The organism is Streptomyces tauricus (genome assembly GCF_014650955.1).
Classification (GTDB): domain Bacteria; phylum Actinomycetota; class Actinomycetes; order Streptomycetales; family Streptomycetaceae; genus Streptomyces; species Streptomyces tauricus.
Genome location: NZ_BMVY01000005.1, coordinates 114,633 through 226,772 on the forward strand (window position 1 = coordinate 114,633; position 112,140 = coordinate 226,772).

110 protein-coding genes, 2 tRNA genes and 2 pseudogenes (2 of these 114 running past the window's edge) are annotated in these 112,140 nt (G+C 70.0%); 51 read left to right on the forward strand and 63 right to left on the reverse strand.

From position 1 onward, the window contains the following. Positions 1–1,119, forward strand: the 3' portion of a protein-coding gene (locus IE278_RS10960; RefSeq protein WP_189771195.1) for a VWA domain-containing protein. It extends 558 nt beyond the left edge of the window; only the last 1,119 of its 1,677 coding nucleotides appear in the window; the start codon falls outside the window, past its left edge; it ends in the stop codon at positions 1,117–1,119. Between the two features lie 193 nt (positions 1,120–1,312). After that, positions 1,313–3,037: a methionine--tRNA ligase gene (metG, locus tag IE278_RS10965; protein WP_189771197.1), complete on the forward strand. Its 1,725-nt coding sequence runs from the start codon at positions 1,313–1,315 to the stop codon at positions 3,035–3,037. A 65-nt stretch (positions 3,038–3,102) separates the two neighbouring features. On the opposite strand, the gene IE278_RS10970 is transcribed toward metG, so the two are convergent. Continuing rightward, positions 3,103–3,252 (reverse strand): hypothetical protein, encoded by a 150-nt coding sequence (locus IE278_RS10970; protein WP_189771199.1) that lies wholly within the window; start codon positions 3,250–3,252, stop codon positions 3,103–3,105. 29 nt (positions 3,253–3,281) lie between these two features. Further along, positions 3,282–3,710 carry an ATP-binding protein gene (locus tag IE278_RS10975; RefSeq protein WP_189771201.1) on the reverse strand — a complete coding sequence of 143 codons (429 nt, stop codon included), beginning with the start codon at positions 3,708–3,710 and terminating at the stop codon, positions 3,282–3,284. A 223-nt stretch (positions 3,711–3,933) separates the two neighbouring features. Here IE278_RS10975 and IE278_RS10980 point away from each other — a divergent pair, with 223 nt between their 5' ends. From IE278_RS10980 to IE278_RS10990, 3 genes are all read left to right on the forward strand, one after another. Beyond that, positions 3,934–4,785 carry a helix-turn-helix domain-containing protein gene (locus tag IE278_RS10980; protein WP_189771527.1) on the forward strand — a complete coding sequence of 284 codons (852 nt, stop codon included), beginning with the start codon at positions 3,934–3,936 and terminating at the stop codon, positions 4,783–4,785. 8 nt (positions 4,786–4,793) lie between these two features. After that, positions 4,794–4,991: a DUF397 domain-containing protein gene (locus tag IE278_RS10985; RefSeq protein WP_189771203.1), complete on the forward strand. Its 198-nt coding sequence runs from the start codon at positions 4,794–4,796 to the stop codon at positions 4,989–4,991. Positions 4,992–5,175: 184 nt separating this feature from the next. Then, positions 5,176–6,108, forward strand: coding sequence for a hypothetical protein (locus tag IE278_RS10990; RefSeq protein WP_189771205.1), 933 nt, complete (start codon positions 5,176–5,178; stop codon positions 6,106–6,108). A gap of 111 nt (positions 6,109–6,219) precedes the next feature. Here the strand turns inward: IE278_RS10990 and IE278_RS10995 are convergent, their stop codons facing one another. Further along, on the reverse strand, positions 6,220–7,167 hold the full coding sequence (locus IE278_RS10995) for a DUF3152 domain-containing protein (RefSeq protein WP_189771529.1): 948 nt from the start codon (positions 7,165–7,167) through the stop codon (positions 6,220–6,222). Positions 7,168–7,307: 140 nt separating this feature from the next. Here IE278_RS10995 and IE278_RS11000 point away from each other — a divergent pair, with 140 nt between their 5' ends. Next, positions 7,308–7,784 carry a hypothetical protein gene (locus IE278_RS11000; protein ID WP_189771207.1) on the forward strand — a complete coding sequence of 159 codons (477 nt, stop codon included), beginning with the start codon at positions 7,308–7,310 and terminating at the stop codon, positions 7,782–7,784. Between the two features lie 52 nt (positions 7,785–7,836). Here the strand turns inward: IE278_RS11000 and IE278_RS11005 are convergent, their stop codons facing one another. From IE278_RS11005 to IE278_RS11055, 11 genes are all read right to left on the reverse strand, one after another. Continuing rightward, entirely contained in the window at positions 7,837–8,250 is a 414-nt protein-coding gene (locus IE278_RS11005) for a hypothetical protein (RefSeq protein WP_189771209.1), read from the reverse strand. Positions 8,251–8,490: 240 nt separating this feature from the next. After that, a complete protein-coding gene (locus tag IE278_RS11010) occupies positions 8,491–9,519 on the reverse strand; it encodes an intradiol ring-cleavage dioxygenase (RefSeq protein WP_189771212.1) in 1,029 nt (342 codons plus the stop codon). 198 nt (positions 9,520–9,717) lie between these two features. Beyond that, positions 9,718–10,695 (reverse strand): JmjC domain-containing protein, encoded by a 978-nt coding sequence (locus IE278_RS11015; RefSeq protein ID WP_189771213.1) that lies wholly within the window; start codon positions 10,693–10,695, stop codon positions 9,718–9,720. Further along, positions 10,692–12,116, reverse strand: coding sequence for a hypothetical protein (locus IE278_RS11020; RefSeq protein ID WP_189771215.1), 1,425 nt, complete (start codon positions 12,114–12,116; stop codon positions 10,692–10,694). Before IE278_RS11020 ends, IE278_RS11015 begins: the two co-directional genes overlap by 4 nt. Then, positions 12,113–13,726 carry an MFS transporter gene (locus IE278_RS11025; protein ID WP_189771217.1) on the reverse strand — a complete coding sequence of 538 codons (1,614 nt, stop codon included), beginning with the start codon at positions 13,724–13,726 and terminating at the stop codon, positions 12,113–12,115. The genes IE278_RS11020 and IE278_RS11025 overlap by 4 nt, the downstream gene beginning before the upstream one ends. After that, positions 13,723–14,028 (reverse strand): hypothetical protein, encoded by a 306-nt coding sequence (locus tag IE278_RS11030; protein WP_189771219.1) that lies wholly within the window; start codon positions 14,026–14,028, stop codon positions 13,723–13,725. Before IE278_RS11030 ends, IE278_RS11025 begins: the two co-directional genes overlap by 4 nt. An 82-nt stretch (positions 14,029–14,110) precedes the next feature. After that, the gene (locus tag IE278_RS11035) at positions 14,111–14,572 is read right to left on the reverse strand and encodes a hypothetical protein (protein ID WP_189771221.1); all 462 of its coding nucleotides are present in this window, start codon (positions 14,570–14,572) and stop codon (positions 14,111–14,113) included. Continuing rightward, positions 14,569–15,576: a multinuclear nonheme iron-dependent oxidase gene (locus IE278_RS11040; protein ID WP_189771223.1), complete on the reverse strand. Its 1,008-nt coding sequence runs from the start codon at positions 15,574–15,576 to the stop codon at positions 14,569–14,571. Before IE278_RS11040 ends, IE278_RS11035 begins: the two co-directional genes overlap by 4 nt. 3 nt (positions 15,577–15,579) lie before the next feature. After that, the gene (locus IE278_RS11045; RefSeq protein ID WP_189771225.1) at positions 15,580–17,283 is read right to left on the reverse strand and encodes a B12-binding domain-containing radical SAM protein; all 1,704 of its coding nucleotides are present in this window, start codon (positions 17,281–17,283) and stop codon (positions 15,580–15,582) included. A gap of 1 nt (position 17,284) precedes the next feature. Continuing rightward, positions 17,285–17,521, reverse strand: a complete 237-nt coding sequence (locus IE278_RS11050) for a hypothetical protein (RefSeq protein WP_189771227.1) — start codon at positions 17,519–17,521, stop codon at positions 17,285–17,287. Positions 17,522–17,639: 118 nt separating this feature from the next. Next, on the reverse strand, positions 17,640–17,810 hold the full coding sequence (locus IE278_RS11055; protein ID WP_189771229.1) for a hypothetical protein: 171 nt from the start codon (positions 17,808–17,810) through the stop codon (positions 17,640–17,642). A 369-nt stretch (positions 17,811–18,179) separates the two neighbouring features. On the opposite strand from IE278_RS11055, the gene IE278_RS11060 reads away from it, so the two are divergent. Further along, a complete protein-coding gene (locus IE278_RS11060) occupies positions 18,180–18,482 on the forward strand; it encodes a hypothetical protein (protein WP_189771231.1) in 303 nt (100 codons plus the stop codon). A gap of 75 nt (positions 18,483–18,557) precedes the next feature. On the opposite strand, the gene aspS is transcribed toward IE278_RS11060, so the two are convergent. Then, positions 18,558–20,327 (reverse strand): aspartate--tRNA ligase, encoded by a 1,770-nt coding sequence (gene aspS, locus IE278_RS11065; protein ID WP_189771234.1) that lies wholly within the window; start codon positions 20,325–20,327, stop codon positions 18,558–18,560. A 142-nt stretch (positions 20,328–20,469) separates the two neighbouring features. Between aspS and IE278_RS11070 the strand changes: the two genes are divergently transcribed. Next, positions 20,470–22,605, forward strand: coding sequence for a SpoIIE family protein phosphatase (locus tag IE278_RS11070; protein WP_189771236.1), 2,136 nt, complete (start codon positions 20,470–20,472; stop codon positions 22,603–22,605). A gap of 276 nt (positions 22,606–22,881) precedes the next feature. On the opposite strand, the gene IE278_RS11075 is transcribed toward IE278_RS11070, so the two are convergent. Both IE278_RS11075 and IE278_RS11080 read right to left on the reverse strand, forming a co-directional pair. Further along, the gene (locus tag IE278_RS11075; protein WP_189771238.1) at positions 22,882–23,853 is read right to left on the reverse strand and encodes a pirin family protein; all 972 of its coding nucleotides are present in this window, start codon (positions 23,851–23,853) and stop codon (positions 22,882–22,884) included. Between the two features lie 443 nt (positions 23,854–24,296). Then, positions 24,297–24,794 carry an SseB family protein gene (locus IE278_RS11080; protein WP_055517152.1) on the reverse strand — a complete coding sequence of 166 codons (498 nt, stop codon included), beginning with the start codon at positions 24,792–24,794 and terminating at the stop codon, positions 24,297–24,299. 263 nt (positions 24,795–25,057) lie between these two features. On the opposite strand from IE278_RS11080, the gene IE278_RS11085 reads away from it, so the two are divergent. The 3 genes from IE278_RS11085 to IE278_RS11095 all read left to right on the forward strand — a co-directional run bounded on the left by IE278_RS11085 (position 25,058) and on the right by IE278_RS11095 (position 28,863). Beyond that, positions 25,058–26,884 (forward strand): acyl-CoA dehydrogenase, encoded by a 1,827-nt coding sequence (locus IE278_RS11085; RefSeq protein ID WP_189771240.1) that lies wholly within the window; start codon positions 25,058–25,060, stop codon positions 26,882–26,884. Between the two features lie 263 nt (positions 26,885–27,147). Continuing rightward, positions 27,148–28,446 carry a M18 family aminopeptidase gene (locus IE278_RS11090; protein WP_189771242.1) on the forward strand — a complete coding sequence of 433 codons (1,299 nt, stop codon included), beginning with the start codon at positions 27,148–27,150 and terminating at the stop codon, positions 28,444–28,446. A gap of 168 nt (positions 28,447–28,614) precedes the next feature. Continuing rightward, positions 28,615–28,863 carry a DUF6458 family protein gene (locus IE278_RS11095; RefSeq protein ID WP_189771244.1) on the forward strand — a complete coding sequence of 83 codons (249 nt, stop codon included), beginning with the start codon at positions 28,615–28,617 and terminating at the stop codon, positions 28,861–28,863. A 174-nt stretch (positions 28,864–29,037) separates the two neighbouring features. Here IE278_RS11095 and IE278_RS11100 read toward each other — a convergent pair whose 3' ends face one another. Continuing rightward, positions 29,038–29,466 carry an ATP-binding protein gene (locus IE278_RS11100; protein ID WP_189771246.1) on the reverse strand — a complete coding sequence of 143 codons (429 nt, stop codon included), beginning with the start codon at positions 29,464–29,466 and terminating at the stop codon, positions 29,038–29,040. A gap of 237 nt (positions 29,467–29,703) precedes the next feature. Between IE278_RS11100 and IE278_RS11105 the strand changes: the two genes are divergently transcribed. After that, positions 29,704–30,549, forward strand: a complete 846-nt coding sequence (locus IE278_RS11105) for a helix-turn-helix domain-containing protein (protein WP_189771248.1) — start codon at positions 29,704–29,706, stop codon at positions 30,547–30,549. A 10-nt stretch (positions 30,550–30,559) separates the two neighbouring features. Continuing rightward, on the forward strand, positions 30,560–30,742 hold the full coding sequence (locus IE278_RS11110; protein ID WP_189771250.1) for a DUF397 domain-containing protein: 183 nt from the start codon (positions 30,560–30,562) through the stop codon (positions 30,740–30,742). Between the two features lie 4 nt (positions 30,743–30,746). Here the strand turns inward: IE278_RS11110 and IE278_RS11115 are convergent, their stop codons facing one another. Beyond that, entirely contained in the window at positions 30,747–31,145 is a 399-nt protein-coding gene (locus IE278_RS11115; RefSeq protein ID WP_189771252.1) for a cupin domain-containing protein, read from the reverse strand. Positions 31,146–31,197: 52 nt separating this feature from the next. On the opposite strand from IE278_RS11115, the gene IE278_RS11120 reads away from it, so the two are divergent. Both IE278_RS11120 and IE278_RS11125 read left to right on the forward strand, forming a co-directional pair. Then, positions 31,198–32,223 carry a GlxA family transcriptional regulator gene (locus IE278_RS11120; protein WP_189771254.1) on the forward strand — a complete coding sequence of 342 codons (1,026 nt, stop codon included), beginning with the start codon at positions 31,198–31,200 and terminating at the stop codon, positions 32,221–32,223. Beyond that, positions 32,220–32,714 (forward strand): LURP-one-related/scramblase family protein, encoded by a 495-nt coding sequence (locus IE278_RS11125; protein ID WP_189771256.1) that lies wholly within the window; start codon positions 32,220–32,222, stop codon positions 32,712–32,714. Before IE278_RS11120 ends, IE278_RS11125 begins: the two co-directional genes overlap by 4 nt. Before the next feature lie 234 nt (positions 32,715–32,948). Here the strand turns inward: IE278_RS11125 and IE278_RS11130 are convergent, their stop codons facing one another. Further along, on the reverse strand, positions 32,949–33,743 hold the full coding sequence (locus IE278_RS11130) for a carbon-nitrogen family hydrolase (protein ID WP_189771258.1): 795 nt from the start codon (positions 33,741–33,743) through the stop codon (positions 32,949–32,951). Positions 33,744–33,897: 154 nt separating this feature from the next. Here IE278_RS11130 and IE278_RS11135 point away from each other — a divergent pair, with 154 nt between their 5' ends. After that, a complete protein-coding gene (locus tag IE278_RS11135) occupies positions 33,898–34,722 on the forward strand; it encodes a maleylpyruvate isomerase family mycothiol-dependent enzyme (RefSeq protein WP_189771260.1) in 825 nt (274 codons plus the stop codon). A 122-nt stretch (positions 34,723–34,844) separates the two neighbouring features. Here IE278_RS11135 and IE278_RS11140 read toward each other — a convergent pair whose 3' ends face one another. After that, positions 34,845–36,167, reverse strand: a complete 1,323-nt coding sequence (locus IE278_RS11140; RefSeq protein ID WP_189771262.1) for an MFS transporter — start codon at positions 36,165–36,167, stop codon at positions 34,845–34,847. Beyond that, positions 36,164–36,826, reverse strand: coding sequence for a GntR family transcriptional regulator (locus tag IE278_RS11145; RefSeq protein WP_189771264.1), 663 nt, complete (start codon positions 36,824–36,826; stop codon positions 36,164–36,166). Before IE278_RS11145 ends, IE278_RS11140 begins: the two co-directional genes overlap by 4 nt. A 224-nt stretch (positions 36,827–37,050) precedes the next feature. Here IE278_RS11145 and IE278_RS11150 point away from each other — a divergent pair, with 224 nt between their 5' ends. Next, positions 37,051–37,926, forward strand: coding sequence for a D-alanyl-D-alanine carboxypeptidase family protein (locus IE278_RS11150; protein WP_373311969.1), 876 nt, complete (start codon positions 37,051–37,053; stop codon positions 37,924–37,926). A 160-nt stretch (positions 37,927–38,086) separates the two neighbouring features. Here the strand turns inward: IE278_RS11150 and IE278_RS11155 are convergent, their stop codons facing one another. The 3 genes from IE278_RS11155 to pdhA (IE278_RS11165) are packed head-to-tail and all read right to left on the reverse strand — an operon-like array spanning position 38,087 to position 41,773. Continuing rightward, positions 38,087–39,613: a dihydrolipoamide acetyltransferase family protein gene (locus IE278_RS11155; protein ID WP_189771268.1), complete on the reverse strand. Its 1,527-nt coding sequence runs from the start codon at positions 39,611–39,613 to the stop codon at positions 38,087–38,089. A gap of 10 nt (positions 39,614–39,623) precedes the next feature. Continuing rightward, positions 39,624–40,604: an alpha-ketoacid dehydrogenase subunit beta gene (locus tag IE278_RS11160; RefSeq protein ID WP_189771270.1), complete on the reverse strand. Its 981-nt coding sequence runs from the start codon at positions 40,602–40,604 to the stop codon at positions 39,624–39,626. A gap of 2 nt (positions 40,605–40,606) precedes the next feature. Next, on the reverse strand, positions 40,607–41,773 hold the full coding sequence (pdhA, locus tag IE278_RS11165) for a pyruvate dehydrogenase (acetyl-transferring) E1 component subunit alpha (RefSeq protein ID WP_189771272.1): 1,167 nt from the start codon (positions 41,771–41,773) through the stop codon (positions 40,607–40,609). A gap of 408 nt (positions 41,774–42,181) precedes the next feature. Here pdhA (IE278_RS11165) and IE278_RS11170 point away from each other — a divergent pair, with 408 nt between their 5' ends. The 3 genes from IE278_RS11170 (at position 42,182) to IE278_RS11180 (ending at position 44,443) form a co-directional block, all read left to right on the forward strand. Next, entirely contained in the window at positions 42,182–42,844 is a 663-nt protein-coding gene (locus IE278_RS11170) for a response regulator (RefSeq protein ID WP_189771274.1), read from the forward strand. Between the two features lie 99 nt (positions 42,845–42,943). Further along, on the forward strand, positions 42,944–43,372 hold the full coding sequence (locus IE278_RS11175) for a pyridoxamine 5'-phosphate oxidase family protein (protein ID WP_189771276.1): 429 nt from the start codon (positions 42,944–42,946) through the stop codon (positions 43,370–43,372). A 45-nt stretch (positions 43,373–43,417) separates the two neighbouring features. Continuing rightward, a complete protein-coding gene (locus IE278_RS11180; protein ID WP_189771277.1) occupies positions 43,418–44,443 on the forward strand; it encodes a phosphotransferase in 1,026 nt (341 codons plus the stop codon). A 121-nt stretch (positions 44,444–44,564) separates the two neighbouring features. Here IE278_RS11180 and IE278_RS11185 read toward each other — a convergent pair whose 3' ends face one another. Next, positions 44,565–46,121, reverse strand: coding sequence for a protein kinase domain-containing protein (locus tag IE278_RS11185; protein ID WP_189771278.1), 1,557 nt, complete (start codon positions 46,119–46,121; stop codon positions 44,565–44,567). Positions 46,122–46,474: 353 nt separating this feature from the next. Between IE278_RS11185 and IE278_RS11190 the strand changes: the two genes are divergently transcribed. Next, positions 46,475–48,145: a protein kinase domain-containing protein gene (locus tag IE278_RS11190; RefSeq protein ID WP_189771279.1), complete on the forward strand. Its 1,671-nt coding sequence runs from the start codon at positions 46,475–46,477 to the stop codon at positions 48,143–48,145. A 137-nt stretch (positions 48,146–48,282) separates the two neighbouring features. On the opposite strand, the gene IE278_RS11195 is transcribed toward IE278_RS11190, so the two are convergent. Then, the gene (locus IE278_RS11195) at positions 48,283–48,825 is read right to left on the reverse strand and encodes a bacterial proteasome activator family protein (protein WP_189771280.1); all 543 of its coding nucleotides are present in this window, start codon (positions 48,823–48,825) and stop codon (positions 48,283–48,285) included. Positions 48,826–48,911: 86 nt separating this feature from the next. Beyond that, a complete protein-coding gene (locus tag IE278_RS11200) occupies positions 48,912–49,487 on the reverse strand; it encodes a PadR family transcriptional regulator (RefSeq protein ID WP_189771281.1) in 576 nt (191 codons plus the stop codon). A 159-nt stretch (positions 49,488–49,646) separates the two neighbouring features. Here IE278_RS11200 and IE278_RS11205 point away from each other — a divergent pair, with 159 nt between their 5' ends. Beyond that, on the forward strand, positions 49,647–50,045 hold the full coding sequence (locus tag IE278_RS11205; protein ID WP_189771282.1) for a hypothetical protein: 399 nt from the start codon (positions 49,647–49,649) through the stop codon (positions 50,043–50,045). Between the two features lie 313 nt (positions 50,046–50,358). Here the strand turns inward: IE278_RS11205 and IE278_RS11210 are convergent, their stop codons facing one another. From IE278_RS11210 to pdhA (IE278_RS11240), 7 genes are all read right to left on the reverse strand, one after another. Then, complete coding sequence (locus tag IE278_RS11210) at positions 50,359–51,339, reverse strand: NAD(P)H-quinone oxidoreductase (RefSeq protein ID WP_189771283.1); 981 nt, start codon at positions 51,337–51,339, stop codon at positions 50,359–50,361. Between the two features lie 58 nt (positions 51,340–51,397). Then, positions 51,398–52,504, reverse strand: a complete 1,107-nt coding sequence (locus tag IE278_RS11215) for a potassium channel family protein (RefSeq protein WP_189771284.1) — start codon at positions 52,502–52,504, stop codon at positions 51,398–51,400. Next, on the reverse strand, positions 52,492–53,859 hold the full coding sequence (locus IE278_RS11220) for a molybdopterin molybdotransferase MoeA (protein WP_189771286.1): 1,368 nt from the start codon (positions 53,857–53,859) through the stop codon (positions 52,492–52,494). The genes IE278_RS11215 and IE278_RS11220 overlap by 13 nt, the downstream gene beginning before the upstream one ends. Beyond that, entirely contained in the window at positions 53,856–54,923 is a 1,068-nt protein-coding gene (locus tag IE278_RS11225) for an NTP transferase domain-containing protein (protein WP_189771289.1), read from the reverse strand. The genes IE278_RS11220 and IE278_RS11225 overlap by 4 nt, the downstream gene beginning before the upstream one ends. A gap of 100 nt (positions 54,924–55,023) precedes the next feature. Further along, positions 55,024–56,634, reverse strand: coding sequence for a dihydrolipoamide acetyltransferase family protein (locus IE278_RS11230; RefSeq protein ID WP_189771291.1), 1,611 nt, complete (start codon positions 56,632–56,634; stop codon positions 55,024–55,026). Continuing rightward, entirely contained in the window at positions 56,634–57,638 is a 1,005-nt protein-coding gene (locus IE278_RS11235; protein ID WP_189771293.1) for an alpha-ketoacid dehydrogenase subunit beta, read from the reverse strand. The genes IE278_RS11230 and IE278_RS11235 overlap by 1 nt, the downstream gene beginning before the upstream one ends. Further along, positions 57,635–58,804, reverse strand: a complete 1,170-nt coding sequence (gene pdhA / locus IE278_RS11240; protein ID WP_189771294.1) for a pyruvate dehydrogenase (acetyl-transferring) E1 component subunit alpha — start codon at positions 58,802–58,804, stop codon at positions 57,635–57,637. Before pdhA (IE278_RS11240) ends, IE278_RS11235 begins: the two co-directional genes overlap by 4 nt. A gap of 174 nt (positions 58,805–58,978) precedes the next feature. Between pdhA (IE278_RS11240) and IE278_RS11245 the strand changes: the two genes are divergently transcribed. Continuing rightward, the gene (locus IE278_RS11245) at positions 58,979–59,479 is read left to right on the forward strand and encodes an Lrp/AsnC family transcriptional regulator (protein WP_373311971.1); all 501 of its coding nucleotides are present in this window, start codon (positions 58,979–58,981) and stop codon (positions 59,477–59,479) included. Between the two features lie 33 nt (positions 59,480–59,512). Here IE278_RS11245 and IE278_RS11250 read toward each other — a convergent pair whose 3' ends face one another. Together IE278_RS11250 and IE278_RS11255 are read right to left on the reverse strand one after the other, a co-directional pair. Then, positions 59,513–60,103: a TetR/AcrR family transcriptional regulator gene (locus tag IE278_RS11250; protein WP_189771296.1), complete on the reverse strand. Its 591-nt coding sequence runs from the start codon at positions 60,101–60,103 to the stop codon at positions 59,513–59,515. Then, positions 60,100–61,614, reverse strand: a complete 1,515-nt coding sequence (locus IE278_RS11255; RefSeq protein WP_189771298.1) for a 3-hydroxyacyl-CoA dehydrogenase — start codon at positions 61,612–61,614, stop codon at positions 60,100–60,102. Before IE278_RS11255 ends, IE278_RS11250 begins: the two co-directional genes overlap by 4 nt. Before the next feature lie 168 nt (positions 61,615–61,782). Here IE278_RS11255 and paaN point away from each other — a divergent pair, with 168 nt between their 5' ends. Continuing rightward, positions 61,783–63,477 carry a phenylacetic acid degradation protein PaaN gene (paaN, locus tag IE278_RS11260; protein WP_189771300.1) on the forward strand — a complete coding sequence of 565 codons (1,695 nt, stop codon included), beginning with the start codon at positions 61,783–61,785 and terminating at the stop codon, positions 63,475–63,477. A gap of 79 nt (positions 63,478–63,556) precedes the next feature. Here paaN and IE278_RS11265 read toward each other — a convergent pair whose 3' ends face one another. From IE278_RS11265 to IE278_RS11275, 3 genes are read right to left on the reverse strand one after another with little or no spacing between them, the layout of a single operon-like run. Beyond that, positions 63,557–64,324, reverse strand: a complete 768-nt coding sequence (locus IE278_RS11265; protein WP_189771302.1) for a TrmH family RNA methyltransferase — start codon at positions 64,322–64,324, stop codon at positions 63,557–63,559. Further along, on the reverse strand, positions 64,321–65,826 hold the full coding sequence (locus IE278_RS11270) for an HTTM domain-containing protein (RefSeq protein WP_246570251.1): 1,506 nt from the start codon (positions 65,824–65,826) through the stop codon (positions 64,321–64,323). The genes IE278_RS11265 and IE278_RS11270 overlap by 4 nt, the downstream gene beginning before the upstream one ends. Beyond that, positions 65,823–66,710, reverse strand: a complete 888-nt coding sequence (locus IE278_RS11275; RefSeq protein ID WP_189771304.1) for a DUF5819 family protein — start codon at positions 66,708–66,710, stop codon at positions 65,823–65,825. Before IE278_RS11275 ends, IE278_RS11270 begins: the two co-directional genes overlap by 4 nt. 355 nt (positions 66,711–67,065) lie before the next feature. Between IE278_RS11275 and IE278_RS11280 the strand changes: the two genes are divergently transcribed. After that, positions 67,066–68,202 carry an acyl-CoA dehydrogenase family protein gene (locus IE278_RS11280; protein WP_189771306.1) on the forward strand — a complete coding sequence of 379 codons (1,137 nt, stop codon included), beginning with the start codon at positions 67,066–67,068 and terminating at the stop codon, positions 68,200–68,202. Between the two features lie 184 nt (positions 68,203–68,386). Here the strand turns inward: IE278_RS11280 and IE278_RS11285 are convergent, their stop codons facing one another. From IE278_RS11285 to IE278_RS11300, 4 genes are all read right to left on the reverse strand, one after another. Continuing rightward, the gene (locus tag IE278_RS11285) at positions 68,387–68,716 is read right to left on the reverse strand and encodes a rhodanese-like domain-containing protein (RefSeq protein WP_189771533.1); all 330 of its coding nucleotides are present in this window, start codon (positions 68,714–68,716) and stop codon (positions 68,387–68,389) included. A 144-nt stretch (positions 68,717–68,860) separates the two neighbouring features. Beyond that, positions 68,861–69,973: a J domain-containing protein gene (locus IE278_RS11290; protein ID WP_373311972.1), complete on the reverse strand. Its 1,113-nt coding sequence runs from the start codon at positions 69,971–69,973 to the stop codon at positions 68,861–68,863. Positions 69,974–70,125: 152 nt separating this feature from the next. Next, a complete protein-coding gene (locus IE278_RS11295; protein WP_246570263.1) occupies positions 70,126–71,553 on the reverse strand; it encodes a DUF2252 domain-containing protein in 1,428 nt (475 codons plus the stop codon). Positions 71,554–71,740: 187 nt separating this feature from the next. Continuing rightward, positions 71,741–72,112, reverse strand: coding sequence for a winged helix-turn-helix transcriptional regulator (locus tag IE278_RS11300; protein ID WP_189771308.1), 372 nt, complete (start codon positions 72,110–72,112; stop codon positions 71,741–71,743). A gap of 191 nt (positions 72,113–72,303) precedes the next feature. Between IE278_RS11300 and IE278_RS11305 the strand changes: the two genes are divergently transcribed. After that, the gene (locus IE278_RS11305; protein ID WP_189771309.1) at positions 72,304–72,963 is read left to right on the forward strand and encodes an FMN-dependent NADH-azoreductase; all 660 of its coding nucleotides are present in this window, start codon (positions 72,304–72,306) and stop codon (positions 72,961–72,963) included. Between the two features lie 93 nt (positions 72,964–73,056). Here IE278_RS11305 and IE278_RS11310 read toward each other — a convergent pair whose 3' ends face one another. Together IE278_RS11310 and IE278_RS11315 are read right to left on the reverse strand one after the other, a co-directional pair. Then, positions 73,057–73,734, reverse strand: coding sequence for an NAD-dependent epimerase/dehydratase family protein (locus IE278_RS11310; protein ID WP_189771310.1), 678 nt, complete (start codon positions 73,732–73,734; stop codon positions 73,057–73,059). Between the two features lie 574 nt (positions 73,735–74,308). Further along, positions 74,309–74,395 (reverse strand) — tRNA-Leu (locus IE278_RS11315). A 512-nt stretch (positions 74,396–74,907) separates the two neighbouring features. Between IE278_RS11315 and IE278_RS11320 the strand changes: the two genes are divergently transcribed. The 6 genes from IE278_RS11320 (at position 74,908) to pknB (ending at position 83,088) form a co-directional block, all read left to right on the forward strand. Then, on the forward strand, positions 74,908–75,765 hold the full coding sequence (locus IE278_RS11320) for an FHA domain-containing protein (RefSeq protein ID WP_189771311.1): 858 nt from the start codon (positions 74,908–74,910) through the stop codon (positions 75,763–75,765). Between the two features lie 10 nt (positions 75,766–75,775). Beyond that, the gene (locus IE278_RS11325) at positions 75,776–76,303 is read left to right on the forward strand and encodes an FHA domain-containing protein FhaB/FipA (protein ID WP_189771312.1); all 528 of its coding nucleotides are present in this window, start codon (positions 75,776–75,778) and stop codon (positions 76,301–76,303) included. A gap of 90 nt (positions 76,304–76,393) precedes the next feature. Beyond that, the gene (locus IE278_RS11330) at positions 76,394–77,971 is read left to right on the forward strand and encodes a Stp1/IreP family PP2C-type Ser/Thr phosphatase (RefSeq protein ID WP_189771539.1); all 1,578 of its coding nucleotides are present in this window, start codon (positions 76,394–76,396) and stop codon (positions 77,969–77,971) included. Between the two features lie 26 nt (positions 77,972–77,997). Further along, a complete protein-coding gene (locus IE278_RS11335) occupies positions 77,998–79,434 on the forward strand; it encodes an FtsW/RodA/SpoVE family cell cycle protein (RefSeq protein ID WP_189771313.1) in 1,437 nt (478 codons plus the stop codon). Next, the gene (locus IE278_RS11340; RefSeq protein ID WP_189771314.1) at positions 79,431–80,921 is read left to right on the forward strand and encodes a peptidoglycan D,D-transpeptidase FtsI family protein; all 1,491 of its coding nucleotides are present in this window, start codon (positions 79,431–79,433) and stop codon (positions 80,919–80,921) included. The genes IE278_RS11335 and IE278_RS11340 overlap by 4 nt, the downstream gene beginning before the upstream one ends. A gap of 169 nt (positions 80,922–81,090) precedes the next feature. Further along, positions 81,091–83,088, forward strand: a complete 1,998-nt coding sequence (gene pknB, locus IE278_RS11345) for a Stk1 family PASTA domain-containing Ser/Thr kinase (protein WP_189771316.1) — start codon at positions 81,091–81,093, stop codon at positions 83,086–83,088. A 162-nt stretch (positions 83,089–83,250) separates the two neighbouring features. Here the strand turns inward: pknB and IE278_RS11350 are convergent, their stop codons facing one another. From IE278_RS11350 to IE278_RS11375, 6 genes are all read right to left on the reverse strand, one after another. After that, the gene (locus IE278_RS11350) at positions 83,251–83,991 is read right to left on the reverse strand and encodes a class E sortase (protein WP_189771318.1); all 741 of its coding nucleotides are present in this window, start codon (positions 83,989–83,991) and stop codon (positions 83,251–83,253) included. A gap of 90 nt (positions 83,992–84,081) precedes the next feature. Next, a complete protein-coding gene (locus tag IE278_RS11355) occupies positions 84,082–85,566 on the reverse strand; it encodes a class E sortase (protein ID WP_246570252.1) in 1,485 nt (494 codons plus the stop codon). Further along, positions 85,563–86,201, reverse strand: a complete 639-nt coding sequence (locus IE278_RS11360; protein WP_189771320.1) for an aminodeoxychorismate/anthranilate synthase component II — start codon at positions 86,199–86,201, stop codon at positions 85,563–85,565. Before IE278_RS11360 ends, IE278_RS11355 begins: the two co-directional genes overlap by 4 nt. Next, positions 86,198–86,359, reverse strand: a complete 162-nt coding sequence (locus tag IE278_RS11365) for a hypothetical protein (protein WP_189771322.1) — start codon at positions 86,357–86,359, stop codon at positions 86,198–86,200. The genes IE278_RS11360 and IE278_RS11365 overlap by 4 nt, the downstream gene beginning before the upstream one ends. A gap of 52 nt (positions 86,360–86,411) precedes the next feature. Beyond that, positions 86,412–87,113: a class E sortase gene (locus IE278_RS11370; protein WP_189771324.1), complete on the reverse strand. Its 702-nt coding sequence runs from the start codon at positions 87,111–87,113 to the stop codon at positions 86,412–86,414. Between the two features lie 114 nt (positions 87,114–87,227). Continuing rightward, positions 87,228–88,007, reverse strand: a complete 780-nt coding sequence (locus IE278_RS11375) for a DUF881 domain-containing protein (protein ID WP_189771326.1) — start codon at positions 88,005–88,007, stop codon at positions 87,228–87,230. 151 nt (positions 88,008–88,158) lie between these two features. On the opposite strand from IE278_RS11375, the gene crgA reads away from it, so the two are divergent. After that, positions 88,159–88,413 (forward strand): cell division protein CrgA, encoded by a 255-nt coding sequence (gene crgA, locus IE278_RS11380; protein ID WP_055517312.1) that lies wholly within the window; start codon positions 88,159–88,161, stop codon positions 88,411–88,413. Between the two features lie 302 nt (positions 88,414–88,715). Here the strand turns inward: crgA and IE278_RS11385 are convergent, their stop codons facing one another. Together IE278_RS11385 and IE278_RS11390 are read right to left on the reverse strand one after the other, a co-directional pair. After that, positions 88,716–89,612 carry a rhomboid family intramembrane serine protease gene (locus IE278_RS11385; RefSeq protein ID WP_189771328.1) on the reverse strand — a complete coding sequence of 299 codons (897 nt, stop codon included), beginning with the start codon at positions 89,610–89,612 and terminating at the stop codon, positions 88,716–88,718. Positions 89,613–89,764: 152 nt separating this feature from the next. Beyond that, positions 89,765–90,292: a peptidylprolyl isomerase gene (locus tag IE278_RS11390; protein ID WP_189771330.1), complete on the reverse strand. Its 528-nt coding sequence runs from the start codon at positions 90,290–90,292 to the stop codon at positions 89,765–89,767. Between the two features lie 339 nt (positions 90,293–90,631). On the opposite strand from IE278_RS11390, the gene IE278_RS11395 reads away from it, so the two are divergent. Beyond that, positions 90,632–91,348: a DUF5324 family protein gene (locus tag IE278_RS11395; protein ID WP_189771332.1), complete on the forward strand. Its 717-nt coding sequence runs from the start codon at positions 90,632–90,634 to the stop codon at positions 91,346–91,348. A 776-nt stretch (positions 91,349–92,124) separates the two neighbouring features. Here the strand turns inward: IE278_RS11395 and IE278_RS11400 are convergent. After that, positions 92,125–92,197, reverse strand: a tRNA-Ala gene (locus IE278_RS11400). 183 nt (positions 92,198–92,380) lie between these two features. On the opposite strand from IE278_RS11400, the gene IE278_RS11405 reads away from it, so the two are divergent. After that, positions 92,381–92,932, forward strand: coding sequence for a helix-turn-helix domain-containing protein (locus IE278_RS11405; RefSeq protein ID WP_107017870.1), 552 nt, complete (start codon positions 92,381–92,383; stop codon positions 92,930–92,932). Between the two features lie 134 nt (positions 92,933–93,066). After that, the gene (locus tag IE278_RS11410) at positions 93,067–94,755 is read left to right on the forward strand and encodes a serine/threonine-protein kinase (RefSeq protein WP_189771334.1); all 1,689 of its coding nucleotides are present in this window, start codon (positions 93,067–93,069) and stop codon (positions 94,753–94,755) included. 9 nt (positions 94,756–94,764) lie between these two features. Here IE278_RS11410 and IE278_RS11415 read toward each other — a convergent pair whose 3' ends face one another. Beyond that, positions 94,765–96,204, reverse strand: coding sequence for a hypothetical protein (locus IE278_RS11415; RefSeq protein ID WP_189771336.1), 1,440 nt, complete (start codon positions 96,202–96,204; stop codon positions 94,765–94,767). Between the two features lie 245 nt (positions 96,205–96,449). Next, the gene (locus IE278_RS11420) at positions 96,450–96,578 is read right to left on the reverse strand and encodes a DLW-39 family protein (protein WP_003999697.1); all 129 of its coding nucleotides are present in this window, start codon (positions 96,576–96,578) and stop codon (positions 96,450–96,452) included. Between the two features lie 338 nt (positions 96,579–96,916). Between IE278_RS11420 and IE278_RS41950 the strand changes: the two are divergent. Continuing rightward, positions 96,917–97,192 (forward strand): annotated as a pseudogene (locus tag IE278_RS41950) (DUF6344 domain-containing protein); the annotation flags it as partial. Between the two features lie 607 nt (positions 97,193–97,799). Here IE278_RS41950 and IE278_RS11430 read toward each other — a convergent pair. Both IE278_RS11430 and IE278_RS11435 read right to left on the reverse strand, forming a co-directional pair. Then, positions 97,800–98,039, reverse strand: coding sequence for a hypothetical protein (locus IE278_RS11430; protein ID WP_246570253.1), 240 nt, complete (start codon positions 98,037–98,039; stop codon positions 97,800–97,802). Positions 98,040–98,258: 219 nt separating this feature from the next. Beyond that, entirely contained in the window at positions 98,259–98,660 is a 402-nt protein-coding gene (locus tag IE278_RS11435) for a helix-turn-helix domain-containing protein (protein ID WP_246570254.1), read from the reverse strand. Positions 98,661–99,268: 608 nt separating this feature from the next. On the opposite strand from IE278_RS11435, the gene IE278_RS11440 reads away from it, so the two are divergent. The 3 genes and pseudogenes from IE278_RS11440 to IE278_RS42195 all read left to right on the forward strand — a co-directional run. After that, entirely contained in the window at positions 99,269–99,907 is a 639-nt protein-coding gene (locus tag IE278_RS11440) for an RNA polymerase sigma factor (protein ID WP_246570255.1), read from the forward strand. Then, a complete protein-coding gene (locus tag IE278_RS11445) occupies positions 99,904–101,052 on the forward strand; it encodes a BN159_2729 family protein (protein ID WP_189771340.1) in 1,149 nt (382 codons plus the stop codon). Before IE278_RS11440 ends, IE278_RS11445 begins: the two co-directional genes overlap by 4 nt. Before the next feature lie 4 nt (positions 101,053–101,056). After that, a pseudogene (locus IE278_RS42195) lies at positions 101,057–101,248 on the forward strand (WhiB family transcriptional regulator); the annotation flags it as partial. 44 nt (positions 101,249–101,292) lie between these two features. On the opposite strand, the gene IE278_RS42200 reads toward IE278_RS42195, so the two are convergent. After that, on the reverse strand, positions 101,293–101,565 hold the full coding sequence (locus IE278_RS42200; RefSeq protein ID WP_246570270.1) for a hypothetical protein: 273 nt from the start codon (positions 101,563–101,565) through the stop codon (positions 101,293–101,295). A gap of 377 nt (positions 101,566–101,942) precedes the next feature. Here IE278_RS42200 and IE278_RS11455 point away from each other — a divergent pair, with 377 nt between their 5' ends. Then, entirely contained in the window at positions 101,943–102,320 is a 378-nt protein-coding gene (locus IE278_RS11455) for a hypothetical protein (protein ID WP_189771343.1), read from the forward strand. 213 nt (positions 102,321–102,533) lie between these two features. Here IE278_RS11455 and IE278_RS11460 read toward each other — a convergent pair whose 3' ends face one another. The 3 genes from IE278_RS11460 to IE278_RS11470 all read right to left on the reverse strand — a co-directional run bounded on the left by IE278_RS11460 (position 102,534) and on the right by IE278_RS11470 (position 106,435). Beyond that, a complete protein-coding gene (locus tag IE278_RS11460; protein ID WP_189771345.1) occupies positions 102,534–102,887 on the reverse strand; it encodes a VOC family protein in 354 nt (117 codons plus the stop codon). A 2,091-nt stretch (positions 102,888–104,978) separates the two neighbouring features. After that, positions 104,979–105,644, reverse strand: a complete 666-nt coding sequence (locus IE278_RS11465) for a YdcF family protein (protein ID WP_189771347.1) — start codon at positions 105,642–105,644, stop codon at positions 104,979–104,981. Beyond that, entirely contained in the window at positions 105,644–106,435 is a 792-nt protein-coding gene (locus IE278_RS11470; protein ID WP_189771349.1) for a GntR family transcriptional regulator, read from the reverse strand. The genes IE278_RS11465 and IE278_RS11470 overlap by 1 nt, the downstream gene beginning before the upstream one ends. 161 nt (positions 106,436–106,596) lie before the next feature. Between IE278_RS11470 and IE278_RS11475 the strand changes: the two genes are divergently transcribed. The 10 genes from IE278_RS11475 to IE278_RS11520 form a co-directional block, all read left to right on the forward strand. Continuing rightward, positions 106,597–106,926, forward strand: a complete 330-nt coding sequence (locus IE278_RS11475) for an SCO3933 family regulatory protein (RefSeq protein ID WP_189771351.1) — start codon at positions 106,597–106,599, stop codon at positions 106,924–106,926. A gap of 2 nt (positions 106,927–106,928) precedes the next feature. After that, positions 106,929–108,269, forward strand: coding sequence for an FtsK/SpoIIIE domain-containing protein (locus tag IE278_RS11480; protein ID WP_189771353.1), 1,341 nt, complete (start codon positions 106,929–106,931; stop codon positions 108,267–108,269). Positions 108,270–108,342: 73 nt separating this feature from the next. Continuing rightward, positions 108,343–108,522 carry a hypothetical protein gene (locus IE278_RS11485; RefSeq protein ID WP_189771355.1) on the forward strand — a complete coding sequence of 60 codons (180 nt, stop codon included), beginning with the start codon at positions 108,343–108,345 and terminating at the stop codon, positions 108,520–108,522. 74 nt (positions 108,523–108,596) lie between these two features. Next, positions 108,597–109,241 (forward strand): DUF2637 domain-containing protein, encoded by a 645-nt coding sequence (locus tag IE278_RS11490; protein ID WP_189771356.1) that lies wholly within the window; start codon positions 108,597–108,599, stop codon positions 109,239–109,241. Between the two features lie 20 nt (positions 109,242–109,261). Further along, a complete protein-coding gene (locus tag IE278_RS11495) occupies positions 109,262–109,447 on the forward strand; it encodes a mobile element transfer protein (RefSeq protein ID WP_189771357.1) in 186 nt (61 codons plus the stop codon). Positions 109,448–109,460: 13 nt separating this feature from the next. After that, positions 109,461–109,841 (forward strand): hypothetical protein, encoded by a 381-nt coding sequence (locus IE278_RS11500; RefSeq protein ID WP_246570256.1) that lies wholly within the window; start codon positions 109,461–109,463, stop codon positions 109,839–109,841. Positions 109,842–109,932: 91 nt separating this feature from the next. After that, the gene (locus IE278_RS11505) at positions 109,933–110,112 is read left to right on the forward strand and encodes a hypothetical protein (RefSeq protein WP_189771358.1); all 180 of its coding nucleotides are present in this window, start codon (positions 109,933–109,935) and stop codon (positions 110,110–110,112) included. A gap of 5 nt (positions 110,113–110,117) precedes the next feature. After that, positions 110,118–110,363, forward strand: coding sequence for a hypothetical protein (locus IE278_RS11510; protein ID WP_189771359.1), 246 nt, complete (start codon positions 110,118–110,120; stop codon positions 110,361–110,363). Next, entirely contained in the window at positions 110,360–111,463 is a 1,104-nt protein-coding gene (locus IE278_RS11515; protein ID WP_189771360.1) for a DNA cytosine methyltransferase, read from the forward strand. The genes IE278_RS11510 and IE278_RS11515 overlap by 4 nt, the downstream gene beginning before the upstream one ends. After that, positions 111,460–112,140: the beginning of a replication initiator gene (locus IE278_RS11520; protein WP_281403147.1), read on the forward strand. 804 nt of this gene lie beyond the right edge of the window; 681 of the gene's 1,485 nt are visible here — the first part of the coding sequence; it begins with the start codon at positions 111,460–111,462; its stop codon lies off the right edge, out of view. Before IE278_RS11515 ends, IE278_RS11520 begins: the two co-directional genes overlap by 4 nt.

The window sequence follows — 112,140 nt, forward strand, 5'->3', positions numbered from 1 at the left end:
AAGGCCTCCGAGGTGGAGGTCGCTCCGGCGGCCGAGCCGGTGGTGGCGGCCGACCCCGAGCCGGAGCCCGTCGCCGAGACGGCACCGGAGCCGGAGCCCGTAGCGACGGAGGCCGAGCCCGTGATCGCCGCGGCCGAGGCCGAGCCCGAGCTCGTCATCCAGCTCGTTCCGGAGCCCGAGGCCGAACCGGTCATCGAGCCGATCGTCGACGCGGAGCCCGAGACCGAGGCCGTCGCCGCCGAGAAGGCCTCCGAGGCGGAGGCCGACATCGAGGCGGCCGTCGCCGAGGTGACCCCGGAGTCGAAGCCGGAGCCGGAGCCGGAGTCGAAGCCGGAACCGAAGCCCGTAGCGACGGAGACCGAGAAGCCGTCGGCGACCGAGGCCACAGCTGAGACCGCGACCGAGGCGAAGGCCGAGACCGCGACCGAAGCCGCGACCGAGGCGGCACCGGAATCCCCCGCCGGGGGCGAGGACGCCGTCGCGTCCCAGGCCCCCGCCCTCCTCAGCGCCTACAAGGCCGCCGCCACCGCCCTGGCGAACCAGGGCCTCGCCGACGCCCGCGCCAAGGTCTACCTGGTCCTGGACCGCTCCGCGTCGATGCGCCCGTACTACAAGGACGGCAGCGCGCAGGCCCTCGGCGAGCAGACCCTCGCCCTCGCGGCCCACCTCGCGCCGGAGGCGAACGTCCAGGTCGTCTTCTTCTCCACCGAGCTGGACGGCACCGGCGAACTCACCCTCGCCGAGCACGACAACAAGATCGACGAACTCCACGCCGGCCTCGGCCGTATGGGCCGTACGAGCTATCACGCGGCCGTGGAGGAAGTGATCGCCCTGCACGAGAAGTCGGGCACTCCCGCGGAGCCCGGCCTGGTCGTCTTCCAGACGGACGGCGCCCCGGACGCCAAGACGCCGGCCACCCAGGCCCTGACGGCGGCGGCGAAGAGCCACCCCGGTCTCTTCTTCTCCTTCGTCGCGTTCGGCGAGCAGGACAACAAGGCCTTCGACTACCTCCGCAAGCTGAAGTCGGACAACACCGCGTTCTTCCACGCGGGCCCGACGCCCCGCGAGCTCACGGACGCGGAGGTCTACGAGGGCGTACTGGCGAACTGGCGCCCGTAACCCGCACCGCGAAAACCCCACACCGCAACCCCACCCCGCAGCACCACCCCGGCCGCCCCCTTCTCGTCCCATAAAACGAGGAGCGGGCGGCCCACCCATGTCGGCTACGATTTCAAGGTTCGTAAGACGGCCGAAAGTCGAAGCAGTACTCGACCGGACGTCACCCCACGTAGCGACTCGGGAGCAGCCCGCAATGGCTCGACACCTCATCACCAGCGCCCTTCCGTACATCAACGGGATCAAGCACCTGGGCAACATGGTGGGGTCCATGCTCCCGGCGGACGTCTACGCCAGGTACCTCCGCCAGCGCGGCCACGATGTCCTCTACATCTGCGCGACGGACGAGCACGGCACCCCGGCCGAACTGGCGGCCAAGGAGCAGGGGCTCCCGGTCGCCGAATTCTGCGCCGGAGCGCACGACGCGCAGAAGGCGATCTACGACGGTTTCGCGCTGGCCTTCGACCACTTCGGCCGCAGTTCCAGCCCGCAGAACGCCGAACTGACACAGCACTTCGCCCGCAGGCTGAACGAGAACGGCTTCATCGAGGAGCGCGCGATCCGGCAGGTGTACTCGCCGGCCGACGGCCGCTTCCTCCCCGACCGTTACGTCGAGGGCACGTGCCCGCACTGCGGTTACGACAAGGCGCGCGGCGACCAGTGCGAGAACTGCACGCGCGTCCTGGACCCCACCGACCTGATCAACCCGCGCTCGGCGATCTCGGGTTCGACGGAACTCGAGGTACGTGAGACGACGCACCTCTTCCTCCTCCAGTCGAAGCTGCAGGGCGAGGTGGAGGCGTGGATCGACGAGGTCTCCGACGAGTGGCCGCAGCTCGCGTCCTCCATCGCCCGCAAGTGGCTGACCGAGGGCCTGCACGACCGCGCGATCACGCGTGACCTGGACTGGGGCGTACCGGTACCGGCCGACACGTGGCCGACGCTGGCCGCCGAGGGCAAGGTCTTCTACGTCTGGTTCGACGCGCCGATCGAGTACATCGGGTCGACGAAGGAGTGGGCGGACGCGGCCCCGGAGGAGAACCGGGACTGGAAGTCGTGGTGGTACGAGCCGGCGGGCGCCTCCGACGTGCGGTACACGGAGTTCATGGCGAAGGACAACGTCCCCTTCCACAGCGTGATGTTCCCCGCGACGGAGATGGGCGTACGGGAGCCGTGGAAGAAGGTCGACCAGCTGAAGGCGTTCAACTGGCTGACGTACTACGGAGGAAAGTTCTCCACCTCCCAGAAGAGGGGCGTCTTCACCGACCAGGCCCTGGACATCCTCCCCGCGGACTACTGGCGCTACTTCCTCATCGCGAACGCCCCCGAGTCGGACGACTCGTCGTTCACGTGGGAGCACTTCACGGCGACGGTGAACAAGGACCTGGCGGACACGCTCGGCAACTTCGTCAACCGTGTGCTGTCCTTCTCGAAGAAGCGCTTCGGCGAGGAGGTCCCGGCGGGCGCGGAGGCGAGCGCGCCGGAGGCGAAGCTCGGCGAGGAGATCGCGTCGCTGCTCTCCGACTACGAGACCCAGATGGAGGCGCTCCAGTTCCGCAAGGCGGCGGCCGCGCTGCGCGCCCTGTGGTCGGCGGGCAACTCCTACCTGGAGGAGAAGGCCCCCTGGCTGGAGATCAAGACGAACCCCGAGGGCGCGGCGCTCACCCTCCGCACGGCGATGAACCTGATCCACCTGTACGCGGTGGTCTCGGAGCCGTTCATCCCGTCCTCGTCGGCGGCGATGCGGGCGGCTTTCACGTTGCCGACCGACACGGCGACATGGGTGACACAGGATGAGGCGAAGTCCCTGAACTCCCTCCCCGCGGGCACCCCCTTCACGGTCCCCCCGGTCCTCTTCGCCAAGATCACGGACGAGGACCTGGAAACGTACAAGGAGCGCTTCGGCGGAGCGCCGGAGTAACAACTCGGCTCCCCTCCCGACGCAGGGGTGGCCGGACACGACACGGCCGTCCGCCACCCCGCCCGCTACTCCACGGCCTCTCGTTCGCCCATGATCAGCGGCACGTTCTCCGGGCCGAGGACCAGCGGTCTCACGGTGGGCGAGTTCCAAACGGGCAGACCCATCCGGATGGGCTGTGCCGCCCAGCGGGCCGTCGAACTGCTCTGGGTCAGCACGATCAGATCCGTCCGAGGTGATCAACGAATTACGCGGCGCCCAGGTCACACCAGACGTACTTGCCTCCGCTGCCGTTCCTCGGCAGCGGGTACCAGCCCCAGACGTCCGCGCAGGCCTGGACGAGGGTGAGGCCTCGGCCCGATTCCGACTCCGCCATGTCCGCTGCGTTCGCGAAAGCCGCCGTCGGCTGCGGCGGGTCGGGGTCCCCGTCCCACGCGCCGATCCGCAGAACTCCGTCCCGCCAGCGCAGACGTAGAGCGGCGGGACCCTTCGCGTGGCACACCGCGTTGGAGATCAGCTCCGTCGCCAGAAGTTCGGCGGTGTCAGTGAGGCGGATCAAGCCGTGAATCGTGAGGATGAGGCGGAGGGTGCGGCGGCAGACCGTCACCGCGCGGGGGTCGTTGGGGATGCTGAGCGTGTACTCCCAGGGTTCGGGTTCGTTGACGATTTGCGGCATGCGGGAACTCCGTTCCATAAAGGGGAAGGTGAGGGTGGGGAGTAGTGGCATGCCGCAACCGTCATGGCAGGACGGAGTGGTGCGCTTGCGGAGTCCCCGAATTCGCAGCGTGCGCGTCGCATCACTGACGGTATGGGTAAAATTTGGTACCGCGCAAGCCGCCACCACTATCTGCCCCTCGAACGAGTCAGTGCCTCAGGACAGTTGGGACGAGGAGGACGTCATGCCGCGTAGACGGCAGCCCACCGCACGCCAGGAACGTCTGGGGGGCGAGCTACGTAAGCTGCGCGAAGCCGCAGGCCTCAAAGCGCGCGAAGCCGCCGCACTGGTCGGATGCGACTCCGCACAGATGAGCCAGATGGAGTCCGGGATCGGGGGTGTGAGCGAGGAGCGCCTCCGCAGACTCGCCGCTCACTACTCCTGCGCGGACCCGGACTTGATCGAGTCCCTGGTGACAATGGCGAACGATCGAACACATGGCTGGTGGGAGGAGTACCGAAGCCTGCTGCCTACGTCATTCATGGACCTGTCCGAGCTGGAGCACCACGCCACCTTCCGGTGGGATGTGGACTGCCTTTATGTACCCGGGCTTCTCCAGACAGAGGAGTACGCCCGACGCGTCTTCTCGCACAGAGTGCCCGAACTCCCGCGCGGTGAACTCGACTTGCGCGTTGCGCACCGGATGGCGCGGCGAACCATCATCGACGGTGACCGACCCATCCCCTACAAAGCGGTGGTGCACGAGGCGGCACTGCGTATCAAGGTCGGCAACCGAGCGGTCGCACAGGCCCAACTCGACCGCATCCAAGAACTCTCGGAAGCCGATCACGTGACCGTGCGGGTCATCCCGTTCGCTCTCGACGATTTCATCGACGCCGGAAGCGCGATGGTCTTCGCGGGAGGCCCAGTCCCCAAGCTGGACACGGTCGTGCGGGATGCACCTCACGGCTCGGCATTCGTCGACTCCGAAGCCCAACTCAACAGCTTTCGAACGCTTTTCCGTAGGGTGGAAGCATCGTCACTCGAACCTGAGCGGTCGCGTGACTTCATCCACAGGCTGGCCAAGGAGTTGTGAGGCGCACCATGACGACCCCCGACAGCTGGCAGAAGTCATCCTTCTCCGGCGGCGGCGACGGAAACGCCTGCGTCGAACTCGCCACTGAGGCTCACACCATCCGCCTCCGCGAGAGCGACACCCCCTCCATAGAACTCACCACCTCCCCCACCCCCCTCGCCCACCTCCTCCACGGCATACGTTCCGGCGCCCTCGGCAGCGCATGACGGCGGATTGAGTCGGGCCGCTCTCCTCACCAAGCCCCACCCCTCCCGCCCAACGGCGGACGGTCACTCGGGCGGGTGAATATTCCCAACTGTGCACTTATCAGGTCGCTTTGGGGCCTTACGCTCCACCTGCTACCTGCCTACTGCATGTGCTGTTGGCATATCTCACCCCTCAGGAACCCTCATGGTCAGTGCGCCGCACGAGGCGATGCACCGCATCTTTCAGGATCACCCGGATCTCTTCTCCGGGGTGTCAAAGGTGCTGGGCGTCGACTTCGCCCCGCCCACCTCGGTCACTCTCATGCCGACCGACCTCACCGAGGCCAGCCCACTCGAACGCCGCGTCGACACGTTGCTGCGGCTGGACACGGAGGACGACGAACCGCTCCTGCTCGCCGTCGAGGCACAGGGGAAGAAGGACCCGGACAAGCCGGCGAGCTGGGCGTACTACGCCTCGTACCTGCTCACGAAGTATCGGCTGCAGCCGATACTGCTGGTCGTCTGCCAGGACCACGCGACGGCCAAGTGGGCGGAGGAGCCGGTCACGTTCGGCCCTCCCCAGTGGCCCCTGCTCACCCTGCGCCCGCTGGTCGCGGGCCCGCACAACATGCCGCTGATCACTGATTCGGCCGAGGTCCGCAAGGACCTCGCGCTCGCGACACTGGCCGCGATCACGCACGCCAAGAACCCGGAGATCGGTCCCATACTCAAAGCAGTGACGACCGTGCTGCGGGACGAACCGGACGCCGTCAAAAACCCCGTCATCGAATTCATCTCACGCGGCCTGGGCAAGCTACCCGCCGCGGCACTTTGGAGGACACTCGTGGCCGTGGACCTTTCTTTCTACAAGTCACCCCTCTTCGAAGAAGTCCGAGAGGAGGCCCGGGCGGAGGGCCAGGCAGAAGGCCGGGCGGAAGGACAGGCGGAGGGCCGGGCGGAGGGCCGGGCGGAAGGCCGGGCCGAGGCCATCCTGGATGTCTTCGCGGCACGCGGCATCGACGTCCCCGAGCCAGTCCGGGAACGCGTCATCAACTGCGTTGACCCCGAGAGCCTGCGCCATTGGCTGCGACGCGCCGCCGTAGCGCTCTCCGCCGACGCGATCTTCGCCGATGACTAGCCCCGGCACAACAGAGCACGGCCCGGACGAATAGCCGCGAGCCCTGACAGAGACCCCGACCGGCCCTCAAGCCCACGGCCGGGCGGGGTCAGTTCGAACCGAAGGCCTTGCTCACGGCACCCTCGGCCCCGTGACCAACCGCCCCTTCGTGTCGTAAGGCCACACGTTCGGCTTGCAGCCCCGCATGCCCTTGATCTGCTGCATCATCGCCGGGGCCGGTTTGCCCGGGCCGGGGCACGTCACGTGGTCGTGGCCGAGGAAGTGGCCCACCTCGTGGTTGATGATGAGGGCGCGGTACGCGTCCACGTCGTCGGCGTAGACCGGGGTCGCCAGCAGCCAGCGCTTGAGGTTGACCACCACGTCCTTGCCCACGCTGCAGTTGACCTCGCCGCGTGTCCTCAGGCCGTAGCGGCCGCAGATCTCGTCCACCGTTCCCGGTGTCGCCAGCCGTACGACGAAGTCGGCCGAACCCGTCGAGACCCGTTTGAAGCCCGACCTGCCGTCGGCCGTCCAGCCTCGTCGGTCCGCCAGTACGTCCTCCACCTGGTCGGCCACGTCCCCCGCCGACTGCGCGAGGCCGTTCTCGACCACGACCTTGTAGCGCAGCGTTCGGGTGCCCTTCCCGACGGTTCCGCTTCCGCCACCCGCCGTGGTGAACGTCCCAGGTCCCGAGGAAGGGATGGAGGGCGAGGCGGATGAGGCGGCTGAGGGGGACGTCGCCGAATCCGGTGACTCCTCGTTTCCCCGCCGCGCATCGGACTCGCCCTCCATCCCTTCCTCGGCCGATTTCGAGGGGGAGGGGGAAGGGGAGGGCTCGGACTGGTCCGGCCTGTCGTCTGCCGCCTCCGGTGACTTGTCGGAGCCCGCGGAGCTGTTCGCGCTGGACGCCGCCGGCGTCCCTCCGCTCACCGCCAGCGCCGCCGCCGATAACACCGCCAGGGCCGCCACGCCCCACAACAGTGGCCCCTTTCCCCCGCCCCCGCCTCCACCCCCGGAGCCTCTGCGACGGCGGCGAGACCTCGCGGTCGGAGACGGCTTGGTCGCACGGCGGTTGATCATGGTCATGAGCATCAAGAGTGAATACGCGAGGTGTTGGGTTCTGGCTCAGCGCATAACGAAGCCATAACGCCCAGTTGGGCGAGCCCCCGTTACGGGACCCCGCTCCTGGCATGTGCACGATTCATCCGTATGGTTTCGTCATGGCAGTCCCCCAGGTCATCCCGATCGCGTACGAGCCGCGCCACCGCACCGATGCCATCGGTCACTACGCGGAGGGGCAATTCCTGGGGTCGGTCACCTACGCCTTCCCCGAGGACTACCGCCCCGACGACGGCTGGGAAGAGCACAAAAGACTCTTCACCGTGCTCCACACCTTCGATACTGCCGGTCGTCACCGCGACTCGGAGATCTGGTGCGCCGGTAGCTGGGCCCAGCAGCAGCGCAACCCGCAGGGGCCCGACTCCGTCCTCGCCCAGGCACAGGCCCATCTCGCGAAACTGCTCCGGAGCCTCCCGCGGCGCCGTTACACGGACATCGCGGTCCAGCCCTTCCGGCTCACCCGCGACGGCGTGCTGTTCGGCCTGCTGACCGGCGAGGACGACGGCGAACCCTGGGCCGAGCTGTATCCGGACCGCCTCGGCTTCGGCCCGCCCTGGGACGGCACGTACGACACCTGAGCGCACGTACGACACCGGAGCCCACGTACGACACCCGAGCCGCACCCCCGCGCTAGCCGATCCGCATCAGGCCGTCGGCCTCCGCCTGGTCTAGGCCGAGCGAGGTGCGGGCCGTTCGGACATGGGCGAGGCCCTCGACTGCCGTACGCGTGACCAGGGCGTACTGGGCCGCCGTGCGGGCGGTGGCCAGTTCGTCCCGGGCGGTGCGCAGGCGTTCGGCGGCGGCCGTGAGTGCCTGCGCCGCGATCACGTCGGCCCCCGCACTCGTACTCGTCTCCGCCCGGATCCGTACGTCGAGAGCGGACAGGCTGCCGCCGAGCCGCACCACCCACCGATTGGCGTCGGCCTCCGCATCCAGGTCGGACAGCTCGGACACGTCGGACAGGTCGCGCGCCCGGCCCCAGCGGCGCCTCGCCACCACCGCTCCGACGATCAGCAACAGTGCGAGCAGCACGGCGAATCCCATGTTCTCCTCCGGTGATCTCGTCCGGCGCCGCCGGTGTCCCGCGGGGCGTTCTCACCTCGCACCTGCCATCAGACGCCCCGCTGCTGTGCCCGCACGACGAACACCCTGTGGGTCAGCTGATCACCCCGACCGCCCTGATCACCCTGATCACCCGCATGGGCCCGGGACTTCCTTCGTCCCGTCCCGGGCCCATACGCCGTACGCGTTCTGCGCGGCCGGTTCAGCCCGCGCTCACCCCGCTCAACTCTCCGAAGCCGAAGCCGTCTCCGATGCCGACGCCGTCTCCGACGCGCCCGGCTGCACCGCGTCGTCCGTGCCCTCGTGGGTCGCGTCCGGGTCGACGCCCATCGTGATGGTGCCGAGGACACCCTTCGCGATGGCGTTCTTCTTGTACTTGAGCTTGAGGAGACCGCCGGCCGTACCGGACTGGTCGTAGATCGTGTCCTCGGTGAGCGTCGTGCGCTCGGTCGTCGACGTGGAGTACGGCTCGACCTCCGCCGACGCGAGCACCGACTCCTCGTCGAAGAAGAACTGGCCGGTGTGGCAGGTGTTCCCGCCCTCGTAACCGGCGTCCGTCCAGGTACCGCCGACATGCACCTTGGTGTGGATGTGGACGCAACGCCCCTGGTACCAGCCGGGGAAGACCGTCTTGAACGTGACGAAGCCCTGCTTGTCCGTCTTCCACGTGCCCCGCAGGTAGCGCTTGTCGTCGGTGGGCTCCTGGTGGCCGCCACCGCCACCACCGGGCGGGGGACCGGTCGGGGAGCCGGTCGGAGTGCCGGAGGGCACGTCGGTGGGCGTGCCGCTGGGCGGTGTGCCGCCACCGCCGCCACCGCTGGAGAGGTCCTCGTAACCGGAGTAGAGACCCAGCGCGTCGCAGTGCCAGATGTCGACGGCGGCGTTCTTGATGGGCTTGCAGGTCTCGTTGTCGATCACCTTGAGACGGAGGGTCATGGGGATGCCCTCCCTGTCCTCGGTGATGTCCTGCCGGAGCTTGTCGGCATCGATGTAGTACGGCCCCTCGGTGGTCTCCGAGGTGAGCTTGTAGCAGCCCTCGTCGGCGGTCGAGGTGGCGGTCGGGGTGGCGCTCGCCGACGCGCCCTTCGCGCTCGCGGCCGTCTGGCCGGCGTTCGCGGTCGCAGCGATCGTGCCGCCCACGCCCACCGCGGCGACCGCCGCGCCACCCGCCACGACGACCTTGCGGCGCGTCACGTTCCGCTTGTGTTTCGGCCCGTGGGCCGACTGACCTTCTGTCATGCTTCCCGTCATGAGCGAGGAAGGTAGGTAAGAAGGCTGTCAACAGCGTGGGCGCGGACTGTGGATTACCGTTCGCACGCGAAACGTGGCGCGAATCGATCGGCCGCGACCGACTCTCCCCGCCCCCGACTTCCGGGCTCCCCCGACTCCCCACCACCCGGCCACGGTTCAGCGGCCACGGTTCAGCGGCCACGGTTCACCGGCTACGGCTCACCGGCTGCCGCGCGTCTCGGCCGCCCGGCGGGACGCGTCACGGACCAGGGCGGCCCGGTCCACCCGTCCGAGCGCGTCGGCGAGCCGCCTGAGCAGGTCGTCGGCGGCTTCCTCGCGCTCCGCGGTGGTCCCGGAGAGGGCGGCGTGGTCCGGGATGCGCGCGAGACAGGCGCGTACGGCCAGTTCGACCGTGTCCCGCAGCCCGGGTTCCCGGACGGCGACGGTGACGTGCACGGACTCCGTGTCGAGGGTGCGGGTGTGGTGGGCGATGCCCTCCGGCAGGTACAGCACCTGGCCGACCCGCAGATCCACGGTCTCGGCGCCCGCTAGGTCCTCGTCCCGGACGTAACCGGGGCGCCAGTCGGCCGCCTCGCGCGGAGTGTCGTACAGGTACCAGCGTTTGGTCCCGGCGATCTGGACGACGAAGAGATGGCCGTCGTCCCGGTGGACGCGCATGCCGTCCTCCCCCGCCCGCGTCCAGAACGCCACGGCCCCGGCTTTGGCCGAGAACAGTCGGGCCAGGCGTCCGCACAGTCGCTGTGCGGGGCGGTGCCACTCGTGCAGGTTCTGTACGACCACGGTCGCGCCGGCCGCCAGTTGGGCACGCACCTTCGCGCCGTCCACGTAACCGCCCCGGGGGTCACCGGAGACGTGCATGACCCGGGTCAGCTCCTCGGGCGGCACCGGGGTGCCGCCGCGCATCGCGTTCAGCACCGGGTAGTGGAGCAGGCCGCAGTCCAGCCAGTCCTCCAGGTCCTGCCGGGAGACGACATCGGCGACGTCCGGCGAGGCGTCGAAGACGGCGTGGGCCCTGCCCCACGGGAGGCCGTCCGCGGTACGGGCGTCCCGGCAGAGCACCCGCAACGCCTCCCGCGGCCCGGCCGCCACCTCGTTCTCCGCCGCCACGTCGTTCTGCGCCGCCACCTCGTTTCCCGCCTCCGCAGGGTCGAGCGTCCCGGTCCCGGTCGTCGTCATCGTGATCGTGTCTCCTCGTGCTCGTGCGATCGGGACGCGTACGGCTCCCGCGGCTCCCGCGGCTCCCGCGGCTCGGGCAGGTCCAGCCCAGCCAGCGCGGCCAGGAACCCGGCTGCCGACCCCGCCACCGGCCCGGTACGGGCCAGCGCGTCCCGCAACAGCGCCCAGGCCTCCGCCCGTTCCGCCCAGTCGACGCCGAAGCGCGCGACGAGTTCGGTGCGGACCGTGTCACGCCAGGCGTAACCCGCGAGGTAGGAGCGCCAGTGCAGGACGCGGGTCTGCCGCAGCAGGAGCAGTTCCGGAGCCCACCGCAGTCCCGTGCGGGAGGCCACCGCCGACGCGGCCTCCAAGGCCTCGGCCGACGTCCGGCAGCCCGCGAGGTCCGTGTCGACGGCCAGGTCCGCCGCCATCAGCCCGCGGCTGAAGCGCTCCTCCTCGGCGAAGAAGCGGGCGAGGGCCGCGGCGGCCTCCGCGTCGATCCCCAACCGGGCCAGGAACGCGGTCGACCCTGCCAACTGCTCCAGCAGCAGCGCCCAGCCCTCCGACCGCAGCGGGTCGAACGCCCACCGTTCCGCGAGCGGGGCCCCCGCCGGGCGCAGCGCGTGCTCGGCGAGATGGGCCAGTTCGTGCTGCAGGTACTGGACCGTCACCGGAGTGACCGCGGTCGGCAGGGAGAGCAGCGAGGAACCGGGCAGCCGTACGGGCATGACCATGGACGGGGTGTTCGGGCGCCGCAACACCCGCACCCGGTGGCCGGGTGGCAGCAGCCCGTGCCGCCGCGCCTCCCCGACGAGCCGGGTGATCAGCTCGTTCAGCGGGGGCAGCGTCCCGCCGGGTCGCCCGTACAGGCCCTTGCCGAGCAGCAGCCAGCGCCAGTTGTACTCGGCGGTGGCCCGGCCGCGCAGTCCGGTCGGGCGGGCCCAGGCCTCGGCGGTCTCCGACAGATCCGGCACCGGGGCCGTCACCCCGGCGAGCCGCCGTACGGAGTCGGTGGGCAGCGGGAACGCCGACTCGCCGCACCACCAAGGGAGTTCGTCGCCGTCGTGGGAGGCGCCGGCGGCGCGGCGGCGCTCGGACAGCCACCGCCAGACCTCGCCGGTCAGCTCACGCGCCTCGGCGCACCAGGTCTCGTACGAGATCCGCCGGCCGTCCTCATCGGCCTCCAGGTCGAGTACGGCCCCGGGGGCGGGGGCGGGCACGGATGCCGGCTCCCCCAGAAGCTCGGCGACGAACCGGGAAAGGCCCAGCCCGGCCAGTTCGCCGGCGACCTGTCGGGCCCGCCGGGCCGCCGGAACCGGGCCCCGACCGGGCAGCCCGGCACGCTCCAACTGGAGATCGGCGAGCAGATCCTCGATGGGGTCGGGGGCGGGGTCGGGGTCAGGGGCGAGGGAGGGGACAGAGGGAGGGTGGACGGCGGTCATGGCGCGGACACCTCCTGAGATCCCGTGGTCGGCCCGGCCGTGCTCGGCCCGGCTGTCCCCGGCCCGGCCGCCCTTGACCCAGTTGTCGTCGACCCGGCCGTTGTCGGCTCGGTTGTCGTCGGTCCAGCCGTCGCTGGGCCGACTGTCCCCGACCCGACCGCTGTCGATCCGGCCGCCTTTGACCCGGCTGCCGTCGACCCGGCTGGCGGCGACCCGGCCGCCGTCGGCCCGGCCGTCGCTGGCCCGGCCGTCGCTGGCCCAGCCGCCGTCACCCCGACCGCCGCCGGCCCGGCCTTCGTCGGCGTCGGCGACCGTGGCGGCCCCGCCGCCGGCCCCGCCCCCTCCCGTACCGCCAACGAGCCCACCCACAGCCCCGCCACCCCGAACCCCGCCGCGGCGAGCGGCCAGGCCACGGCCGTGCTGCCGAGTTCGCCGACGGCCAGGCCGGTCAGGATCAGGCCGCCGCCGGTGAACAGACTGTTGAACAGCGAGGCGACGGACAGCACGGTGGCGCGGTGTCCGCTGTCGATCCGTTCGTTCATGGCCGCCCGGACGCCCGGCATGCACAGGCCGAACGCCGTGGAGAAGCAGACGTAACAGACGATCGAGACGGCCGGTTCCCGCACGGTGGCGGCGCAGACGAGGGCGAACGCGCCGACCGTGGACGCGGTGACGATGACGCTCCGGCGCGCCGCGGCCCGGCGTCGCTGCAGGCTCATGGTCCAGCCGAGCAACGGGATCTCCAGCAGCGACCCGACGCTGCGCATCGCGCCGAGCACCAGCAGGTCGCCGCCGACGAGTCCCTCGTACACGACCGTCCACTGGACGCCGGGGATGCCCCGGAACAGCCACAGCAACGCGGTGGCGACGATCAGGGCGATCAGTACCTTGTCGCCCCGCAGGGTGAGCCGCGTCCCGGTCATGACCTCGCCGAACGACTCCCGCAGCCGTGGGGCGAAGCCGTCTCGGGGGCCGGGACGCTCCGGACCCGGTCGGCCGGTCATCAGCCGCAGGGACAGTACGGCCGCCAGCGCGCAGGAGACGCCCGCGACGATCTGGGGCAGTGCCAGGTCCAGCGTGCCCAGGGCGGCGCCGGTCAGCGTGCCCAGGACGAGGCCCGCGTTCTCGGCGATCTTGCCCTGGGCGAAGAGGCGGTCCAGGCCGCGCGCGCCCTCGGCCCCGGCCCCCGCCCCCACCCCCGCTCCCGTCTCCGTCTCCGGCCTGGTCTCGTCCACGGCCCAGGCCTCCAGGGCGCCGGACGCGAAGGTGCCGCCCAGCGCGGCGAGGAGGACTCCCGCGGCGGCCACGTACACGCTGCCGCTGAAGAACAGGGCGCTGTAGCCGACCGCCCGCAGTACGAAGCTGATCGCGACCGAGACACGGCGGCCGAGCAGGTCGGCGAGGACGCCCGTCGGGATCTCGGAGACCCCTTCGACGATCCACACCGCGGCGATCAGGGCGAACACCGCGCCCGACCCCATGCCCAGCGACTGCAGGAGCAGGACCGACGTCACGGTGAGGAGCATGTCGGCGAAGTAGTCGAGACCGGACACCAGCAGATAGCCGCGCCGGACCCGGCGGACGTGATCCTGGGAGGACCGGGAGATCACTGTGCGGACCCCTCCACCAGTCCGGCGCTGACCGCCCTGGCATAGGCGGGTGTCCCGGCGGCGCCCCCTGGCATCGGCGTCCCGGTGTCCCACAGCCAGCGCAGTGCGGCGACCGTGGTGCCCGTGAGGCGTACCCGGCGGACGCGTTCGCCGGCCGGGACCGAGATGACGGCGAGCGGCGCCGGACGGCGTTTGACCAGCAGCAGGGCCTCGGTCCATGGATCGACGGCGGCCCGCTCACGCAGCATCCCGCCGTACGCGGGCACGTCGAACGTGGCCTCCGCGATCCACGCGCCCGCCACGAGACGGGGACGGCGGGCGGAGTACGGGCGCGGGTCGGCCGTGGCGCCGCCGAAGAGGTGGGCGTCCTCGAAGGCGAAGGCCTCACCGACCCAGTCCTCCTGCCGGGCGATCCAGTCGGACGCGCGCAGGAACCCGGCGAAGGCGGCCGACGCGGTGGCCGCGGGCGGGAAGACGGACCCGGGCTGGGCCGGGCCGCCGCTGCCAGAACTCGCTGTCCAGGAAGGCGTGCAGGCCTTCCGCGCCGGTACGGCCGTAGTACGCGAAGAAGGTGACCGGGAAGCTGACGTTCAGCACGTCGGCGACGGTCTTGCGACGCCGGGCCTGCTCCATGTCGAAGCCCGGCCCGCTGGTGCCCTTGGCGACGACCGTGCGCTCGGCCGGGGGCAGCGCGGCGAGCAGTTCGGCGCGCCGGCCGGGGGTCGCGTTGAGGATGCGCCAGGTCGTGTCGGTCAGCCGCGCGTAGTCCAGCGGAGTGTGGGCCGGCGGAGTGTGGGCCGGCGGGATGTAGTCCGGCGGGGTGTCGAACTCGGTCTCGCGGCTCATGAGGCACCCCACCAGTGGTCGGCCCGGCGGGCGAAGCGCCGTACGCTCTCGGTCAGTTCGTCGGCGTTCATGCCCTCCGCCTCGGCCATCACCGACCGCAGCTGGGGAGCGCGGGGGAGCAGCTGATCCGCGAGGTCCCACACCTCGTCGCCGACCGGCCAGTCGTGCTTGTCGTCGACCAGGCGCACCCCGCCCTCGAAGCGCCGGACGAACGTGCCGCTCATGTGCGCCTCGACGACCCGGTCCCAGGCGATGTCGTCGTCGCTGGGCAGCACCGGCGGCAGCCCCCGCTGCACCCGCAGCCCGTAGAGGTGTCCGACGTCGATGGTCATCAGGCAGTCGGCGCGTTCCGCGATGCGCGTCATCAGGGTGAGGATGTCCTGGTCGCCGACCACGAGGGGGTAGGGCGCGTTCTCGATGGTCAGCGGGCGGCCGATGACGTCCTGGGCGTGCTTGACGCGGTCCACCGCCCAATCGACGGCCTCGTCGACGAGGGGCATGGGCACCAGGGACTCCAGCAGGGTCTCGCCCTCGCGGACCCACATCGCCAGGTCGATGTTGAGCCAGGGCGAGTCCAGTTCGTCGGCGCGCCGCCCGAGCAGGCGCAGCAGCCGGTCGTCGAGCGGGTCGGTGCCGCACACGTCCAGGTCCAGCGGGTGGAACAGCGCGTGCAGCCCGTGCCGGCGGCAGAACTCGGCGCAGCGCAGCGCGAGTTCCTGATCCGTGGCGAGGATGCCGACGCTGTACCAGGTGGCGGCGGCGGTGGTCGTGGCCGGTGCCGTAGCCGTGGACGTGGCCGTGGCTGTTGCCTCAACCGTCGCCGGGGCCGTCGCTGGGGCTGGGGCTGGGGCTGGGGCGGCGAGCCTGGTGGCCACCTCCTCCGCGATGTCCATGTCCTTGATCGAGTCGCAGCTGAAGCAGATCCCATGGACCCCGGGCGGACCCAGGCCGGGGATCGGGGAACTCGTGCCGATCGCTGTGGGCATGTGGTCGGTGCCTCCCATGCGCTAGTCCCTCCCGTGCGGGCCGACGGCGCCCGGGGCCCGCGCGAAGCCCGCCTCGCGCGCCACGGCCCCGGTGCGTTCGATCAGGTCGTGCAGCGGGACGCGGTCGTGTCCCAGGCGGGGCAGCAGCGCTTCCAGGCCGCCCGCGTCCAGCAGCGGGAAACCGGCTTCGGCGTCCGCCAGCAGGCGTTCCGTGAGGAGGTTGGGCGCGTGGCGCAGTGACACGACGTCGAGCTGCAGCCGGGCGTGCGTCGCCCTGCCAGGACTCAGGCCGTCGTCCCCGATCGAGGCGAGCGCGAGTTCCCCCTGCGCCAGCGCCCCGTCGATCCGGTCCTGCCACTGCTTGCGGAAGGCCCTGAGCGTGTCGCTGAACCGCTGTACCTCGGGCCGTTCGAAGAGCGTGAAGGGGCTGGGCAGTTCGTCCGGGTCGAAGACGACACCGAACCGCCGGGCGTAGAAGTCGCGGATCGGCGTGCCCTCGTAGAGCACGAGCGCGCTGTAGAGGTGGTCGTGCGGTACGTAGTCGTAGAAGCCGGTCTCCCGCAGGAACTCCATGTTGGCTCGGATGTCGGCCAGGGTGGTGGCCGGGTCGAGCATGATGAAGTCGAGGGAGATCTCGATGCCGAGCCGCTTCAACAGGCGTACTGCCGCCACGTTGACCTCGGGTTTCACATGTTTGGCGAGCCGTTCGAGGACCGGTTCCGAGGCGGACTCGATGCCCAGCTCGATGAACCGCAGACCGCGTTCCTTGAGCCGGGGCAGGACGTCGGCGGCCTTGAGGATCTGGTTGACCCGGGTGCCGAAACTGAAGGTGACCTGCGGATCGGCCTCGTACAGCGCCTCGGCGACCTCCATGGCACGGGTCGGCGAGACGAAGAAGTTGGCGTCGCTGAAGTACACGTGCTCGTAGTCGACGCCGTGCCGCTCCCGGAAGTGCAGCAGCTCGGCGACGACCCGTTCCGCCTCGCGCGAGCGGTACTTGCGGCCGATGGTGAGTACCCCGCAGAACGAGCAGTCGTACGGGCAGCTGCGGCTGCTGCAGATCGTCAGCGCAGCCTTCAGCCGGCCCTGCACCTCGTCGTAGTACGTGAGGTCGGGGTACCCGGAGTGCGAGACGAACTCGGCGTCGGGGAACGGGATCTGGTCGAGGTCGGGTACGAAGTCCCGGTCCTCGTTGACCAGGAGACCCCCGCCGCCGTCACTGCCACTGCCACTGCCACTGCCACTGCCACTGCCACTGCTGGGAGCACGCCAGGTGGTGCCCCTGATCGCGGTCAGCTTGGCGCGGTCGTGGAGGCAGCTGACGAGTTCGAGCATCGCCTCCTCGCCCTCGCGCCGCACCACGACGTCGACACAGGGGTGGCGGCGCAGGATGTGCTCGTGCACGGCGGTGGCGTGCGGGCCGCCGAGCACGATCAGGCACCGCGGGCGACGGCTCCTGATCCACTCGGCCATGGCGACCGCCGCGCGGAACGACTCGTTGTAGACGGAGAACCCGACGACGTCGAAGCGGTCGAGTCCGTAGAGCGCGGCCAGTTCGACGGCGTCGTCCTCGGAGTCCCCGAAGTCGAAACCCGAGCTGGGAAATCCGGCTTTCTCCAGGTAGGCCATGATGTACGCCAGCCCGATGGGCTTCGACTTACGGCGGTCGGAGAAGCCGACCGAGGGGTTGACGAAGGCGATGGCCGGCCGTGTCAGCGTGTCCATCTCACACCCCTTCCGGCGCGGGGGCGGAGTTCAGGGCGCCGTCCTGGACGAGGCCGAGCAGGAAGTCCCGGTCCGGGGCCGGCAGGGTGTCGAGGTCCAGGGGCTGGCGCAGGGCCTCGCGCCAGACACGGGACGCGTGACGGTTGAGCTTCAGACAGGACTGTGCCGGTCCGGCGAGCGGCACGTAGACATGGCCTGCCTGGTCCAAGTAGGGCAGTTCCGAGGTGATGCGCTGCATCGACGGGCTCTCCGGGGTCCGGCTCGACAGAAGTCGGGGGCCGGGGCCCCGGCGTCTCGCACACCGGGGCCCCGAGGGAACGGTCAGCAGTCAGCGGTCGACTGTCAGGGGTCGGCTGTCAGGCGTAGATCTTGCCGAGCATCTTGGTGTAGCTGGCGCCGCCGAGGCTGACGATGTCCGCCTCGGGGGTCTCGACCTCGTCGAACCCCGCGATCTCCAGTTCGTCCTGGGTGCGCTCGGTCAGCGACTTGCGGACCGGCTTGTGCTGGTTCTCCGCGCTACGAGCCATCGTTGGTCTTCCTCTCGTCCGGCCCCGGGCAGCCTGGGGCCCGTCCCAGGTCGCCCCGGGAAACGGGGAGACCTCGTGCGGGAGGAGCGTGCTGGGACGGGCACTTCGCGGTCAATGAGGTGTATGGCCGGTAAGTGACGTCGCACGACGGAGTGCCGAGGAGCGTGCGGAAGGGCGCGATCGGTGCCGGGGCAGTGCTCGCACGGCGGCGGCGATCAGGGAGCGTTGTCGGCGCGCTCCGGTTACTGACGGTCACGACAGACGCGTACTGTCCGGATCTCTACGTCCTGGGAAAAACCCTTATCACCCGTATGGGGGTGGGTGGAGATTCTCTCGTCACCGTCGCCGATCCATGACACTGTGTGACGCATGGCCGACGAACTCGACGGAAGCCGGGACGACTCCGCCGCCGCCTCGCCCGGAGAAGCGGCCGCCGCACAGGAGCGCGCCTTCTGGGCGGCCCGTCGGCGGTACAACGAGCTGGACGACGACGAGGCCGGGCGCCGCGAGAAGCGCCGCCTCAGCCGGGAGTCCCGGCGCCTGAACCTCGACGTACGCGTGCACCGCTACGCGCGCAGCCACGACGAGGGGCCGGTCCCGGACGACCTACGACTCCCGCCTCTCCCGGACGACGAGTTCTTCCCGGACGAGGACGGGCCGCCCGGTCGGTGAAACAGCGGTGGGGCGGTGTCACCTCGTCCAGAGGTGACACCGCCCCACCGTGGCGTGCTGTCGGTCGGCGCCCGGCTACTTCGCCGGGTTCACCGGCTTGCGCACCGAGATGTGCAGCTCACGCAGCCGCGTCTCGTCCAGCTCCGTCGGCGCGCCCATCATCAGGTCCTGCGCGTTGCCGTTCAGCGGGAACGCGATGGTCTCCCGGATGTTCGGCTCGTCGGCGAGAAGCATGACGATGCGGTCGACGCCGGGGGCGATACCGCCGTGCGGCGGGGCACCGAAGCGGAACGCGCGCAGCATGCCCGCGAACTGCTCCTCGACCGTCTCACGGTCGTAGCCCGCGATCTCGAAGGCCTTGAGCATGATCTCCGGCTCGTGGTTCCGGATGGCGCCGGAGGACAGCTCGACACCGTTGCAGACGATGTCGTACTGCCAGCCCAGGATGTCCAGCGGGTCCTGGGTCTCCAGGGCCTCCAGACCACCCTGCGGCATCGAGAACGGGTTGTGCGAGAAGTCGATCTTCCCGGTCTCCTCGTCCTTCTCGTACATCGGGAAGTCGACGATCCAGCAGAAGCGGAAGACGCCCTCTTCGAAGTGCCCGGCGCGCTTGGCGGTCTCGACGCGGACCGCGCCCATGATCTTGGAGACCTCGTCGAACTCGCCCGCGCCGAAGAACACCGCGTGGCCGGCCGACAGCGACAGGCGCTTCGTCAGCTCGGCGACGTTCTCCTCGGTCAGGAACTTGGCGATCGGGCCCGTCAGCGAGCCGTCCTCGGCCACCCGCACCCAGGCGAGGCCCTTCGCGCCCTGCGAGACCGCGTAGTCACCGAGCTGGTCGAAGAACTTGCGGGACTGCGCGGCCACGTCCGGCACCGGCAGGGCCCGTACGTGCTTGCCCGCGAAGGCCTTGAACTCCGAGCCCTCGAAGATGTCGGTGATGTCGACGAGCTCCAGCTGGGCCCGCAGGTCCGGCTTGTCGGAGCCGTACTTCAGCATCGACTCGCGGAACGGGATCCGCGGGAAGGGGGAGGTGACGTTCCGGCCGTTGCCGAACTCCTCGAACAGCTCGGTCATGAGCTTTTCGATCGGCTGGAAGACGTCCTCCTGCTCGACGAAGGACATCTCCACGTCGAGCTGGTAGAACTCGCCCGGCGAGCGGTCGGCGCGGGCGTCCTCGTCACGGAAACAGGGCGCGATCTGGAAGTACCGGTCGAAGCCCGAGATCATCAGCAGCTGCTTGAACTGCTGGGGGGCCTGCGGCAGGGCGTAGAAGCGGCCCGGGTTCAGGCGGGACGGGACGACGAAGTCGCGCGCGCCCTCGGGGGAGGTGGCGCTGAGGATCGGCGTCGCCATCTCGTTGAAGCCCAGCGTCGTCATCTTGTGCCGGATGGCGGAGATGACCGAGGTACGCAGCAGGATGTTGCGGTGCATGCGCTCGCGGCGCAGGTCGAGGAAGCGGTACTCAAGGCGTCGCTCCTCGTTCACCCCGTCCTCGGTGTTGATCGTGAAGGGCAGCGGGGCGGCGGCGCCGAGCAGCTCGACCTCGCTCACCTCGACCTCGATCTCGCCGGTCGGCAGCTCCGCGTTCACGTTCTCCGCGCCGCGGGAGACGACCTTGCCGTCGACGCGGACGGTGGACTCCTTGGAGACCTTGTCGAGGGCCTCGTACGCGGGGGTGCCGGGGCGGGCGACGAGCTGCGTGATGCCGTAGTGGTCCCGCAGATCGATGAAGAGGATGCCGCCCAGGTCTCGCCGATTGTGCAGCCAGCCGCTCAGCCGGACGTCGGTGCCGACGTCAGAGGCGCGGAGCTCGCCGCAGGTGTGGGACCTGTACCGATGCATCTTCGTTCATCCAGTCTTCGCGGTCGGGGACATGTTTCACGTGAAACACGTGCAAGCGTACCGGCCGCCCCGTGATCGCCGTCCGCAATAGTTCGCAGGGCCGCAGTGGCACCCTTCGTTCACCTGTTCATACAGTGGGTCAATGCGCATAGGTGATCCCCTTCCCTCTGTGGGGGATGTCCTCGTCACCCTCGCCACCGGGCTGTGGAGGTGGGACGACGCCGCCGGGAAGGTCACCCTCGATGCCGAGGCCTCCCGGCTTCTCGGCCTGGCCGCGCAGCCGACCGTGCTGACAGAGGCAGGGGTCCGGGCCCGTTTCCACCCGGTCGACTGGAACGAGGTCAACGGCGTCGTCCAGCTCGCCGCCGCCGAGAAGACGCTCGCCGAGCTGCGGCTGCGGGTCATGGACGACCGGGGCCGCGTGCTGCGTACCGTACGCAGCCGTTCCAAGCCCTCGATCGACCCGAACACCGGGGCGTACCAGCTGATCGGCACCCTCCAGGAGGTCACCGAGCCGCCGCCGGGTGCCGCGGCGCGTTCGCCCGTGACGGGTGACTGGCGGCGCTCGCGCGAGGCGTTCCTGCTGGACGCGGGACGCGCGCTGGCCGAAGCACGGAACACGGAGGAAGTGCTGCGGGTCGCGGCCGGTCTGTCGATGCCCGGGTTCTCGCCGGACGGGCTCGCGGTCTTCGGCGCGGAGGCCGACCGGCTCACCGTCATCGGCCACTTCGGGCAGCAGCCGGGGGACGAGGAGCCGTTCTCGCACATGCCGCTGGAGACGGACTACCCGGCCGCGGAGGTCGTCCGCACCGGGCGCGCTGTCTACCTCTCCTCCCCCGACGACTACCGCGGCCGTTTTCCGGCCGCCTGGCCGCTCGCCGAGGGCTTCGGCCGCGAGTCCTGGGCGTTTCTGCCGCTCACGGTGGCGGGGCGCACGATGGGCGCGTGGATGGCGGCCTTCACGTATCCGGTCACCTTCACGCCGGACGAGCGGTCCGTGCTGACGACGGTGGCGCGGATGCTGGCCCAGGCCCTCTCGCGGGCCGGGGTCGCCGAGTCCGAGCGGGAACTCACCGACGGCCTGCAGCGCTCGATGCTGCCGACCCTGGGGCCGAAGATCCCCGGTATGAGCGTCGCCGCCCGGTACGTGCCCACGGGTGGCGGGCTCCAGGTGGGCGGCGACTGGTACGACATGATCCCGCTGCCCGGCGGCACCTCGCGGACCAGCCCCGGGGGCGGCCGCTTCGCGCTGGTCATCGGTGACGTCCAGGGCCACGACGTACGCGCCGCGGGACTGATGGGCCAGCTGCGGATCGCGCTGCGGGCGTACGCCTCGGAGGGGCACCGCCCGGACGCGGTCCTCTCCCGCGCCTCACGCTTCCTGTACGGGATCACGTCCGACGAGGCGATCACGGACGCGCGCTTCGCGACCTGTCTGTACGTGGAGGTGGACCCGGAGAGCGGCGTACTGGAGATAGCCAGGGCCGGGCACCCGGACCCGGCGATCCGTATGGCGGACGGGACCGTGCTGACCCGGCCCACCGCGGGCGGGCTGCCGCTGGGCATCGACCCGGACGCCGACTATCCGACGACGCGGCTCGTGCTGGAGCCCGGCGAGACGATGATGATCTGCACGGACGGGCTGATCGAGACCGGCGGCCACGACCTGGAGACCGGCTGGCTCCGGATCCGCAAGATCCTGGAGAGCCACGACGGTGACATGGAGGTGCTGGCCGACGCGCTGGTCCAGGCGGTCCACGGGCCCTCCTCGCACCACACGACCGGGCCGCTGGTGGATCGCCGCGAGGACGACATCGCGGTGCTGCTGCTGTGCCGGGCGGGGGAGGAGGGCTGCGATCCCGACGCCGCGGCGACCACGCGGACCATGGTGCGGCGCACCATGCTGACCGTCGCGCAGGCCGAGCCCCAGAAGGTCGCGCTGGCCCGGCAGCAACTGCGGGAGTTCCTGCACGACTGGCCCACCGCCGACCAGGTCGACTCGGCGGTCCTGCTGGTCTCCGAGATGGTGACGAACGTACTCGTCCACACGGACGCGGACGCGCTGCTCGTCGCCGAGATGACGGGCACGGCGGGCACCCGCCGCATACGCATCCAGGTGACGGACGGCAGCGACGACCTCCCCCACCGCCGCCACCCCGGCGAACTGGCGTCCTCAGGCCGGGGCCTGGTCCTCACGGAACTGCTCGCCGACGCCTGGGGCGTGGACCCCCGGGGCGAGGGCAAGAGCATCTGGTTCGAACTGTACGAGGACGCGTAAGGCCGCGGTGGACGTCGCCTCGGATCTCGGCTACGCAAACACACGCCAGGCGCTGCAGTGGCATGTTGCACCAGGTGGCGCGAAGCGGCCCTGTTCAAAGAGTGGGGCGGCGAAGTTGTCGCCACCGGGTTGTGGCGCGGACGGGGCGTCCGTCTACGTGTTGCCGTAGCGCCCTGGAGGGGGCGAACGAGAAAGGCCCGAAGCCGCACAACGTAGTTGCGGCTTCGGGCCTTTCCGTACCGTGGCGGACCGCGCGTGCCGGCCGTACGGGAAGAGCTACATTCCACCCTCGGACATTCCGTGCACCGCCGGGACCGTGCCCAGGCGGCCCTTCTGGAAGTCCTCGAAGGCCTGCTGGAGCTCGTCGCGGGTGTTCATCACGAACGGGCCGTAGTGGGCCATCGGCTCACGGATCGGCCGGCCGCCCAGGATGACGACCTCCAGGTCCGGAGTGTTCGCGTCCTGCTTCTCGTCCGCCCGGATGGTGAGCGAGGAGCCCTCGCCGAAGACGGTCGTCTGGCCGGTGTGGACCGGACGGCGCTCCGCTCCGACACTGCCGCGGCCGGCCATCACGTACGCGAGGGCGTTGAAGTCCTCGCGCCACGGGAGGGTCAGCTCCGCGCCGGGCGCCACGGTCGCGTGGACCATGGTGATCGGCGTGTGCGTGATGCCGGGGCCCTCGTGACCGTCCAGCTCACCGGCGATGACCCGCAGGAGCGCGCCCCCGTCGGCGGTGCTGAGCAGCTGGACCGAACCACCGCGGATGTCCTGGTAGCGCGGCGCCATCATCTTGTCCTTGGCCGGCAGGTTCACCCACAGCTGGAGCCCGTGGAAGAGACCGCCCGACACGACGAGCGACTCCGGCGGGGCCTCGATGTGCAGCAGGCCGGAGCCCGCCGTCATCCACTGGGTGTCGCCGTTGGTGATCGTGCCGCCGCCACCGTTGGAGTCCTGGTGGTCGAAGACGCCGTCGATGATGTAGGTCACGGTCTCGAAGCCGCGGTGCGGGTGCCAGGGGGTGCCCTTCGGCTCTCCCGGCGCGTACTCCACCTCACCCATCTGGTCCATCATGATGAACGGGTCGAGGTGGCGGTAGTTGATCCCGGCGAACGCGCGTCGAACCGGGAAGCCCTCGCCCTCGAAGCCGCTCGGCGCGGTGGTCACGGTGAGCACGGGTCGGGCGACGGCCTCTGCCGATGCCGCCACACGGGGCAGGGTCAGCGGGTTCTCGACGGTCACTGCAGGCATGTCGGTACCTCCTTGTGCTCGGAGTTTAGTTGAACGTAGAACTTCTTGCCACCCGGAACACGGAACGCCTGGAGGGAATTCCCTCCAGGCGTCCTGGGTGTGGTCGGGGTGGTGTTGTGGCACGGCTGCGGCCGGTTTGTTGCTGTTCGCGCAGTTCCCCGCGCCCCTCAAAGACTGCGCAGTTCCTCGCGCCCCCAAAAGACCGCGCAGTTCCTCGCACCCCAAAAGACCGCGCAGTTCCTCGCACCCCCAAAAGACTGCGCAGTTCCCCGCGCCCCTAAGGGACCGGGACCGCGCGGTTCTCCGGGCAGCGGAAGGGGTGAGGCTGGAAGACCGGGTAGTTCCCGGGGCCCGGGAAGGGGCGTGGGGAACTGCGCGGTCGGTCCCCGCCGGGACGCGGCTCATCGCGCGCCCGGGCCATCCCGGGCCCTCCGGGCGAAGGCTCAGCCGTACATCCGGCGCATCGCGAAGTCCACCATCTGCTCGACCGCCTTCGCGTCGAAGACGATGCGGTGCTCACCCTCCATGTCCAGGACGAAGCCGTAGCCGGTGGGGAGCAGGTCGATCACCTCGGCACCGGTGATCACGAAGTACTTGGACTCCTTGCCGGCGTACCGGCGCAGTTCCTTGAGCGAGGTGAACATCGGGATCACGGGCTGCTGCGTGTTGTGCAGTGCCAGAAACCCGGGATTGTCGCCGCGCGGGCAGTAGACCTTGGACGTGGCGAAGACCTGCTGGAAGTCCTCGGGGGTCAGCGACCCCGTGGTGAACGCGCGCACCGCGTCCGCGAGCGACGGCGGCGACGGCTCGGGGTAGAGCGGCGGCTGCTGGCCGTACCCGCCGACCCCGCCGACCCCACCGGGCATCTGCTGCTGCGGCGGCGGCTGGGACTGCGCGTACTGCTGCTGCCCCGGTCCCACGTTCTGGTCGTAGCCGTACATGGGGGCAAGAGTACCGACGGCGCGGGGGCCCAAGGTCGTCCCGGCCGGATTTCATCGAACAGGTGGCGGGGCCGTCGAGTCGCAGCCGAATGTAGAGCCTGCTCACACTTGGACAATCAGGGGTTGCTTCTTATTACCGACGGGTAGCATCATCGTAGCTACTAGTTGGTACGCGAACCAGATGCGCACCGGACCCGCACCACGTAGCCCGAACCAGGTACGAGGAATCACCACCTCCCCGATCCCTTAACGGAGCCGTCGCCATGGGGCACTACAAGTCGAATCTCCGCGACATCGAGTTCAACCTCTTCGAGGTACTCGGGCGCGACAAGCTGTACGGCACCGGCCCGTTCGCGGAGATGGACACAGAGACCGCCAAGAGCATCCTGGAAGAGCTGACCCGCCTCTCGGAGAACGAGCTGGCGGAGTCCTTCACGGACGCCGACCGCAACCCGCCGGTCTTCGACCCGGAGACCAACACCGCGCCCGTCCCGGCGTCCTTCAAGAAGTCGTACCAGGCCTTCATGGACTCCGAGTACTGGCGGCTCGGCCTGCCCGAGGAGATCGGCGGCACCACCGCGCCCCGCTCCCTGATCTGGGCGTACGCGGAGCTGGTGCTCGGCGCGAACCCGGCGGTCTGGATGTACTCCTCGGGCCCCGCGTTCGCGGGCATCCTCTTCGACGAGGGCAACGAGGTCCAGAAGCACATCGCGAAGATCGCCGTCGACAAGCAGTGGGGCTCCACCATGGTCCTCACCGAGCCGGACGCCGGCTCGGACGTCGGCGCCGGCCGCACCAAGGCGGTCCAGCAGGAGGACGGCTCCTGGCACATCGAGGGCGTGAAGCGCTTCATCACGTCCGGTGAGCACGACATGTCGGAGAACATCCTCCACTACGTGCTCGCCCGCCCCGAGGGCGCGGGACCCGGCACCAAGGGCCTGTCCCTCTTCCTCGTACCGAAGTACGAGTTCGACTTCGAGACCGGCGAGCTGGGCGAGCGCAACGGCGTGTACGCCACGAACGTCGAGCACAAGATGGGCCTCAAGGCCTCCAACACCTGCGAGATGACGTTCGGCGACCGCCACCCCGCCAGGGGCTGGCTCGTCGGCGACAAGCACGACGGCATCCGCCAGATGTTCCGCATCATCGAGTTCGCCCGCATGATGGTCGGCACGAAGGCGATCTCCACGCTCTCCACGGGCTACCTGAACGCGTTGGAGTACGCCAAGGAGCGCGTCCAGGGTCCCGACCTCGCGCAGTTCATGGACAAGACCGCGCCCAAGGTCACCATCACGCACCACCCCGACGTACGCCGCTCGCTGATGACGCAGAAGGCGTACGCGGAGGGCATGCGCGCGCTGGTGCTGCACACCGCCGCGATCCAGGACGAGATCCAGGTCAAGGAGGCCGAGGGGGAGGACGCGTCCGCCCTCGAAGCGCTCAACGACCTGCTCCTGCCGATCGTGAAGGGCTACGGCTCCGAGAACGGCTACGAGCAGCTCGCCCAGTCGCTGCAGACCTTCGGCGGCTCCGGGTTCCTCCAGGAGTACCCGATCGAGCAGTACATCCGCGACGCGAAGATCGACACGCTGTACGAGGGCACGACCGCGATCCAGGGCCAGGACTTCTTCTTCCGGAAGATCGTCCGCAACCAGGGTGCCGCGCTGAACTCGCTCGCCGAGGACATCAAGAAGTTCCTGGCGCTCGGCACGGGCGGCGAGGAGCTGTCCGGCGCGCGGGAGCACCTCGCCAAGGCGGCCGTCGAGCTGGAGGCCATCGTCGGCCTGATGCTCACCGACCTCGCGGCGACCGAGCAGGACGTCAAGAACATCTACAAGGTCGGGCTGAACACCACCCGCCTGCTGATGGCCTCCGGTGACGTCGCCGTCGGCTACCTGCTCCTGAAGGGCGCTGCCGTCGCCGCCGAGAAGCTGGAGACGGCCTCGGCGAAGGACCGCGCGTTCTACACGGGCAAGATCGCGGCGGCCAAGTTCTTCGCGGCGAACGTCCTGCCGGGCGTCACGGGCGCGCGCAAGCTCGCCGAGGCGGTCGAGCTGGACCTGATGGAGCTGGACGAGTCGGCGTTCTGACCGGGGCCCGCCTCGGGGGCCGCCGCCCCCGGACCCCCCGCCATCGCGCTGAACGCGCTCGTCCTCAAACGCCGGACGGGCCAAAAGGCAAACGCCGGCCGGGATGAAGGGCAGGGGCGCAGCCCCGCTCTTCAGGGGGCGCGGGGAACTGCGCGACCAGCCCCCCACCGGCCCGCACCCGACAGCGCACCCCCACCGCTCCCGGCCGGAGGGCCCGTTCCCATCCCCGGGAGCGGGCCCTCGTACGTCGTTAAGGTGAACCCATGCGCACACCGCCCCGCTTCGACCGCGGACACACCGACGACCTCATGTCCTTCCTGGCGGCGAGCCCGTCCCCGTACCACGCGGTGGCGAACGCCGCCGAGCGGCTGGAGAAGGCCGGCTTCCGCCAGGTCGCGGAGACCGACGCGTGGGACGGGACCACCGGCGGGAAGTACGTGCTGCGCGGCGGCGCGATCGTGGCCTGGTACGTGCCGGAGGGCGCCGAGCCGCACACCCCTTTCCGTATCGTCGGGGCGCACACCGACTCCCCCAACCTGCGGGTGAAGCCCCGCCCCGACAACGGCGGGCACGGCTGGAGACAGGTCGCGGTCGAGGTCTACGGCGGTCCGCTGCTCAACTCCTGGCTGGACCGCGACCTCGGACTGGCCGGCCGGCTGTCGCTGCGGGACGGTTCGACGCGGCTCGTGAACATCGACCGCGCGCTGCTGCGGGTGCCGCAGCTCGCCATCCACCTGGACCGTTCCGTCACCGCCGAGGGCCTCAAGCTCGACAAGCAGCGGCATCTGCAGCCCGTCTGGGGCCTCGGCGACGACGTGCACGACGGCGATCTGATCCGCTTCCTGGAGCAGGAGGCCTCGATCCCCGAGGGCGAGACCATCGGCTGGGACCTGATGGTCCACTCGATCGAGCCGCCCGCCTACCTGGGCCGCGACAAGGACCTCCTCGCGGGCCCGCGCATGGACAACCTGCTGTCCGTGCACGCCGGTACGGCGGCGCTGGCGGCCGTGGCCACCGCCGAGGAGACCCTGCCGTACATCCCGGTCCTCGCCGCCTTCGACCACGAGGAGAACGGCTCCCAGTCCGACACGGGCGCGGACGGCCCGCTGCTCGGCAGCGTGCTGGAACGTTCGGTCTTCGCGCGCGGAGGGTCGTACGAGGACAAGGCGCGTGCCTTCGCGGGCACCGTCTGTCTCTCCTCCGACACGGGCCACGCCGTGCACCCCAACTACGCGGAGCGGCACGACCCGACGCACCACCCGCGCGCGGGCAAGGGCCCGATCCTCAAGGTGAACGTCAACAACCGCTACGCCACGGACGGTTCGGGCCGCGCGGTCTTCGCCACGGCCTGCGACAAGGCCGGAGTGCCCTTCCAGACCTTCGTCTCCAACAACTCCATGCCCTGCGGCACGACCATCGGCCCCATCACGGCGGCCCGCCACGGCATCAAGACGGTCGACATCGGCGTGGCCATCCTGTCGATGCACAGCGCCCGCGAACTGTGCGGCGCGGACGACCCGTTCCTGCTGGCGAACGCACTGGTGGCGTTCCTGGAGGGCTAAGGAAGTCCCCAACTGGCGGGTCCGGTCAACGAATCAGCCCACGGGTCGCTTCCCTGACGTCCCGTCCGCCCCTGCATGGAGGCGCCGGGTCCGGGTACCCGCACTGGGCCCGGGGACGTACGGTCTCCGGGCCCGGCACGAGACCGTGCGCAACAGGAGGCGACATCCATGGGCCTGGGCGGATGCATCATTCTGATCGCCGCAGGGGCGATCCTCACCTTCGCGACCGACTGGGACATGCAGGGGGTCAACCTCGACCTGGTCGGCGTCATCTTCATGATCGTCGGCCTGATCGGCGTGGCGACCTTCGTCAGCATCTCCAAGCGTCGGAGGGCCGTCGTAGCGCCGCCGACCACCACCACGACGGTGGTCGACGACCGTCGCCACAGCGGCTACAGCGACGGCTACGGCGGCTGACGGCCGCACGCGTCACCTGATCCGGCACCTGATATCCGTCACCCGAGGCGACTTCGCGTCGACCGGGATGAGTCAGGTCGCCGCGGTATGTCCGGGGCGGGGCGGGTGGGGCGGGTGGGCCGATCGGTTCCGGCCCCCGCTCCCTCCGTCGCCGTCGCCGTCGCCGTCGCGCGGTCATGGTGCCGCCGGACGCGGGACGGACAGGTCGAACCAGACCGCCTTGCCCTCCGGGTGGGTCTGCCCGCCGTAAAGGATGTCCGGACCGTGGCCCCAGCGGCCCTCCGTGAGGCTGTCCACCAGATACAGGCCCCGGCCACCGCCCCGCTCCCACGACTCGGCCGACAGTTCCCTCATCACCGGCGGGTTCTCGTCCCCGTCGTACACCACCACCCGCACCTTCCCCTCCTCCACCGCCAGCCACAGCACGGTGCCGTCGCCTTTGGCGTGTACGCAGGCGTTGGTGACGAGTTCGGAGGTACAGAGGATCGCGTCGTCCACAAGGCCGCGGTCCAGTTCCAGGACGCGCAGGACGGTGGCGACGAACTCGCGGGCGATGTGGGGGGAGGTCTCGCGAGGTGGGCAGATGAGGGTGTACGAGGGCATGGGGCATCGACTCCGGTGAGGGGTGAGGGGTTCACGCAGACCCGGCCGCGTTGCTGTCCGGCGCCCCGGGGTCGACCGGCCGGGGTGGCGCTTCCAACGGGGTTTCGGCGTGCGGGAGCTGCGGATGAGTGACCACATGGGCACTCTCCGTGAGTACGATGACGACGGTAGCGGTGATAATTACACCCACGCAACCTCGTCGGAAGAACTGCACCCTCACGTGATAGGGAAGACGCCATGCCACCGAGGACAGCCCCCACCGCGCGGCAGCTGCGTATTGGTGCTGAGCTGCGCAGACTGCGCGAGGCCGCAGGTGTGGTGTCCCGCGACGCGGCCGGGCTCCTCGGCACGAGCCAGGCGCAGATCAGCAACATCGAGGCCGGGAAGAACGGCATCAGCGAAGCGCGGCTGCGCAGACTCGCTCACATCTACGCATGCGACGATGCCCAACTCGTCGACGCGCTGGCGGAGATGGCGAACACCCAGGGACAGGGCTGGTGGGAGGAGTACCGCGGCATTCTGCCTCCTGCGGCCCCCGACCTTGCCGAGCTGGAACATCACGCGTCGTACGTGCGGACGTTCCAGGTTGTGCACATCCCCGGCGTCCTGCAGACCGAAGAACACGTGCGCGCGGCATCGATCTTCGTGGAACCTGATCTTCCAGAGGTTGATCGAGAGGCTCGCGTCACGTTCCGGATGCGGCGCCAGCAGGTGCTCGACACCGGAACGCCCTATGACGTCATCATCCACGAGGCGGCGCTACGCATGCTTGTCGGTGGCGGAAACGTAGCCCGAACTCAGCTTGAGCACATCGTCCATGTGGCCGAGAGGGACAGCGTCTCGATCCGCGTCATCCCCTTCACTGTCGACGGTTTCGCAGGTGCGGGGCATGCCATGCAGTACGTCGGCGGATCCGTCCCTCAACTGGACACCGTGCAACTCGACTCCACACACGGAGCCGTTTTCATAGACGACCCCGCCCAACTGCACCGCTACAGAGCCCGCTGGGAACGCGTTGACAGCGCCGCCGACCCACAGGACGCTTCGCTCGACCTCATCCGCCGTATCACCCAAGAACTCTGAAAGGCCCCCTATGTCTTCCGATGTCCACTGGCAGAAGTCGTCGTTCTCCGGGGGCGGTGGCGATGAGGACTGCCTGGAGATATCCGCCACCCCCGCCACCCTCCACCTCCGCGAGAGCGACACCCCGGACGCAATCCTCTCGCCCACCCCCGCCGCCCTGAACGCGCTGCTCACGGCAGTGAAACGTCGGTGACGGCTCAGCGCAACGCATGCCCCGTCGTCACGTCCACATGATCCGGCACCTCGTCGTGGCGGTCCCCGACCGTGGACGTCCCGGTGGGTTCGAGGAGCAGGATCTCGGTCGGTACGGGGGCGTACGGTTTGTGCTCCGTGCCGCGCGGGACCGTGAAGACACTGCCCCTGGGCAGGACGACCGTGCGCTCGCCGGCCGCTTCGCGCAGCGCGATGTGCAGTTCGCCGTCCAGGACCAGGAAGAACTCGTCGGTGTGGTCGTGAACGTGCCAGAGGTGTTCACCCTCGACCTTGGCCACGCGGACGTCGTAGTCGTTGACGGCGGTGACGATACGAGGACTCCACCGCTCGGTGAACGAGGCCAGGGCGGCGGACAGGGCGACAGGTTCCGTGGGTGCGCTCATACCGTCATCGTCGGCGATGGCGCACGGCTCGGACGAGTGCTAGAAATCGCACATGCCGCATGGATCCTCGCACCGGCCCGCGCACCGGCCCGCGCACCGGTCCGCGCACCGCGTCGCCGTGATCGTCGACGAGGGCACCAACCCCTTCGAGGTCGGGATCGCGACCGAGCTGTTCGGCCTGCCCCGCCCCGAACTCGGGCTTCCGGTACCCCTCTACGAGCTGACGCTCTGCACGCCCACCCCCGAGATCCGGATGAACCACGGCTTCTTCACGCTGAGCGGGGTGCCCGGGCTCGAAGCGGCGGACACCGCGGACACCCTCGTCGTCCCCGGCCGCCCCGACAACGTCGTACCGCGCGGCGAGGCCGTCCTCGACGCCGTCCGGCGCGCCCACGCGCGGGGCGCCCGCGTCGTGAGCCTGTGCACCGGCAGCTTCGCGCTCGCCGAGGCCGGGATCCTGGACGGGCGCCGGGCCACCACCCACTGGCACTGGGCCGACCTCTTCCGTGAGCTGCACCCGAAGGTCCTCCTGGAGCCGGACGTCCTGTTCGTGGACGAGGGGGACGTACTGACGGCGGCGGGCAGCGCGGCGGCCCTCGACCTCGGGCTGTACATCGTCCGGCGCGACCACGGCGCCGAGATCGCAAACGCCGTGTCCCGGCGGCTCCTCTTCGCCGCCCACCGCGACGGCGGCCAGCGGCAGTTCATCGAACGACCGCTCCCCGACATACCCGACGAGTCACTGGCGCCGCTCCTCGCCTGGGCCGGCGAACGGATCAGCGAGCCCTTGACGGTCACGGACCTCGCGACGCGCGCGGCGGTCAGCCCGGCCACGCTGCACCGCCGTTTCCAGGCCCAGCTCGGTACGACCCCGCTGGCGTGGCTGACGGCCGAGCGAGTGGCGCTGGCCTGCCGGCTCATCGAACGTGGCGAGGAACGGCTCGACATCGTGGCGCGGCGCAGCGGCCTCGGCACCGCCGCCAACCTGCGCGTACGGCTGCGCCGCGAGACGGGACTCAGCCCGACGGCCTACCGGCGGCGTTTCGGACCCTCCGCCGGGGAAGCGCTAAGAGCATGAAATTCCTCGTACGCGACCGGCTCCTGGGTATCGGTGACGACTACTGGATCGAGGACGAACAGGGCCGCAAGGCCTACCTCGTCGACGGCAAGGCGATGCGGCTGCGGGACACCTTCGAGCTGAAGGACCGGCAGGGGCGCGTGCTGATCGACATCCACAAGAAGATGCTCGCCCTGCGGGACACGATGGTCGTCGAGCGGGACGGCGAGCTGCTGGCGACCATCCGCCGCAAACGGCTGTCGCTGCTGCGCAACCACTACCGGGTCGCGCTGGCGGACGGTACCGAGCTCGACGTCAGCGGCAAGATCCTCGACCGGGAGTTCGTGGTCGAGTACGACGGCGAACTGCTCGCACTCATCTCGCGCCGGTGGCTGCGGGTGCGGGAGACGTACGGCGTCGAGGTCGTACGCGACGACGCGGATCCGGCGCTGCTGATCGCGGTGGCGGTCTGCGTGATCCACTTGGCGGAGCGGGAGTCCGAGTCGGACTGACAGTGCATTTCCCCCGCCGCCCCTACCCGTCCCGTACTCGGGGGCGCTGCCCCCGAACCCCCGCTCCTCAAACGCCGGACGGGCTGAGATGTCGCTGGACGGGCGGCACTCTTCAGCCCGTCCGGCGTTCGAGGACGAGCGCGTCAGCGCGATCAGGGGGCAAGGGGGCGCAGCCCCCATGACAGGGACGATGGGGGGAGGGTAGGGGCGGCGGGGGCGAGGAGAACGCCCGCCTCACCGCCGCGGCGTCGCAACCCCCAGCGCCCGGTCCTTCAGCGCGGGGAACTGCTCCCGCGTCGCCGCCACCTTCGACGGGTCGAACTCCACCGTGAGGACCTCCTCGCCACCCCCCGCCTCAGCGAGAACCTCACCCCACGGATCAACCACGATCGAGTGACCGGCCTGCGGAACCCCCGCATGCGCCCCGGCCGTTCCACAGGCGAGCACATACGCCTGATCCTCGACGGCCCGCGCCTGAGCGAGCAGCGTCCAGTGCGAGCGCCGCCGCTCGGGCCACCCCGCGGAGACGACGAGCGTCTCGGCCCCGGCGTCGACGAGCCCCCGGAACAGCTCGGGGAAGCGGAGGTCGTAGCAAGTAGCCAGCCCGACGGTTGTCTCGGGCAGCCGGACGGTGACCAGCTCCGAGCCGGCGCCCATCAGCACGGCCTCACCCTTGTCGAAGCCGAAGCGGTGGATCTTGCGGTACGTGGCGGCGAGGTCACCGGAGGGGGAGAAGACGAGAGAGGTGTTGTACAGACCCCCGCCCGTCACCCGTTCGGGAATCGATCCCGCGTGCAGCCACACCCCCGCGTCGCTCGCCGCCTTGGCCATCACCTCGTACGTGGGCCCGTCGAGCGACTCGGCCTCGGTGCCGAACGATTCGTACGCGAAGGCGCCCGTCGTCCAGAGTTCGGGCAGGATCACCAGGTCGGAAGCGGTCTGTCGGCGTACCAGCGAGGCGACTCGCTGCCTGCGGGCGTCGACCGATTCGGCCTCGTCGACGTCGATCTGGAGGAGAGAGGCGCGCACACTACCACCGTCCTGGCATTCGAGCCTTTGATACGGGCCTACGATCGTCACACGAAAGCACTGCCGGGGTGCCTCACAGCAGCGTAACTTAGCGTCCCAAGACACCCGCAGCCTGTGTACTGCCCGCGCCCAACCGCCCGAGGGGTCCCGTTCCGTGAGTCTGCATCCCAGCCTTCAGTCCTACGCCGACGCCTGGACGCACTCCATCGACGCGATATCCGATCTGGTGTCGCCGCTGGTGGAGGGTGAATGGAATCGGCGGACTCCATGCCCCGGCTGGTCGGTGCGCGACATCGTCTCCCATGTGATCGGCCTCGACTGCGAGGCGCTGGGCGATCCCCGGCCGATCCACACGCTGCCCCGCGACCTGTACCACGTGACGAACGAGCACCAGCGGTACATGGAAATGCAGGTCGACGTCCGCCGTCACCACACCGCTCCGGAGATGACCTCCGAGCTGGAGTACACGATCATCCGCCGCAACCGTCAGCTGCGTAACGAGTCGCGGCAGCCCGACACCCTGGTACGCGGACCCCTCGGCACCGAGGTCACCCTCGAAGAGTCCATGCGCAACCGGGCGTTCGACCTCTGGGTGCACGAGCAGGACCTGCGCGTCACCCTCGGCAGGCCGGGCAACCTCGACTCCCCGGGTGCGTACGTCGCGCGCGACGTGCTGCTCAGCAGGCTCCCCAAGGTGGTGGCCAAGGACGCGGGCGCACCGGCGAATTCGGCGGTCGTCTTCGACGTCCACGGACCCGTCGAGTTCCTGCGCACGGTCCGCGTCGACGCCGACGGTGTCGGCTCGATAGACGGTTCCCCCTCCCTCGGGCCGGCCGCCACCCTCGCCCTCGACTGGGAGACCTACTACCGCCTGGCCTGCGGCCGGGTGACCCCGGAAGCGGTCGCGGACCGCCTCAAAACAGAGGGCGACCCGGACCTGACGGCAGCAATCCTCCACCACTTCACGGTCACGCCGTAGCCGGTCTTCGTTCAGCCCGTCCGGCGTTTGAGGACAAAGGGGGCGAGGGGGCGCAGCCCCCATGCAGTGAGGGGAAGGGTAGGGGCGGCGGGGGCGAAAAAAGGCCCCCGCACACCCACCGGCTACGCCGGCACATGCACCGTCTCCACCCGACTCGCCACCAACCGCTCCCGCTCCCGCCGAGCCGCCGGCTTCCGCAACCGCAGGATCTGGCTCAGCCCGAGCGCCTGCAGCACGAACACCGCCGAGAAGGCAACGGTGTAACTCCCCCCGGTGGCATCCAGCAGCACCCCCACCGCGAACAACGTCGTCATGGACGCGACGAACCCACCCATGTTGGTGATCCCGGACGCGGTCCCCTGCCGCTCGGGCGGATTCGCGGGCCGCGCGAAGTCGAACCCGATCATCGAAGCGGGCCCGCACGCACCGAGAACGACACACAGCACGATCAGCAGCCACATCGGCGCGTGATCGGCGGGATACGCGAGCGTGGCGGCCCACATGACGGCCGTCGACAGGACCGTACCGAGCGCCAGCGGAAGCCGCGCCCCGTGGTGCCGGGCGACGATCTGCCCGTACACCAGGCCTGTCAGCATGTTGGAGAGCACGACGAGGGTGAGGAGTTCGCCGGCCGTCGCCCGGGACAGGCCCTGCGCCTCGACGAGGAACGGCAGCCCCCACAGCAGCAGGAACACCATCGCCGGGAACTGGGTCGTGAAGTGCACCCAGAGCCCGAGCCGGGTGCCGGGCTCCCGCCAGGACGCCGCGATCTGACGGCGTACGTAGGCGGCTCCCCGGTGCGGGAACGGCTCGGGCTCGTGGCCCTCGGGGTGGTCCTTGAGGAACGCCAGCATCAGGACGAGTACGACGACACCGGCGACCGAGCTGCCCGCGAACGCGGCCGTCCAGCCGACTCCGTGCAGCAGCCGGGCCAGTACGAGCGTGGAGACGAGGTTGCCCGCCATGCCCACCAGACCGGCGAGCTGCGCGACCATCGGTCCGCGCCGGGCCGGGAACCAGCGCGAGCCGAGCCGCAGCACGCTGATGAACGTCATCGCGTCACCGCACCCGAGCAGCGCGCGCGAGGCCAGCGCCGTCCCGTACGTCGGTGAGAACGCGAAGCCCAGCTGTCCGATCGTGAACAGCACGACGCCGAAGGTCAGCACCTTCTTCGTGCCCAGCCGGTCGACCATCAGGCCGACGGGTATCTGCATGCCCGCGTAGACGAGGAGCTGGAGGATCGAGAAGGTCGAGAGCGCGGAGGCGTTGACGTGGAAGCGGTCGGCCGCGTCGAGACCCGCCACGCCCAGCGAGGTGCGGAAGATGACCGCGACGAAGTAGACGGAGACGCCGACGGACCAGACCGTGACGGCCCTGCGCCCACCCGGCGGATCCCCGGGGAGGCTCAGTGAGGACGACGAGGACGACGACGAGGACGAGCTCATCGGACGTCTCCCCGGGCCAGGTTGGAGAACCAGCTGACATGGCGGTGGACCAGACCGACCGCCGCCTCGGCGTCGCCGGAGCGCAGGGCGTCGAGGATCTCCTGGTGCTCGGTGAGCGTCTTGGTGATCCGGTCGGGGTGGGCGTGCATCACGGCGACGCCCATCCTCAGCTGCCGGTCGCGCAGTTGGTCGTAGAGGCGGGAGAGGATCTCGTTGCCCCCGCTGCGGACGATCTCGGCGTGGAAGCAGCGGTCGGTGACGGCGGCTCCGGCCAGGTCACCGGCGGCGGCCTGTTCCTGCTGCTCGGCGAGGAGTTCGGTCAGACGCTCGATCAGCGCGGGCGAGGCCGGCACCGCCTTGCGGATCGCGTGCGCCTCGACGAGCTGCCGGGTCTCCACCACGTCCGCGATCTCCTGCGCGGAGACGGGCAGGACGAGGGCTCCCTTTTTCGGGTAGAGCCGGATCAGCCCTTCGACTTCCAGTTTGAGCAGCGCCTCGCGCACCGGCGTCCGCGAGACCCCGACGGCGTCGGCCAGCTCGCCCTCGGTGAGCAGGGTCCCGCCCTCGTAGCGCCGTTCCAGTACGGCCCGTTTGACGTGCGCGTATACGCGCTCGGCGGCGGGTGGCGACTTCACGGCGGGGGACGGGGCGGAAGGCATGCGCACAGCATAGATACAACACGTACGCATCGTCTCGGACGGTCCAGGATATGGACGAGGTAAAAAGGGGCACCCCGGCTCAGGAACTGCACATCCTTTTGTGCTACTCGTGTGTCTGAAGAGAAGGCGCCACAGCCAAGTCGGCGCTCTCTTGGGGCATTTGACACCAGTTCGGTGTTTCCAACGTAATCGGGGTAATCGACTTGACAACCGCCATAACGGGTATGCGCGTCCGCAGAGCTGCCGCAGTGGTCTTCACCACCGGAGCCGTGCTCGCGACCGGAGCCCTCGGTACGGCGCCCGCGCAGGCCCTCACGAAGCCCACGATCGCCGCCAAGGGCGGCTTCGTGATGAACAACGGCACGGGCACGTCGCTCTACACCAAGGCGGCGGACACGCGCCGCTCCACCGGTTCCACAACCAAGATCATGACCGCGAAGGTCGTGCTGTCCCAGCCGAACCTCAACCTGGACGCCAAGGTCACCATCCAGAAGGCGTACAGCGACTACATCGTCAGGAACACCGCGTCGTCGGCCCGCCTGATCGTCGGCGACAAGGTCACCGTCCGCCAGCTGCTGTACGGCCTCATGCTGCCGTCCGGCTGCGACGCGGCGTACGCCCTCGCCGACAAGTTCGGAGCCGGGTCGACGCGTGCCGCCCGAGTGAAGTCGTTCATCGGCAAGATGAACAAGCAGGCCAAGGACCTGGGCCTGACGAACACCAAGTTCGACTCGTTCGACGGCATCGGCAACGGCTCGAACTACTCGACGCCGCGTGACCTCACGAAGATCGCCAGCAGCGCGATGAAGAGCGCCAACTTCCGCGCGATCGTGAAAACGAAGAAGTACACGGCGAAGACCATCACGAAGACCGGCAGCACCCGCACGATGGCCGCGTGGACCAACACCAACGGTCTGCTCAGCAGCTACTCCGGCTCGATAGGCGTGAAGACCGGGTCCGGACCGGAGGCCAAGTACTGCCTGGTCTTCGCCGCGACGCGCAACGGCAAGACCGTGATCGGTACGGTTCTCGCCTCCACGTCGATCTCGGCGCGCGAGTCTGACGCGAAGAAGCTCATGACCTACGGCTTCGCCAAGTAACCAACAAGCTCAACAGATTGCGCCGTTCCCCGCGCCCCTTTTCAGGGGCGCGGGGAACGGCGCAATCTTTTGCTTTCAGGGGCGCGAAGAACGGCGCGCTTCTTGGCCTCCAAGGGCGCGGGGAACTGCGCAGCCGGCCCCCGCCGGTCCGCAGGCGCACCTACCCCCAGGTGATCAACCGCTTCGGCTGCTCAAGGACCGCCGCCACATCCGCAAGCACCTTGGAACCCAGCTCCCCGTCGACCACCCGATGGTCGAAGGACAGCGCAAGGGTCGTGACCTGGCGGGGCTTGACCTTCCCCTTGTGCACCCACGGCTGCAGCTTGATCGAGCCGACGGCGAGAATCGCGGACTCACCGGGGTTGAGGATCGGCGTGCCCGTGTCGACCCCGAACACCCCGACGTTCGTGATCGTCACCGTCCCGCCCTGCATGGCCGCCGGCGACGTACGCCCCTCGCGAGCGGTGCCGACCAGCTCCCCCAGCGCCTCCGCGAGCTGCGGAAGCGTCTTGGCGTGGGCGTCCTTGATGTTCGGGACGATCAGACCGCGAGGCGTGGCCGCCGCGATGCCCAGGTTCACATAGTGCTTCCGCACGATCTCCTGATTGGCCTCGTCCCATGAGGCGTTGACGTCCGGATGGCGCTTGATGGCGACCAGCAGGGCCTTGGCGATCAGCAGCAGCGGGTTCACCCGCAGCCCCTGCATCCCGTACTCGTCGGACCGCTTGAGCTCCTCGACCAGCTTCATCGTGCGCGTCACGTCGACCGTGACGAACTCGGTGACATGCGGCGCGGTGAACGCCGAGCCGACCATCGCGGCCGCGATCGCCTTGCGGACCCCCTTGACCGGGACCCGGGTCTCCCGCACACCGTCGTACGAAACGGCCGGAGCCGCGATCGCAGCCGCCGCCGGGGCACTGACGGGAGCCGCCACGGCGGGCGCCGCGGTGACCACGGGTTCCTGGACGGAGGCCGGAGCAGGGGCCACCGCCGCGTGCACGTCCTCGCGGGTGATGATCCCGTCCGGACCGGAGGGCGTGACCGCCGCCAGATCGACCCCGAGGTCCTTGGCGAGCTTGCGCACCGGAGGCTTGGCCAGCGGACGGGCCGCGGGAGCCGCGTGTCCGTTCAGCTCGCTGTTGACGGCCGCGGCGGCCGCGGCCACCTCCGGCTGCTGGGCCGGCACACCCCTGCGCGGGCGGCGCTTGGTGGAGGCCACCGACACCCCGTACCCGACGAGGACCGGCTTGCGGCCCTCCGGCTCGGGCTCCGCCGTGGTGCCATCGGCCTCCCCGGAGGGAGCCGCGGGTACCGCCGGGGCCATCGCAGGAGCCGTCGGAGCCGTCACCGTCGGTGCCTGGGACGGAGCCGGTGCCTCGGCCTGAGCTGCCGGGGCGGCCGGGGTGACCGGAGCGGCTCCGCCGCCCACGTCCACCGCGATGATCACCTGGCCGACGTCCACCGTCGTCCCCTCGGGGAAGCGCAGCTCGTGCACCACCCCGTCGTAGGGGATCGGCAGCTCGACGGCGGCCTTGGCGGTCTCGACCTCGCAGACCACCTGCCCGTCGGTCACCGTGTCACCGGGCTGGACGTACCACTTGAGGATCTCCGCCTCGGTCAGGCCCTCGCCCACATCGGGCATCTTGAACTCGCGCAGTCCCGAGGCCGTTTCAGTCATCGTCGTCACGACCTTCTCCTCAGTACGCCAGCGAGCGGTCGACGGCGTCGAGCACCCGGTCCAGGCCCGGCAGGTACTCGTCCTCCAGGCGGGCCGGCGGATACGGGGCGTGATAGCCGCCGACCCGCAGCACCGGCGCCTCCAGGTGGTAGAAGCACCGCTCGGTGATCCGGGCCGCGATCTCCGCGCCCGTCCCCAGGAAGACCGGCGCCTCGTGCACCACGACCAGGTGGCGGGTCTTCTCGACCGAGGCCTGGACGGCGTCGAAGTCGATCGGGGACATCGACCGCAGGTCCAGCACTTCGAGGGACTTGCCCTCTTCCTCCGCTGCCGCCGCTGCCTCCTGGCAGACCTTCACCATCGGCCCGTACGCGGCCAGCGTCAGATCGGTGCCCTCGCGGACCACGCGCGCCTTGTGCAGCGGCCCGGGGATCGCCTCGCGGTTCACCTCGGACTTGTCCCAGTAGCGCCGCTTCGGCTCGAAGAAGATCACCGGGTCGTCGCTGTGGATGGCCTGCTGCATCATCCAGTAGGCGTCGCCCGCGTTCGACGGAGAGACCACCTTCAGGCCCGCCACGTGCGCGAAGAGCGCCTCGGGGGACTCGGAGTGGTGCTCGACCGCGCCGATGCCGCCGCCGTACGGAATGCGGATGACGACGGGGAGCTTGATCTTGCCGAGCGCCCGCGCGTGCATCTTCGCGAGCTGCGTGACGATCTGGTCGTACGCCGGGAAGACGAATCCGTCGAACTGGATCTCCACCACCGGGCGGTAGCCGCGCAGCGCGAGACCGATCGCGGTGCCGACGATGCCCGACTCGGCGAGCGGGGTGTCGATGACCCGCTCCTCGCCGAAGTCCTTCTGCAGTCCGTCCGTCACCCGGAACACGCCGCCGAGCTTGCCGACGTCCTCACCCATGATCAGGACCTTGGGGTCCGCGTCGAGGGCCGTGCGCAGCGATTCGTTGATCGCCTTGGCCAGCGCCATCTTTTCCGCTGTCATCGCTACTTGCCCTCCCCTTCATCGGCGAACGACGCCTGGTAGGCGGCGAACTGGGCCCGCTCCTCGTCGACGAGCGCGTGCCCGTCCGCGTACGCGTTCTCGAAGATGGCGAAGCGGTCCGGGTCCGGCATGGCGCGGACGACTTCGCGTACTCGTTTGCCCAACGCCTCGCTCTCGGCTTCGAGTTCCGCGAAGAATCCCTCGTCCGCGTGGTTTGAGGCCTCCAGGTACGTGCGCAGGCGAAGGATCGGGTCCTTCACCTCCCAGGCCTCGCGCTCCTCGTCGGCCCGGTACTTGGTCGGGTCGTCGGAGGTGGTGTGGGCGCCCATGCGGTACGTGAACGCCTCGACGAGGGTCGGCCCCTCGCCCCGGCGGGCCCGCTCCAGCGCCCACTTCGTGACGGCGAGGCAGGCGAGGACGTCGTTGCCGTCGACGCGGACGCCCGGGAAGCCGTACCCCTGCGCGCGCTGGTAGAGCGGGACGCGGGTCTGGCGCTCGGTGGGCTCGGAGATGGCCCACTGGTTGTTCTGGCAGAAGAACACGACGGGCGCGTTGTAGACCGCGGAGAAGGTGAACGATTCAGCGACGTCGCCCTGGCTGGAGGCGCCGTCCCCGAAGTACGCGATCACGGCCGAGTCGGCGCCGTCCTTGGCGATGCCCATGGCGTAGCCGGTGGCGTGCAGCGTCTGGGAGCCGATGACGATCGTGTACAGGTGGAAGTTGTTGCTGTTCGGGTCCCAGCCGCCGTTGTTCACGCCGCGGAACATGCCGAGCAGGTTGGCCGGGTCGACGCCGCGGCACCAGGCGACGCCGTGCTCGCGGTAGGTCGGGAAGACGTAGTCGTCCTCGCGGGTGGCCCGCCCGGAGCCGATCTGGGCGGCCTCCTGGCCGAGCAGCGAGGCCCACAGGCCCAGCTCGCCCTGGCGCTGCAGGGAGGTGGCCTCGGCGTCGAAGCGCCGGGTGAGCACCATGTCGCGGTAGAGCCCGCGCAGCTCTTCGGGGGTGATGTCCGCTACGTACGCGTCATATTCGCCATTCTTGACGCGCTTCCCCTCGGGGGTCAGCAGCTGTACGAGGTCCGGCTGGGCGCCCGGCGGCTTCTTCGCAGCGGTGCGCTTGGTACCGGCGCTGCGTCGCGGCTTGCGCGCGGCAGTGCTCTCCACGGTCACGTGTGCTCCTCCGTCGGTCCGGCCCCCGGGGTTGCCGGGAACTGGGGTTCCCCCCGCTCGTCGAGAGCCGGGGGAGCGGCTCGCCTGGTCCTCGTACCCGTGCACGGGGTGGGTGCCCTCGGCCGGGAACAGGCGTGACAGGTGCCCCGGCGAGCGCCCTGCAACAAGCACGTTACCCAGTGCTTCACATTTCTGTGAAACCCCTCCTGACCTGCGTTTTTGCTCGGAGTTCCAAGTACTTTTCACTCGGACTTCCAACTAAGTCGCACGCGTCGGGAACAGTCGCTGGTCACAGCACTGGTAACAGCCTGGCAGGGGGCCGGAACACCGGCACGTTATCCCGGTCACCCCGGGGACGGGAAGGGCTCGACTGGCGCAAGCGGAAAGATCGTGTGTGAGACTGGCTCCGTGCGCGAAGCGGGAAAAATCACTGTTTTTCTTCTCGACGACCATGAAGTGGTCCGCCGGGGAGTTCACGAGCTGCTCTCGATGGAGGACGACATCGAGGTGGTCGGCGAGGCCGGTACGGCCGCCGACGCGCTGGCGCGAATTCCGGCCACGCGCCCCGACGTCGCCGTCCTGGACGTCAGGCTGCCGGACGGCAGCGGAGTGGAGGTCTGCCGCGAGATCCGCTCCAAGGACGAGTCGATCAAGTGCCTGATGCTGACCTCCTACGCCGACGACGAGGCCCTCTTCGACGCGATCATGGCGGGCGCCTCGGGCTACGCGCTCAAGGCGATCCGCGGCGACGAACTGCTCTCGGCGATCCGTGACGTGGCGGCCGGCAAGTCGCTGCTCGACCCGGAGGCGACCGCCCGCGTCCTGGAGCGGCTGCGCGACGGCGGCAGCCCCAAGGGCGACGCCAGGCTCGCCAAGCTCACCGACCAGGAGCGCAAGATCCTCGACCTGATCGGTGAGGGGCTCACCAATCGCGTGATCGGCGAACGGCTGCATCTCGCCGAGAAGACGATCAAGAACTACGTCTCCAGCCTGCTGGCCAAACTCGGCATGGAGCGGCGCGCGCAGGCCGCCGCCTATGTGGCCCGGATGCAGGCGGGCCGTCAGCAGTGAGCTGAAGGGCCACACAGGGCGGGGAACGGGACCTACGGCCCGCGTGCGGGGGCCCGGCGCCCCTTCTCCCGGCCGCCCCGGATCCCGCAGATTGGGGGCATGCCGACCGACCAGCACATCGCCGCCGGCCTGCTCGGCCGCGTCGCGCACGGCCGGGTGGCGGCCAGCGTGCGCGCACTGCCCTTCCTGGCACCGGCCCGCCATATCGTCGTGGCCGACCGCCTCCTGCTGAGGATGCACAAGGGCCACGGCCACCACCGGGTGTGCGCGGGCAGTGTCGTCGCGTACGGCGCGGACAACCTCGCTTCCGCCCCCGTGGGCACGGAGAGGTGGTCCGTCCACATCGTCGGGTGGTGCGAGAGCGCCGAGCCGACCGACGCCCAGCTCGAACGCTTCGGCCCCGGCCCGCTGCGCGTGGACGGCAGCCCTTTCGAGGCCGTCTATCTGGAGATCGCCCCGAGTCTGGCCACCGTGCACTCCCTGGGCATCACCGCAAGCGCCACGCACCCGAACGAGCACAATAAGTAATGAGCACGATACGGAGGGTTCCTCCGGTGCCCTAACATCTGGCGCGTGCCGCGCTCAGTTGTCCCGCCCGCTCCCTCCCCCGTACCTCCGCTGGGCGCCCTGCTGCGCCGGTACGCCGCCGGGGCACCGCTGGCCTGCGAACCCGTCGACCAGGGGCTGCTCAACCGCGGCTACCGGCTCGCCACCACCCGGGGCCGGTACTTCCTCAAGCACCACTTCGACCCCGAGACGGCCGACCCCGCGGCGATCGCCCGCCAGCACCGCGCGACCCAGCGGCTCGCCGACCTGGGCGTCCCGGTGGCCCCGCCACTGACCGGGACGGACGGCCGCACGGTCGCCGTGATCGGCGGCCACGCGTACGCCCTGCACCCCTGGATCGACGGACGGCACCGCGGCGGCGCCCAGCTCACCCCCGAGCAGTGCCGCCGCCTCGGCGCCCTCCTGGGCGTCGTCCACGCGTCCCTGGAACGGGTGATGCCGCCACGGGAGTCCGAGGAACGCGCCGAGAGCGCCGACCCCGGGGACACCTTCGCGCTCATCGACGACCTGCTCGCGCGGGTACGCCGCCACCGCCCGGCCGACACCTTCGACGAACTGGCCCGCCACCGCCTCCTGGAGCGGCGCACCCTCCTGGAACGGCACGCGGACCGGCTGCCCCCGCGAGGCGGCTCGGTGGGCTGGGTGCACGGGGACTTCCACCCGTTCAACGTGCTCTACAAAGGAAGTGCCCCGGCCGCGATCGTCGACTGGGACCGGCTCGGCGTCCAGCCGCAGGCCGAGGAGGCGGTGCGCGCCGCCGTGATCTTCTTCGTACGCCCCGCCGGCACGCTCGACCTGACGAAGGTACGGGCCTACGCGCGCGCGTACCGCCGCTCCGCCCGGGCCACCCCGTCCGAACTGTCGGCCGCCGTGCACCGGGTGTGGTGGGAGCGTCTCAACGACTTCTGGATACTGCGCTGGCACTACGAACGCGGGGACACCCGGGCCGACCCGCAGTTCCCCGCGGCCTCCGCGCTGGCGGTGTGGTGGACACGGGAGTACGACGCGGTGTGCGAGGCGTTCGTGGGGTGAGGCTCCGTTCGTCCGGCCCCGGACAGACACGCGCGCGTGGAGCCGTTTTCGGGCTCCACGCGCGCGTGGGACGTTCGTGCGGTGCGCGGCGGCCGGCACCGGTGGTCCAGGGGCGGACGGATCAGCCCTCGGCGCCGGGCTCGCCGTTCGTGTTGCCACCGTCGTCCGCCGGTTCCGACTCCGTCGGCTCCTCCTCCGAAGGCGTCGGCTCCTCCTCCGTCTCCGAGGGCGTGGGGTCCTTGGTCGTGGGATCGGCCGAGGGCTTCGTCTCGGTGGGCGTGGGCGAGTAGCTCGGAGACGGCTCGTACGACGGCGTGTAGTCCGAGTTGCCGCCCGTGCTCGTGTCCTCGTCCGTCTGCTCGTCCGTCGGCTCGTCCGAGGTGTCCTCGCTCGGGGTGGTGTCCTTCTCGGTCTCCGAGGCGGTCGGCGTCGTCTTCGTGTCGCCCCCGCCGCCACCACCGCCGCCACCGCCGTTCATCGCCAGTGCCACTCCCGCCGCGATCGCTATCACCGCGAAGACGGCGAGGATCCACAGCTTGCCGCGGCCACTGCCGTGGTTGCCGTGACCCTCGAAGCCGCCGTCGTCGCCTCCGCCCCGGCCCGGGGGCAGGAGCGGTGAGGGGATCTGGGCGGTGCCCGAGTCACCGGGGTGCGGCAGCCCGGCCGCGCCCGCGAGGCCCAGCGCCGGAGTGCTCATGCCCTCGTGCGCGGTCACCGGGCCGGTGTTCCAGGTGCCGGTGTGGCCGCCCTGGTCGTACAGCATCTGCAGCCCGTACTGGACGAGTCCGCGCATCTCCTCGGCGGTCTGGAACCGGTCGTCCGGCTCCTTCGCGAGGGAGCGCATGACCAGGCCGTCGAGCTCCGGCGGCACCGCGTCCGAGACCTCGGACGGGGGCACCGGAATGTCCTGGACGTGCTGGTAGACCACCGACAGCGGCGTCTCGCCGGTGAACGGGGGCCGCAGCGCGAGGAGTTCGTAGAGCAGACAGCCCGTCGCGTACAGGTCGCTGCGGTGGTCGACCGCCTTGCCGAGCGCCTGCTCCGGAGACAGGTACTGGGGCGTGCCCATGACCATGCCGGTCTGGGTCATCGTCGACTGGGCGCCGTGCAGGGCGCGCGCGATGCCGAAGTCCATCACCTTCACCGCACCGGTGTCCGTGATGATCACGTTCGCGGGCTTGATGTCCCGGTGGACGATGCCGTGCTGGTGCGAGTAGGCGAGCGCTTCGAGCACACCGGAGACGATGATCAGCGCCTGCTCGGGCCCCGGGGCCTCGGCGTTGATCAGAAGGTCGCGGATCGTACGACCCTCGACCAGCTCCATCACGATGTACGGGACGACCTGGTGGGGGAGGACGTCCTCGCCCGAGTCGTACACCGCCACCACCGCATGGTGGTTGAGGCCCGCGACCGACTGGGCCTCGCGTGTGAAGCGGGCCTTCGAGACCGGGTCCTCGGCCAGGTCGGAACGGAGCAGCTTGACCGCCACGGTCCGCCCCAGCCGGACATCCTCGGCCGCGAACACCTCGGCCATACCACCCCGGCCGAGTCTGTGGGTGAGCCGATACCGGCCGTCCCCGACCAGTCCGCCGTTACCCCACAACTCCGGCGCATCTGACATACCGCCGCCAGTCGCCTCGGGGTCGGACGGGCCCTGAGCGCGCTGCTGCTGTGCCATCGGTCCTCGCCGTCGTTTCTGTCCGCACCGGTCGACGTAGTACGCGCGGTGGTTGTTACGGTCTCCGTCGGGCCACGCTACAGCCTCCACGCGAAACGCCGGTCCGTGATGGACCCGCTCGCGGAACCCGCGGCCGGTCCGCGGGTGCACATTGTGTGTACCGGCGGTACAGCACCTGTAACGCTTCCGCGACTCTTCTTTCGCGTACGGTCACGGAACGGGCACCGAGCTTGACGTGTCAGTGCCCTCCGGCAGACTTGGCCGGAATAACACCAGAGATCACCGGCCGCGGGAGCCACACCAGTCAACTTTCGCCCGCGTGACGGCGCACTGCCGATGGGGGACGCAGAAAGATGAGCGAGGACGGCGCACACGGCCGGTACGTGGGGCGATCGGTCGCCGGCGGGCGCTACCAGCTGCGCGACCTGCTCGGCGAGGGCGGCATGGCATCGGTGCACCTCGCCTACGACTCGGTGCTCGACCGGCAGGTCGCGATCAAGACACTGCACACCGATCTCGGCCGCGAGCAGGCCTTCCGCGAGCGTTTCCGCCGCGAGGCCCAGTCGGTGGCCAAGCTCACGCACACGAACATCGTCTCGGTCTTCGACACCGGCGAGGACACGCAGCTCGACGGCGGCTCCGGGGCGCCGACCCCGTACATCGTCATGGAGTACGTGGAGGGCCGGCCGCTCGGCTCGGTCCTCGACCAGGACGTCGCGCAGTACGGCGCCATGCCCGTCGACAAGGCGCTGAAGATCACAGCGGATGTGCTGGCCGCTCTGGAGATCAGCCACGAGATGGGGCTGGTCCACCGCGACATCAAGCCGGGCAACGTCATGATGACGAAGCGCGGTGTGGTCAAGGTGATGGACTTCGGCATCGCCCGAGCCATGCAGTCCGGTGTGACCTCGATGACCCAGACCGGCATGGTCGTCGGCACTCCGCAGTACCTCTCCCCCGAGCAGGCCCTCGGCCGCGGTGTCGACGCCCGCTCCGACCTGTACTCGGTCGGTATCATGCTCTTCCAACTGGTCACCGGGCGCCTGCCGTTCGACGCGGACTCGCCGCTGGCCATCGCGTACGCGCACGTCCAGGAGACGCCCGTCGCGGCCTCCTCGGTCAACCGCTCGCTGCCGCCGGCCGTGGACGCGCTGATCGCCCGCGCGCTGAAGAAGAACCCGAACGAGCGTTTCGTCAACGCCGAGTCGATGCGTGACGAGTGCCTGCGCGTGGCCCAGTCCGTCCAGGCCGTGCCCCCGAGCATCGTGCCGGGCGTGCAGACGTCCAGCGGAGCCGGTGTGGCCTCGGCGGTGTTCCCGCCGGTCGACCATTCCGCGCAGGCGCCGCAGGGCAACGTACAGACGCCGTACCAGCCGGGCTCCTACGGACCGCCGACGCCCGCGCCGACCCCGGCACCGAATCCCGCGCACGCCCCCACCCCCTCGTACGGCTATCCGTCGCAGGGGGGCTACCAGCCGACGCCCCAGACCTCCGCGTACGCCCCGCAGCAGGGTCTGACGACCCCGCCGCCGTACACGATGTCGCCCCAGTCCGCGGGCGCACCCGGCGGCGGCCGCAAGAGCAACATGCCGGTGATCGTGGGCTCGATCGTCGTCGCGCTCCTCGCCGTCGGCGGGCTGATCGCCGCTCTGACGATGGGCGGCGGGGACGACGACAAGAAGACGGACGCCGCCAACAGCGCGCGTGCCTCGGCTTCCGAGGAGGTGTCGGGGCACAAGGGCCCCGACACCACGAAGAAGATCGACGCGACCGAGTGCACCGAGCCCGACGAGTCGTACAACGACGAGGACAAGATCAAGGTCCCGGACTTCAAGTTCAAGAACATCGAGTCCGTGAAGGCGTGCTTCCAGGCGGCGGGCTGGCAGTACGAGACCAAGACGGTGGACGAGAACGCCTACGGCGAGGGCACGGTCATGACCCAGATCCCCGAGGCTGAGTCGGACGTCGACCCCAAGAGCATGCCCAAGATCCAGCTCTATGTGTCGACGGGCAACCCCGCCTGATCCGTCCCCTCGCGAGGCAGCGAGACAGCGAGGCAGCGTGAGAAGGCATGAAAGGGGCCCGGCATCTCTGCCGGGCCCCTTTTCACCTGCCCAAATGACCTATGCCCACATGACCTATGACCGCATGACCGCTCGGCCTACAGGTACGGACCGCCCGAACGGCCGCCCGCCCGCGGGTCCACGAGCTCTTCCTCGCCGCCCGCACCCGGCGGCAACGCCCGGCGCATCTGCTCCAACTGGGCCCTGGCCGCCATCTGCTGGGCGAACAGGGTGGTCTGGATCCCGTGGAAGAGACCCTCCAGCCAGCCCACCAACTGAGCCTGCGCGATCCGCAGTTCGGCGTCGGAAGGGATACCGTCGTCCGTGAACGGCAGGGAGAGCCGCTCCAGTTCATCGACGAGGTCGGGAGCGAGCCCGTCCTCCAGCTCCTTCACCGAGCTGGCGTGGATCTCCTTGAGCCGTACCCGGCTCGCCTCGTCCAAGGGTGCCGCACGCACCTCCTCCAGCAGCTGCTTGATCATGCTCCCGATGCGCATGACCTTGGCCGGCTGTTCCACCATCTCCGTCACCGGGACCTCACGGGAGTCCTCGTCTCCACCGCCGCCGAGAGCCATCCCGTCCTGGCCTACGACCAGGATCTGGGGGTTCTCCGGCGACCTCTCGTTCCTCGGCATCTCCATGCCGCCATTCTCTCGCACTCACACACGTCACCAGCGTGGTGCCCCCTCCAGAGCGTGATCCACCCTGTACGAACGGGCGCTCCGCGTCAGGCGGGCGGTGCCGGCGGGGGCGGCGGCTCCGTGGCGGCCGCCTCCGCGAGTCGCAGCAGCCGGGCCTCGCAGTGGTCCAGCCAGCGGATCTCGGCCTCCGCACGGAAGATCAGATGCTCCAGGACGAACAGCCGGGCCACCTCGTCCCGGTGCGCGGGCGCCTCCGCCAGGGCCCGGGCCCTGAGCCGGGTGTACGTGTGCATGGCCTCCGAGAGATACCGCCGCTGCCCCTCCACGATCGCCCGGATGTCGGCCCCCGGCGCCCCGACCGCCACGGCCAGCTTGATCGCCAGTTCGTCGCGCGGCAGGTTCGAGCGCTCCACGGGACGGAGGAACCAGGACCGCAGCTCGGCCCGCCCGGCGTCCGTCAGCGCGTACAGCACGTGTCCCGCCTCGTCCGCGCCCTGCTGTACGACCAGGCCGTCCCGTTCCAGCCGGGCGAGGGTCGTGTAGACCTGGCCGATGTTCAGCGGCCAGGTCGAGCCGGTGCGCGCCTCGAACTCGGTGCGCAGCCGTGAGCCGTAGCGGGGACCGCGCTCCAGGAGCGCCAGCAGGCCATGGCGTATCGACATACCGGATCTGTACCCCGTACACCTGTGCCCGCCACGGCTGTCACCGAGTGTGACCGGGCGTCCGGTCTCCGGATGCCGGTGCGGACACCCCGTGTGAGGCTGAAGCCGCTGATCTTGGATCCTCCGTACCGTCCTCCGTACCGGGAGGGGGTCACCGACGTGACTCCATGGCTTCGCACCCTTCGCGTGACCGGCCTGCTGCTGCCTCTGCTGGCGGGCCCCGCGTTCACGCCGTACGCCGCCGCGTACGAGCCCGTCCCCGCCCCCGCCGAGTCACGGGCCGGCAGCCGCGCGGGAGAGGGCCGCGAGCGGCCCGGGCGGGAGGCGCCGCCGACTCACCCGGACAGCGCAGAGACCCAGGAGGCTTCGATCGCACCCGAAGCCCCCCTCAACACCGCTCCGCCATCCGCCCGCCCCCTCGACGCCCACGAGGCGGCCGACCGCCCGGTACACCCCCCGGAACCGGCCCTCAAGGTCCTCCCCCTGGGCACAGGCCTGGTCCTCATCGGCCTGGGCCTGGGCCTGGCATTCCTGTCCCTGAAAACCCGCAGACCCTGAGGCTCCTAGACCCGCGAAGAACACCGCAACACGCCCCCGCCGTCCGGGGACACGGAGAACGGCGCACACACGACCCACCGCCTTCAGGGGCGCGGGGAACGGCGCAAAAGAACGCCTCTATCCGGGACGCCAGGCAACCACACACACGCCCCACCGCTTTTAGGGGCGCGGGGAACGGCGCAAAGGACGCCTCTATCCGGAGCGCCAGGCAACCGCAGCCACACGCCCCACCGCCTTCAGGGGCGCGGGGAACGGCGCAACAAGCCCTCACGGGCCGCACCCGACAACGCGCCCCCGCCCCCGGCCCCCGGCCTCAGGGAAGCGTGAGCAACACCTTCCCGATATGGCTGCTCTCCTCCAACACCCGATGCGCCGCCCCGGCCTCCCGCATCGGCAGCTCCTGATGAACGATCGGCCGCACATGCCCACCCGCGATCAACGGCCACACATGCTCCCGTACGGCCGCGACGATCGCCGCCTTCTCCCCACCGGGCCGAGCCCGAAGCGAGGTCGCGGTCACCGCCCCCCGCTTACCGAGCAGCGCCCCGATGTTCAGCTCCCCCTTGGCCCCGCCCTGCATCCCGATGATCGCGAGACGCCCGTTGGCGGCCAGAGCGGTGACATTGCGGTCGAGATACTTCGCACCCATGTTGTCGAGGATCACGTCGGCCCCCGCCCCGCCGGTAGCCGCCTTGATCTCCTCGACGAAGTCCTGCTCGCGGTAGTTGATGAGCACGTCCGCACCCAGTTCCGCGCAGAAGTCCAGCTTCGCCTTGCTGCCGGCGGTGACGGCGACCTTCGCCCCGACGGCCTTGGCCAGCTGGATCGCCATCGTGCCGATCCCGCTCGATCCGCCGTGCACCAGCAGCGTCTCGCCGGGGCGCAGGTGGGAGATCATGAAGACGTTGGACCACACCGTGCAGGACACCTCGGGCAGCGCGGCCGCCTTGTCGAGGTCGACGCCCTCGGGCACGGGCAGCAGCTGCCCGGCCGGGACGACCACCTTCTCGGCGTACCCGCCGCCCGCGAGCAGCGCGCACACCTCGTCCCCCACGTTCCACCCCGAGGTACCGGGCCCGAGCGCGGCCACCCGCCCGGAGCATTCGAGCCCGGGGTACGGGGACGCGCCGGGCGGTGGGTCGTAGAAGCCCTGCCGCTGCAGCAGATCCGCGCGGTTGACCGCGCTCGCCACCACCTCGACCAGCACTTCGCCCTCGCCGGGCACGGGGTCCGGGACCTCGTCCCACACCAGCGCCTCGGGCCCACCAGGTTCAGGAATCGTGATCGCTCGCATGCGGGCGAGGCTACTCCCGACAGCCCGTCACGTGGTGATTCAGCCCGCCGCGTGGGGTTCAGTCCTGCGGCAGCGGCCTCATGTCCGGTGCGATCTGGCTGTGCGCGCTGACCCGCACGATGGTGATCAGGCGGTCCGTCAACTGCAGCTTCCCGATGGCCGGATCGTCGTAGCCGAGCACCCGATGCCCCCGTACGACACTCACCACCAGGTCCTCGATCTCGCGTACCCCCTTGCCGACCTCGGCCTTTATGACAGGTCGCTCGGTCATGTCGAGCCCGCTGCCCTGCTGGATGAGGTCCTCCATGACCATGCCCGCGCTGGGGCTGAGCACGGAGAGGCCGAGAAGGCGGCCGGCGGCGCTCGCGCTGGTGATGACGGCGTCGGCGCCGGACTGCTTCAGCAGGGGCGCGTTCTCCTCCTCCCGCACGGCGGCCACGATCTTCGCCTTGCGGTTGAGCTGCCGGGCCGTCAGCGTGACGAGCACGGCGGTGTCGTCGCGCTGCGTCGCGATGATGATCTGGCGGGCCCGCTGCACCTCGGCCCGGATCAGTACGTCACTGCGCGTGGCATCGCCGACCACCCCCGCGTACCCGTCCGCCGTCGCCGCGTCGATCACCTTGGAGCTGGGGTCGACGACCACGACCTGCTCCTTCTTCAGCCCGGTCGCGCACACGGTCTGGATCGCCGAGCGGCCCTTCGTGCCGAACCCGATGACAACGGTGTGCTCCCGCAAGGCGGTCCTCCAGCGGTTCAGTCGCCACTCCTCACGAGTCCGTTCGGTGAGGACTTCGAGAGTGGTGCCGACCAGGATGATCAGGAAGAGCACGCGCAGAGGCGTGATCAGGAAGATGTTGGTGAGACGGGCGCCGTCACTGACCGGGGTGATGTCGCCGTATCCGGTGGTGGAGAGCGTGACGGTCGCGTAGTAGAAGGCGTCGAGCAGATCGACCGACTTGTCGGAGTTGTCGGTGTAGCCGTCGCGGTCGAGATAGACGATGAAGGCCGTGCCGACCAGGACCAGCAGCGCCATGAGGACGCGTTTGGTGACCTGGAGGATGGGGCGTTCCACCCGCTGGCGGGGCAGCTTCACCCGGTGGGTGACAAGGCGTTCGTCCGCCTGGCGCGCGATCGCGTCGTGGCCCGGAAGTTTCACGTGAAACACACCTCGATCCCGGCCATGGCCCAGGGCAGGTCGAGGATCTCAAGTTCCTGACCCGCCCGCGCACCGCCCGGCGGCACGACCGCGAGCGCGTCGGCCACGGCGATACCCCGCAGCATGGCCGGCCCGTTGTAGTGCAGCGGCACGGCCCGGTCCCCGCGCAGCACGACAGGGATCAGCCGGGTGTCGTACGGGTGGCCGTGCACGCGGTCCTGAAGGGGCAGCGTGTACGACTCCGGGGCCCCGCGGCCCGCGAGGGTACGCAGCAAGGGCTCGGCGAGCGTGAGGAGGCCGGAGACGGCGGCGAGCGGATTGCCCGGCAGCCCGACGAGGTGCTGGTTCTCCTTGAGGCGCGCCAGCAGCATCGGGTGGCCGGGGCGCACCTCGACGCCGTCCACCAGGAGTTCGGCGCCGAGACGGCGCAGGATCGGGTGGACGTGGTCCACGGGACCTGCGGCGGTGCCCCCGGTCGTGACGATCAGGTCCGCGTCGGAGTTCTTGAGGGCCTTGCGCAGGGCTTCGGCGTCGTCGCCGAGCCGGCGCACCGCGATGACCTCCGCGCCGAGCGCGCGCAGCCAGGGCGGCAGCATCGGGCCGAGCGCGTCCCGGATCAGCCCGTCGTGCGGCAGTCCCTCGGTGAGCAACTCGTCGCCGAGGACCAGGACTTCCGCGCGCGGCCGGGGGAGGGCGGCGACGGTGTCGTACCCGGCGGCGGCCGCGAGCCCGAGCACGGCCGGGGTGACCAGCGTGCCGGGCGGCAGCAGAGGGTCGCCGGAGCGGCACTCCTGGCCGCGGGGCCGGATGTCCTGCCCGTGCACGACGTCCCGTGTCGCGTACAGCCGCTCCTTCTCGTCGGTGCGGCCGTGCTCACTGCGGATCACGGCGGAGGCGTCCTGGGGGATCCGGGCGCCGGTGGCGATCCGGACCGCCTCGCCGTCGGTGAGCCGCTGGGGCTCGTTCTGACCCGCGAGCACTCCCTCGGCCCGCACGTCCCACGGGCCGGGACCGGCGACCGCCCAGCCGTCCATCGCGGACGTGTCGAAGGACGGGAGGTCCGAGAGCGCGGCGAGCGGGGCGGCGAGGACGAGGCCCAGCGCGGCGTCCAGTGTGACGGAGACGGAGGTGTCCGGGCGGCGAGGGGCCCGCCCGGCGAGGGCGCGGGCCCGCTGCCAGGGCGTGGCGGTGTGGTGCTCGGCCGGGTCCTTGCCGCTCCCGGTCCCCGGGGCCGGTGCGGGCACCGGACGGGAAGGTCCGGTGGATCCGGAGTCGTCGGCCACCGGGGCACCGCCTTCCTTGACCAGGGCCAGGGCCTCCTCGACGTCGAAGTCGACCTCCTCGTACTGCCCCGAGGCGGTCATCCGGCATCCGGGCGGGCGTCACCGGAGGGGCGGGCGCCACCGGCCGGACGTGGCGGAGTCGCCGTGGCGCCGGAGTCGGCGGGGGCGTCAGCGGTGGCAGGGTCGGTGGAGGTGGTGTCAGCGGGGGCGGGGGCGTCGGATTGGGCCTCCGCCGCCCAGCGCAGCGCCAGCGCCGTCGCCTTGCGGGCGGCCTCCGCGACCGCTTCGGGGCCTCCCCCGGCCCGGCCCGCCGCGTATCCGACGAGGAACGTCGTCAGCGGTGCAGCCGGACGGGCCACACCGTGGGCCGCGTCGCGGGCGAGGTCGAGCAGGAGGCCGGTGTCGACCTCCAGATCGATGCCCAGTTCGTCCTTGGCTGCGGTAATCCATTCATCCAACACGTGCCCATGCTCCCTGATACGTGCCCGGGCGGCGGCGATGTCGTCCCAGGTGTCGCAGTCGAAGGACGCGACGGGGTCGGTGATACGGGTCAGTTCGAGCGCGCCGGTGAGCCGTCGCAGCGGCAGACCGGCCAGTTCGCCGTGCGCGGCGCGCAGAGCCGCCAGCTCGCGCAGCAGCGCCGAGCGGCGGTACGCGGCCACGAGGGGCTGGTCGCGGCCGTCCGGGTCGGTGAGCAACACGCCCTCGACGCCGCTCTCATGGCTGTCATGACTCCCACGACCCTCGTGAAGGGCGGTCAGCAGCCTGCGTACCGTCTCCCGGTCCAGGAACGGCAGGTCGGCGGAGAGCACGACGACGTACTCGGCGGTGGTGTGCCGCAAGCCGGCGTCCAGCGCGGCGAGCGGGCCCCCGCCCGGAGGGTCCTCACGCGCCCACTCCACGGGGCGCGCGGTGGGCCGGGGCTCCGCGACGACCACGGTGACGGCCGCGCCGGAGCAGGCGGCAAGGACTCGGTCGAGCAGGGCCCGACCGCCCACGCGGACGCCCGGTTTGTCCGCGCCGCCGAGTCGGCGGGCGGCGCCCCCGGCGAGTACGACGGCGTCATGGCCGTCCGTACCGAGTGCGCCGGAGGAACCGAACGCGGCGGGGGAACCGGGTGCGCTGGGTGGCTCGAACGCGGTCACCCCACGAGTATGGGTGCCCGGTGGATCATTTCCACCCCCGCGCACAGCATGTGGACGGGGGTGGCGACGGACGGCCACGGGCTCCACGCGGCCGAGGGGGTCACAAGGTCCGCAGCAGCACCGCCGGTTGTTCCACGCAGTCCGCCACATACCGCAGGAAACCGCCCGCCGTTCCGCCGTCGCACACCCGGTGGTCGAAGGTGAGCGAGAGCTGGACGACCTGCCGCACCGCCAGCTCGCCCTCGTGCACCCAGGGCTTGGGGACGATCCGGCCGACGCCGAGCATGGCCGCCTCGGGGTGGTTGATGATCGGGGTCGAGCCGTCGACGCCGAACACCCCGTAGTTGTTCAGCGTGAAGGTCCCGCCGGTGAGGTCCGCCGGGGTGAGCGTCCCGGTCCTGGCCGCCTCGGTGAGCCGGGCGAACTCCGCGCTCAGCGACTCCGCGTCCCGGGTGTGCGCCCCCTTCACCACCGGTACGACGAGTCCGCGCTCGGTCTGCGCGGCGAACCCGAGGTGCACCTCGTCGAGCCGTACGACCTCGCGCGCTTCCATGTCGACGGTCGAGTTGAGCTCGGGGAACCGGGCCAGCGCGGCGGTGCAGATACGGGCGAGGAGCGCGAGGAGGGAGATCTTCGGCCCGCCCGCGCCGTTCATCGCCGCCCGCGCGTGCATCAGTTCCGTCGCGTCGGCGTCCACCCAGCAGGTCGCGTCGGGGATCTCGCGCCGACTCCGCGAGAGCTTGTCGGCGACGGCACCGCGGATGCCCTTGAGGGGGACGCGGGTACCCGCGCGGGGGGCAGCGGTGCCGGACGCGCGCGGGGCGGCCGGTACGGGTGCTGCCGCCGGGCTCTGCTCCGGCCGCGCGACGGCCGGGGCGGACGCGCCGACCCGCACGGCGTGCTCCACGTCCGCACGCATGATCAGCCCGTCGGGTCCCGACCCGGCCAGCGCCCGCAGATCGACCCCGTTCTCCCGGGCCAGCCGCCGCACGAGCGGAGAGATGACCGCCACGGGGCCGTCGGCCCGGGGGCCGACATCGATATTCGCCTCGGAGGCGGGCAAGCCCTCGGCCGAGGCTGCGGGCAAGCCGCCGACCGAGGCTGCGGACGAGACGGCGGGTGGGCCGCCGGGTGAGTCTGCGGGCGAATCGGCGGGCGTGATGCCGGCCGAGGTGCCGAGGGAGCCGTCGGGCGAAGCGGCGGGCGCGGTCGCACCGGCCCGGTTCGCGACAGGCCGGGCCGCACCGGGCCGGTCCGTGCCGGGCCGGTCCGTGCCGGGCGCGGGCGCGGGCGCGGGCGGCCGTACCCTGCGGCGCCGCGCCGGAGGCGCCTGCGTGCCGTAGCCCACGAGCACGTTCCCGGAGCCCTCGTCCTCGCCGCTGGTGGCTGACGCACCGGCCGCCGGGGCGTCGAAGGCGGACGCGTCGAGGCCCGCCGCCCCGAATCCCGGCGTGCCGGAAGCAGGCGCTCCCACCGCGACCGTCAGCAGCGGGGAGCCCACGGGCAGTTCGGTGCCCTCCTCGCCGTAGCGGGCCGTGACCACGCCGCCGTACGGGCAGGGGACCTCGACCATCGCCTTGGCCGTCTCGACCTCCACGACGGGCTGGTCGACGGCGACGACATCGCCGACCTGGACGAGCCAGCGGACGATCTCGGCCTCGGTGAGCCCCTCACCGAGGTCGGGCAGCTTGAACTCCAAGACCTGGGCCATCAGCTCTGTGCCTCCCACTGCAGCCGGGCCACCGCGTCCAGGATCCGGTCGACGCCGGGCAGATGGTGCCGCTCCAGCATCGGCGGCGGATACGGGATGTCGAACCCGGACACGCGCAGCACCGGCGCCTCCAGGTGGTGGAAGCACCGCTCGGTGACCCGCGCGGCGATCTCCCCGCCGGGCCCGCCGTAGCCGCCCGACTCGTGCACCACGACGGCCCGGCCGGTGCGGCGCACGGACGCGGCGACCGTCTCGTCGTCGAAGGGCACCAGGGAGCGCAGGTCGACGACCTCCAGGTCCCAGCCCTCGGCCCGCGCCGCGTCCGCGGCCTCCAGGCAGACGGGCACGGACGGCCCGTACGTGATGAGCGTGGCGCTGCGGCCCGGTCGGCGGACCACCGCGCGGCCGATCGGCTCCACGGGCTGCGGCTCGTCGGGGTTCCAGGAGTCCTTGGACCAGTACAGCCGCTTGGGCTCCAGGAAGACGACCGGGTCGTCGGAGGCGATGGCCTCGCGCAGCAGCCCGTACGCGTCGGCGACCGTCGCGGGCGTCACGACGTACAGCCCCGGAGTCGCCATGTAGTACGCCTCGGAGGAGTCGCTGTGGTGCTCCACCCCGCCGATGCCGCCGCCGTAGGGCACGCGCACGGTCAGGGGCAGCGGCATCGCCCCGCGGGTGCGGTTGCGCATCTTCGCCACGTGCGAGATCAGCTGCTCGAAGGCCGGGTACGCGAAGGCGTCGAACTGCATCTCCACGACCGGCCTGAGCCCGTACATGGCCATGCCGACCGCCGTGCCGAGGATGCCCGCCTCGGCCAGCGGTGTGTCGGTGACGCGGTCCTCGCCGAACTCCTTCGCGAGGCCGTCGGTGACACGGAAGACACCGCCGAGGGTGCCGACGTCCTCGCCCATCACATGGACGGTGGGGTCGTCGGTCATGGCGTCGCGCAGGGCCCGTCCGAGGGCCTGCGCCATGGTGGCCGGTTTCACCGCGACGGTGGTCATCGCGTGTTTCCTTCCGGGTCGTGCTCGTCGTCGTCCTCGTGGTGGCGCGCCTCGGCGTCCAGCTCGGCGCGCAGCTGCGCCTCCTGCTCCAGGAGATGCGTGGTGGGCCGGGCGTAGACATGCGCGAACAGGTCCATGGGGTCGAGGACCGGGTCCTGGTTCATGCGCTCGCGCAGGTCCGCGGCCATCACCTCGGCGTCCTCGCGCACGGCCCGTACACCGTCCTCGTCGAGCAGTCCGCGCTCGGTGAGCTCGTGCTCCATGAGGGCGATCGGGTCGTGCGCCCGCCAGGCCTCGACCTCCGCGTCCTCGCGGTAGCGCTTGTCGTCGTCCGCGTTCGTGTGCGCCTCCATGCGGTACGTCACCGCCTCCACGAGCGTCGGGCCGAGACCCGCGCGCGCGTGGGCGATCGCCTCGCCGAGGACCTCGTGCACGGCGGCGGCGTCGTTCCCGTCGACCAGCCGGCCCGGCATTCCGTACCCGACGGCCTTGTGGGCCAGTGAGGGGGCGGCGGTCTGCTTGGCGAGCGGGACGGAGATGGCGAAGCCGTTGTTCTGCACCAGGAAGACCACCGGGGCCTGCCAGACGGCCGCGAAGTTCAGTGCCTCGTGGAAGTCGCCCTCGCTGGTGCCGCCGTCGCCGACCAGCGCGAGCGCGACCACGTCGTCGCCCTTGAGGCGGGCCGCGTGCGCGAGGCCCACGGCGTGCGGGAGCTGGGTGGCCAGGGGGGTGCACAGGGGGGCGATGCGGTGCTCGTGCGGGTCGTAGCCGGTGTGCCGGTCGCCGCGCAGGAGTGTCAGCGCCTGGACGGGGTCGAGGCCCCTGGCGACCGCCGCGAGGGTGTCGCGGTAGCTGGGGAAGAGCCAGTCGCGCTCCTCGAGGACGAGCGCGGCGGCGACCTCGCAGGCCTCCTGGCCGGTGGAGGAGGGGTAGACCGCGAGACGGCCCTGCTTGGTGAGGGCGGTGGCCTGGGCGTTGTACCGGCGGCCACGGACCAGCTCCGCGTACAGCCTGCGCAGCAGGTCCGGGTCGACCCGATCGGCCGCCCGGGTGCCGAGGACGCGGTGGGGCAGCGCGTCGGGCAGCAGCGGCGCGGGGTCGGTACGTGGCTGCCAGGCGGGCGGGGGCGTCGGCCGGTATGCGCCTCGTTGCTCCATGACCGTCATGTCGGCACCTCCTCGTGGGAGTCGCTTCGAGGGCCCGCCGAGAGTGACGCGCCTCACCTACCGATTGTTCGGTCGTCGGCACATTTTGGCTACAGGCACCTTCAGGCTGTGGACAAACGGTTCTGCACAGCCTGAGATGGACGCAGTACGTCCATGGTAGGGAGGCGGGGGGACATGGCACCTGAACAAATGGCCGAGGGGCCGGACCCCGGCTCGACCCCGCCGCCGCCACGCCCGCTCGACTCGATCGACCAGGACATCCTCCAGATGCTCCAGTCGGACGGCCGCGCCTCGATACGGTCCGTCGCCGAGCGCGTCCACGTCTCCCGCGCCAACGCCTACGCGCGTATCAACCGCCTCGTCGAGGACGGCGTGATCCGCGGCTTCGGCGCCCGGGTCGACCACGAGCGCGCGGGACACGGCACCTCGGCCTACATCACGCTGAAGATCGTGCAGAACACCTGGCGCACGGTCCGCGAGCAGCTCAGGAGGCTCCCCGGGGCGTCCCACATCGCGCTGGTGGGCGGCGACTTCGACGTTCTGCTGCTGGTGCACACGCCGGACAACAGGGCCTTGCGCGAACTGGTCCTCACCCGGCTCCAGGCCATCCCCGAGGTGCTCAGCACCCGGACACTGCTGGTGTTCGAGGAGGAGGACCTGGAACCGCAGGGGTGAGCGGGGGCGGCAGGGAGGCGAGCGGGAACGGCCTCAGCCCGCCTGTCTGAGCCCTCCGAAGACCATCAGCACCACCGCGTCGGCGACCTCGCGCTCGCCCATGCCCCGCCCGTCCGGGCGGTACCACTCGACTATCGAGTTGATCATCCCGAAGACCAGCCGGGTCGCGAGCCGGACCTCCAGGTCGGCGCGTACGTCCCCGTCGGCCGCCGCCGCCTTCAGGAGCGCGGCCACCTCGTGGTCGAACTCCCGGCGCCGCTCCAGCGCCCAGCGCTCGGTGTCGGTGTTGCCGCGCACCCGCAGCAGCAGCGTCACGTAGGGCAGTTCGGCGGTGAGGACCTCGACCATGCGCCGGGTGACGTACTCCAGGCGCTCCACGGCACGCCCCTCGCGCGCGTGCTCCTCGTCGAGGATCCCGAAGAGGCCGTCGAGCGCCCGGCTGACGGCCCGGCGCAGCAACTCCTCCTTGCCCGTGACGTGGTGGTAGATCGACGACTTGGAGATACCGGCCGCCTTGGAGAGGTGCTCCATGGAGGTGCCGTCGTAGCCGCGCTCGTTGAAGACCCGGACGGCCACGGAGAGCAGGGTGTCCGGCGTGTAGGTGTCGCGCTTGGCGGTGGTCATGGGGTGCCCTCCCGCTTTTCGGAGGCGTACGCGTGGCGGTAGAGCGCGAGGGACGGCGCGTAACGCCCCGACGGGTCGCGCATGTGCAGGTCGTCCAGGACGTCGTAGGCCCAGCTCCGGCCGAGCCTGCGGCTCCACTCGAAGGGGCCGAGGGGGTAGCTGACGCCCTGCCGCATCGCCGTGTCGATGTCCTCCTCGGTGGCGACCCCCTTGGCGACGGCGTCGTGCGCGAGGTCGACGATGCGGGCCACCGTACGGGCGACGATCAGGCCGGGCACGTCCCCGATGACGCTGACGTCCTTGCCGAGCGCCTGGAAGAGCCCGGTGGCCTCGGCGAGGGTCTGCGTCTGGGTGTCCTGCGAGTGGGACAGGGCGATCCGGGTCGCCCTGCGGTAGTCGAGCGCCAGGTCGAAGTAGACGACGTCACGGAACTCGACGGCGGTCTGGCCGTCCGCGAGCGCCAGCTGTCCACCGCTCGGCAGCACCAGGCGCGTCCCGTGGTCCTCCTCGTCCTCGCGGACCTGGATGCCCGCCTCGCGGATCAGCGCGAGCAGTTCGGAGGCGGGGCCCAGATCGCCCTCGGCGACGACGTACGCGGGCGGCTGGACCTTCTCCGCGGTGTGCGGCTCGGGCCGCTCGCCCTGGTCCCCGTAGTCGTACCAGCCGTGCCCCGTCTTGCGGCCGTGGCGGCCCGACTCGACGAGCCGCCGCTGGGCCAGCGAGGGGGTGAAGCGCACGTCCTGGAAGAAGGCCTCCCACACGGAGCGCGTGACGGACTCGTTGACGTCCTGGCCGATGAGGTCGGTCAGTTCGAAGGCGCCCATCCGGAAGCCGCCCGACTCGCGCAGGACCGCGTCGATCGTCGCGGGGTCGGCGGCCTGGGCCTCGTAGACCGCGAAGGCCTCGGCGTAGAAGGGCCGCGCGATGCGGTTGACGATGAAACCCGGGGTGTCGGCGCAGGCGACCGGGGTCTTCCCCCAGGCGCGGGCCAGCTCGTACGCGCGCGTGGCCGACGTGACGTCGGTCGCGAACCCGGAGACGACCTCCACCAGGGGCAGCAGCGGCGCGGGGTTGAAGAAGTGCAGCCCGACGAAACGGCCCGGGTTGCGCAGCGCGCCGCCGATCGCGGTCACCGACAGGGAGGACGTGTTGGTGGCGAGCAGGCAGTCGTCCGCGACGATGTCCTCCAGCTCGCGGAACAGCTGCTGTTTGACGTCCAGCCGCTCCAGGACGGCTTCCAGGACGAGGCCCGAGTCGGCGAGTTCGGCGAGGCTCTCGGCGGGGCGCAGCCGGGCACGTGCGGCATCGCGCTCGGCGCCGGTCAGCCGGTCCTTCTCGACGAGCCGGTCGAGCCGGGCGCCGATCTCTTCGGCCGCCGCCCGGGCGCGGCCGGGCGCGGTGTCGTGCAGCCGCACGGGGTGGCCCGCGACGAGCGCGACCTGGGCGATGCCCTGGCCCATGGTGCCGGTGCCGACGACGGCCACGGGGCCGGCGAGGTCGAGTGCTGTCATGCTCGCGATCCTCCCGCACGGGGTTTTCCACAGGTTCAGCGGACCCCCTTGTCCCGACCGATCGTTCGGTTACTCTAACTCTGTCCGGCTGCTTCTGCCCAGGTCATGAGCTGGACTGCCAGGTCCTGAGCTCGACGAAGAGTTCATGAAACGAGGAGATGGTTCCGCATGGCCGCCGCCGCACTGACCGCGCACGAGCTCATCGCCGAGCACCGGCCGACCCTCGACCAGGCGCTGGAAGCGATGCGCACGCGCGCGTACTGGTCGCCGCACCCCGAACACCCCAAGGCGTACGGGGAGAACGGCAGCCTGGGGATGGCCGAGGGCAAGGCCGCCTTCGACGCCCTGCTGAACGGCCGGCTCGACCTGGACCAGCCCGGCACCGACGACTGGGTGGGCGGCGAGGTCTCGCCGTACGGGATCGAGCTGGGCGTCACGTACCCGCACGCGGACATCGACACGCTGCTGCCCGCCATGCGCGCGGGACAGCGCGCGTGGCGCGACGCGGGCGCGGAGACCCGCGCGGTGGTGTGTCTGGAGATCCTCAAGCGGATCAGCGACCGCACGCACGAGTTCGCGCTCGCGGTCATGCACACCAGCGGCCAGGCCTTCATGATGGCGTTCCAGGCGGGCGGCCCGCACGCCCAGGACCGCGGCATGGAAGCGGTGGCGTACGCGTACGTGGAGCAGGTCCGCACCCCCGACACCGCGGAGTGGACGAAGCCCCAGGGCAAGCGCGACCCGCTCGCGCTGACCAAGCAGTTCACCCCGGTGCCGCGCGGTGTGGCGCTGCTGATCGGCTGCAACACCTTCCCCACGTGGAACGGCTACCCGGGCCTGTTCGCCTCCCTGGCCACGGGCAACGCGGTGCTGGTGAAGCCCCACCCGCGCGCGGTGCTGCCGCTGGCGCTCACCGTCCAGGTGGCCCGCGAGGTGCTCGCCGAGGCGGGCTTCGACCCGAACCTGGTGGCGCTGGCCGCCGAGCGGCCGGGCGAGGGCATCGCCAAGACCCTGGCGACCCGCCCTGAGATCCGGATCATCGACTACACCGGTTCGACGGAGTTCGGCGACTGGCTGGAGGCCAACGCCCGCCAGGCGCAGGTCTACACGGAGAAGGCCGGCGTCAACACGGTGATCGTGGAGTCGACCGACGACTACAAGGGAATGCTCTCCAACCTCGCCTTCTCCCTGTCCCTCTACAGCGGCCAGATGTGCACGACCCCGCAGAACTTCCTCGTCCCCCGCGCCGGCATCCGTACGGAGGAGGGCCCCAAGTCGTACGACGAGGTGGTCGCCGACCTCGCGAGGGCGGTCGACGGGCTCCTCGGGGACGACGCCCGGGCGAACGCCCTGCTGGGCGCGATCGTGAACCCGGACGTGAAGGCCCGCGTCGAGGCCGCGGCGGGCCTGGGCGAAGTCGCCCTCGCCTCACGGGAGATCACGAACCCCGACTTCCCCGGCGCGGTGGTCCGCTCCCCGGTGATCGTGAAGCTCGACGGCGGCAAGCCGGACGACCAGGCCGCGTACATGAGCGAGTGCTTCGGCCCGATCTCGTTCGCCGTCGCGGTCGACTCGGCGGCCGAGGCGGTGGCGCTGCTGCGCCGCACGGTCCGTGAGAAGGGCGCGATGACCGTCGGCGCGTACACGACCTCGGAGGAGGTCGAGGAGGCCGTCAGGGAGGCCTGCCTGGACGAGGCGGCCCAACTCTCCCTGAACCTCACCGGCGGGGTGTACGTCAACCAGACGGCCGCGTTCTCCGACTTCCACGGCTCGGGCGGCAACCCGGCGGCCAACTCCGCCCTGTGCGACGGAGCGTTCGTGGCGAACCGCTTCCGGGTGGTGGAGGTCCGCAAGGAGGCGTAGGCCCCGCTGCGCCCCCCTCAGGGGCGCGGGGAACTGCCCACCCGGCCCCGACCGACCCGCAGCCGAGCGCCCACGAGGTCTACAAGGCCTGAGAGGCCGACGAGGCACTCCAGTGGAACAACGCCATGGCCACACTGGTGGCGAGGTTGTAACTGGACACCTGGGGCCGCATCGGCAGCGAGACCAGATGGTCGGTACGGGCGCGCAGTTCCCCGGACAGCCCGCTGCGCTCGGACCCGAAGGCGAGAACCGCGTCGTCGGGAAGCTTCAGCGCCCGAATGTCCTCCCCCTCCGGATCAAGGGCGAACACCGGCCCGGAGGGCAACTCCTCCACGGTCACCCGCTCGACGGCCGTGGCGAAGTGCAGCCCCGCCCCGCCCCGCACCACCGTGGGATGCCACGGATCGAGCGTGCCGGTGGTGACGACCCCGGTCGCGCCGAATCCCGCCGCCAGCCGGATCACCGCCCCGGCGTTCCCGAGATTGCGCGGCTGGTCGAGGACGACCACGGGTGCGGTGCGGGGCGTACGGGCCAGCGCCCGCAGGTTGGCGTCACGTGAGGGACGTACCGCCAGGGCGGCCACCCCGGTGGGGTGCGGACGCGGGACGAGCGCCCGGTACGCGGTCTCCGGGACCTCCGCCAGGAGGACGTCCAGCGACTCCCGTACGTCCGGGGCCAGCTCGTCCGCGAGGGCGAGCGCGGCCGTCCGGTCGGTGGTGACGGCCACCAGGACCTCGGCGCTGAAGCGCAGTGCGTGCTTGAGGGCGTGGAAGCCGTCGAGCAGCACGGCGGTGTCGGCGAGCCGGTGCCAGACGCTCAGCGGCTCACGGTCGAGGGGGTCCGTCATGCCGTGAAGCCTACGTGCGGGTGATCGGCCGCTTCCGAGGGACGCGGCGCCGCCTCATCCGCCCCCTCGCCCGGCCCGTCCCCCGGCTCCTCGCCCGCCCCCTCGCCGGACTCCTCGCGCGGCCCCGGAACCGCACGCCCGAAGCCCCCGGGGCACCCGAAGCGTGCGAACCACCCTAGGCGCCCGAGGCGCCCGAGCCGCGTGCGCAGCCCCTCACGCGCGCGGGCGGCCCACCCACTGAGGCGGCGCAGGAAGGACGTCGGCAGGAAGACCGCGTCCGCGGCGATCATCGCGAGGGAGAAGAACGGCAGGCCCAGCACCAGGGCGATCACGGCGTGCTCGGTGATCATGACCGCCAGCAGGACGTTCTTCACCCGCCGGTTGAACAGCGTGAAGGGGAAGGCGACCTGCGCGACCACCGTCCCGTACGTCACCAGCATCACCATGGTGCCGCTCGCGGACAGGAGGTCGGACAGGGCGGGCCAGGGGGAGAAGTAGTCCAGGTGCAGCGGGTAGTAGACGGCCGTGCCGTCCTGCCAGCGCGAGCCCTGGATCTTGTACCAGCCGGCGGTCGCGTAGATCAGACACGCCTCGGCCATGATCACGAAGAGGGCCGCGTTGTGGACGAGGTTGGCGACGACGTCGAGGAAGATCCGCGGCTGGTCGTTCCGGGCCGCGTACCGGCCGGCCAGCCACCACAGGGCATGGAGTGCCCACAGTCCCCAGTAGATCGTCCGCCAGCCGCCCAGCAGGCCGCCGTCGATCTTCCCGGCGAGCGTGACGGCCGCCAGGGCGAGCCCGAGCACGGCCCACAGAGCGATACCGACCCTGTCAGGCCGGACACCGTCCCGGTCCTCCTGCGGCTGCCTTTCCCGTCCCGCACGCGCGCGTGCGGCCGCCGTCCGGCGTTCGCGCCGCGCGTCCAGCGACCACACCTGGCCGCAGCGGGTGAACACCAGATAGATCGCCATCAGGTGGATGACGTTGTCGCCGCCGTCCCCCATGAAGATGCTGCGGTTCTGGAGGGAGAGCACCCCGAGCAGGAAGAGCACGGACATGGTGCGGGTGCGCCAGCCCAGCATGAACAGGGCCGCGGAGAGCACGGCGAACCCGAAGACGATCTCGAACCAGATCTGGCTGTCGGCCCACATCAGGGCGGTGAAGGCGTGGTTGCTCGCGATGAGCTGCTGGGCCAGGTCCCAGCTCCAGGGTCCGTCGGGCCCGTACATCTCCTGGCGGTGCGGGAACTCCCGCAACAGGAAGAGCAGCCAGGTCCCGGCGAAACCTATCCGGATCACCGCGGTCTGGTACGGCCCCAGCGCGTGCCCGCTGAGGCGCGAGATGGCGTGCCCCAGCTTCCTGTCGAGCCGGTGCTTGCGGTCGAAACGGCTGATCCGTCCGGCCAGCCGCTCCCGCCCCGGACTGCTCACGGGGGTGTCGCCGCCGTCGTTCGGCGGGGTGCTGTCCTGGTAGCTCACCGGGGTGCTCCCGTGGTCGCTCATCGGGCGCTCGCCGCCGTCTCCGTGGAGTCCACGGGCCGGGTCCCGGCCGCCCGGTCGGTGTCCGCGACCGGCCACCAGGGCAGCTGGCGCAGGACGGGCTTGTCGGACACCTGCTCCTCGCTCCACTCCGGCGGCGGCACATTGGTCGTACGGGAACGGACCTGGACCTGCTGGATGACGGCCGCCCGGCCGCCCGCCTCCTCGCGGTCGAGCCGCAGAACCGCGATGCGGCGCAGATAGCGTTCGGAGAGGTCGCCGCGCAGACCGTTCGGCCGGTTCGCGTTGTCGTGGGTGGCCGCGAAGAAGTCCCAGGCCCGGCGCAGTTCGTTCTGCTGGGTGTGGCTGGGCAGCAGATTGCCGTCGATGACCCGGCCGTCGAGCGCGGAGAGGTCGTACCAGCGGGTCGTCCTGACGGCGCCGTCCACGCTCTTCACCTCGGCCCGGACCTGGACCGCGATGTTCTGCTGCAGCGGGTTGGGCGCGAAGAGCTTCCAGTTCTGCTCGAACTCCGGATAGATCCACTCGTCGATCGCCTGCCCGTGCTGCTTGGTGACCGTGTTCGACGGCGCGACATGCAGGAAGACCATGCCGAGGTGCGCACAGGCGACCACCGCGACGAGCGCGAACGCGAGGGCCGAGGCGATCTGAAAGGGCAGGGAGAGCGCGGCGACACCCGCGGGAGGAGGCCCGACAGGGGGAGGACCGGCTGCGGAATGACCGACGGTGGGATGGCCCGCGGAGGGGGGATCGGCGGGGGGAGGATCGGCGGGGGTGGAGGCGCGGGCCGGGAGCGGGCCTGCGGCGGGAACGGTGGTGGCCGGGGGAGCCTCCGAGGGCTCGCCCGCCACGGGACGGGCGTTCGCGCCCTCGTCGTACGCACCCATTGCGCCCCGTTTCCCCATGTCTGCCCGATTGTCGCCGCCCGTCCGGCGACGGCGACGGCCGCACCGGAACGGTACTCAGCCCCACCCGCCCGGCACAGCCCAGGGGGCACAGCGGAGCGGTGGCCACCTTACGGCCCGCGCCTCCCCCGAACCGAAGGCACCGAACGATCGGTCGGGCAACTTCGCGCGCCCCGCCGTGCGCGGCGGACGACGGCTGAACCGTCCGAGACGACCCGGGACCGCCACCGTTCCCTTTTTGTAGAACCTGTTCTATCTTGACGCTCCGCCAGACCGACGCGACGGACCGACGCGACAGATCGGCTCGACCCGACAGACCGACCGGGAGGACGGGACCGTGGACTTCACCTTCACCGAGGAACAGCAGGCGGCCGTGGAGGCGGCGAAGGCGGTCCTCACGGGGGTCGCGCCGGACGGCGTACCGAGTCCCGCGCTCACCGCGGGCGCCGTCGCGGACGACTTCGACCGAGCGCTGTGGACCCGGCTCGCCGACGCGGACCTGCTGAGCCTGCTGCTCGACGCACGCCACGGCGGCGCCGGTCTGGACGCCGTCGCCCTGTGCCTGGTGCTGCGGGAGTCGGCGAAGGTACTCGCCAGGGTTCCGCTGCTGGAGAGCACGGCGGCAGCCGTGGCCGTACAGACCTACGGCGGCGAGGAGTTGAAGGCCGACCTGCTCGGACGGGCCGGCCGGGGCGAGCTGGTGCTGACGGTCGCCGCGAACGGACGGACCGGACACGACGGCGCCGAACTCGCCGTGACCGCCAGGCAGGAGAACGGCACGTGGGTGCTGGACGGCCTGCAGACGGCCGTCCCCTGGGCGCAGAACGCCGACTTCGTCCTCGTACCCGCCCTGAGCACCGGCACGGGCCGCTCCGTGCTCGCCCTCGTGCCCCACGGCCACCAGGGCGCGACGCTCGCCGAGCAGATCTCGACGACGGGCGAGCTGCTCGGTGAACTCCGCCTCGATTCCGTACGGATCCCCGCCCGTGACGTCATCGACGCCGACGGTGCGTGGGAGTGGCTGCGGAACCTGCTCGCCACCGGAACGTGCGCGCTGGCCCTCGGGCTGGGCGAGCGGGTCCTCGCCATGACGAGCGAATACACCGGCAAGCGGGAGCAGTTCGGTTTCCCGGTCGCCACGTTCCAGGCCGTGGCCGTGCAGGCCGCCGACCGCTACATCGATCTGCGTGCCATGGAGGCGACCCTCTGGCAGGCCGCGTGGCGGATCAGCACGGGGGCGGGCGGCGCGCTGCCCGCGTCCGGTGACGTGGCCGTCGCCAAGGTCTGGGCCTCCGAGGGCGTACGCCGGGTCGTACAGACCGCGCAGCATCTGCACGGGGGCTTCGGCGCGGACACCGACTACTCACTGCACCGGTACCACGCCTGGGCCAAGCACCTGGAGCTGTCCCTCGGCCCGGCGGCGGCCCACGAGGAGGCACTGGGCGACCTACTGGCGGCCCACCCCCTGGGATGACCGGCGGACCGGGCGACCAGGCGACCGGTATGCCCGGGGCCCGGCGCCGGAATCAGGATCGGGAATCCGCGGCGGACCCGGGACCGGGACCCGAAAGCCGTGGCCGGACCGAGACCCGAAAGCCATGGCGGCGGACCCGGGATCCATGGCCGGGTCCCGCCCGGGTGCCCGAGGCAGGGGTCCGCTACAGCACGAACCCCGGCTGCCCCTCTGTGTTCACCACGGGGCGGCCCTTGGCGGCCCAGTCCTGCATGCCGCCGGCGACGTTCACCGCGTCGACGCCCTGCTGGTTCAGGTACATGGCGACCTGCGCCGACCGGCCGCCGGAACGGCAGATCACGTTGACCCTGCCGTCCTGCGGGGCCGCCTCGGTCAACTCGCCGTAGCGGGCCACGAAATCACTGATGGGGATGTGCAGGGCCCCTTCGGCGTGACCCGCCTGCCACTCGTCGTCCTCCCGGACGTCCAGCAGGAAGTCTCCGTCCGCGAGATCTCCGACCTCGACCGTGGGCACACCAGCTCCGAAACTCATGCCCCCGACGCTACCCGACCGCCACATCCCACAACTCCGCCCCACCACCCGGGAACCGCCCGACCACCACGGCCGGGGCCGTCCGCGGTCAGGCACCGCGGCGGCACAGTTGGGCGCCGGGGGCGTTCAGGCCCCGTTGCCGAGGAGGCCCGCCAGCTCCGCTTCCCGCTCGCTCACCTGCGTGAGCAACTGCTCGGCGATCTCCTCCAGCAGCCGGTCCGGGTCGTCCGGCGCGATCTTGAGCATCCCGCCGATCGCGCTCTCCTCCAGGTCGCGGGCGACGAGCGCGAGCAGTTCCTTGCGCTGGGCGAGCCATTCGAGACGGGCGTAGAGCTCCTCGCTGCGGCTCGGCCGCCACTCCTCCGTGACGGGTCCCGCGGCCCACTCCTCGGACAGCTCCCGGAGCAGGGCCTCGTCCCCACGGCCGTAGGCCGCGTTGACGCGGGAGATGAACTCGTCGCGCCGCGTGCGCTCCGTGTCGTCCTGCGCCAGGTCGGGGTGTGCCTTGCGGACGAGCTCCCGGTAGAGCTTGCGGGCCTCGTCGCTCGGCCGCACCCGCTGCGGCGGGCGCACCGGCTGCTCGGTCAGCATGGCCGACGCCTCCGGGGACAGTCCGTCCGAGTCGAGCCAGTCGTGGAACAGCTCCTCTATGCCCGGCATCGGCATGACCCTGGCCCGGGCCTCCTTCGCCTTGCGCACATCCTCCGGGTCACCGGTGCTCGCGGCCCGCGCCTCGGCGATCTGCGCCTCCAGCTCGTCGAGCCGCGAGTACATCGGGCCGAGCCGCTGGTGGTGCAGCCGGGAGAAGTTCTCCACCTCGACCCGGAACGTCTCCACCGCGATCTCGAACTCGATCAACGCCTGCTCGGCCGCACGCACGGCCCGCTCAAGCCGCTCCTCGGGCCGCTCGCCCCCGTCACCGCCCACGGGCTCGTCGCCTCCACCGGCACCGGCCGACGCGCCGACACCCGAGTCAGCGTCCGCGCCCGCCTCCGCTTCCGGGCCGCCACCGGCCTCATCGACCGACTCGGCACGGACTTCACCACCGGCACCGGCCTCGGCATCCGCCTTGGCCTCGGCATCCGCGGATGACTCGCCACCGGCCGCGCCGGCCGGCTCGGCGCCTGCGTCGGCACCCCCGCCGGCAGGCGACTCGGCACGCGATTCACCGGCGACCGGCTCCGCGGAGGGCTCGGACGGCGGCTCGGACGGGGACTGCTCAGCTTCCGGGGTCGTCACCCGCCCAGCCTAGGCCACAGCTCCCCCCGCCACCCGAACCCGCCCCGGGCGGGCCAAGGGACGGCCCGCGCCCCGCGCCCGCCCGGCCGAGGACGCTCCGCCACCCGCTCCGGGCCGGATCGTCTGCCCGGGCAGACGCGGGTGGCTGCCGCTCAGACCCCCAGCTCCCCCGCGATCCGCCCCGAGCGCACGGCCGTCACCAGTTCCGCGTGGTCGGCCTCGGTCCGGTCCGCGTACGCCACCGAGAAGTCGGCTATCGCCTCGTCCAGCTCCTCGTTCTTTCCGCAGTAGCCCGAGAGCAGCCGCGGATCGGCGCTGTGCGCGTGGGCCCGCGCCAGCAGCGCACCCGTCATCCGCGCGTAGTCGTCTATCTGGTCCGCGGCCAGCGCCGCGGGGTCCACGCTGCCCTTGCGGTTGCGGAACTGGCGCACCTGGAAGGGGCGTCCGTCGACCGTCGTCCAGCCGAGGAGGTTGTCGCTGACGACCTGCATGCGCTTCTGGCCGAGGACGACCCGGCGGCCCTCGTGCTCGGTCTCCGGCAGCGGAAGACCGGCCGTCTTCAGATGCGGCAGCAGGACGGACGCGCGGGCCTCCTTCACCTGGAGGACGAGCGGCTCGTCACAGTGGTCCAGCAGCAGCACCACGTACGAACGGGTGCCCACGCTGCCGGTGCCGACCACCCGGAAGGCGACATCGTGCACCGCGTACTGCGCGAGGAGCGGGAGCCGGTCCGGGGAGAGCGTGCCCAGGTACTCCTCAAGCGACAGCGCCACCGCGGTGGCCTCGTCGTCCGGGACGCGGCGCAGCACTGGCGGGGCGTCGACGAATTGGCGGCCTCCGCCCTCTACGGCCTTCGTCGACTTCGCCGCGAACCGTCCGCTGGTGTTGGACCGCGCCTTCTCCGAGACCCGCTCCAGGGTGCCGAGCAGGTCGTGGGCGTCGGCGTGCGAGACCAGTTCCTCGTCCGCGATGGCGTTCCACGCGTCCAGGGCCGGGAGCTTGGCGAGCAGCCGCATCGTGCGCCGGTAGGAACCGGCCGTGAAGTGCGCGGCCTTGCGGCAGGTGTCCTCGTCCGCCCCCGCCTCACGCGCGGCGAGCACCAGCGAGGTCGCCAGGCGTTTGAGGTCCCACTCCCACGGTCCCCGCACCGTCTCGTCGAAGTCGTTCAGGTCGATGACGAGGCCGCCGCGGGCGTCCCCGTACAGGCCGAAGTTGCCCGCGTGCGCGTCGCCGCAGATCTGGGCGCCGATGCCCGTCACGGGCGTGCGCGCCAGGTCGTACGCCATGAGGCCGGCCGAACCGCGCAGGAAGGCGAACGGTGTGGCCGCCATCCTGCCCACCCGAAGCGGAGTGAGCTCGGGGATACGACCGCGGCCGGACTCCTCGACGGCCGTCACCGCGTCCGGGCGGTCGCCGTTCGTGTCGAGCGACGCGTGCGCGTCGCGCGGGACGCGGGCCCGCAGGGCTTTGCCCTCTTTCTTGGCCGAGTCCTCCGCCGGCCACGGCGCGAACCCGCGCACCGCCGGAATCCTCGCCCTACCGACCGACCCGGCCGCCCCGGATCCGCCGGCCGCTCCGATTCCGCCGGTCGTGCCGGTCACCGCTCCACCGGTCTCACTCACTCGAACCGCCTCCCCCGCGCACGAACATCAACTCGGGACGACCGTACCGCCGGGCGCCGATTCGCGTGAGCCCCTGTGGACAACTCCGCACCTGTGGATAACACCCCAGCTCAGCAAGGGGGCCGACGAGACCCGGCCCGCTCCGCTACTTCCGGAACTGCTCTGCGCAACGGCCGTCCTCCAACAGGTACTTCTCCGCCCACATGCCCAGTTCCCTGAGCGCGGGCTCCAGCGCGGAACCGGCCTCCGTCAGCCGGTAGGAGACACGCAGCGGCGGCCCCTCGTCGACCTCGCGCACCACGACCCCGACCCCCGCCAGTTCGGTGAGCCGGTCGGAGAGCATGCGCTCGCTGATGCCGGGGATGGCCCGGCGCAGGTCCGCGAAGTGCACGGGGGCAGGCATGAGCACGGCCACGATCGGGCCCGTCCAGCGCTTTCCGATCACCTGGAAGACACGGGTGATGCCGTCGTCGACCCGCCTGCACGACGCAGCGTCGTGGTTTTCCTGGACCGCCATGCCTTCAGGGTACTTGCCGCGCCGCATGGGGATGAAAAAAAGTAAGCTCCTGTGTTATTCATAGTTACGAACGAAAAAGCAACGCCGTGGGCGAGTCCTGACCCGGCTCATCCACGGCGCCAACACCCCCTTTTTCGGCGCACGCCCCCCTTCGAAGACCTCAGATTTCGAACACCTCAAATGGAGAACCCATGGCCACCCTGCTGCACGTGGACTCGTCCGTCCTTCCCGGTTCCGCCTCGGCGTCCCGCTCCGTCACGGACGCCTTCCGCAAGGCCTGGGAGGAGCAGCACCCGGAGGGCACCGTGATCTACCGCGACCTCTCCGCGAACCCGGTCCCGCACATCACCGCCGACGCCCACAGCGCCGTCTTCGCCGACCCGTCGGAGCACACCCCGGAGCAGGCCGCGGCCTTCGCCGGGCGCCTGGAGTTCATCGAGGAACTGGAGCGGGCGGACGCCATCCTCATCGGCGCGCCCATGTACAACTTCTCGATCCCGTCGACCCTGAAGGCGTGGCTGGACAACGTGGTCGTCGTCGGCCGCACCGCGGGCGAGACCCAGTCCGCCAAGGGCACGCCGGTCACCGTCGTGGCCAGCCGAGGCGGCGCCTACGGGCCGGGCACGCCCCGCGAGGGCTACGAGTACGTACAGAACTACCTGGGGGCCGTCCTCAAGGACATGCTCGGCCTGGACGTGGAATTCATCGTCCCGGAGCTCACCATGGCCCCGCACATGCCGGCGCTGGCCGACCTGGTCCCGCTCTTCGAGGCGTCCCGCGACAAGGCCCTTGAGGACGCCGCCACCAAGGGCCGGACCCTCGCCGAACAGCTCGCCCCGAAGGCGGCCTGACGCCCCACGGCACGCTGCCGCACGGACCTGAACGGATCATCAGACCGGACCCGCGCCTCGCCCCACCACCATGGGCGGGGCGCGCGTCTACGCCTACGCCCCCGCGAGCCTGTTGATCCCCTCGGTCTCCAGCACCCGATCCTCGGACTCGCCGCGCGCCACGGCGACCATCGCCAGCCCCACCTGCTCCGTGGTGGTGATCCGGCGGGGCGCCAGCTTCCGCAGGAGGGGCAGCAGACGCCCCGTCGCCGCGTAGATCACGCGGTAGGCCCGCGTCTTGGACGTGATCCCGTGCAACGGCTGGATGAGCCCCGGCCGGAACATGTACGCGTCCACGCCGTCCAGCGCGAGCAGCGCGTTCTCCGTCTCCCCCTTGACCCGCGCCCACATCACCCGCCCACGCGCGGAGCTGTCGGTCCCCTGCCCCGACACGTAACAGAAGGTCAGCCCGGGACTCGACGCGGCCAGTGCGCGCGCCACGGAGAGCGTGAGGTCGTACGTGACCTTCCGGTACGCGGCCTCCTTCATGCCCGCCGCCGAGACGCCGAGGCAGAAGAAGCAGGCGTCGTACCCGGAGAGTTCACCCTCCAGCCCGTCGAGCTCGCTGAGGTCATTGAGGTCGGCCCGCAGGATCTCGCGCAGTTTCGGATGCGTGACCCCCACCGTCGTACGGCCGATCACGAGCACGCTCTCGACCGCCTCGTCCCGGAGGCACTCCCGCAGAACTCCGCGCCCGACCATCCCGGTCGCCCCGAAGAGGATCACCTTCACAAAGCCCCACTCCCACCACATAGCCCGAACAGGCACCCTAGGCGCTGCCGAGCGTGAGATACCTCACCGCCGAAGCGGCCAAGGAGCCGCCCCGGGCCGGCCGATCAGAAAACGCACCCGTTCTCTCAGCTGCTCTCGCCTGCTGTTGACCGATCATGAACAGCTCACTTCATCATGTGATGGCACTGACTCACGCGCCGCACCCCGGTGACATAGAGGGGCGCACACGCCGTTCCAATACGAGGCAGCGTCTGAAGAGAGTTGTTCCGCATGGGATCGATCGTGCGCTCGGCGTGAGTGATTAAGAGCTGGCGCTGACAAGCCGAGTCGCACCGGCCGCAGTCCCAGCGCTCAGGTCCTCAGGCCCTCCGGCCCCACAGCGCCCCCCACCGTGAGATAGCTCACCGTCAGAGGCCATCGCGTCACGACCGGGCCGGGCCGGAGGTCACCGGCGGGACAGTCACGATGGTCGCGGTGACGGTGACCGTCGCGACGATGGTGATGACCGTGGTGCCGTGGAAACGAGAAACGGGCCTTCGCCGGAACTTTCGTTCCGGCGAAGGCCCGTCTCCGCTGGTGCGCGAGGGGGGAGTTGAACCCCCACGCCCTTTCGGGCACTGGAACCTGAATCCAGCGCGTCTGCCTATTCCGCCACCCGCGCATTGGGTGTGTCTTCCGTGTCCCACCTGGTGGGTGAGCGCCTTCCGACATGCAGAAGATTAGCACGGTGGTCGGGGTGGAATCACATCCGTTTCCGAGGGCGGCGGGAGCCCGGCCGGAGGTCCGCGGCACCGCGACCGGCCTCCGCGTCACCCCGCCGTCACCAGCACGACCGACTCCCGTGGCGCCCCGGATCCCACCGACCCCCGCTGCCACGTACCAAGCGGAACCGGTTCACGTATCAACCTCGTACCGGTCCCGGCCATCTCCCCGTCAGGGGGCCGGGGTCCGCTGCCGCGTGCGGGACACTGTGGTGGGGCCGCCTCTACGATCCTCCCCATACGGAGTGCCTCGGGGGAGTTCGAAGAGGGACTTCGGCGGGAACAGCGGGAGGGGACTTCAGTGGGCGTCGACATCTGTCGACCGGGCCGACAGGGGGAACCAGCCGATTTCCCGGCGCGTGGATACGATCAGTAAGCAGTACCAGGGCGATGACACAGGAGGAGGTGCCCCATGGGAGTCCTGAAGAAGTTCGAGCAACGCCTCGAAGGTCTGGTCAACGGCACCTTCGCCAAGGTGTTCAAGTCCGAGGTCCAGCCGGTGGAGATCGCGGGAGCGCTGCAGCGCGAGTGCGACAACAACGCCACCATCTGGAACCGGGACCGGACCGTGGTCCCCAACGACTTCATCGTGGAGCTGAGCACGCCGGACTTCGAGCGTCTCAGCCCCTACTCGGGCCAGCTCGGCGACGAGCTGGCCGGCATGGTGCGCGACTACGCCAAGCAGCAGCGCTACACGTTCATGGGCACCATCAAGGTCCACCTGGAGAAGGCGGACGACCTCGACACGGGCCTGTACCGGGTCCGCAGCCGTACGCTCGCCTCCTCCGCCAACCAGCAGGGCGCTCCCGAGCGCGCCCCCGCGGGCCCGCCCCCGGCGGCCCCCCGCGGCCAGGCAGGCGGTCAGGCTGGTGGTTACGGCTATCCGCCCGCGGCCGCTCCGCCCATGCCCGCCGCACCGCCGCCCGGCGGACGCCCGGGTGCCGCACCCGCGGGCCAGCGGCCCGCCGCGGCCCCGCAGCCGGGCGGACGTACGCGGCACTGGATCGAGGTCAACGGCACCCGCCATCAGATCTCCCGCCCGACGCTCGTGCTGGGCCGCAGCACCGAAGCCGACGTGCGGATCGACGACCCCGGCGTCTCGCGCCGGCACTGTGAGATCCGGACCGGAACGCCCTCGACCGTCCAGGATCTTGGGTCCACCAACGGCATCGTGGTGGACGGACAGCACACCACCCGCGCTACGCTCCGCGACGGCTCGCGGATCGTCGTGGGCAGCACCACCATCATTTACCGGCAAGCCGAAGGGTGAAGCGGGGGCAATGTCAGAGCTGACCCTCACGGTCATGCGGCTGGGTTTCCTGGCCGTACTGTGGCTGTTCGTGATCGTGGCCGTGCAGGTCATCCGCAGCGACCTGTTCGGAACGCGTGTCACACAGCGCGGGTCGCGACGGGAAGCCCAGAGGCCGCAGCAGGCCGCTGCGCGCCAGAGCGCACCCCCACCGCAGCGACAGCAGGCCACTCCCAGTGGCGGCGGCGGCCGTCAGCGCCGCGGCGCTCCCACCAAGCTGGTCGTCTCGGAGGGCATCCTCACGGGCACGACCGTTGCCCTTCAGGGACAGACCATCACGCTGGGCCGCGCACACGACAGCACCATCGTGCTGGACGACGACTACGCATCCAGCAGGCATGCCAGGATCTACCCGGACCGTGACGGCCAGTGGATCGTCGAGGATCTCGGGTCCACCAACGGCACGTATCTCGACCGGACCCGATTGACGACCCCCACGCCGGTTCCGCTGGGCGCGCCGATCCGCATCGGCAAGACCGTCATCGAGCTGCGGAAGTAGTACGACAATGAGCGAGCGGAGCGAGCGAGCAGCGGCGGTCCCCACGACGGACCCCGGCGCGCTCCCGACCGGAGGGTGGGCACCGTGCGGATGTACCCGGAGCCGACGGGCGAGGTGCGCATGAGTCTGTCACTGCGCTTCGCCGCCGGATCGCACAAAGGCATGATCCGAGAGGGCAACGAGGACTCCGGTTACGCCGGACCGCGGCTGCTCGCGATCGCCGACGGAATGGGCGGCCAGGCGGCCGGTGAGGTCGCCTCGTCCGAGGTGATCTCCACGATCGTCGCGCTCGACGACGACGTGCCCGGCTCCGACATCCTCACCTCGCTCGGCACGGCCGTGCAGCGCGCCAACGACCAGCTCCGGATGATGGTCGAGGAGGACCCCCAGCTCGAAGGCATGGGGACGACCCTCACCGCCCTCCTGTGGACCGGTCAGCGGCTCGGCCTCGTGCACGTCGGCGACTCGCGCGCCTACCTGTTGCGCGACGGCGTCCTGACGCAGATCACGCAGGACCACACGTGGGTGCAGCGCCTCGTCGACGAGGGCCGCATCACGGAGGAAGAGGCGACCACCCACCCGCAGAGGTCCCTCCTCATGCGCGCGCTGGGCAGCGGCGACCACGTCGAGCCCGATCTCTCCATCCGTGAGGTCCGCGCCGGCGACCGGTACCTGATCTGCTCCGACGGGCTCTCGGGGGTCGTCTCCCATCAGACGATGGAGGACACCCTCGCCAGCTACCAGGGCCCCCAGGAGACCGTTCAGCAGCTGATCGAGCTCGCGCTGCGCGGCGGCGGCCCCGACAACATCACCGTCATCGTGGCCGACGTCCTCGACATCGACGGCGGGGACACCCTCGCCGGGCAGCTCTCCGACACCCCGGTCGTCGTGGGCGCGGTCGCCGAGAACCAGCACCAGCTGCACGACAACGGCGCCATGCAGACACCCGCGGGCCGCGCCTCGAACCTCGGCCGCCAGGTCCCCGGACAGGGCGGCGGCGAGTTCGGCCCGCCCGGCAGCGGCGACGCCACCGGTTACGTACCCACCGGAGGGTTCGGCGACTACTCCGACGAGGACTTCGTCAAGCCGCGCTCCGGCCGGAAGTGGCTGAAGAGATCCTTCTACATCGTGCTCGCGCTCGGCGTCATCGGCGGCGGCCTGTACGGCGGCTACCGCTGGACGCAGACGCAGTACTACGTCGGTGCCAACGACGAGCACGTCGCCCTGTACCGCGGTATCAGCCAGGACCTCGCCTGGGTCTCGCTCTCGAAGGTGGAGAAGGACCACCCCGAGATCGAACTCAAGTACCTGCCGCCGTACCAGCAGAAGCAGGTCAAGGCGACGATCACCGAGGGCGGTCTGGACGACGCCCGGTCGAAGATCGACGAGCTGGAGACGCAGGCGTCCGCGTGCAAGAAGGACGCCGACCGTCGCAAGGCCGAGAGCGAGCAGAACGCGAAGACCGGCGAGGGCGAGGCCGGCGGGGTCACGGGAACCACTCGGACCTCCGTCGCGTCCAAGGCCACACCGACGCCGACGGCGCCCCCCTCGGGGGAGCAGTCGGCGACGCCCGACCCGTCCAAGTCCACGACCGCACCCACTCCGACACCCGGCCCCAGCCTCTCCGACGAAGAGCAGAAGCTGGTCTCGCTGTGCGGTAAGCAGTAAGCAGCCGTGAGGGGCCCTGTCACACGATGAGCAGTACTTCCAACACGTCGACGCACCACACGTCCACGATCGGCTCGATCGGCACACCGAGCCGGCGCAACACCGAGCTCGCGCTGCTGGTGTTCGCCGTGGTCATCCCGGTGTTCGCCTACGCCAACGTCGGACTGGCCATCAATGACTCGGTGCCACCGGGCCTGCTGAGCTACGGGCTCGGCCTCGGCCTGCTCGCGGGCGTCGGCCATATCGTCGTACGAAAGTTCGCGCCGTACGCGGACCCGCTGCTGCTGCCGCTGGCGACGCTGCTGAACGGTATCGGTCTGGTCGTCATCTGGCGCCTGGACCAGTCCAAGCGGCTGCAGGCCGCCAGCACGTTCGTCGAAGCGGCCCCCCGCCAGCTGCTGTACTCCGCGCTGGGCGTGGCCCTCTTCGTGATCGTGCTGGTCTTCCTCAAGGACCACCGCGTCCTGCAGCGCTACACGTACATCTCCATGGTCGGCGCGCTGATCCTGCTGCTCCTGCCGCTGGTACCGGGCCTCGGCCTGAACGTCTTCGGCGCCAGGATCTGGATCTCGATCGCCGGATTCACCATCCAGCCGGGCGAGTTCGCGAAGATCGTCCTCGCGATCTTCTTCGCCGGCTACCTCATGGTGAAGCGTGACGCGCTCGCCCTGGCCAGCCGCCGCTTCATGGGCATCTACCTGCCGCGCGGCCGCGACCTGGGCCCGATCATCGTCGTCTGGATCATCTCCATCCTGATCCTCGTCTTCGAGACCGACCTCGGTACCTCGCTGCTCTTCTTCGGCATGTTCGTGATCATGCTGTACGTCGCCACCGAGCGGACCAGCTGGATCGTGTTCGGCATGCTGATGTCCGCGGCGGGCGCCGTCGGCGTGGCCTCCTTCGAGTCGCACGTCCAGCAGCGCGTCCAGGCCTGGCTCGACCCGATGCGCGAGTACGAGCTCAGCCAGCAGGGCGTCATCGGCCACACCGAGCAGTCCATGCAGGCCCTGTGGGCCTTCGGGTCCGGCGGCACCCTCGGCACCGGTCTCGGCCAGGGCAACTCCGACCTCATCGGCTTCGCCGCCAACTCCGACTTCATCCTCGCCACCTTCGGCGAGGAGCTGGGTCTGGCCGGCGTGATGGCGATCCTGCTGATGTACGGCCTGATCGTGGAACGCGGCGTGCGCACCGCCCTCGCCGCCCGCGACCCCTTCGGCAAGCTGCTCGCCATCGGTCTCTCGGGCGCCTTCGCCCTCCAGGTCTTCGTGGTCGCCGGCGGCGTCATGGGCCTGATCCCGCTGACCGGTATGACGATGCCCTTCCTGGCGTACGGAGGTTCCTCCGTCATCGCCAACTGGGCACTCATCGGCATCCTGATCCGCATCAGCGACACCGCCCGCCGGCCCGCGCCGGCCCCCGCACCCAACCCCGACGCCGAGATGACCCAGGTGGTCCGACCGTGAACAAGCCCCTGCGCCGGATCGCGATCTTCTGCGGGCTCCTCGTGCTCGCCCTGCTCATCCGCGACAACTGGATCCAGTACGTCCAGGCGGACTCCCTCAAGGACGACACGAAGAACCGCCGCGTCGCCATCGCGCGCTACGCCACACCGCGCGGCGACATCATCGTCGACGGCGAACCGATCACCGGGTCCACCAAGACGAACGGCGACGACTTCAACGACTTCGAGTACAAGCGCACCTACAAGGACGGCGCGATGTGGGCCCCCGTCACGGGCTACGCCTCGCAGGCCTTCGGCGCCACGCAGCTGGAGAGCATCGAGGACGGCATCCTCACCGGCAACGACGACCGGCTCTTCTTCCGCCGCACGCTCGACATGATCACCGGCAAGAAGCAGGAGGGCGGCAACGTCGTCACCACGCTCAGCGCCGCCGCGCAGAAGGCCGCGTACAAGGGTCTGCTGAAGCAGGGCAAGGGCGCCGTCGCCGCGATCGACCCGGAGACGGGCGCGATCCTGGCGCTTGCCTCCACCCCCTCGTACGACCCCTCGACGTTCGCCGGGAACTCCACCAAGGTCGACGGCGAGGCCTGGACCAAGCTGCAGAAGAAGAACAACCCCGACGACCCGATGCAGAACCGGGCGCTGCGCGAGATCTACCCGCCCGGCTCGACCTTCAAGGTGGTCACGGCCGCGGCGGCACTGGAGCACGGCGTCGTCGACAGCGCCGATGAGAAAACCGACTCGCCTCTTCCGTACACCCTGCCGGACACCACCACCGAGCTGAAGAACGAGGGGAACATCCCCTGCAAGAACGCGACGCTGCGCGAGGCGCTGCGCGTGTCCTGCAACACCGTCTTCGGCAAGCTGGGCGTCGACGTCGGCAAGGAGGACATGCTGGAGACGGCGAAGAAGTTCGGCTTCAACGAGGAGCAGTTCGTGCCGATCCGCTCCAGCGCCTCCATCTTCCCCGAGAAGATGGACAGGCCGCAGACCGCGCTCAGCTCGATCGGCCAGTTCGAGACCGCCACGACTCCGCTGCAGATGGCGATGGTCGCCTCGGCGGTCGCCAACGACGGCACGCTCATGAAGCCCTACATGGTCGACAAACTCCAGGCGCCGAGCCTCGACGTCATCGAGCAGACCGACCCCGAGAAGATGAGCGAGCCGCTCTCCGAGAAGAACGCCCAGATCCTTCAGTCGATCATGGAGACGGTCGTCGAGAAGGGCACCGGTACCAACGCCCAGATCAACGAGAGCGGCGTCACCGTCGGCGGCAAGACCGGTACCGCCCAGCGCGGTGTCGACAACAGTGAGAACCCGTACGCCTGGTTCATCTCGTACGCGAAGCTCGACGACGGCAGCTCTCCGGTCGCCGTCGCCGTGGTGGTCGAGGACGAGAGCGCCAACCGTGACGACATCTCCGGCGGTGGTCTGGCCGCTCCGATCGCGAGGGACGTGATGAAGGCAGTCATCGACAGCAAGAAGTGACCCCGCTCACGTCCCCTTCACATCGGTGCACGTTGCGATACCGGTCCTGTATCGGGTGACGGTTGTGGCCAGGTCAGTCAAGGCGGTCCGGGTACGGTATGCCCGGACAGCACACCGCCGGACCACACGTGGTGTGGTCGGGACCGTCGGAAAAGGCTGGTAGGTAGCTATGGAAGAGCCGCGTCGCCTCGGCGGCCGGTACGAGCTGGGCCACGTGCTCGGCCGTGGTGGCATGGCGGAGGTACACCTCGCCCATGACACCCGGCTCGGCCGCACGGTAGCGGTGAAGACGCTGCGAGCGGACCTCGCGCGCGACCCGTCGTTCCAGGCCCGGTTCCGCCGGGAGGCCCAGTCGGCCGCCTCGCTCAACCATCCCGCGATCGTCGCCGTGTACGACACGGGTGAGGACTACATCGAGGGCATCTCCATCCCGTACATCGTGATGGAGTACGTCGACGGGTCCACGCTGCGCGAGCTGCTGCACTCCGGGCGCAAGCTGCTGCCCGAGCGCACCCTGGAGATGACCATCGGCATCCTCCAGGCCCTCGAGTACTCGCACCGCGCCGGCATCGTCCACCGCGACATCAAGCCCGCGAACGTCATGCTGACGCGCAACGGCCAGGTCAAGGTCATGGACTTCGGTATCGCCCGCGCGATGGGCGACTCCGGGATGACGATGACGCAGACCGCGGCGGTCATAGGGACCGCGCAGTACCTCTCGCCCGAGCAGGCGAAGGGCGAGCCGGTCGACGCCCGCTCCGACCTGTACTCGGCGGGCTGTCTGCTGTACGAGCTCCTGACGGTGCGCCCGCCGTTCATCGGGGACTCCCCGGTGGCGGTCGCGTACCAGCACGTGCGCGAGGAGCCGCAGCCGCCGAGCGTCTTCGACCCCGAGATCACCCCCGAGATGGACGCCATCGTCCTGAAGGCGCTGACCAAGGACCCGGACTACCGGTACCAGTCCGCCGACGAGATGCGCGTCGACATCGAGGCCTGCCTCGACGGCCAGCCGGTCGCGGCCACCGCCGCCATGGGCTCGGTCGGCTACGGCGGCTACCCGGACGACCAGCCGACCACCGCCCTGCGCTCCTCGGACGGCCAGCACACCACGATGCTGCCTCCGCAGAACCCGGACGACGGCGGCTTCGGCTACGACGACCGGGCCGGCCGGCGCCGCCAGCAGAAGAAGAACAACACCTCGACGATCCTGCTGGTCGTCGCCGGTGTGCTCGTGCTGATCGGCGCGATCCTCATCGGCAAGTGGGCGTTCACGGGGGACGGCGGCGGCGGGAACGACACCCTCGACACCCCCAACTTCGTGAACATGACCCTCGCCGACGCCAAACAGCGGGCGTCCAACGTCGATCTCGAACTCACGATCAACGAGAAGCCGTGCGAGGACACGCCCAAGAACAGCGTGTGCGACCAGTCCCCGGCCGCGAAGACCGAGGTCAAGAAGGGCGACACGATCACGCTGACCGTGTCGACGGGGGCGCCGAAGGTGGCGGTTCCCAACGTCATCGACGACCCGGTGGACACGGCGACCAAGAAGCTCGAAGCGGAGAAGTACGAGTTCAAGGTCAAGACGGAGAGCAAGGAGTCCAGCGAGGACCCCGGCACCGTCCTCGATCAGAACCCGTCCGCGGGTGACGAGGTGCAGAAGGGCTCCACGATCACCCTCACCGTCGCCAAGGAGAAGGAACAGTCCACCGTTCCCGACGTCGGCGGTCAGAGCTGTGACCAGGCCAAGGCCCAGATGGAGCAGAACGATCTGACGGGTACCTGCACCGAGGTGGAGACCGACGACGACAACCTGGTCGGCAAGGTCATCTCGACCTCGCCGCAGGCGGGCTCGCCGGCCGACCCGGGGTCCACGGTCACCATCCAGATCGGCAAGAAGAAGCAGGAGGAGGAAGAGCCGCAGAAGTTCGCCATGCCGAAGGTGACCCAGATGACCCTCGCGCAGGCCAAGCAGGTCCTCGCGCAGAGCCAGCTCCAGGTCGGCAACATCAACGGGTCGCAGGACGACAACGCGATCGTCCTCGCCAGCGACCCGGGGCAGGGCAACGAGGTGAAGCCCGGCGACAAGGTCAACCTCGTCACGGTCGACACCGGCGGGAACAACGGCGGCAACGGCGGCGGCTTCCTGGGAGGCGGCTCGGGCTGACGCCCGTAAGCCCTCCCCGACCGTACGACGAAGCCCCGGCCCCCTCCTCAACGGAGGGGACCGGGGCTTCGTCGTACAGCGCTACAGTGCTACAAGCGCTCTGCGGGAACCGTACCGGGGTCGTGCTGAGCCCCACTGGCCGTACTGAGCCGCACGGGATCGTCAGCGCAGCTCCGCCGGGGGCGTCCGGTCGGCGTCCACCTTCTCCACGCGGTCCAGCTCGCCCCAGACCACGTACCGGTAGCGGGACGTGTAGACCGGCGTGCAGGTCGTCAGCGTGATGTAGCGGCCCGCCTTGGTCCTGCCCGACTCCTTCGGGACGGGAGCCAGCGCCTTGATGTTGTACTTCGACGTCTCCGGAAGAGTCGCGTAGACCTTGTAGACGTACCAGTCGTCCTTGGTCTCGAAGACGATCGCGTCGCCCTTCTTGAGCTTGTCGATGTTGTGGAACTTCGCGCCGTGGCCGTCGCGGTGGGCGGCCAGCGAGAAGTTGCCCTTCTTGTCCTGCGGGAGCGCGGACTTGACGGGGTTCGTGTAGTAGCCGGCGATGCCGTTGTTGAGCAGCTTCGTGGAGGTGCCCTTCTTGACCAGCACCTCGCCGTTCTTCATCGCCGGGACGTGCAGGAACCCGATGCCGTCCTTGGTGTCCAGACCGACCGGGCCGCGGTCCTCGGCCCAGTGGTCGCGCACCTTGTCGCCCTGCTTGTCGGCCTCGCGGTCCGCGATCACGTTCGTCCACCACAGGGAGTAGGCGACGAACAGGCCGAGGACCAGGCCGGCCGTGATGAGGAGTTCGCCCAGGACGCTGACGGCCGTCGCGACCGGGCCGCCGCCGCGCCGCCGCGGCGCGGGCGGGGACGCCGGCGCGTCCGTGTGCTCTTCGTGGTCGGTCGTCGCTGCCACTGCGTTGTCCCCGTCTGGTGTCTCAGAAGATCGTGTTCAGAAGATCGTGTTCAGAAGATCGTGCTCAGAGGTCGTGCTCAGAGGTCGCGCTCAGCCGACGAGCTCGTCCGGTTTGCCCTTGTCGCGCGGGCGTTCCTCGACCATCGTGCCCCAGACGATCATCCGGTACTTACTGGTGAATTCCGGGGTGCAGGTGGTCAGAGTGATGTAGCGGCCCGCCGACTTGAAGGTCGACCCCTTGGGAATCGGGTCCAGGACGGCCGTGTTGCTCGGTGACGTCACCGGCAGGATCGAGGCCATCTTGTAGACGAAGTACTTGTTCTGCGTCTCCACGACGATCGCGTCGCCCGGCTTGAGGCGGTTGATGTAGCGGAACGGTTCGCCGTGGGTGTTGCGGTGACCCGCGAGCCCGAAGTTGCCCTTCTTGGCGTCCGGCATCGCGGTCTTCACGCCTTCCTCGGCGTAGTGCCCCACCATGCCGCGGTCCAGGACCCGCTTCTTGTCGATGCCCTCGGCGATCGGTACGACGACGTCGAGCTTCGGGATGTGCAGCAGGGCGAAACCCTGCCCCGGCTCGAACGAGCCCGGAGCGCCCTTGCCGCTCGCCCAGTCGTCCTGGAGGCTGCTCGCCTCGCTGTCGGCCTGCGCGTGGGCCCGTATGTTCGTCCAGTAGAGCTGGTAGGTCACGAACAGCAGCATCAGTACACCGGTGGTGATGAACACCTCGCCGATCGCGCGGCTCGCCATCACGGCCGCCCCGGGCTTGCGCGCCTTCGCCGCGCGCCGGGCCGCCGCACGCGATACGGGCGCCTCGGCCGCGTCGGCCCCCGACTGCTCCTCGTGCAGCCCGCCGGCGTCGGTCCCGCCGTGCCGCCCGTGGCGTCTGGAGGCCTTGCGCCGGGCCGCACGGCCTCCCGGGGCACCCGAGGGCCCCGGAGCCGCCACTGGGCTCGCAGAGGGCGTCGAGGGCGCCTGACGGCTCGCTATGGACTCGATGTCGGCGACGCGCAACGCGACCGTCTCGTCGGCGGGAGGCGAAGCGTCGTACGTCGACGCGGGCGCGTACGGCTGCTCTGCCGGGAGCGGCTGCGAGACGGGCGTGACCGGGGTGGGCGCGACCGGGACGTGCGTGACCGGGGTGGCGGGCGCGTACGTCTCGCCGTATGGCGGCCGCACCTCCTGATACCCGGGGTACGCCGTCTGCGCCTGCCCGTAAGACTGCTGGGGCCCGGTGTACGCCGCCGACTGCGGTCCCCCGCCCGCATAGGGCTGCTGCGGCTGCGGCTGTACGTAAGGCTGCTGGGGGTGGGCTTGGGCTTGGGGCGGCGCGTACGTCGAGGCGTTCTGCCCGATGCTCCAGTCCGGTGCGTACGGCTGCGGGTCGTACCACCCCTGCTCCGGCGCCGCCGGCTGCCGCCGTCCCGGCAGAGGATCGCTGAGCGGGTCCGCCAGTCCGTCCACCGCGGCCCGCATCGCGCCGCCGGCGCCCGGCGCCTCGAACGCCGCAGCGCCCCCGTACCCGGCGTCCTCGCCGTACGGGGCGGCACTGTCGCGCTCGGGGCGCAGCGCGGTCACGCCGTGACCCTGCCCACCACCGGGGCGAGCCCCACCGACCTGGCCACGGCTCCCTGGTCGCCGCACTCGGCCAGCCAGTTGGCCAGCATCTGGTGGCCGTGCTCGGTCAGCACGGACTCGGGGTGGAACTGCACTCCCTCGACGGGGAGTTCGCGATGTCTGAGACCCATGATGATCCCGTCGTGGGTACGGGCCGTGACCTCCAGGTCGGCCGGCACGGTCCCGGGCTCGGCGGCCAACGAGTGGTAGCGCGTGGCGGTGAAGGGCGACGGCAGTCCGGCGAACACACCCCGGCCCTCGTGCTCGACGAGTGAGGTCTTGCCGTGCAGCAGCTCGGGCGCGCGGTCCACCACCCCGCCGTACGCCACCTGCATCGACTGCATTCCGAGGCAGACCCCGAAGACGGGGACCCCGGTCGCGGCGCAGTGCCGCACCATGTCGACGCAGACCCCGGCCTCCTCGGGCGTGCCCGGGCCGGGCGACAGCAGCACGCCGTCGAACCCGTCCTGCGCGTGGGCCATCGCCACCTCGTCGTTGCGCAGCACCTCGCACTCGGCGCCGAGCTGGTAGAGGTACTGGACCAGGTTGTAGACGAAGCTGTCGTAGTTGTCGACGACGAGGATCCGCGCGGTCACTGGTTGTCCACCGTCACATCGTTGAAGGGGAGCAGCGGTTCGGCCCACGGGAAGACGTACTGGAAGAGCACGTAGACCACCGCGAGGACCAGCACGATCGAGAGCAGCGCCTTGATCCACGTGTTCCCCGGCAGAATCCGCCAGATAAAGCCGTACATGCCGTCCCTTCCGTCGCACCACGGCACCAGACTCACGCCGTACCCACCCAGACTAACGGCGTAGAGCCCTCGGTTTCCCAGCCTCCACGGGCTGGGTTTCGTCAAGGTGTGCCCAGACGATCAACCGATGACTGTGGCCCCATTCGGGGTCGCACGTGGTCAGCGTCAGATAACGGCCCTCTCGCGTGTACCCGGACTTCCTCGGGACGGGGTCGATGACTGCTGTGTCACTCGGCAGCGTCTTGTAGGGCCTGGTGTCGATGCGGTACGTGAACCAGGACGTGCCGTCGGTCAGCACCACCGCGTCCCCCGGGCGCAGCCGGGGGAAGTCCTTGAACGGGTCCCCGTACGTCCGGCGATGGCCGGCGACGGCGAAATTGCCCCGCTGACCGAGTTGCGCGGTGCTCGCGTAGTGGCCCAGGCCCTTGGTGAGGGTCTTCGTCCTCGTGCCTTCGAGTACGGGCTTGTTCCACGTGAAACCAAGCCTCGGGATGTACATGACGGCGAAGGGCCTGCCGTCCTTGTACGCGGCGGGCTTCGCCGGAGCCGTGCCCGGGCTCTCCTTGGTGGACGATCTGCCGGGCCCGGCCGTCGCGGAGTTCCTGGCCCACTGTTCCTGCAGCTGTTCGATCTGGTCGTCCATCGCGGTGTCGGCCTTCACGCCCGTCCAGAACAGCACGTAGACCACGAAGAGCACGATCACGGTGCCGACCGTGATGCACAGCTCGCTGAACGTCCTGACGACCACTCGCACCGACACAAGGTCCCCCAGCGGCAGCTGTTCCCGTTCTCCACAGCCTTCTACCCCAACGGGCCCCGCCGCACGGGGTCCTGGGAACCCGCAGGGACTTTCGGGAGATCGGCTGCGCTACTCCACGGGCTTGGCGTAGTGGAGATCCACCGTGCCCGAGTAGCCGGGCAGGGTGCGCGTCCCGTCCTCCTCGACCTTCCAGCCGAGCCCGTAGACATTGACGTACACCATGTAGTTCTGGATCGCCGGGGACGCCGAGAGGGACTTCTGGAGCTTCTCCGGGTCGCCGATCGCCTGGATCTTGTACGGGGGCGAGTAGACGCGGCCCTGGAGGATCAGGGTGTTGCCGACGCAGCGGACGGCGCTGGTGGAGATCAGCCGCTGGTCCATGACCTTGATCCCCTTGGCCCCGCCCTGCCACAGGGCGTTGACCACGGCTTGCAGGTCCTGCTGGTGGATGACCAGGTAGTCGGGCTGCGGCTCGGGGTAGCCGGGGAGTTTGGCCGTCGCGTTCGGGGGCGCGTCGTTGAGCGTGACGGTGAGGGCCTTGCCCTTGAGTTTCTGGGTGCCCGCGTGCTTCTCCAGGGCGGCGAGCTTGGCCGCCTCCGCCGCGGTACTGCCGTTGTCCCGTTCGGCGAGGGTCTCGACGTCGTCGCGCAGCGAACCGTTGCTCTCGTCGAGCTGCCCGTTCTTGTGGCTGCGCTCCTGGATGAGGTCGGAGAGCTTCAGCAGCGAGGCGTCCGTACGGATGTTGGTGCCGTTGGCCGTGTCGAAGCTGGTGAAGAAGATCAGCCCGGCCAGCGCGAAGACGGCCATGGTCAGCAAGCGCACCGGCCGAAATCGCCGGATACGGCCAGGGCTGGAACCCGACTGGGGAGAGTCGGCAGAATTGCTCAACGTACCCTTATCTCCTTCGGCGCCACGGAAGCACTACGCTAACGGACGCCCGGGGGAGCGCTAGGACAGGTCCTAGGAGTCCCCTTGTACGCTGCCCCGGCAGCCCACGTTCCCTGCGCGGCCACGCAGCGCATCGACAGGAGAGACCCTCGTGCCGAAGTCACGTATCCGCAAGAAGGCCGACTACACGCCGCCTCCGGCGAAGCAGGCGACCAACATCAAGCTGAACAGCCGTGCCTGGGTCGCCCCGGTCATGCTGGCCATGTTCCTCATCGGCCTCGCCTGGATCGTCGTGTTCTACGTGACGGACGGCTCGCTGCCGATCGACTCCCTGGGCAACTGGAACATCGTGGTCGGCTTCGGCTTCATCGCGGCGGGATTCGGCGTCTCCACGCAGTGGAAGTGACTCCCGCCCGCAGTGCCGAGGGCTTGTACGGAGTCCGTACCAGCCCTTGTCCGCAAGCCCTGGCCCAAGTTGTCCACTGAGTTATCCACAGAGATTTCCACAGTGGGGAAAAGGTCAGAAGATCTGTGGATAACCCTCTCGGTACTGCCGTCATGTTGACGCCGGTGTGACTGACCTACCGGGATCCGGAAGCATGTTCGCCCCCTGTCCTGCCTGGGGAAACCCAGGTCAGCGACAGGGGGCACACTTGTTCCCACACAGCATGCACAGGATCCGCCACGGTCTGTGGACAACGTGGACGCTCAGGTGAGCTGACCAGTCCTGATGAGTGTCATGACCACAACCGCGAGCAGCACCAGCGCACACGCGCCGTACTGGATGAGCGCACGTCGCTCGCGGGGCGCGTGCACCATCGCGTAGCCGATGAGGACACCACCGACGAGGCCGCCGATGTGGGCTTCCCAGGCGATGTTGCTCCACCCGAAGGTGAAGATCAGGTTGATCACCAGCAGGGCGATGACCGGGCGCATGTCGTAGTTGAGCCGCCGCATCAGGATGGCGGTCGCGCCGAAGAGACCGAAGATCGCTCCGGAGGCACCGAGCGAGGGCTGGTTCGGCTCGGCGATCAGATACGTGAGCGCGCTGCCGGCGAGTCCGGAGACCCCGTACAGGGCGAGATAGCGGGCGCGGCCGAGCGCCGCCTCCAGGGGGCCGCCGATCCACCACAGGCTGAGCATGTTGAAAGCGATGTGGATATAGCTCCCGTGCAGGAACATCGCCGTGACCATCCGGTACCACTGGCCCTCGGCCACACCCTCGACATCGCCGAGGATCGGCACGAACGCCCGGCCGATCAGGTCGAAGCTGTCGGTGAACCGGTCGCCCACGGAGAGCTGGACCAGATAGACCGCGAGATTGAGGCCGACGAGGATCTTGGTGACGAGCCGCGGGTCCGAGGTGACCGTGCCGCCCGCGAGGGTGCGGGGCTGCGACGCTCCGGGCGCGTGCCCGGTGCCGGAACCCTCTCGTACGCACTCGGGGCACTGGAAGCCGACCGAAGCGCTGATCATGCACTCGGGGCAGATGGGGCGCTCGCACCGGGTGCAGCGGACGCCGGTCTCCCGGTCCGGATGCCGGTAGCAGGTGGGCAGGCTCGGGGCACCCTGAGGTCCCTGCGGGCTGCCTGGTGCCTGGTCCATCGGGTTCCCCTCATCCTTCTGTACGCACGGGGTACACAACGCACCGCCCCGCTCATCCTTACGGACGGGCGGGGCGTTTGGTTCCCTGCGGGAGCCCTCCGGCACCGGGCCGGAAGGGGACTCACCGACAGGGGAAGTCCGCGGTTGTCGGGTCAGCGGGTCTCGACGACGACCGACTCGATGACGACGTCCTGGAGGGGACGGTCGGTGCGCGGGTTCGTCGGCAGCGAGATGATGGCGTCCACGATCTTCTGGCTGGCCCCCTCGGTGACCTCACCGAAGATGGTGTGCTTGCGGGTCAGCCACGCCGTCGGGGAAACAGTGATGAAGAACTGGGAGCCATTGGTGCCCGGGCCGGCGTTCGCCATGGCCAGCAGGTACGGCTTGTCGAAGGCGAGGTCCGGGTGGAACTCGTCCTCGAACTCGTAGCCGGGGCCGCCGGTGCCGTTGCCCAGCGGGTCGCCGCCCTGGATCATGAAGCCGCTGATCACGCGGTGGAAGACCGTGCCGTCGTAGAGCTTGTCCGTCGTCTTGGCACCCGTGGCCGGGTTGGTCCACTCACGCTCGCCCTTGGCGAGTTCCACGAAGTTCCGGACCGTCTTGGGCGCGTGGTTCGGCAGGAGCCGCACTTCGATGTCGCCGTGATTGGTCTTCAGGGTGGCGTAAAGCTGCTCGGCCACGATCTGCCTTCCGTTGTCCTTTGTGACTGACCGATCCTCGCACGGACCGCGCCGCCAGTCTTCCGTCACCGCCGTACACACCGGTTCAGCCGCTTCGCACCAAACAGGCGCGCGGTCGGGGGATCCGTGGCATTGTCGTCCCAGGCTCCTGTTGCACCATATTGATCGGTTATTGCACCAAGTACACCCGGAGTCACCATTCATGACCCGGATGCCTGTCCTCACATGCCCCGAAGTGCTCCGGCAGGCATGATCCGGATAAGGGTGGAAAGGCGAACTGTGACTTTCCGGGGGACGGCCCCCGAGCCCCCATGTACGCCACCGAGGAGGAGGATCCCCGTGACCCGCAAGGACAGCGTGCGCGCGGCGGCCGAGTCGGCGAAGGACAGCGTGCGGCACGCCGCGGAAGTGGTGGCGCCCTACGCCGACACGACAAAGGACCGAGCCACCCACTACGCGCATGAAGCACGTGTGAAGCTCGCACCCAAGGTGTCGTCCGCCGCCGTCACAGCCGCCGAACAGGCACGCACCCAGTACGACGCCCATCTCGCACCACGTATCGAGCAGGCGCTCACCCATGTGCCGCCGAAGGTCGATCACGCCGCGCACGAGGCCGCCGTCCGTACGCGCAAGGCCGCTCGGCAGGCGGCGGACTACTCCCGTCCGCGGATCGAGCAGGCCAGGGCCGCGGCCGGACCCGTCCGTGAGCAGGCCGCGTCCCGGAGCACGGCGGCGCTGGCAGCTCTGCGCGGCCAGGTCTCGGCCAAGGAGGTCGAGAAGCTGGTCCGCAAGCACGAGCGGCGGGCCAGGACCGGCCGCCTCGCCAAGAGGCTGGCCGTTCTGGGCCTCCTGGCCGGTGGCGCCTTCGCCGCCTGGAAGTGGTGGGACAAGCAGGCCAACCCGGACTGGCTGGTCGAACCGCCCGCCGCCACCGAGGTCCCGGAGACCGGCCGTCTGACGTCGGTCGACGGCAGCGGCCAGGAAGACCTCGACCCCGAGGTCCAGGCCAAGCAGGCCGAGGCAGAGGCAGCGGCGGACCGCACCGAGCGCGGCTGACGCGTCCGGCACGTCTGACGTGCGCGGCGCCGATACCGGGCATGCCGGAAACGGACACAGTGAAGAGCTGTAGGGCAGGAGGCTTCAAGTCTGCTGCCCTACAGCCATGTTTCACGTGAAACAGACGCCGCCCGTCGAGGTGCGCGATACCTGCCTGACCCCTCGGCGACTGCGCAACTGCATCGCGATGGCGCTGTTTACGTCATCGATCCGCGATGACGTTTGCAATCGACCGACTGTGCAACATTCGCACCGATCCGACTAACGGAGCGCAGCGTTCTGGTTACGCACCTTCGTTCACAGCAGCTCACGCATGCCTTCACGACTCCTGCATGCCACCCCCACGTCACCCCGACCACCCGAGCGACAGCCACGCACGCCTCCCGCCGGGCACTCCTTTGCGCAAACAATCGCAAAGATCGCAACGAAAACCCTGTGACGCACCTCACCGCACATGACCCAATGGAGTTTCGGCACCTCAGGAAAGGTGCATCTTGAAGGTTGATGAGGCCACGTCACGTCACGACGGAGGACCAATTCCCGCCCGCCCCGGACCCGTTGAGGAGGCCGACGCGGAGCGGGATCACCACGACATCACGTGAGATCGAAATTCTTCACAGGCGATGCACCTCGCACCACGGGCAGCAGCACGGACGGACGCACAGTCGGCCTCCACAGGCCCCCGAGAGGGACGGCGCTCGCCCGGTTCCCCCGCCCCACCACATGAGAAAACCCCCTCCGACCTGCGTAAAGCCGGTCGGAGGGGGTTCTACTTGTGGAGCCTAGGGGAGTCGAACCCCTGACATCTGCCATGCAAAGACAGCGCTCTACCAACTGAGCTAAGGCCCCGAAAGGGAGGCAAACGCCGGAAAGATCTCCCTCCGGACGGCCACCGCAGACCAGAGTACCGGGTCACCCCGGGTATCCCGCAAAAAGATTGGGGGTCCCCGTGCACGACCACTCTCCGTAAGATGCTCGACGTGGTTCGCTACAGCGAACCGCGGTACTTGGGGAAGCGATGGGGAGACGCGCATGGACGCCGCACAGCAGGAAGCAACCGCGAGAGCCCGCGAGCTGCAGCGGAACTGGTACGGGGAGCCGCTGGGGGCGCTCTTCCGTAGGCTCATAGATGACCTGGGTCTCAACCAGGCCCGTCTGGCGGGGGTGCTCGGTCTGTCCGCGCCCATGCTGTCTCAGTTGATGAGCGGCCAGCGCGCCAAGATCGGCAATCCCGCGGTGGTCCAGCGCGTACAGCTGCTGCAGGATCTCGCAGGTCAGGTCGCGGACGGCAGTGCCAGCGCCGCCGAGGCCACCGAACGCATGGACGAGATCAAGAAGTCTCAAGGGGGCTCGGTGCTCAGCAACACCACGCAGTCGACGACCACTTCGGGCGGTGCGCCCACGGTGAAGCGCGTGGTGCGCGAGATCCAGTCACTGCTGCGCTCGGTGTCCGCGGCCGGGGACATCATCGACGCGGCGGACACCCTCGCCCCGACCCACCCGGAACTGGCAGAGTTCCTCCGGGTGTACGGAGCCGGCCGCACTTCCGACGCGGTCGCCCACTACCAGTCCCACCAGAACTGAGTACACCGCCCGGCAGCCGAACACCCCGCCACCGGAGCCCTGTCGGGGCTTCCGGCCACCGGAAGTCAGGCAGCCGGGCACCTCGAGAAAGGCCGCCGCAGTACCGACCGCCGAAGGGGGAGCGACGCACGACCATGGGTGAGGTCTTCGCCGGCCGGTACGAACTGGTCGACCCGATCGGACACGGGGGAGTCGGTGCCGTCTGGCGCGCCTGGGACCACCGGCGACGCCGGTATGTGGCCGCCAAGGTGCTCCAGCAGAGCGACGCCCACTCGCTGCTGCGTTTCGTACGCGAGCAGGCGGTCCGGATCGACCACCCCCATGTGCTCGCTCCCGCCAGCTGGGCCGCCGACGACGACAAGGTCCTGTTCACCATGGATCTCGTCGGTGGTGGATCCCTGGTCCATCTGATCGGGGACTACGGCCCGCTGCCACCGCCCTTCGTCTGCACCCTGCTCGACCAGCTGCTGGCGGGGCTCGCCGCGGTGCACGCGGAGGGCATCGTGCACCGTGACATCAAGCCCGCCAACATCCTGCTGGAGTCGACCGGAACCGGCCGCCCCCGGCTGCGGCTGTCCGACTTCGGCATCTCGATGCGCCTCGGCGAACCACGGCTCACCGAGACCAACTACGTGGTGGGCACCCCCGGTTACTTCGCGCCCGAGCAGCTGCTCGGCGCCGACCCCGACTTCCCCGCCGACCTCTTCGCCGTAGGACTGGTGGCTCTCTATCTCCTGGAGGGCGCCAAACCCGACGCCAAGGCGCTGGTCGAGCACTTCGAGGCCCATGGCACGCCAGGCGCCCCCAAGGGGATTCCCGAGCCTCTGTGGCAGGTCGTGGCGTCCCTGCTCGAACCGGATCCCCACGCGCGGTTCCGCACGGCCAACGGAGCGCGGAAGGCGCTCGTCTCGGCCAGGGAGCTCCTTCCGGAGCCCGGCCCCGACGACGAGCTGATCGAGATATTCGACCAACTCGGCCCGCTTCCTTCGGGGTTCGGTCCCGAGGGTCCCCTCACAAGCACGGCTGCCACTGCTACGACCACTACGACCGCTACCGCGATGCCTCGGGCTACTGGGTCCGAACAGGCACAGGGGCCAGGACCTGGACCTGGGCCTGGACCGGGGCCGGCGTCGGGGTCGCAGCCAGGACAGGCCCAACGGACGGGCACGGTGTCGAGTGGAGCCTCTCCGGAGGCCGATACGGGAACCGCTTCCCCGGCGGGCGGTCCCGCAGTGGACGGTCCCTCCCCCGGCCCTTCCCCTTCCACTTCGGCTGCCGCTCCCGGGCGGTGGACCGGTGGCATACCGCCCCAGCCGACCATCGCTCCCGCCCCTCCGCAGCCCCTCACTGCGTCGGACACCGGCAGCTTCCATCTGCCACCCCCGCTTCAAGAAGAGCAGTCCCTTGCTCCCCCCGCCCCGCGCGAACTCCCGGATTCCGCGTACTCCTCGTCGCAGTCGTACGAACCCACACACGTGCCCTCCCCCCAGACCCCGTACCCAGCGGCTCCCGCCGCCGCGCCTCCGTCTACGCCTACGCCACAACCCCAGCCACAATCGCCCCCACCGGCACTGCCCCTGTCCGCGCCCCAGCCCCTGCCCCAACCTCTGCCGCTGCCGCAGCCACAGCCTCGTGAGACAGCCTCTACTGCTTCATACACCGCTCAAGGCGTTCGGGTTCCGCCTCAGGCGCAGCCGGTCGCGCGGCACCGCGCCAGGCGGGCACGGCGGCGGCCCGGACCGCCCATGGCGGTGACGGTTCCGGTTCTCCTGCTCGCGCTGATCTGCTTCGCGGTCGGATTCTGGGCGCTGACACAGCTCTGAGCCGCTGGGCTACCGGGCCCGGGACCGTCCGTACGTCCGTGAAGCTCCTCCGCCGGCAACGGGCACGGCGGCCTCGGGCGCGTCCGCCCCCGCCCGCCGCCGAGCGACCACCGTCCACATCACGAGCCCGAGTACCAGCACGGATCCCGTACCGATGCCGCCCACGGCCACCGCCTTCATCGCGATGTTCTCGCTCGAAGAGCCACCGTCACCGCCGTCTCCACCGGTCGCCGCGCTGCCGCTCGCCGCGGCGTCCTTGTCCTTCGCGGTGACCTCGAAGACGTCACGCGGCACGGCGGCACCGCTGTAGGCCGGCGCCTCCCCGGCCGTACCCCTCACCCGCACGCGCAGCGTCAGCTCGAACGGCCCGTCGCCGAACTTGTCCGACATCTCCTCCGCGAGATGCACGACGAGGTAGTACCAGCCGGCGAACCGCATGCCGCCGGCCTGGTCGTCCACGGCGAACCGGTTCTCGTACGCGACCGGAGGCAACGGTTCCAGCCCGGTCCGCTTCCGCGAGCCGTCGTATCCGACGTCGGCGTCGTCCACCAGGGCCCGTACGGGGTTGTGGAGCGCCATGACGAGCGCGTTCCCCAGATAGCCGTCACCGCTCGCCGGGCCCAGTTCGGCGGTGGCGTCCAGTTGCTGCCCCCAGTCGACGGGAACGCGGTAGAAAAGCGTCTGTCCGGCCCGGATCCCGTCCTTCCAGACGCCCTCTTCCAACGAGCGCGCGCCACTGAAGCTCGTACCGCCCTCGCGGGTCCGGGCGAGGCCGTCGAGCGCCTGGGGGGAGGCGGAGTCCCACACCTGAGGGGCGGCCGTCGAAGTGACCTTCTCCAGAGCGGGCTCAGAGACGTACTGGAGCTCCAGCTCCCAGTCGTCCAACGACGAGCCGGGCCCACTCGTACGCTCGACGAGCACCGTGTACGTACCGGCACTCTTGCAGGTGTACGCGCCGGGGCCGGCCCTCCGCGACGCCCAGGCGGTCAGCGGGCGCGGGCTCTCGGTGGGTCCGAAACGGGCGATACCGGCATCCCCGGAGAAGCATCTGTGGCCGTCGGAGTCCTGGAGGGATACCTTGATGCCGTCCGAGTACGTGACCTTCGTACCCGGCTTGGGCACGGCGGTGGCCGACACGTAGGCGCTGGACGCGCTGGAAGCGTCGGACACTCCGGACGCGCTGGACACCTCATCGAGCCGCAGCCCGTAGTAGAGCTTTCCGTTGTCGCGGATGGTGCTCCGGTAGTACGTGCCCGGTGTCAGACGCACGGCGTCGGCGGTGTTCGTCGCGCCCTCGATCCGCTCGGCGTCGGCGGCGAAGCGGTAGGGAGAGGGAGTGCCGGCCGCGGTCGCCGTCGTCGCCTGCCCCGCCACTGCCACGACCGAGAACAGCGCCGCCGCCCCGGCCAGGACCGTACGGCCGCGCCACCATCCCCTGCGCCGCCCCATCACGCGCCCCCTCGCCGTAACCCGGACCCCTACTCAACGGGCTCCCGCAGGCCGGCGCCGTCGCTGTCCCGACACTGTCCCGAACGCCCGCGAAGCCTCGACCATCCTGCCCCTCGGACCGCCGCGCCACCCCCTCTTCGGTGACACAAACGCTTCCTGTGACGCTCACCCCTCTGTTCCCGCCAAACACAAAACCCCGGCCGCAGCAAGGCGGCCGGGGTTTGTACTGAGACTGTCGTCGACACTCACGAACCCGTGGGCACGGAGTCGGTCGCCTCCGTCCACAGGTCCTGCTCGGCGCGATCCGCCTGGATCTGGCGGTACACGAGGAGCCCGCCGATGGCGGCCAGTGCGACCAGGAGAAGCTTCTTCACCGCGAGACCTCGTCTTTCTTAGGCGTTGGGGACTTCTGGCGCCCGACTATACACACCGGCCGATACCGATCGGTGACCTGCGTCGGGGCCTCAACTGCCCGTCGGGGCAGCGCATTAGGACCGGAGTCGTCCGCTCCGATCGGAGGGTGATCACATCCTCACCGAGGGTGATTTCGCCCCGCTTTCCTCATGCTTCCGCTCATTTAGTGAGCAATGAGCCCATCCGAGTGGTGTTCATCAGAAGATCGCCGTGCCACGGGCGTCGGTCCGTCACTTCGCAACCGACATACACATCATGAGGAAAGTATGCAAATCCACCCACCCGAAAGAGAGGGACCATGACTCGCAACAAGGTCATGAACCTGTGGACCGCGGTCGTCACCGCCTTCCTCGCGCTGTGCACGTCACTCGGACTGATCACTACGACCGCCGTCGCCGCCGTACCCGCGACGGAGGCAGCGCGCAACACCAACACCCCGCAGGACGCGACGGCGCAGGAGGAGCCCATCTGGACCCGCCCGCGGGCGAGTTCCCTGCCACCCACGATGAAACAGCGCATCCACGCGGAGGCGCACGGTTCCTCACCGTCGTGCCGGCACCGGCCGCCGACGGACGCCATGGACGCCACGGGCGCGACGGATGCCATGGATTCCGTGGGTGCCATGCGTGCCATGGCCGCGGATACCGCCGTCACACGGGACAGCGCCCTGGCCCCGGCCCCTGCCGCCGTCCGCGCCGTCACTGACGCCACGGCACCAGCTGCTGTTACTACTGCCGACGCCGTAAGCGCCGCGGCCCCCGTGCATCCCTCCGGGATCACCCGCACGACGACCGGCACCGTCGACACCGGCACCTCCAACGCCAAGTCGTCCGCGGGCCACGCCGACGAACTCCCCACCCGCGCGCCAGTCACGGCAGCCATCGAGTGCGTACTCCCCGCACCCGCAGCACCCGCCGTGGATGCCTCACCCGCCGCCGTCACCCTTCCCTCGCAGTCCTCGGCCCCGGCCTCGAACCCGGCACCGGCCCCGGTCCAGCTCCCGGCGCCAGTCCTGGCCACTGCCGGTACGGCGAGTCAGGGATGACCTCGTACTCTCGGCACAGCCACAGCCACAGCCACAGCCACAGCCACAGCCGTATGCGACCGATGCCGGCCGAACGAAGCGCCGCCGACGTCGCAGGTGCCGCGCGACGGTCCCAGGAGAGATGGCCGAACCCCGGTCACACGGGCCCGCACGACGAGTCGACGGCGGCGACCAGGGCTGTCAGTTCACCCGGTAACTGCACCAGGGTGCCGCAGAAGCAGACGAGACGATCGTCCACCGAAGCCGGCGCACCGAGGTCGATCGTCAGGATGGCCGCGACCTCGCGAATCAGTTCACCTGTGGCCGTACCGCGCGCCACCAGGATGCTCACTTCGTCAGGGTCCCAGATGGCGATCTTCGGAAGGTCGTCCGCCACAGAAATCACGATGCACACAGGAATCTCCCCAGGGATGCATGAGGGCATGCAGAAATCCCGCTCCGGGAGGCCAGCGGCATACCGATCGTACCCGCGTGTGTTCACTGCGTGAGAGCTGTTGGGATATCCCATGGAGAGTTGCCAGCCCGGAAACGCCCCTCCGCCACCCAGGCGGAAGGACATGCGCGCCGACAGCAGGACCTGCCGACGTGCGGACAGTCAGGTCGTTCGACTGAGCTGGAGCATCGCTTCGGCGTTCTTGACCAGCGCGCGCTGTCTAGATTCGGGCAACTGCCGGTACAGCTTCAGCAGTTGCGCCTCACGTTCGTCCCCATTGGGTCCGGGCACCGGCCGGCCGACGGAGGCGAAGAACTCCCGCGGTGTGGTCCTCACGCCCCAGCGACGGAACACCTCGACCATCGCACGCAACCGCTCCGGATCGATTCGGGACGTGCCACGCGTCCGGTTCATCCAGGCATTGAGCGTCGGATAGGAGATACCGGCTTCCGCAGCCAGGTCCTTCTGGGTCCTGCCCTGCGACTCACCGAGAAGGCGCTCAAGCAGCGCGGGCAAGTCCTCGCCCTCTACGGCGAAGTCCTGGCCCAGGTCCGGCTCGTCCACGTCGGACGCCCCATTCGGCTGAAAGTTCCTGGTCACAAGCTCAAGCATCGACCATCGACATCTACATGTGCAAGTAGATCGCAGATCGATCGGTTCAGTTTCCGTTAACAGAAAGCATCGTGCCGTACCCAACTGCTACTACACGCCCCCCTCTCTGCACCTTCACACCTTCAGTCGCATCGACAGTGCCGCGCCGGCGACCCTCGACGAGCGCCGTCGACGAGTACCGCCACGAGTACCGCCACCGAGTACTACCGCCGGTTATCGCGGCTTGACGGATCTACATCTACATGCATATCGTAGATGCAATCGATCACCCGATCACCCGATCACCCGATCACCCGATCTCCTGCCGACCTCGCGATCGCTCACACGGCGGCGGAGCACCCGCACGCGATCCACACGCGACCCGCTTGCGACCTGTACGCGACAGCCGGCAGATCAAGCTCCCGCAGTCGAGCACACCCAGACACCCCCGCCCTCGCCCTGCCCTTCGCCCCACCAGCCAATCTACATCTACATGTGTATCGAGTATCGAGTAATCGGTATCGCTGCGAACAGAACACCCGGAACCCGCCAGGCCCCATCCCAGAAGGAGCACCCAGCTCGTGTCCGCACACATCAGACGAGAGACCAGACCGCGTCGGCAGACGGCCCTGCCGACCGGTGGGAACGACCTGGTCGCCGAGGTTGACGGGGCCGACATCGTCGACCGGGCCCGGGCCGGCGACCGCGACGCATTCGCCGCCCTCTACGTAGACCACCAGCGCTTCGTGTACCGGTACCTCCTCTTCCGCACCCGGAACCGGCACCTGGCCGAGGACCTCACCCAGGAGGTCTTCATCAAGGCGCTGCGCCACATCGAGAGCTTCACCTGGCAGGGCACGGCCTTCACGGCATGGCTGCTCACCATCGCCAAGAACCTGCACCTGGACGAGGTGAAGACCAAGCGCTCCCGGCTGGAGACCCTGGTCTCCGAACTGAAGGACGGCGACGCGCACGACCGCAGCGCCGAGTCGGGCGCGCTGCACACCCTGGAGACGATCGAGACCCACGAGGCCGTGTGGAACGCCCTGCACACCCTCAACAGCCATCAGCGGCAGTGCATGGAACTGCGGTTCATCGGCGAGATGTCGCCCGAGGAGACCGCTTTCGCCATGGGACGTACCGTCGGCGCGGTCAAGGCACTCACCTTCCGGGCCAGGCAGAAACTGCGTGCGGCGTCGGAGAGGGAGGCCGCGGCATGAACCGGAACCTGCCCCACGCCGAACGCGTCATCCGTACGGCGCTCTCCGTCAGCACCTCGAACCAGGCCAGGGCGGTTGCCCACGCCCTCGACGTGGCACGTCTGCTGGTGGATCCGGAGCGGACGTTCGGACTCGTCCTGCACCGCACGCCGAGCGGTTCCTGGGCCCGGTTACCCGGGCAGCCGACGGAACTGGAGCAGCAGGCTTTCGCCTGGGACCACGCATGCGAGCGGGCCAGGCTGGTCGCGGCCACCGTCCAGACGCATATCGGCGGACACCCGGACGTCCACGGCATCCGGGCCGACGGAGACTGCGTACGCGTCGAACTCCACGTCACCGACCAGGAGCAGTGGCGGCGGTGGCGCGCGCACTTCGGCATCAGACGCGACGCGGAGACACCCCTGGGGCACGCGGTCGTCGGCGAGAGCCGTCATGCCGGCGTCCGCGTGTCGGTACTCGCGCACAAGCGGCGGCAGACGCCTCGGCCCGCCCCCGTCGCCCAGCTCGACCCCGCCCCACGCTTGTACGAGCACGAGCACGAGCACGAGCACATGCACGAGCACGAGTACCCGTACCGGTACGAGCACGACGGGATCGTTTACAACCTGGCGTTGCCGCAGCGGGACGCACAGGGGGATGTCTGGTACTTCCACGGCGAACGGACACCGGGCGGTATGCCGCTGCTGTCACTGGACGGCCGTTCCGAGCGGTGCACGCTCGCCAATGTGACGTCCCTGCTGGGGCCCCTGGTGGCACTGGAACCGGACATCCCCTCCACTGCGCCCGACAAGGCCGTGACAGCCCGTACGGACGCCTCAGGGGGTACTCCGTCGCTGCCTGAGGCGCGCCAGTCCCGAGCCGTCCGACTCACCACGCCCCGACTGACGGTCGTCCGAACACCGACACCGACACCGGCTCCGACGCCGACAACCACGCCCCCGCCCAGGCACTCGCCCGGGCCCAGGAGACGAAGGCCCGCGCCCGCCCTTCCGTCCTCAGCTGCCCTGTCGTACGTGGCGAGCGGGCCACCCGTACCGAACACCCGGCGCGTAGGACTCGTACGCACAGGACAGGCCACCTGGGAGGCCGCGGACCGGGCCACTGACCGGGCCACCGACCGTGCAGCGGCCCGGGACAAGAAGTGATCAAGTGAGAACGCCGATCACCCGAGCCCTCGCTGGCAGCCGCAGCAGGGCGTGGGAGCTGAACGCCCTGTGCCGGAACGAGGACCCCGAGCTGTGGTTCTCCGACAGAACCCGTGCCATAGCAAGAGCCCTGTGCCATTCCTGCGAGGTCCTCGAGGAGTGCCGGGCGGCCGTCATGCGACGCGAGGACGGACTGCCGAAGTGTGATCGCGGGGGAATCGTCGCGGGCCTGACGGGCCCTCAGCGCCACGCGCTGGAGAAGCGGCTCAAGCGGGACCCCGTACCCACACCCGAGCCACCATCTTCACCCGCACCCTCGCTCTCGTCCTCTCCCTCGTCATCGTCCTCGTCATCGTCCTCGCCGCCGCCCGGACCGCCCCTGCTCCGCAGCGAGCCGGCGCCCTGCGGCACGCGCTCGGCGTACCAGCGACACGTACGCAGGGGTGAGCCCGTGGACGACGCCTGCCGGGCCGCCAACGCCCTGGGGGCCAGCCAGTACCGCCGAACGGGCACCACGCTCCTCCGTCCGACCGGATAGGCCCCGCCCCAGCTTCCCCCGTGCCCGCACGAATCCCCCGCGCTACCGCACGCCCCTCACTCAGTCCGCCCCGCTCCCAGGAGTACCCATGTCCCTTTCCTCACCCTCGCCCCCACCACGCCCGAAACGGTTCGGCCGACGCGGATCCCACGCGTCCGCGGGCCGTTCACGTCGCCCACGTCTCTCACGCAGGTTCTTCGGCGGCCTCCTGCGGACTCCCCCCGCGGCCCCTGACACGACGGACCCGTCGGCGGACCGTCTCCAGCGCCTCTGGAACGACCTGAGCACGTCCAGGGCCCAGACAGCCCGCTGGAAGCGTCACGCCGACGCGTACGCCCGCGAGCGCGACAGCGTGGCGCGCGAACGGGCGTACCTGCTCTCGTGGCTCGCCGCACTGCACCCGTCGTCCGCTGTCGTGTCACGGTCACCGACACTCGACGGCACGACTTCCGACGGCAACGCCCTCGACGACACGGCAGGCAACGGCACGGCAGGCGGCTGGCACGTCCTGACCTTGGTCGCCGGGGGCCGGCCGCTCTCCTGGAGCCTGGCACCCCGGGAGGTCCCGCTCTTCCAACACGTGCGCCAGGCCGGGGACACCGACACGCGCGCGTGGAGGGATGCCAGGGAGATGGAGGCGCAGTACGCCCATATCCACCGCCACACACGCGTGCTGGCGCTGGAGGACGACCTGACCCGGGTCGTCGAGGAACTCCGAGGCAACGACTGACCTGCCCGGATCCCCCGGCCCCTACCCCCGCCCCTGTCTCAACCCCCCGGACTCCGGCCGACAAGCTCGGGAGGCACGTCGACCGGACTGTGAGCGCCCCCCTGCCCATCCCAGCAGGGGGGCGCTGCACGTTCCCTGACGGCCGGTCATCCCCGGGACCCGGAAGCACCCCGTGCGAGCGCGCTCTCTGAGATCACGAGGCCCTGAGGGATCTCACTGCTGCCGCTGGCCGAGGACGCAGAACTCGTTGCCCTCGGGGTCCTCCATGACGACCCAAGACTGCTCGCCCTGGCCGATGTCGACGCGCTTCGCGCCGAGAGCCTCGAAGCGAGCCACCTCGGCGGCCTGGTCATCGGGCCTGAAGTCGAGGTGCAGCCGGCTCTTGGCCTTCTTGCTCTCCTCGACCTTGACGAAGTCCAGGCCCGGCAGTCGATCCGGCGCCGGACGGATCTCGAACTCCTCGTCGGAGGAGTGGACCACGACCCAGCCGAGAGCGTCGGCCCACCACTGCCCCAAGGCCGTCGGATCCGCGGAGTGCACGATTACCTGTTCCCATTCCAAGGTCATCCGCCGAGCCTAGGCTCCCCGGCGTTTCAGGGACAGGCGATTTACACCGAGCCCGAAGACCTTTGAATGCCCCTGAACGCCCGTGAACGCCCCTGAATGCCAAAGACCCCCAAGCCTGCTGGCCTGGGGGTCTTTGAACTGGTGGGGCTAACAGGATTTGAACCTGTGGCCTCATCCTTATCAGGTCGATCTCCCCGGATGGGTCTACCGGGTCGAGCGACCTTCGTCCTGGATCGTTGGTTCGCTGAGGTTCAGCGTTGACCGCCTCGGTCCGCCCCTGTTGGTGTCAGCGACTGGTGTCAGCCGTCACCGGCGAACTTGACGGCTCTCCTCTACAGCAGTAGGGAGCTGCCTCCGCAGGTGTGCTCGCACGAGCAGTAGCACGATGACGACGGTGATCAACTGAGTCGCCGAATCGAGGACTGCCGCGAGGGGTTGGGCGCCAATCACACAGCTAACCACTGCTCCGAGCGACAGCCATTGAGCGTTGTCAGTGGCTCGTGGAACAGTGGTACTAGCGCCATTGCTTCCGGTCGGGAGCGGGGCGTTGTGGGTCGGGTGGGGCATGGGCATGTTCCTCCTGGCTCTCTCGGGGCGCACCCGCCTCTCGCCAAAGTGCCGGGTGCGCCCCGCGCTGTGTCTGGGTCTGTCCTTTCTACGGCACGCCACTGACAAACGAGACGCCCAATTCCACTTAGACGCAGGCAGATTGCACCTGTCCGCCGTTGCACGTGAAATGCGCTCGACGTCAACTGCGCCCCGCAAAGGGACAGTTCCTCTGCTTGGCCCGTTGATAGTGGCATGTCCGTAGCCCTCGCCCAATCTGGTTGTCCACAGGCCCTGGGTACAACCTCGTCACCGCTGTGGAGACTTGACCTGCCGCTGTGCACAACGTGCGGGATAGGCCTGTGGATGACCGGCCGCATTATGCGAGATAGGTCGCCTGACCAGCAGGTTTCCCCCACCCAACCTGTGCAGAATAAAAACTTCCCAAGTAGGGTCAAGATTGCAGCGAACGGTGCGCAGGCGGGCACGCCACGAGACGCAAAGTAAGAGGCAATACTCAGTTGCATCTCTTACGTCCATATGGCGGCCACTCTCTAGTCGAAGACACTCCGTCCATAGCCGTGGCCCGCACAGCCACCTGCACACCCCACAACGGTGCGCTGTACTGCGCTGGCCCCCTTCTCTTCAGCTACTGGCCCACAGGTCGGGGGAGAGAGTTTGAGGTCTGGTGATCTGCGGGGCGAGAGCATGAAAGGGGGCCATTACACTTGACCCAATGGAGAGGGCTAGTTGCCCTCACCGTACGGAGTAGGCTCTCGGCCCCCTTTCTTGCTCTCGGAGGGGCCCCGCAGATCAGCAGACCTTAAAGTCTCGGAGCGACCGACCCAGCCCCGGCCGATCTCGCCCCGTCGCTGCCCGCAGCATCCGGCGGACCGCAGCCGTGGCGTACCTGTTTTTTGATCCCAAAGCGTCGGTTGGGCCTGTTGCGGATCATGCGTGCTGGCCATGAGGTGGTGCCTGCCCCAGGGTGTGGTCTGGTGCTCGGGGATGGGCGGGGAATCAGGATCGTTCCGGTGTATCGGCCCTGGTGTGCCAGAGCGTGCAACGGGGCTATCCCGAGGCAATCTTGGGTGGCGCGGGGCCGGGGGCCGGGGCGCGCGGGCCGAAGGCAGGAGCGAAGCCCCGAGCCCCCGAGCCCGGCGCCGGCCCGCTGTGTGGGCCGATGGGGTGCGAGATCCGTGAGCGGCGGCTAGGAAGCCGGGAGGCCAGCGCAGCCGGATGCCGAAGGCAAGAGCCCCTCGCCCTGGTCCCGTGGTGCCGGGGGCCGTGGGCCGAGGGGCTGTGGTGCTTCCGTTGCGGTCGGTGGAACGTGTGGGAGCTGAGGGCTTCCATGGTGGTGCGGTGGTGCTCTGTCATCTCATAGTGCGCCACGGCTGCGGTCTGCCGGATGCTGCGGGCAGCGACCCGGCGGGACCTCCCCGCCCGAAGGGTGGGGCTTGATGAGGTAGAGAAACCTGTAACAACTCGCTCCGGCCGGTCAGATGGGCGGCCCCTCGCGGCGTGAGCTGACCCGGGCTGAGTTGATCAGGTGGAAGCCGTGTCGGTGTGGAGGAGCCGACTGGTGAAACCTTCACGGCAGAGCCGTTCATACGCCTGAAGCACGTGATCCGGTACGGACTGACTGATCATGAACCCCTGCTCCGGGTAGATCAGCAGGCGCTGAAGTGCACCGACAAGCATGTCGATGACCAGTCGCGCGTCCCCGATGGAATCGACGTACTCGTCGAACGCCATCGGAGTAGAAGCGCTGACGATCTCCACTCTGGGCCACAGCTTGCGCGCGGTGGCGTACGCCCTCCGCTCCTCGTACGGCTTGCTGATCAGAAGCACGGAGGACACGTCTACTCCCGCCTCCTCAAGCACGGCCTTGGAGAAGCGGATGTTCTCGCCGGTATTGCGGGCGTGAGGCTCTACGAGCACCGCTGAGGCGGGCACGCCACGTTCGAGGGCCCGTTCGCGGTAGTGGACCGCTTCGCCCCGCGGCATGCGATCCCGCGTCGTGCGGCTGGTGGCTCCCGTGAACACAAGCAGCGGAGCCATGCCACGCTCGTAGAGGTCTACCGCCGTGTCGGCCACGCCCAAGTCGTGGCTGCCCAAGCCCACCGCGACCGAGCACGGCCGGAGGGCGTGGCCCATCTGGTGGTAGTCCCACAGGCGTCGCGCATCGGCCCATGCCTGCGTCGAGATCATTACTGCCCCTTCTCACCCTTCGCCGAGTCCGGAACCTTGAAGTCGTACTCCCAGGCGAAGCGCGAAGCCGCGTGCACACCGATGGCGAATTCGACCACTGTGCCAGAAGCCGTGTAGGTCGTCCGGTGAAGCTCAACGACAGGTTCGCCCGCGGGGAGCTGCAACAACTTCACCTCGTCCGACGTCGCCGCCCGGGCAAAGATCGCTTCCTTCATGTGGTCGATCTCGTACCCCGCGTCGTACAGAACCCGGAATCCGCCGCCACGGCCGGCCGGTCCGGGAGTCGGGTCCACGATTCGTGTGCCCTCGACGTGCTCAGGGCGGTAGTAGCTGGTCAACGTGTGGGTCGGCTGGTTGCCTTCCTTCACGAGACGCGCTCGGGCATATACCTGCGCCCCTTCGGAAAGGCCATGTGCCGCCGCCACTGCGGGCGGGGCTTCAACGAGACTGACTGTCTGGGTCTGCTCATTCCGGCGGTAGCTACGCCCGGAAGCCACGCGGTCTGCGATGAATGCGACCTCGTCGCCATCCCGCCACTTTGCCTTGTCATACCGGGCGATGCCGAGCCGCTTAAGCGGCACCCGCTGCCGTACGACGGTGCCGTGCCCCCGAGATGAGGTCACAAGCCCTTCCGCCTCCAGGGCCTTGTAAGCCGCATGCACGGTGGACTTCGAACCCTCGCCTTTTGCGACTAGCTCCCTGATCTGCGGAAGCTGCTCGCCTGGCGCGTACTTGCCGCTCGCGATTCCCTCGGCCAGCTTGTCCGCCAGCTCTCGCCACTTGGGCGTCATTCCGTGGCTCCTCTCGTCGAGAACAGTCAAACACAGTCCCAGGACTGTTGACAGTCTCGGGACTGCGTGTCACAGTCTCCCTAAGTCGCTCGCAGTCCCAGGACAGCGAGTGAGTGTGGCCCTTAGGGGCTGTCCTGGCATATCGACTCAGGGAGTACTGCATGCCGTCCTTCAAGATTGATCTTTCGACTGCGGTCGTGATCGTGGCGACCGCCCCGGAAGCGAAGCTGGTCGACAAGCGCACGGGTGAGCGGGCCGTGGACCGGGATTCCGGTGCGGGTCTGTCCACGGTGGGCCTGGTGATCTCCGACGAGGGTGAGGGCAACCTCTACAAGGTCACCGTGCCGGAGACCGGTTACCCCGACGGTCTCCAGCCGGGCTCGATCGTGCAGGTGGTCGGCCTCAAGGCGCGTGACTGGGAGAACGAGTTCAACGGCCAGAAGCGCCACGGCATCTCGTTCCGCGCGGTCGCGATCACCCCGGCGGCCTGACCATGACCGACATCGCGACCTGGTTCGAGCTGGGCGGCGCTGCCGCTGGTGCCGGTGGTCTCGGCTACGCGAAGGTCCGCGCTCCGCGCGTGTACTGGTCGCTGGTCGGGATGCCGGTCACCTGGGGCCGTTTCACCTGGACGTATCGGTCCACGATGGAGGTGTGCGGGCTGACGGTGCAGCCGTCCGGCATGCGTGCCTTCATGACCCGCAACGTGGCTCGCCGTGAGGTACGGCCGTCGGCGCCGAAGGTCCGCCGGGTCCGGGGCACCTCGACCGGTCTGCGCGTGACCCTGCGGCTACCCGCCGGCCTGGAGCCCGCCGACCTCGCCGCATCCTCCGAGCGCCTGCGCCACGCCTGGGGAGTCCGTTCGGTGATCGTGGCGGAGACCAAGCCTGGCTTTGTCGAACTGCGGATGACCGGTTACGACGTGCTGGCGCGGGTCACGATGCCGCGCAAGGCCAAGCCTCGTGACCTGGTGATTCCGGTGGCGCTGCGCGAGGACGGCACGGTCTTCGAGCGGGACTACCGCAAGGTCCCCATGGCGCTGACGCTCGGCGCCAACCAGTCCGGCAAGTCGATGTATCAGCGCAACCTGATCAAGGGGCTGGCTCAGTTGCCGGTCGGTCTGATCGGGATCGACTGCAAGCGCGGTGTCGAGCACGGCCGCTACGCGCCCCGGTTGTCGGCATTGGCGACCACTGCGGACATTGCCGGGCAGTTGATCGATGCGCTGGTCACGGAGATGGAAGAGCGCTTCGACCTGCTGGCCCTGTACGGGGTCTCGGACTTGTGGGAGCTGCCGGCGGACGTGCGGCCGGTGCCGCTGGTCGTGCTGATCGATGAGGTGGCGGAGCTGTTCCTGGTCACCTCGAAGAAGGATGAGGCGGCCCGTGACCGCACGGTCATGCAGCTTGTGCGGCTGGGGCAGATGGCCCGTGCGATCGGCATCTATCTGGAGGTGTGCGGGCAGCGCTTCGGCTCCGACCTCGGCAGGGGCGCCACCGCGCTGCGCGCTCAGCTCACCGGTCGTGTGGTGCACCGCGTCAACGACAAGCAGACCGCCGACATGGGCTTGGGCGACATCGCCCCGGACGCGGTGGTCGCGGTCACCTCGATCCCTCCGGACCGTCCCGGGGTCGCGGTGGCCGGTGACACCTCCGGCGGCTGGTCCCGTATCCGCACCCCCGAGACCACCCCGGACGAAGTAGCCGCCGTGTGCCGCGACTTCGCGCACCTCACCCCGGACCCGCCGTTCCTGGCGCCGTTCCGGCCGGTCAGCCGGGCCGTGCCGCCGATGCCGGCCGCACCGCCGCGGGTGATCCCGCAGCGGACCCCCTGATCCTCGCCCCACCCCACTGCCCGTGCGCCAAGTCCCTACCCCCGCCATGCCCAAAGCCGAGAGGAGATCACTCGTGGCCCGCAAGACCGTCAAGCCCTCCGCGAAGCCCTCCGTCGAGTCGTGCTCGCCCTGTGGTGGCACCGGAGAGGTCTCCCGGACCGTCCGTGTCGGCCGCAAACAGCGGGTCGTGGGTCAGCAGGCCGGCCTGTGCCTGAACTGCCTGGGCTCCGGCGAACTCCCCGCCGACGACTGACACCGCTCGGGACCGGGCGCTGGACAGTTCGTCGCCCGGTCCCGGCCCAACCCCGCGAATGGAGGTGAAGACCCGTGACCCGCACACGCGTGGACGTCGTCCTGATCGTCCTGGCACTGATCGCCGGATCACTGTCCTTCGCTCACCTGCACGACCTTGCCGAAGCAGCCGGACAGACCGGCTGGAAAGCCTGGGCCTACCCAGTCTCCGTCGATCTGCTGCTGGTCGCCGTGCTGCGCCGGCTGCGCCTGGATCAGTCGGTGTCGGCCTGGTTCTGGTTCCTGATCGCCCTGGTCGCCTCACTCGGCGCCAACATCGCCACCGCCGGAGTCCTCGACCTGGAACACGTCCCGGCCTGGCTGCGCATCCTCGTCGCGGGCTGGCCCGGCCTCGCCTTCCTCGGCGGCACCCTGCTCGCCCACCAGCCCACCCCCGCGCCCGACCCGCAACCGGATCCTGAGCCTTCACGGACCGTGGTCGCGGTCGATCGCCCGACGGTGCCGGAGCCCGAACCGCAGGACTCCGCTCCGGAGCCTGTTGCGGCTCTGCCTCAAGCCGTTCCGGCCGTGAGTGTGCCTCCGGCGCTGGTCGACCACGCGCGCAAGGTCGCTGCCGATCATCACGCCCGTACCGGGACGGACATCGACACCGCGACGCTCCGCGCCCGGCTGAGCATCCCGGAAGACCTCGCCGGCGCGATCGCTGCCCAACTCGCCTGACAGACAAGGAGGTTCAGCCCGTGCGCCCGAATCGCTTCTTCCACGTGATCCGTATCGGACCGGTCAAGGTCGGCTCGTTCAACAACGGCCGTGGCCAGACCCGACACACCGCGGCGTGCACCGCGCCCGGCTGTGGCTTCTCGACCGAGCACGACAACCGGTCGGCTGCCGAACTCGCTGCCCGCACCCACCGCTGCCCGGCCTGAGGAGGGCTGTCCCATGCAACTGCCTGACGAACAGTTCCGTGCCGGTCACATCCCCGCGGACCTCTACGACCAGATCCCGCCCGGCACCGACGTGCGCAAGGTCGTGATCGTGCAGGAAGCCCCCCGCTCCTACGCGGGCCCAATCCTGCTCGCCCTCACGATCACCCTGGGCGCGGTCCTGGTCCTGGTCGTGATCGCCTTCGTGGTCCAGATCATCGCCGCGTCCATCGTCGCGGTGCTGTCGGCGAGCTGCGGTCTCGGCTACACCCTCAGCCGCGGCTCCAAGAACCGGGAGTTATCCCGCGCGGGCACCGGCCGGCGCTCCCGCGCGCCACGCAAGTCCCCGGTCCGCTCCCGGCCCGCCCGGTCCCGGAGCCACTACCGCAAGTACTGACCGACCGGGGCGGCCTCAACCGCCAAGTAGTTGCCGCCCCGGACGGCTCCACCTCTTCCCGATCTTCCGATCCGAAAGGGCTCCGTCCATCATGCCTGCCTCCACCTCGAACCCGCCCGTCTGCCGCGACTGCGGCGGCTTCCCCCTCGTCTCGATCACCACCGGCGCCCGTCACCGCGACGGCTCCCGCGTCCTCCTGCGCATCGTCTGCCGGGCCTGCCAGGGCACCGGCCACCCCGCCCCCGCCGCCACGCTCTCCACCCGCAGGTGACCGGCATGGGACTCCTGAACTGGAACTCCGGCCAGCACTTCGACCACGGCGGCGACTGCCCGTGCACCCAGTGCGGCAAGCCCACCCCGCTGCGCTCCCACGACGGCGAGCCCGTCCACAAGGTCTGCGCCGAGGACTGGAACGACCGCACCCCCACCGCCCCGCGCTTCCAGCACGAGGGCCGCGACCTCGGCACCGCCCGCTACCACTCCGACCCGCCGCGCAAGAGCCGCAAGGACGGTGCCCGATGAACGCCACCCTGCGCGTCCTGGACCTCTTCGCCGGCCCCGGTGGCTGGTCCCAGGGACTGCGCTCCATGGGCGTGCGGGAGGTGGGCATCGAGATCGATCCCGCCGTGTGCGCAACCCGTGCCGCCGCCGGGCACGCCACGATCCGCGCTGATGTAGCCGCCTACCCCACCGCACCCCTCCGGGGGAAGGTCACCGGATTGATCGGCTCTCCACCCTGCCAGACCTTCAGCACCGCCGGCCTACGCGCCGGAAACGACGACCTACCCCTGTGCCACCAGGCCCTTGACGACCTCGCCCGCGGGAACGACACCCGCACCGCGCTGCGAGACGCGTGCACCGACCCGCGCTCCCTCCTGGTCGTCGAACCCCTGCGCTACGCCCTCGACCTGCACCCCGACTGGATCGCCCTGGAGGAAGTCCCCGCAGTGCTCCCACTGTTCGAGCACACCGCCCGGCTGCTGTCCGGTGTCGGCTACTCGACGTGGACCGGCGTCCTGAACGCCGCTGACTTCGGCCTGGCCCAGACCCGCCGCCGCGCCTTCCTGATCGCCTCCCGCACCCGCCCGGCCCTGCCTCCGGAGCCCACCCACGCGGACGGCGGCACCCCCGACGACCTGTTCGGCGACGGGCTGCCCCCGTGGCGGACCATGCGCGATGTCCTGGATCTGCCGTTCGGAGTCAAGGTCAACACCCGTGGTGTCCGCTCCACTGACGAGAAGGGCCGGGCGGCCGGCGGCAACGAGTTCTCCGCCGACGGCCCGAGCAACGCGCTCACCGGTCGGGCCCGTTCCTGGAAACTCCGCTCCGGACAGGGCTGGAAGTTGCCCGCCGGTGGCGTTGAACGGTACGAGCGCGCGATCAACGAGCCCTCCTTCACCATCACCGGCTCAGCGAACCGCTGCAAGTGGGTGGCGGACGGGGTCGAGGAGCGCAACCTCTCCTTGGCGGAAGCGGCGATTCTCCAATCGTTCTCTGCCGCCTACCCCTGGGCCGGCTCCCGCACCAAGCAGTTCGAACAGATCGGCAACGCCGTACCACCCTCGCTCGCCACGGCCGTTCTGTGCACCCTCGTGCCCGCGGTCCTGGAGGTGGCCGCGTGAGCGACACCGCCACCCTGGCGGGTCTCGACCCGGCCACCCTCACCGACATGCTGAGGGTGGCCGGCGCCGACGACTTCGACCGCTGGCACGAACAGATCAAGCGCACGGGCGGCTGCTCCGACCCGATCCGCCTCACCGGCGCCACCAAGACCATCGACCCGACGACCAAGACCGTGCTGCACGCGTACTCGACCGAGGGCGAACCGGGCGGCATGCTCCGCATCGCCTGCGGCAACCGCCGCGCCTCACGCTGCCCGTCCTGCGCCTGGACCTACGCCGGCGACACCTACCACCTGATCCGCGCGGGCCTGGTCGGTGACCCAGCCAAGGGCACCCCGCACACCGTGCGCGACCACCCGCGGGTCTTCGCCACCCTCACCGCACCCTCCTTCGGGTCCGTCCACAACCGGCCCAGCAACCGGCCGTGCCGCTGCGGTGCCCGACACGCGGAGGATGCACCGGAACTCGGCACGGCGCTCGATGCGGCGACGTACGACTACGCGGGCGCGGTGCTGTGGAACAACCACGCCTCCGACCTGTGGCGCTACTTCACGATCTACCTCCGCCGCGAGATCGCCAGCCGCGCTGGCCTCACCCAGAAGGCAGCCCACGAACAATCCCGCGTCTCCTTCGGGAAGGTCGCCGAGTACCAAAAGCGCGGTGCCGTCCACTTCCAC

What these genes read in the sequence shown, in the direction of transcription:
- aspS (WP_189771234.1), bottom strand. Translation starts at nt 20,327, where the DNA reads ATGCATCGGTACAGGTCCCACACCTGCGGCGAGCTCCGCGCCTCTGAC.
- IE278_RS11045 (WP_189771225.1), bottom strand. Translation starts at nt 17,283, where the DNA reads ATGGACACGCTGACACGGCCGGCCATCGCCTTCGTCAACCCCTCGGTC.
- IE278_RS11415 (WP_189771336.1), bottom strand. Translation starts at nt 96,204, where the DNA reads ATGGGGCGGCGCAGGGGATGGTGGCGCGGCCGTACGGTCCTGGCCGGG.
- IE278_RS11070 (WP_189771236.1), top strand. Translation starts at nt 20,470, where the DNA reads ATGCGCATAGGTGATCCCCTTCCCTCTGTGGGGGATGTCCTCGTCACC.
- IE278_RS11210 (WP_189771283.1), bottom strand. Translation starts at nt 51,339, where the DNA reads ATGCGAGCGATCACGATTCCTGAACCTGGTGGGCCCGAGGCGCTGGTG.
- IE278_RS11060 (WP_189771231.1), top strand. Translation starts at nt 18,180, where the DNA reads ATGGCCGACGAACTCGACGGAAGCCGGGACGACTCCGCCGCCGCCTCG.
- IE278_RS11255 (WP_189771298.1), bottom strand. Translation starts at nt 61,614, where the DNA reads ATGACAGCACTCGACCTCGCCGGCCCCGTGGCCGTCGTCGGCACCGGC.
- IE278_RS11500 (WP_246570256.1), top strand. Translation starts at nt 109,461, where the DNA reads ATGCAACTGCCTGACGAACAGTTCCGTGCCGGTCACATCCCCGCGGAC.
- IE278_RS11410 (WP_189771334.1), top strand. Translation starts at nt 93,067, where the DNA reads ATGGGTGAGGTCTTCGCCGGCCGGTACGAACTGGTCGACCCGATCGGA.
- IE278_RS11515 (WP_189771360.1), top strand. Translation starts at nt 110,360, where the DNA reads ATGAACGCCACCCTGCGCGTCCTGGACCTCTTCGCCGGCCCCGGTGGC.
- IE278_RS11325 (WP_189771312.1), top strand. Translation starts at nt 75,776, where the DNA reads ATGTCAGAGCTGACCCTCACGGTCATGCGGCTGGGTTTCCTGGCCGTA.
- IE278_RS10985 (WP_189771203.1), top strand. Translation starts at nt 4,794, where the DNA reads ATGACGACCCCCGACAGCTGGCAGAAGTCATCCTTCTCCGGCGGCGGC.
- IE278_RS11050 (WP_189771227.1), bottom strand. Translation starts at nt 17,521, where the DNA reads ATGCAGCGCATCACCTCGGAACTGCCCTACTTGGACCAGGCAGGCCAT.
- IE278_RS11445 (WP_189771340.1), top strand. Translation starts at nt 99,904, where the DNA reads ATGAACCGGAACCTGCCCCACGCCGAACGCGTCATCCGTACGGCGCTC.
- IE278_RS11035 (WP_189771221.1), bottom strand. Translation starts at nt 14,572, where the DNA reads ATGAGCCGCGAGACCGAGTTCGACACCCCGCCGGACTACATCCCGCCG.
- IE278_RS11105 (WP_189771248.1), top strand. Translation starts at nt 29,704, where the DNA reads ATGCCACCGAGGACAGCCCCCACCGCGCGGCAGCTGCGTATTGGTGCT.
- IE278_RS11115 (WP_189771252.1), bottom strand. Translation starts at nt 31,145, where the DNA reads ATGAGCGCACCCACGGAACCTGTCGCCCTGTCCGCCGCCCTGGCCTCG.
- IE278_RS11245 (WP_373311971.1), top strand. Translation starts at nt 58,979, where the DNA reads ATGGCACCTGAACAAATGGCCGAGGGGCCGGACCCCGGCTCGACCCCG.
- IE278_RS11095 (WP_189771244.1), top strand. Translation starts at nt 28,615, where the DNA reads ATGGGCCTGGGCGGATGCATCATTCTGATCGCCGCAGGGGCGATCCTC.
- pknB (WP_189771316.1), top strand. Translation starts at nt 81,091, where the DNA reads ATGGAAGAGCCGCGTCGCCTCGGCGGCCGGTACGAGCTGGGCCACGTG.
- IE278_RS11305 (WP_189771309.1), top strand. Translation starts at nt 72,304, where the DNA reads ATGGCCACCCTGCTGCACGTGGACTCGTCCGTCCTTCCCGGTTCCGCC.
- IE278_RS11465 (WP_189771347.1), bottom strand. Translation starts at nt 105,644, where the DNA reads ATGATCTCGACGCAGGCATGGGCCGATGCGCGACGCCTGTGGGACTAC.
- IE278_RS11470 (WP_189771349.1), bottom strand. Translation starts at nt 106,435, where the DNA reads ATGACGCCCAAGTGGCGAGAGCTGGCGGACAAGCTGGCCGAGGGAATC.
- IE278_RS11510 (WP_189771359.1), top strand. Translation starts at nt 110,118, where the DNA reads ATGGGACTCCTGAACTGGAACTCCGGCCAGCACTTCGACCACGGCGGC.
- IE278_RS11270 (WP_246570251.1), bottom strand. Translation starts at nt 65,826, where the DNA reads ATGAGCGACCACGGGAGCACCCCGGTGAGCTACCAGGACAGCACCCCG.
- IE278_RS11010 (WP_189771212.1), bottom strand. Translation starts at nt 9,519, where the DNA reads ATGACGGGAAGCATGACAGAAGGTCAGTCGGCCCACGGGCCGAAACAC.
- IE278_RS11190 (WP_189771279.1), top strand. Translation starts at nt 46,475, where the DNA reads ATGAGCGAGGACGGCGCACACGGCCGGTACGTGGGGCGATCGGTCGCC.
- IE278_RS11185 (WP_189771278.1), bottom strand. Translation starts at nt 46,121, where the DNA reads ATGGCACAGCAGCAGCGCGCTCAGGGCCCGTCCGACCCCGAGGCGACT.
- IE278_RS11265 (WP_189771302.1), bottom strand. Translation starts at nt 64,324, where the DNA reads ATGACGGACCCCCTCGACCGTGAGCCGCTGAGCGTCTGGCACCGGCTC.
- IE278_RS11275 (WP_189771304.1), bottom strand. Translation starts at nt 66,710, where the DNA reads ATGGGTGCGTACGACGAGGGCGCGAACGCCCGTCCCGTGGCGGGCGAG.
- IE278_RS11080 (WP_055517152.1), bottom strand. Translation starts at nt 24,794, where the DNA reads ATGTACGGCTACGACCAGAACGTGGGACCGGGGCAGCAGCAGTACGCG.
- metG (WP_189771197.1), top strand. Translation starts at nt 1,313, where the DNA reads ATGGCTCGACACCTCATCACCAGCGCCCTTCCGTACATCAACGGGATC.
- IE278_RS10975 (WP_189771201.1), bottom strand. Translation starts at nt 3,710, where the DNA reads ATGCCGCAAATCGTCAACGAACCCGAACCCTGGGAGTACACGCTCAGC.
- IE278_RS11480 (WP_189771353.1), top strand. Translation starts at nt 106,929, where the DNA reads ATGACCGACATCGCGACCTGGTTCGAGCTGGGCGGCGCTGCCGCTGGT.
- IE278_RS11085 (WP_189771240.1), top strand. Translation starts at nt 25,058, where the DNA reads ATGGGGCACTACAAGTCGAATCTCCGCGACATCGAGTTCAACCTCTTC.
- pdhA (WP_189771294.1), bottom strand. Translation starts at nt 58,804, where the DNA reads ATGACGGTCATGGAGCAACGAGGCGCATACCGGCCGACGCCCCCGCCC.
- IE278_RS11120 (WP_189771254.1), top strand. Translation starts at nt 31,198, where the DNA reads ATGCCGCATGGATCCTCGCACCGGCCCGCGCACCGGCCCGCGCACCGG.
- IE278_RS11055 (WP_189771229.1), bottom strand. Translation starts at nt 17,810, where the DNA reads ATGGCTCGTAGCGCGGAGAACCAGCACAAGCCGGTCCGCAAGTCGCTG.
- IE278_RS11250 (WP_189771296.1), bottom strand. Translation starts at nt 60,103, where the DNA reads ATGACCACCGCCAAGCGCGACACCTACACGCCGGACACCCTGCTCTCC.
- IE278_RS11365 (WP_189771322.1), bottom strand. Translation starts at nt 86,359, where the DNA reads ATGTACGGCTTTATCTGGCGGATTCTGCCGGGGAACACGTGGATCAAG.
- IE278_RS10980 (WP_189771527.1), top strand. Translation starts at nt 3,934, where the DNA reads ATGCCGCGTAGACGGCAGCCCACCGCACGCCAGGAACGTCTGGGGGGC.
- IE278_RS11160 (WP_189771270.1), bottom strand. Translation starts at nt 40,604, where the DNA reads ATGACAGCGGAAAAGATGGCGCTGGCCAAGGCGATCAACGAATCGCTG.
- IE278_RS11000 (WP_189771207.1), top strand. Translation starts at nt 7,308, where the DNA reads ATGGCAGTCCCCCAGGTCATCCCGATCGCGTACGAGCCGCGCCACCGC.
- IE278_RS11385 (WP_189771328.1), bottom strand. Translation starts at nt 89,612, where the DNA reads ATGGACCAGGCACCAGGCAGCCCGCAGGGACCTCAGGGTGCCCCGAGC.
- IE278_RS11330 (WP_189771539.1), top strand. Translation starts at nt 76,394, where the DNA reads ATGTACCCGGAGCCGACGGGCGAGGTGCGCATGAGTCTGTCACTGCGC.
- IE278_RS10990 (WP_189771205.1), top strand. Translation starts at nt 5,176, where the DNA reads ATGGTCAGTGCGCCGCACGAGGCGATGCACCGCATCTTTCAGGATCAC.
- IE278_RS11405 (WP_107017870.1), top strand. Translation starts at nt 92,381, where the DNA reads ATGGACGCCGCACAGCAGGAAGCAACCGCGAGAGCCCGCGAGCTGCAG.
- IE278_RS11475 (WP_189771351.1), top strand. Translation starts at nt 106,597, where the DNA reads ATGCCGTCCTTCAAGATTGATCTTTCGACTGCGGTCGTGATCGTGGCG.
- IE278_RS11005 (WP_189771209.1), bottom strand. Translation starts at nt 8,250, where the DNA reads ATGGGATTCGCCGTGCTGCTCGCACTGTTGCTGATCGTCGGAGCGGTG.
- IE278_RS11195 (WP_189771280.1), bottom strand. Translation starts at nt 48,825, where the DNA reads ATGGAGATGCCGAGGAACGAGAGGTCGCCGGAGAACCCCCAGATCCTG.
- IE278_RS11505 (WP_189771358.1), top strand. Translation starts at nt 109,933, where the DNA reads ATGCCTGCCTCCACCTCGAACCCGCCCGTCTGCCGCGACTGCGGCGGC.
- IE278_RS11235 (WP_189771293.1), bottom strand. Translation starts at nt 57,638, where the DNA reads ATGACCACCGTCGCGGTGAAACCGGCCACCATGGCGCAGGCCCTCGGA.
- IE278_RS11145 (WP_189771264.1), bottom strand. Translation starts at nt 36,826, where the DNA reads ATGCCTTCCGCCCCGTCCCCCGCCGTGAAGTCGCCACCCGCCGCCGAG.
- paaN (WP_189771300.1), top strand. Translation starts at nt 61,783, where the DNA reads ATGGCCGCCGCCGCACTGACCGCGCACGAGCTCATCGCCGAGCACCGG.
- IE278_RS11090 (WP_189771242.1), top strand. Translation starts at nt 27,148, where the DNA reads ATGCGCACACCGCCCCGCTTCGACCGCGGACACACCGACGACCTCATG.
- IE278_RS11300 (WP_189771308.1), bottom strand. Translation starts at nt 72,112, where the DNA reads ATGGCGGTCCAGGAAAACCACGACGCTGCGTCGTGCAGGCGGGTCGAC.
- IE278_RS11075 (WP_189771238.1), bottom strand. Translation starts at nt 23,853, where the DNA reads ATGCCTGCAGTGACCGTCGAGAACCCGCTGACCCTGCCCCGTGTGGCG.
- IE278_RS11320 (WP_189771311.1), top strand. Translation starts at nt 74,908, where the DNA reads ATGGGAGTCCTGAAGAAGTTCGAGCAACGCCTCGAAGGTCTGGTCAAC.
- IE278_RS11175 (WP_189771276.1), top strand. Translation starts at nt 42,944, where the DNA reads ATGCCGACCGACCAGCACATCGCCGCCGGCCTGCTCGGCCGCGTCGCG.
- IE278_RS11125 (WP_189771256.1), top strand. Translation starts at nt 32,220, where the DNA reads ATGAAATTCCTCGTACGCGACCGGCTCCTGGGTATCGGTGACGACTAC.
- IE278_RS11150 (WP_373311969.1), top strand. Translation starts at nt 37,051, where the DNA reads ATGCGCGTCCGCAGAGCTGCCGCAGTGGTCTTCACCACCGGAGCCGTG.
- IE278_RS11460 (WP_189771345.1), bottom strand. Translation starts at nt 102,887, where the DNA reads ATGACCTTGGAATGGGAACAGGTAATCGTGCACTCCGCGGATCCGACG.
- IE278_RS11200 (WP_189771281.1), bottom strand. Translation starts at nt 49,487, where the DNA reads ATGTCGATACGCCATGGCCTGCTGGCGCTCCTGGAGCGCGGTCCCCGC.
- IE278_RS11020 (WP_189771215.1), bottom strand. Translation starts at nt 12,116, where the DNA reads ATGACCGCCGTCCACCCTCCCTCTGTCCCCTCCCTCGCCCCTGACCCC.
- IE278_RS11040 (WP_189771223.1), bottom strand. Translation starts at nt 15,576, where the DNA reads ATGGGAGGCACCGACCACATGCCCACAGCGATCGGCACGAGTTCCCCG.
- IE278_RS11220 (WP_189771286.1), bottom strand. Translation starts at nt 53,859, where the DNA reads ATGACCGCCTCGGGGCAGTACGAGGAGGTCGACTTCGACGTCGAGGAG.
- IE278_RS10995 (WP_189771529.1), bottom strand. Translation starts at nt 7,167, where the DNA reads ATGATCAACCGCCGTGCGACCAAGCCGTCTCCGACCGCGAGGTCTCGC.
- IE278_RS11015 (WP_189771213.1), bottom strand. Translation starts at nt 10,695, where the DNA reads ATGACGACGACCGGGACCGGGACGCTCGACCCTGCGGAGGCGGGAAAC.
- IE278_RS11140 (WP_189771262.1), bottom strand. Translation starts at nt 36,167, where the DNA reads ATGAGCTCGTCCTCGTCGTCGTCCTCGTCGTCCTCACTGAGCCTCCCC.
- IE278_RS11100 (WP_189771246.1), bottom strand. Translation starts at nt 29,466, where the DNA reads ATGCCCTCGTACACCCTCATCTGCCCACCTCGCGAGACCTCCCCCCAC.
- IE278_RS11230 (WP_189771291.1), bottom strand. Translation starts at nt 56,634, where the DNA reads ATGGCCCAGGTCTTGGAGTTCAAGCTGCCCGACCTCGGTGAGGGGCTC.
- IE278_RS11110 (WP_189771250.1), top strand. Translation starts at nt 30,560, where the DNA reads ATGTCTTCCGATGTCCACTGGCAGAAGTCGTCGTTCTCCGGGGGCGGT.
- IE278_RS11335 (WP_189771313.1), top strand. Translation starts at nt 77,998, where the DNA reads ATGAGCAGTACTTCCAACACGTCGACGCACCACACGTCCACGATCGGC.